110 protein-coding genes, 1 tRNA gene and 6 pseudogenes (2 of these 117 cut by a window edge) are annotated in these 115,343 nt (G+C 48.2%); 60 read left to right on the top strand and 57 right to left on the bottom strand.

Features of this window, described 5'->3' with window-relative positions:
- Together rnm and HGT71_RS01990 are read left to right on the top strand one after the other, a co-directional pair.
- A protein-coding gene (rnm, locus tag HGT71_RS01995; protein WP_214216300.1) for an RNase RNM crosses the window boundary here: on the top strand, positions 1–856 show its 3' portion. Its footprint begins 20 nt before the window's first position; the window shows 856 of its 876 coding nt (coding positions 21–876); the start codon falls outside the window, past its left edge; its stop codon occupies positions 854–856.
- A gap of 9 nt (positions 857–865) precedes the next feature.
- The gene (locus HGT71_RS01990) at positions 866–1,486 is read left to right on the top strand and encodes an L-threonylcarbamoyladenylate synthase (protein WP_214216299.1); all 621 of its coding nucleotides are present in this window, start codon (positions 866–868) and stop codon (positions 1,484–1,486) included.
- 34 nt (positions 1,487–1,520) lie between these two features.
- Here the strand turns inward: HGT71_RS01990 and HGT71_RS01985 are convergent, their stop codons facing one another.
- Positions 1,521–1,988: a hypothetical protein gene (locus HGT71_RS01985; protein WP_214216298.1), complete on the bottom strand. Its 468-nt coding sequence runs from the start codon at positions 1,986–1,988 to the stop codon at positions 1,521–1,523.
- A gap of 279 nt (positions 1,989–2,267) precedes the next feature.
- Between HGT71_RS01985 and rluB the strand changes: the two genes are divergently transcribed.
- Entirely contained in the window at positions 2,268–3,218 is a 951-nt protein-coding gene (gene rluB / locus HGT71_RS01980; protein WP_214216297.1) for a 23S rRNA pseudouridine(2605) synthase RluB, read from the top strand.
- 25 nt (positions 3,219–3,243) lie between these two features.
- Here rluB and HGT71_RS01975 read toward each other — a convergent pair whose 3' ends face one another.
- The 5 genes and pseudogenes from HGT71_RS01975 to HGT71_RS01955 all read right to left on the bottom strand — a co-directional run bounded on the left by HGT71_RS01975 (position 3,244) and on the right by HGT71_RS01955 (position 7,664).
- A complete protein-coding gene (locus HGT71_RS01975) occupies positions 3,244–4,527 on the bottom strand; it encodes a histidine-type phosphatase (protein ID WP_214216296.1) in 1,284 nt (427 codons plus the stop codon).
- Between the two features lie 306 nt (positions 4,528–4,833).
- A pseudogene (locus HGT71_RS01970) lies at positions 4,834–5,844 on the bottom strand (tyrosine-type recombinase/integrase); the annotation flags it as partial.
- Positions 5,845–6,056: 212 nt separating this feature from the next.
- Positions 6,057–6,132 (bottom strand) — tRNA-Asn (locus HGT71_RS01965).
- Positions 6,133–6,246: 114 nt separating this feature from the next.
- The gene (locus HGT71_RS01960) at positions 6,247–6,825 is read right to left on the bottom strand and encodes a DsbA family protein (protein WP_214216295.1); all 579 of its coding nucleotides are present in this window, start codon (positions 6,823–6,825) and stop codon (positions 6,247–6,249) included.
- 77 nt (positions 6,826–6,902) lie between these two features.
- Positions 6,903–7,664 (bottom strand): YciK family oxidoreductase, encoded by a 762-nt coding sequence (locus HGT71_RS01955; protein WP_214216294.1) that lies wholly within the window; start codon positions 7,662–7,664, stop codon positions 6,903–6,905.
- Positions 7,665–7,801: 137 nt separating this feature from the next.
- On the opposite strand from HGT71_RS01955, the gene sohB reads away from it, so the two are divergent.
- The 4 genes from sohB to HGT71_RS01935 all read left to right on the top strand — a co-directional run bounded on the left by sohB (position 7,802) and on the right by HGT71_RS01935 (position 13,210).
- Positions 7,802–8,845 (top strand): protease SohB, encoded by a 1,044-nt coding sequence (sohB, locus tag HGT71_RS01950; protein ID WP_214216293.1) that lies wholly within the window; start codon positions 7,802–7,804, stop codon positions 8,843–8,845.
- Positions 8,846–9,189: 344 nt separating this feature from the next.
- On the top strand, positions 9,190–11,787 hold the full coding sequence (gene topA, locus HGT71_RS01945; protein ID WP_214216292.1) for a type I DNA topoisomerase: 2,598 nt from the start codon (positions 9,190–9,192) through the stop codon (positions 11,785–11,787).
- Positions 11,788–11,968: 181 nt separating this feature from the next.
- On the top strand, positions 11,969–12,943 hold the full coding sequence (gene cysB, locus HGT71_RS01940; RefSeq protein ID WP_214216291.1) for an HTH-type transcriptional regulator CysB: 975 nt from the start codon (positions 11,969–11,971) through the stop codon (positions 12,941–12,943).
- A 126-nt stretch (positions 12,944–13,069) separates the two neighbouring features.
- A complete protein-coding gene (locus tag HGT71_RS01935) occupies positions 13,070–13,210 on the top strand; it encodes a hypothetical protein (RefSeq protein WP_214216290.1) in 141 nt (46 codons plus the stop codon).
- 88 nt (positions 13,211–13,298) lie between these two features.
- On the opposite strand, the gene ribA is transcribed toward HGT71_RS01935, so the two are convergent.
- Complete coding sequence (gene ribA / locus HGT71_RS01930; protein ID WP_048912185.1) at positions 13,299–13,892, bottom strand: GTP cyclohydrolase II; 594 nt, start codon at positions 13,890–13,892, stop codon at positions 13,299–13,301.
- A gap of 127 nt (positions 13,893–14,019) precedes the next feature.
- On the opposite strand from ribA, the gene HGT71_RS01925 reads away from it, so the two are divergent.
- The 5 genes from HGT71_RS01925 to yciH all read left to right on the top strand — a co-directional run bounded on the left by HGT71_RS01925 (position 14,020) and on the right by yciH (position 17,508).
- Positions 14,020–14,739: a phosphatase PAP2 family protein gene (locus HGT71_RS01925; protein ID WP_214216289.1), complete on the top strand. Its 720-nt coding sequence runs from the start codon at positions 14,020–14,022 to the stop codon at positions 14,737–14,739.
- Between the two features lie 131 nt (positions 14,740–14,870).
- Positions 14,871–15,146: a LapA family protein gene (locus HGT71_RS01920; protein WP_214216288.1), complete on the top strand. Its 276-nt coding sequence runs from the start codon at positions 14,871–14,873 to the stop codon at positions 15,144–15,146.
- 38 nt (positions 15,147–15,184) lie between these two features.
- A complete protein-coding gene (gene lapB, locus HGT71_RS01915; RefSeq protein ID WP_214216287.1) occupies positions 15,185–16,351 on the top strand; it encodes a lipopolysaccharide assembly protein LapB in 1,167 nt (388 codons plus the stop codon).
- 129 nt (positions 16,352–16,480) lie between these two features.
- On the top strand, positions 16,481–17,185 hold the full coding sequence (gene pyrF / locus HGT71_RS01910) for an orotidine-5'-phosphate decarboxylase (protein ID WP_214216286.1): 705 nt from the start codon (positions 16,481–16,483) through the stop codon (positions 17,183–17,185).
- Positions 17,185–17,508, top strand: coding sequence for a stress response translation initiation inhibitor YciH (gene yciH / locus HGT71_RS01905; RefSeq protein ID WP_214216285.1), 324 nt, complete (start codon positions 17,185–17,187; stop codon positions 17,506–17,508). The genes pyrF and yciH overlap by 1 nt, the downstream gene beginning before the upstream one ends.
- A 40-nt stretch (positions 17,509–17,548) precedes the next feature.
- Here the strand turns inward: yciH and osmB are convergent, their stop codons facing one another.
- From osmB to pspF, 9 genes are all read right to left on the bottom strand, one after another.
- On the bottom strand, positions 17,549–17,767 hold the full coding sequence (osmB, locus tag HGT71_RS01900) for an osmotically-inducible lipoprotein OsmB (protein WP_048912179.1): 219 nt from the start codon (positions 17,765–17,767) through the stop codon (positions 17,549–17,551).
- A gap of 267 nt (positions 17,768–18,034) precedes the next feature.
- On the bottom strand, positions 18,035–19,969 hold the full coding sequence (locus HGT71_RS01895) for an exoribonuclease II (protein WP_214216284.1): 1,935 nt from the start codon (positions 19,967–19,969) through the stop codon (positions 18,035–18,037).
- Between the two features lie 146 nt (positions 19,970–20,115).
- The gene (gene fabI / locus HGT71_RS01890) at positions 20,116–20,904 is read right to left on the bottom strand and encodes an enoyl-ACP reductase FabI (RefSeq protein ID WP_214216283.1); all 789 of its coding nucleotides are present in this window, start codon (positions 20,902–20,904) and stop codon (positions 20,116–20,118) included.
- Between the two features lie 131 nt (positions 20,905–21,035).
- On the bottom strand, positions 21,036–21,839 hold the full coding sequence (gene sapF / locus HGT71_RS01885; protein WP_048912176.1) for a putrescine export ABC transporter ATP-binding protein SapF: 804 nt from the start codon (positions 21,837–21,839) through the stop codon (positions 21,036–21,038).
- A gap of 2 nt (positions 21,840–21,841) precedes the next feature.
- Positions 21,842–22,834 carry a putrescine export ABC transporter ATP-binding protein SapD gene (gene sapD / locus HGT71_RS01880; protein WP_214216282.1) on the bottom strand — a complete coding sequence of 331 codons (993 nt, stop codon included), beginning with the start codon at positions 22,832–22,834 and terminating at the stop codon, positions 21,842–21,844.
- A complete protein-coding gene (gene sapC / locus HGT71_RS01875; RefSeq protein ID WP_214216281.1) occupies positions 22,835–23,725 on the bottom strand; it encodes a putrescine export ABC transporter permease SapC in 891 nt (296 codons plus the stop codon).
- Positions 23,712–24,677 (bottom strand): putrescine export ABC transporter permease SapB, encoded by a 966-nt coding sequence (sapB, locus tag HGT71_RS01870; RefSeq protein WP_214216280.1) that lies wholly within the window; start codon positions 24,675–24,677, stop codon positions 23,712–23,714. The genes sapC and sapB overlap by 14 nt, the downstream gene beginning before the upstream one ends.
- Positions 24,674–26,302 (bottom strand): ABC transporter substrate-binding protein SapA, encoded by a 1,629-nt coding sequence (gene sapA / locus HGT71_RS01865; protein ID WP_214216279.1) that lies wholly within the window; start codon positions 26,300–26,302, stop codon positions 24,674–24,676. The genes sapB and sapA overlap by 4 nt, the downstream gene beginning before the upstream one ends.
- 250 nt (positions 26,303–26,552) lie before the next feature.
- Positions 26,553–27,515, bottom strand: a complete 963-nt coding sequence (gene pspF / locus HGT71_RS01860; protein ID WP_214216278.1) for a phage shock protein operon transcriptional activator — start codon at positions 27,513–27,515, stop codon at positions 26,553–26,555.
- Between the two features lie 160 nt (positions 27,516–27,675).
- Between pspF and pspA the strand changes: the two genes are divergently transcribed.
- From pspA to tyrR, 7 genes are all read left to right on the top strand, one after another.
- Positions 27,676–28,341, top strand: coding sequence for a phage shock protein PspA (gene pspA / locus HGT71_RS01855; protein ID WP_214216277.1), 666 nt, complete (start codon positions 27,676–27,678; stop codon positions 28,339–28,341).
- A gap of 35 nt (positions 28,342–28,376) precedes the next feature.
- Positions 28,377–28,604 carry an envelope stress response membrane protein PspB gene (gene pspB, locus HGT71_RS01850; protein ID WP_214216276.1) on the top strand — a complete coding sequence of 76 codons (228 nt, stop codon included), beginning with the start codon at positions 28,377–28,379 and terminating at the stop codon, positions 28,602–28,604.
- Entirely contained in the window at positions 28,601–28,963 is a 363-nt protein-coding gene (gene pspC, locus HGT71_RS01845) for an envelope stress response membrane protein PspC (protein ID WP_214216275.1), read from the top strand. The genes pspB and pspC overlap by 4 nt, the downstream gene beginning before the upstream one ends.
- Positions 28,964–29,005: 42 nt before the next feature.
- Positions 29,006–29,254 (top strand): phage shock protein PspD, encoded by a 249-nt coding sequence (gene pspD / locus HGT71_RS01840; RefSeq protein WP_214216274.1) that lies wholly within the window; start codon positions 29,006–29,008, stop codon positions 29,252–29,254.
- Entirely contained in the window at positions 29,235–30,626 is a 1,392-nt protein-coding gene (locus HGT71_RS01835) for a YcjX family GTP-binding protein (protein WP_214216273.1), read from the top strand. The genes pspD and HGT71_RS01835 overlap by 20 nt, the downstream gene beginning before the upstream one ends.
- Positions 30,623–31,690 (top strand): YcjF family protein, encoded by a 1,068-nt coding sequence (locus tag HGT71_RS01830; RefSeq protein ID WP_214216272.1) that lies wholly within the window; start codon positions 30,623–30,625, stop codon positions 31,688–31,690. The genes HGT71_RS01835 and HGT71_RS01830 overlap by 4 nt, the downstream gene beginning before the upstream one ends.
- A 101-nt stretch (positions 31,691–31,791) precedes the next feature.
- Positions 31,792–33,354: a transcriptional regulator TyrR gene (gene tyrR, locus HGT71_RS01825; RefSeq protein ID WP_214216271.1), complete on the top strand. Its 1,563-nt coding sequence runs from the start codon at positions 31,792–31,794 to the stop codon at positions 33,352–33,354.
- Positions 33,355–33,392: 38 nt separating this feature from the next.
- Here tyrR and tpx read toward each other — a convergent pair whose 3' ends face one another.
- Entirely contained in the window at positions 33,393–33,896 is a 504-nt protein-coding gene (tpx, locus tag HGT71_RS01820) for a thiol peroxidase (protein ID WP_214216270.1), read from the bottom strand.
- 161 nt (positions 33,897–34,057) lie between these two features.
- Between tpx and HGT71_RS01815 the strand changes: the two genes are divergently transcribed.
- Together HGT71_RS01815 and zntB are read left to right on the top strand one after the other, a co-directional pair.
- Complete coding sequence (locus HGT71_RS01815) at positions 34,058–35,662, top strand: peptide ABC transporter substrate-binding protein (protein WP_214216269.1); 1,605 nt, start codon at positions 34,058–34,060, stop codon at positions 35,660–35,662.
- Between the two features lie 79 nt (positions 35,663–35,741).
- Positions 35,742–36,725: a zinc transporter ZntB gene (zntB, locus tag HGT71_RS01810; protein WP_214216268.1), complete on the top strand. Its 984-nt coding sequence runs from the start codon at positions 35,742–35,744 to the stop codon at positions 36,723–36,725.
- Between the two features lie 226 nt (positions 36,726–36,951).
- Here the strand turns inward: zntB and ttcA are convergent, their stop codons facing one another.
- Positions 36,952–37,890, bottom strand: a complete 939-nt coding sequence (ttcA, locus tag HGT71_RS01805) for a tRNA 2-thiocytidine(32) synthetase TtcA (protein WP_214216267.1) — start codon at positions 37,888–37,890, stop codon at positions 36,952–36,954.
- A 252-nt stretch (positions 37,891–38,142) separates the two neighbouring features.
- Here ttcA and HGT71_RS01800 point away from each other — a divergent pair, with 252 nt between their 5' ends.
- Positions 38,143–38,412: a putative hemolysin gene (locus HGT71_RS01800; protein ID WP_214216266.1), complete on the top strand. Its 270-nt coding sequence runs from the start codon at positions 38,143–38,145 to the stop codon at positions 38,410–38,412.
- Between the two features lie 25 nt (positions 38,413–38,437).
- On the opposite strand, the gene HGT71_RS01795 is transcribed toward HGT71_RS01800, so the two are convergent.
- Entirely contained in the window at positions 38,438–39,427 is a 990-nt protein-coding gene (locus HGT71_RS01795; protein ID WP_214216265.1) for a 2-hydroxyacid dehydrogenase, read from the bottom strand.
- 147 nt (positions 39,428–39,574) lie between these two features.
- Between HGT71_RS01795 and HGT71_RS01790 the strand changes: the two genes are divergently transcribed.
- On the top strand, positions 39,575–42,196 hold the full coding sequence (locus HGT71_RS01790; RefSeq protein WP_214216264.1) for a YdbH family protein: 2,622 nt from the start codon (positions 39,575–39,577) through the stop codon (positions 42,194–42,196).
- Positions 42,193–42,366 (top strand): annotated as a pseudogene (locus tag HGT71_RS01785) (YnbE family lipoprotein); the annotation flags it as partial. The gene HGT71_RS01790 and the pseudogene HGT71_RS01785, both read left to right, overlap by 4 nt.
- A gap of 93 nt (positions 42,367–42,459) precedes the next feature.
- On the opposite strand, the gene HGT71_RS01780 reads toward HGT71_RS01785, so the two are convergent.
- A complete protein-coding gene (locus HGT71_RS01780) occupies positions 42,460–43,053 on the bottom strand; it encodes an FMN-dependent NADH-azoreductase (RefSeq protein ID WP_214216263.1) in 594 nt (197 codons plus the stop codon).
- Between the two features lie 249 nt (positions 43,054–43,302).
- Between HGT71_RS01780 and hrpA the strand changes: the two genes are divergently transcribed.
- Positions 43,303–47,205, top strand: coding sequence for an ATP-dependent RNA helicase HrpA (gene hrpA / locus HGT71_RS01775; protein WP_214216262.1), 3,903 nt, complete (start codon positions 43,303–43,305; stop codon positions 47,203–47,205).
- Between the two features lie 13 nt (positions 47,206–47,218).
- Here hrpA and HGT71_RS01770 read toward each other — a convergent pair whose 3' ends face one another.
- The 5 genes from HGT71_RS01770 to rstA all read right to left on the bottom strand — a co-directional run bounded on the left by HGT71_RS01770 (position 47,219) and on the right by rstA (position 52,335).
- Complete coding sequence (locus tag HGT71_RS01770; protein ID WP_214216261.1) at positions 47,219–48,031, bottom strand: trypsin-like serine peptidase; 813 nt, start codon at positions 48,029–48,031, stop codon at positions 47,219–47,221.
- 251 nt (positions 48,032–48,282) lie between these two features.
- Positions 48,283–48,675 carry an acid resistance repetitive basic protein Asr gene (asr, locus tag HGT71_RS01765; protein ID WP_214216260.1) on the bottom strand — a complete coding sequence of 131 codons (393 nt, stop codon included), beginning with the start codon at positions 48,673–48,675 and terminating at the stop codon, positions 48,283–48,285.
- Between the two features lie 125 nt (positions 48,676–48,800).
- On the bottom strand, positions 48,801–50,285 hold the full coding sequence (locus tag HGT71_RS01760) for a carboxypeptidase M32 (protein WP_214216259.1): 1,485 nt from the start codon (positions 50,283–50,285) through the stop codon (positions 48,801–48,803).
- Complete coding sequence (gene rstB / locus HGT71_RS01755) at positions 50,282–51,607, bottom strand: two-component system sensor histidine kinase RstB (RefSeq protein ID WP_214216258.1); 1,326 nt, start codon at positions 51,605–51,607, stop codon at positions 50,282–50,284. Before rstB ends, HGT71_RS01760 begins: the two co-directional genes overlap by 4 nt.
- The gene (gene rstA / locus HGT71_RS01750; RefSeq protein ID WP_214216257.1) at positions 51,604–52,335 is read right to left on the bottom strand and encodes a two-component system response regulator RstA; all 732 of its coding nucleotides are present in this window, start codon (positions 52,333–52,335) and stop codon (positions 51,604–51,606) included. Before rstA ends, rstB begins: the two co-directional genes overlap by 4 nt.
- A 168-nt stretch (positions 52,336–52,503) precedes the next feature.
- On the opposite strand from rstA, the gene HGT71_RS01745 reads away from it, so the two are divergent.
- Positions 52,504–52,896, top strand: a complete 393-nt coding sequence (locus tag HGT71_RS01745) for a hypothetical protein (RefSeq protein ID WP_062812219.1) — start codon at positions 52,504–52,506, stop codon at positions 52,894–52,896.
- A gap of 31 nt (positions 52,897–52,927) precedes the next feature.
- Here the strand turns inward: HGT71_RS01745 and HGT71_RS01740 are convergent, their stop codons facing one another.
- The 6 genes from HGT71_RS01740 to HGT71_RS01715 all read right to left on the bottom strand — a co-directional run bounded on the left by HGT71_RS01740 (position 52,928) and on the right by HGT71_RS01715 (position 60,095).
- Positions 52,928–54,319, bottom strand: a complete 1,392-nt coding sequence (locus tag HGT71_RS01740) for a basic amino acid/polyamine antiporter (RefSeq protein WP_214216256.1) — start codon at positions 54,317–54,319, stop codon at positions 52,928–52,930.
- A gap of 209 nt (positions 54,320–54,528) precedes the next feature.
- Positions 54,529–55,482 (bottom strand): DUF1471 family protein YdgH, encoded by a 954-nt coding sequence (ydgH, locus tag HGT71_RS01735; RefSeq protein WP_214216255.1) that lies wholly within the window; start codon positions 55,480–55,482, stop codon positions 54,529–54,531.
- Positions 55,483–55,651: 169 nt separating this feature from the next.
- Positions 55,652–56,572, bottom strand: coding sequence for a universal stress protein UspE (uspE, locus tag HGT71_RS01730; protein WP_214216254.1), 921 nt, complete (start codon positions 56,570–56,572; stop codon positions 55,652–55,654).
- 123 nt (positions 56,573–56,695) lie between these two features.
- A complete protein-coding gene (locus HGT71_RS01725; protein WP_214216253.1) occupies positions 56,696–57,448 on the bottom strand; it encodes a fumarate/nitrate reduction transcriptional regulator Fnr in 753 nt (250 codons plus the stop codon).
- A 395-nt stretch (positions 57,449–57,843) separates the two neighbouring features.
- The gene (locus tag HGT71_RS01720) at positions 57,844–58,785 is read right to left on the bottom strand and encodes a LysR substrate-binding domain-containing protein (RefSeq protein ID WP_422047189.1); all 942 of its coding nucleotides are present in this window, start codon (positions 58,783–58,785) and stop codon (positions 57,844–57,846) included.
- 107 nt (positions 58,786–58,892) lie between these two features.
- Positions 58,893–60,095 carry a sugar transporter gene (locus HGT71_RS01715; RefSeq protein WP_048912144.1) on the bottom strand — a complete coding sequence of 401 codons (1,203 nt, stop codon included), beginning with the start codon at positions 60,093–60,095 and terminating at the stop codon, positions 58,893–58,895.
- A 345-nt stretch (positions 60,096–60,440) separates the two neighbouring features.
- On the opposite strand from HGT71_RS01715, the gene bioD reads away from it, so the two are divergent.
- The gene (gene bioD, locus HGT71_RS01710) at positions 60,441–61,118 is read left to right on the top strand and encodes a dethiobiotin synthase (protein WP_422047252.1); all 678 of its coding nucleotides are present in this window, start codon (positions 60,441–60,443) and stop codon (positions 61,116–61,118) included.
- A gap of 34 nt (positions 61,119–61,152) precedes the next feature.
- Here the strand turns inward: bioD and HGT71_RS01705 are convergent, their stop codons facing one another.
- From HGT71_RS01705 to ydfG, 3 genes are all read right to left on the bottom strand, one after another.
- A complete protein-coding gene (locus HGT71_RS01705; protein WP_214216252.1) occupies positions 61,153–61,428 on the bottom strand; it encodes a DUF1161 domain-containing protein in 276 nt (91 codons plus the stop codon).
- A gap of 15 nt (positions 61,429–61,443) precedes the next feature.
- Complete coding sequence (locus tag HGT71_RS01700) at positions 61,444–61,779, bottom strand: DUF1283 family protein (RefSeq protein ID WP_048912139.1); 336 nt, start codon at positions 61,777–61,779, stop codon at positions 61,444–61,446.
- Positions 61,780–61,859: 80 nt separating this feature from the next.
- The gene (gene ydfG / locus HGT71_RS01695) at positions 61,860–62,606 is read right to left on the bottom strand and encodes a bifunctional NADP-dependent 3-hydroxy acid dehydrogenase/3-hydroxypropionate dehydrogenase YdfG (protein WP_214216251.1); all 747 of its coding nucleotides are present in this window, start codon (positions 62,604–62,606) and stop codon (positions 61,860–61,862) included.
- 171 nt (positions 62,607–62,777) lie between these two features.
- On the opposite strand from ydfG, the gene guaD reads away from it, so the two are divergent.
- A complete protein-coding gene (gene guaD / locus HGT71_RS01690) occupies positions 62,778–64,094 on the top strand; it encodes a guanine deaminase (RefSeq protein ID WP_214216250.1) in 1,317 nt (438 codons plus the stop codon).
- On the opposite strand, the gene hpxO is transcribed toward guaD, so the two are convergent.
- Complete coding sequence (gene hpxO, locus HGT71_RS01685) at positions 64,091–65,248, bottom strand: FAD-dependent urate hydroxylase HpxO (RefSeq protein ID WP_214216249.1); 1,158 nt, start codon at positions 65,246–65,248, stop codon at positions 64,091–64,093. The two genes, guaD and hpxO, sit on opposite strands and share 4 nt — an antisense overlap.
- A 177-nt stretch (positions 65,249–65,425) precedes the next feature.
- On the opposite strand from hpxO, the gene eco reads away from it, so the two are divergent.
- Complete coding sequence (gene eco, locus HGT71_RS01680; RefSeq protein ID WP_214216248.1) at positions 65,426–65,911, top strand: serine protease inhibitor ecotin; 486 nt, start codon at positions 65,426–65,428, stop codon at positions 65,909–65,911.
- Between the two features lie 33 nt (positions 65,912–65,944).
- Here eco and HGT71_RS01675 read toward each other — a convergent pair whose 3' ends face one another.
- Positions 65,945–67,141, bottom strand: coding sequence for a cytochrome c (locus HGT71_RS01675; protein WP_214216247.1), 1,197 nt, complete (start codon positions 67,139–67,141; stop codon positions 65,945–65,947).
- The gene (locus HGT71_RS01670) at positions 67,138–69,033 is read right to left on the bottom strand and encodes an NAD(P)-binding protein (RefSeq protein ID WP_214216246.1); all 1,896 of its coding nucleotides are present in this window, start codon (positions 69,031–69,033) and stop codon (positions 67,138–67,140) included. The genes HGT71_RS01675 and HGT71_RS01670 overlap by 4 nt, the downstream gene beginning before the upstream one ends.
- Positions 69,034–69,310: 277 nt before the next feature.
- Here HGT71_RS01670 and HGT71_RS01665 point away from each other — a divergent pair, with 277 nt between their 5' ends.
- On the top strand, positions 69,311–70,042 hold the full coding sequence (locus HGT71_RS01665; RefSeq protein ID WP_214216245.1) for an SDR family NAD(P)-dependent oxidoreductase: 732 nt from the start codon (positions 69,311–69,313) through the stop codon (positions 70,040–70,042).
- A gap of 34 nt (positions 70,043–70,076) precedes the next feature.
- On the opposite strand, the gene HGT71_RS01660 is transcribed toward HGT71_RS01665, so the two are convergent.
- Positions 70,077–70,775, bottom strand: coding sequence for an acetolactate decarboxylase (locus HGT71_RS01660; protein ID WP_214216244.1), 699 nt, complete (start codon positions 70,773–70,775; stop codon positions 70,077–70,079).
- A gap of 11 nt (positions 70,776–70,786) precedes the next feature.
- The gene (locus tag HGT71_RS01655) at positions 70,787–71,425 is read right to left on the bottom strand and encodes an SDR family NAD(P)-dependent oxidoreductase (RefSeq protein WP_338327754.1); all 639 of its coding nucleotides are present in this window, start codon (positions 71,423–71,425) and stop codon (positions 70,787–70,789) included.
- Positions 71,426–71,728: 303 nt separating this feature from the next.
- Between HGT71_RS01655 and HGT71_RS01650 the strand changes: the two genes are divergently transcribed.
- Both HGT71_RS01650 and HGT71_RS01645 read left to right on the top strand, forming a co-directional pair.
- On the top strand, positions 71,729–71,995 hold the full coding sequence (locus tag HGT71_RS01650; protein ID WP_214216510.1) for a DUF1493 family protein: 267 nt from the start codon (positions 71,729–71,731) through the stop codon (positions 71,993–71,995).
- Positions 71,996–72,307: 312 nt separating this feature from the next.
- Complete coding sequence (locus tag HGT71_RS01645; protein WP_214216243.1) at positions 72,308–73,159, top strand: aldo/keto reductase; 852 nt, start codon at positions 72,308–72,310, stop codon at positions 73,157–73,159.
- Between the two features lie 221 nt (positions 73,160–73,380).
- Here the strand turns inward: HGT71_RS01645 and HGT71_RS01640 are convergent.
- The 4 genes and pseudogenes from HGT71_RS01640 to HGT71_RS01625 all read right to left on the bottom strand — a co-directional run bounded on the left by HGT71_RS01640 (position 73,381) and on the right by HGT71_RS01625 (position 77,282).
- Positions 73,381–74,273: pseudogene (locus HGT71_RS01640) on the bottom strand (LysR family transcriptional regulator).
- Between the two features lie 122 nt (positions 74,274–74,395).
- A complete protein-coding gene (yjjJ, locus tag HGT71_RS01635) occupies positions 74,396–75,700 on the bottom strand; it encodes a type II toxin-antitoxin system HipA family toxin YjjJ (RefSeq protein ID WP_214216242.1) in 1,305 nt (434 codons plus the stop codon).
- A 54-nt stretch (positions 75,701–75,754) separates the two neighbouring features.
- Positions 75,755–76,675: a LysR family transcriptional regulator gene (locus HGT71_RS01630; RefSeq protein WP_214216241.1), complete on the bottom strand. Its 921-nt coding sequence runs from the start codon at positions 76,673–76,675 to the stop codon at positions 75,755–75,757.
- A 79-nt stretch (positions 76,676–76,754) separates the two neighbouring features.
- Entirely contained in the window at positions 76,755–77,282 is a 528-nt protein-coding gene (locus tag HGT71_RS01625; protein ID WP_214216240.1) for an SRPBCC family protein, read from the bottom strand.
- Positions 77,283–77,427: 145 nt separating this feature from the next.
- Here HGT71_RS01625 and HGT71_RS01620 point away from each other — a divergent pair, with 145 nt between their 5' ends.
- Entirely contained in the window at positions 77,428–78,009 is a 582-nt protein-coding gene (locus HGT71_RS01620) for a substrate-binding domain-containing protein (protein ID WP_214216239.1), read from the top strand.
- Here the strand turns inward: HGT71_RS01620 and HGT71_RS01615 are convergent.
- From HGT71_RS01615 to HGT71_RS01605, 3 genes are all read right to left on the bottom strand, one after another.
- A complete protein-coding gene (locus HGT71_RS01615; RefSeq protein WP_214216238.1) occupies positions 77,987–78,508 on the bottom strand; it encodes a tetratricopeptide repeat protein in 522 nt (173 codons plus the stop codon). The genes HGT71_RS01620 and HGT71_RS01615 overlap by 23 nt on opposite strands.
- Before the next feature lie 85 nt (positions 78,509–78,593).
- Positions 78,594–79,643: a glycosyltransferase family 9 protein gene (locus HGT71_RS01610; RefSeq protein ID WP_214216237.1), complete on the bottom strand. Its 1,050-nt coding sequence runs from the start codon at positions 79,641–79,643 to the stop codon at positions 78,594–78,596.
- A gap of 305 nt (positions 79,644–79,948) precedes the next feature.
- On the bottom strand, positions 79,949–80,431 hold the full coding sequence (locus HGT71_RS01605; protein WP_244986352.1) for a LysR substrate-binding domain-containing protein: 483 nt from the start codon (positions 80,429–80,431) through the stop codon (positions 79,949–79,951).
- Between the two features lie 53 nt (positions 80,432–80,484).
- Here HGT71_RS01605 and HGT71_RS01600 point away from each other — a divergent pair, with 53 nt between their 5' ends.
- The 4 genes from HGT71_RS01600 to HGT71_RS01585 all read left to right on the top strand — a co-directional run bounded on the left by HGT71_RS01600 (position 80,485) and on the right by HGT71_RS01585 (position 81,891).
- On the top strand, positions 80,485–80,859 hold the full coding sequence (locus tag HGT71_RS01600; protein ID WP_214216236.1) for a hypothetical protein: 375 nt from the start codon (positions 80,485–80,487) through the stop codon (positions 80,857–80,859).
- A complete protein-coding gene (locus HGT71_RS01595; RefSeq protein ID WP_214216235.1) occupies positions 80,849–81,169 on the top strand; it encodes an AzlD family protein in 321 nt (106 codons plus the stop codon). The genes HGT71_RS01600 and HGT71_RS01595 overlap by 11 nt, the downstream gene beginning before the upstream one ends.
- Positions 81,170–81,182: 13 nt before the next feature.
- Positions 81,183–81,392: an alpha/beta fold hydrolase gene (locus HGT71_RS01590; protein ID WP_214216234.1), complete on the top strand. Its 210-nt coding sequence runs from the start codon at positions 81,183–81,185 to the stop codon at positions 81,390–81,392.
- Between the two features lie 94 nt (positions 81,393–81,486).
- On the top strand, positions 81,487–81,891 hold the full coding sequence (locus HGT71_RS01585) for an alpha/beta fold hydrolase (RefSeq protein WP_214216233.1): 405 nt from the start codon (positions 81,487–81,489) through the stop codon (positions 81,889–81,891).
- A gap of 19 nt (positions 81,892–81,910) precedes the next feature.
- Here the strand turns inward: HGT71_RS01585 and HGT71_RS01580 are convergent, their stop codons facing one another.
- The 3 genes and pseudogenes from HGT71_RS01580 to HGT71_RS01570 form a co-directional block, all read right to left on the bottom strand.
- Positions 81,911–82,942: an NADP-dependent oxidoreductase gene (locus tag HGT71_RS01580; protein ID WP_214216232.1), complete on the bottom strand. Its 1,032-nt coding sequence runs from the start codon at positions 82,940–82,942 to the stop codon at positions 81,911–81,913.
- A 66-nt stretch (positions 82,943–83,008) separates the two neighbouring features.
- On the bottom strand, positions 83,009–83,227 hold the full coding sequence (locus tag HGT71_RS01575) for a helix-turn-helix domain-containing protein (protein ID WP_244986351.1): 219 nt from the start codon (positions 83,225–83,227) through the stop codon (positions 83,009–83,011).
- Between the two features lie 34 nt (positions 83,228–83,261).
- Positions 83,262–83,633 (bottom strand): annotated as a pseudogene (locus HGT71_RS01570) (DUF4158 domain-containing protein); the annotation flags it as partial.
- Between the two features lie 166 nt (positions 83,634–83,799).
- Here HGT71_RS01570 and HGT71_RS01565 point away from each other — a divergent pair.
- The 5 genes and pseudogenes from HGT71_RS01565 to HGT71_RS01545 form a co-directional block, all read left to right on the top strand.
- The gene (locus HGT71_RS01565) at positions 83,800–84,441 is read left to right on the top strand and encodes a recombinase family protein (protein WP_214216230.1); all 642 of its coding nucleotides are present in this window, start codon (positions 83,800–83,802) and stop codon (positions 84,439–84,441) included.
- Positions 84,442–84,731: 290 nt separating this feature from the next.
- Positions 84,732–85,166 (top strand): MarR family winged helix-turn-helix transcriptional regulator, encoded by a 435-nt coding sequence (locus HGT71_RS01560; RefSeq protein WP_181540659.1) that lies wholly within the window; start codon positions 84,732–84,734, stop codon positions 85,164–85,166.
- Positions 85,167–85,196: 30 nt separating this feature from the next.
- Complete coding sequence (locus HGT71_RS01555) at positions 85,197–85,931, top strand: NADPH-dependent F420 reductase (protein WP_214216229.1); 735 nt, start codon at positions 85,197–85,199, stop codon at positions 85,929–85,931.
- A gap of 17 nt (positions 85,932–85,948) precedes the next feature.
- A complete protein-coding gene (locus HGT71_RS01550) occupies positions 85,949–86,713 on the top strand; it encodes an NADPH-dependent F420 reductase (RefSeq protein ID WP_214216228.1) in 765 nt (254 codons plus the stop codon).
- A gap of 158 nt (positions 86,714–86,871) precedes the next feature.
- A pseudogene (locus HGT71_RS01545) lies at positions 86,872–87,084 on the top strand (metal ABC transporter solute-binding protein, Zn/Mn family); the annotation flags it as partial.
- On the opposite strand, the pseudogene budC reads toward HGT71_RS01545, so the two are convergent.
- Positions 87,085–87,847: pseudogene (gene budC / locus HGT71_RS01540) on the bottom strand (meso-2,3-butanediol dehydrogenase).
- A 178-nt stretch (positions 87,848–88,025) separates the two neighbouring features.
- On the opposite strand from budC, the gene gloA reads away from it, so the two are divergent.
- From gloA to HGT71_RS01500, 8 genes are all read left to right on the top strand, one after another.
- Positions 88,026–88,553 carry a lactoylglutathione lyase gene (gene gloA / locus HGT71_RS01535; RefSeq protein WP_214216227.1) on the top strand — a complete coding sequence of 176 codons (528 nt, stop codon included), beginning with the start codon at positions 88,026–88,028 and terminating at the stop codon, positions 88,551–88,553.
- Between the two features lie 26 nt (positions 88,554–88,579).
- The gene (gene aldA / locus HGT71_RS01530; protein ID WP_214216226.1) at positions 88,580–90,046 is read left to right on the top strand and encodes an aldehyde dehydrogenase; all 1,467 of its coding nucleotides are present in this window, start codon (positions 88,580–88,582) and stop codon (positions 90,044–90,046) included.
- Positions 90,047–90,100: 54 nt separating this feature from the next.
- On the top strand, positions 90,101–90,997 hold the full coding sequence (locus HGT71_RS01525) for an AEC family transporter (protein WP_214216225.1): 897 nt from the start codon (positions 90,101–90,103) through the stop codon (positions 90,995–90,997).
- Between the two features lie 16 nt (positions 90,998–91,013).
- The gene (locus tag HGT71_RS01520; RefSeq protein ID WP_214216224.1) at positions 91,014–91,883 is read left to right on the top strand and encodes a LysR family transcriptional regulator; all 870 of its coding nucleotides are present in this window, start codon (positions 91,014–91,016) and stop codon (positions 91,881–91,883) included.
- A 103-nt stretch (positions 91,884–91,986) separates the two neighbouring features.
- On the top strand, positions 91,987–92,430 hold the full coding sequence (locus HGT71_RS01515; RefSeq protein WP_214216223.1) for a DUF2231 domain-containing protein: 444 nt from the start codon (positions 91,987–91,989) through the stop codon (positions 92,428–92,430).
- Positions 92,427–93,731: a PQQ-dependent sugar dehydrogenase gene (locus tag HGT71_RS01510; RefSeq protein ID WP_214216222.1), complete on the top strand. Its 1,305-nt coding sequence runs from the start codon at positions 92,427–92,429 to the stop codon at positions 93,729–93,731. The genes HGT71_RS01515 and HGT71_RS01510 overlap by 4 nt, the downstream gene beginning before the upstream one ends.
- A gap of 69 nt (positions 93,732–93,800) precedes the next feature.
- Positions 93,801–94,724, top strand: coding sequence for a glutaminase B (gene glsB / locus HGT71_RS01505; RefSeq protein ID WP_214216221.1), 924 nt, complete (start codon positions 93,801–93,803; stop codon positions 94,722–94,724).
- Between the two features lie 81 nt (positions 94,725–94,805).
- The gene (locus HGT71_RS01500) at positions 94,806–95,441 is read left to right on the top strand and encodes a carbonic anhydrase (protein ID WP_214216220.1); all 636 of its coding nucleotides are present in this window, start codon (positions 94,806–94,808) and stop codon (positions 95,439–95,441) included.
- A gap of 45 nt (positions 95,442–95,486) precedes the next feature.
- Here the strand turns inward: HGT71_RS01500 and HGT71_RS01495 are convergent, their stop codons facing one another.
- Genes HGT71_RS01495 through HGT71_RS01485 form a run of 3 tightly spaced genes read right to left on the bottom strand, consistent with a single transcriptional unit; the run spans position 95,487 to position 100,029 of the window.
- Positions 95,487–96,116: an alpha/beta hydrolase gene (locus HGT71_RS01495; RefSeq protein WP_214216219.1), complete on the bottom strand. Its 630-nt coding sequence runs from the start codon at positions 96,114–96,116 to the stop codon at positions 95,487–95,489.
- 13 nt (positions 96,117–96,129) lie between these two features.
- Positions 96,130–97,758, bottom strand: a complete 1,629-nt coding sequence (locus tag HGT71_RS01490) for a multidrug ABC transporter permease/ATP-binding protein (protein WP_214216218.1) — start codon at positions 97,756–97,758, stop codon at positions 96,130–96,132.
- A 48-nt stretch (positions 97,759–97,806) separates the two neighbouring features.
- Positions 97,807–100,029: a TonB-dependent receptor gene (locus HGT71_RS01485; RefSeq protein ID WP_214216217.1), complete on the bottom strand. Its 2,223-nt coding sequence runs from the start codon at positions 100,027–100,029 to the stop codon at positions 97,807–97,809.
- Between the two features lie 128 nt (positions 100,030–100,157).
- Between HGT71_RS01485 and fhuF the strand changes: the two genes are divergently transcribed.
- The 4 genes from fhuF to fhuB are packed head-to-tail and all read left to right on the top strand — an operon-like array spanning position 100,158 to position 104,453.
- Positions 100,158–100,832 (top strand): siderophore-iron reductase FhuF, encoded by a 675-nt coding sequence (fhuF, locus tag HGT71_RS01480; protein WP_214216216.1) that lies wholly within the window; start codon positions 100,158–100,160, stop codon positions 100,830–100,832.
- Positions 100,833–100,842: 10 nt separating this feature from the next.
- Complete coding sequence (locus tag HGT71_RS01475; RefSeq protein WP_425328659.1) at positions 100,843–101,643, top strand: ATP-binding cassette domain-containing protein; 801 nt, start codon at positions 100,843–100,845, stop codon at positions 101,641–101,643.
- Positions 101,633–102,535 (top strand): ABC transporter substrate-binding protein, encoded by a 903-nt coding sequence (locus HGT71_RS01470; RefSeq protein WP_214216215.1) that lies wholly within the window; start codon positions 101,633–101,635, stop codon positions 102,533–102,535. The genes HGT71_RS01475 and HGT71_RS01470 overlap by 11 nt, the downstream gene beginning before the upstream one ends.
- Entirely contained in the window at positions 102,528–104,453 is a 1,926-nt protein-coding gene (gene fhuB / locus HGT71_RS01465) for a Fe(3+)-hydroxamate ABC transporter permease FhuB (RefSeq protein ID WP_214216214.1), read from the top strand. Before HGT71_RS01470 ends, fhuB begins: the two co-directional genes overlap by 8 nt.
- Positions 104,454–104,490: 37 nt before the next feature.
- Here fhuB and HGT71_RS01460 read toward each other — a convergent pair whose 3' ends face one another.
- Positions 104,491–105,840, bottom strand: a complete 1,350-nt coding sequence (locus tag HGT71_RS01460) for a carbohydrate porin (RefSeq protein WP_241594953.1) — start codon at positions 105,838–105,840, stop codon at positions 104,491–104,493.
- Between the two features lie 239 nt (positions 105,841–106,079).
- Between HGT71_RS01460 and HGT71_RS01455 the strand changes: the two genes are divergently transcribed.
- Both HGT71_RS01455 and HGT71_RS01450 read left to right on the top strand, forming a co-directional pair.
- Positions 106,080–107,291, top strand: a complete 1,212-nt coding sequence (locus HGT71_RS01455) for an MFS transporter (protein WP_214216213.1) — start codon at positions 106,080–106,082, stop codon at positions 107,289–107,291.
- Positions 107,292–107,688: 397 nt separating this feature from the next.
- Complete coding sequence (locus HGT71_RS01450; RefSeq protein WP_214216212.1) at positions 107,689–107,844, top strand: hypothetical protein; 156 nt, start codon at positions 107,689–107,691, stop codon at positions 107,842–107,844.
- Positions 107,845–107,883: 39 nt separating this feature from the next.
- Here the strand turns inward: HGT71_RS01450 and HGT71_RS01445 are convergent, their stop codons facing one another.
- The gene (locus HGT71_RS01445; protein ID WP_214216211.1) at positions 107,884–109,113 is read right to left on the bottom strand and encodes an MFS transporter; all 1,230 of its coding nucleotides are present in this window, start codon (positions 109,111–109,113) and stop codon (positions 107,884–107,886) included.
- Between the two features lie 172 nt (positions 109,114–109,285).
- Here HGT71_RS01445 and HGT71_RS01440 point away from each other — a divergent pair, with 172 nt between their 5' ends.
- Complete coding sequence (locus tag HGT71_RS01440; protein WP_048913984.1) at positions 109,286–110,743, top strand: catalase; 1,458 nt, start codon at positions 109,286–109,288, stop codon at positions 110,741–110,743.
- 49 nt (positions 110,744–110,792) lie between these two features.
- Here HGT71_RS01440 and HGT71_RS01435 read toward each other — a convergent pair whose 3' ends face one another.
- Positions 110,793–111,623 (bottom strand): sugar phosphate isomerase/epimerase family protein, encoded by an 831-nt coding sequence (locus tag HGT71_RS01435; RefSeq protein ID WP_214216210.1) that lies wholly within the window; start codon positions 111,621–111,623, stop codon positions 110,793–110,795.
- Positions 111,624–111,738: 115 nt separating this feature from the next.
- Between HGT71_RS01435 and eptA the strand changes: the two genes are divergently transcribed.
- Genes eptA through pmrB form a run of 3 tightly spaced genes read left to right on the top strand, consistent with a single transcriptional unit; the run spans position 111,739 to position 115,129 of the window.
- Positions 111,739–113,370 carry a phosphoethanolamine transferase EptA gene (eptA, locus tag HGT71_RS01430; protein ID WP_214216209.1) on the top strand — a complete coding sequence of 544 codons (1,632 nt, stop codon included), beginning with the start codon at positions 111,739–111,741 and terminating at the stop codon, positions 113,368–113,370.
- Positions 113,367–114,035 carry a two-component system response regulator PmrA gene (gene pmrA, locus HGT71_RS01425; protein ID WP_214216208.1) on the top strand — a complete coding sequence of 223 codons (669 nt, stop codon included), beginning with the start codon at positions 113,367–113,369 and terminating at the stop codon, positions 114,033–114,035. The genes eptA and pmrA overlap by 4 nt, the downstream gene beginning before the upstream one ends.
- Positions 114,032–115,129, top strand: coding sequence for a two-component system sensor histidine kinase PmrB (pmrB, locus tag HGT71_RS01420; RefSeq protein WP_214216207.1), 1,098 nt, complete (start codon positions 114,032–114,034; stop codon positions 115,127–115,129). The genes pmrA and pmrB overlap by 4 nt, the downstream gene beginning before the upstream one ends.
- Before the next feature lie 2 nt (positions 115,130–115,131).
- On the opposite strand, the gene ada is transcribed toward pmrB, so the two are convergent.
- Positions 115,132–115,343, bottom strand: the final stretch of a protein-coding gene (ada, locus tag HGT71_RS01415) for a bifunctional DNA-binding transcriptional regulator/O6-methylguanine-DNA methyltransferase Ada (protein ID WP_214216206.1). It continues 856 nt past the right edge of the window; only the last 212 of its 1,068 coding nucleotides appear in the window; its start codon lies off the right edge, out of view; the stop codon is at positions 115,132–115,134.

The raw sequence follows: 115,343 nt of genomic DNA, 5'->3' as shown, positions 1-115,343 counted from the left end.
GATCATCTATGATTTGCATAGCCATACCCAAGCTTCTGATGGCCTACTGAGTGCACGTGAACTCGTTCGCCGTGCTTGCGAGCGTGGGGTTAAGGTGCTGGCAATTACTGACCACGACACCACGGCTGCAATAGAAGATGCCCAAACCGCGATTCGTGAAGAGAATCTGGATCTGACCCTCGTCTCGGGCGTCGAGATCTCGACCTTGTGGGAAAATCACGAAATACATATCGTTGGCTTAGGTTTTGATCCCCATCATCCGTCGATGGTGGCGCTATTACAGCAGCAATACCAGCGAAGAGAGGATCGCGCAGCGATGATTGCTGAACGGTTAGCGAAAGCAGGCATTGCCGGTGCGCTAGAGGGTGCCCGGCAAGAGGCGGGAACCGGGCAGATTACCCGCGCCCACTTTGCCCGCTACCTCATTCAGCAGGGTAAAGCTGAGACGATGGCGCAGGTTTTCAAAAATTATCTGGCCCGCGGGAAGACGGGGTATGTCCCCGCTCAATGGTGTACGCTACCCGCAGCGGTGGAGGCAATCCATCACGCTGGAGGGGTGGCCGTGGTGGCACACCCTGCGCGCTATCAACTCTCTACCAAATGGTTGAAACGGTTATTGGCTTATTTCGCCGACGTCGGCGGAGATGCGATGGAAGTCGCACAGTGTCAGCAGGCACCGAACGAACGGCAACAACTGGCTAAGTATGCTGCGGATTACGGCTTATCTGGCTCACTGGGCTCTGATTTTCATCAGCCCTGTGCATGGATAGAGTTAGGTCGTAAACTGTGGTTACCGAAAGATGTGGTTCCCATATGGGAAAAATTTCCAGCTTTAGCTGCCCCAACTCGGGGGTAGGAGACGACTATGAGTCAATTGTTCTATATTCACCCAGAAAACCCTCAGCCACGTATTGTTAAACAAGCGGTCGAGCAAATTAATCAAGGGTCAGTAATCGTTTATCCGACGGATTCGGGCTATGCGATTGGTTGTAAACTCGAAGATAAAGCCGCCATGGATCGGATTATCCGTCTGAGACAGTTAGATGGACGGCACCATTTTACGTTGATGTGTCGAGACCTGTCGGAACTATCGACCTACGCACAGGTGGATAATATCGCCTTCCGGTTGTTAAAGAATAATACGCCAGGTAGTTACACTTTTTTATTAAAAGCGACGAAAGAAGTCCCTCGCCGCTTGATGAACGAAAAGCGTAAAACTATCGGACTGCGTGTTACGTCACATCCGGTCGCCCAAGCCTTATTAGAGGCATTAGGCGAACCCTTGATGTCGACAACGCTTATTCTGCCAGGTAATGACTTTGCGGAATCCGATCCCGAAGAAATCCAAGATTCTGTTGGGCATCAAGTTGATTTAATACTGAATGGTGGCACGATTGGTCAGCACCCGACCACCGTTGTCGATCTTTCTGACGGGGCGCCTGTCATTGTTCGACAAGGCGCGGGAGACACTCGTCCCTTTGAGTAGCGGTATTGGGCAATCATAGTATTGCCCACGCTTTTTAACGTGAATTACCGTTAATCCTGATGATTTTTATTACAGGGATCGAACACGACGTCTGTTGGCATACGCCGCTGAACCAAATTTCGCCTTGCTCGCCGATCATCACCCCATCGCTATTCGCAAAAAGTTTCTCGTAACGTTGATGTCGTACGACATCCTGCAGGCTGTGGGTGAAAATTTTGTCATAAACCGCAAGGAAGTCTTTCTTGTTGAGCAGTATGCGATCCCGGCCCGCCACTTGAGCAGTAATGGGATAACTTAACATGTTAGCGACTTGTTGCTTATCTTGGTGCGACACTGCGCGCTGGAAGGTTAAGAAAAACTGACGATACTGATTGTGGCTGTTAGCGCCCATGAGTTGGTCAAGTCGTTGATCAATATTGGTGGTTGAGTCTGCATAACCGGCACTGGCGAATAATAGCGCACTGCTTAAGATAAGCGAGAGGGGACGACGTGGTAAACGCATGGGTAACTCCGTTATAAACATAAATCCAGAGGTTGATGTGTTGACCTCAACAATGAATAAGTGACGCTTCTCATTTGCGAGGTTGATGACGACCAAAGGTTAAGTCAGCGAATGAATAGAGTCCAGCGAATTCCCCGTAAAGGAAATCCCGCAATCTTCGCGATAAAAGGCGTTACATCCCATTAGCCATCCTGTATAATGGCAATGGAGAATAACTTAAATTATTGATTTTAAACGAATTTATAAACTGATGCCTGGGAAGGCGACAGCGAGGCAGTTATGAGTGAGAAGCTACAGAAAGTTTTAGCGCGAGCGGGACACGGTTCACGTCGCGAAATCGAAACCATGATCGCGGCAGGTCGCGTGAGTGTTGATGGCAAAATTGCCACGCTCGGGGACAGGGTCGAACCCTCTAATGCAACCAAGATTCGTATTGATGGCCGTCAAGTGGCGGTCATTGCGTCGGAAAGCGAGGTGTGTCGTGTCCTTGCGTACTACAAGCCAGAAGGCGAGCTGTGTACCCGTAACGATCCTGAGGGACGCCCGACCGTTTTCGATCGCCTGCCTAAATTACACGGCGCACGCTGGATAGCCGTTGGCCGTCTTGATGTGAACACCTGTGGTTTACTGCTGTTCACCACCGATGGTGAGTTAGCTAACCGCCTAATGCATCCAAGTCGTGAAGTTGAACGTGAATATGCAGTGCGGGTCTTTGGGCAAGTGGACGACGATAAGATCCGTCAACTAAGCCTTGGTGTGCAACTTGAAGATGGTCCGGCAGCCTTCAAAACGTTGAAATTCGGCGGCGGTGAAGGGATCAACCAGTGGTATAACGTAACCCTAACCGAAGGCCGTAACCGCGAGGTTCGTCGTCTTTGGGAAGCGGTAGGTGTGCAAGTCAGCCGCTTAATGCGTGTACGCTATGGCGATATTCATCTTCCTAAAGGTCTGCCTCGTGGTGGCTATACCGAGATGGATCTTACCGCGGTGAACTACCTTCGTGAGCTGGTGGGGATGAGTGAAGAGACTGTCTCTAAACTGCCGGTTGAGAAAGATCGTCGTCGCACCAAAGCGAATCAAATTCGTCGTGCCGTGAAACGTCACAACCAAGTTTCAGGTAACACGCGTCGGCAAGCGACTCGGGGCGAAACCAGTCAGAAGGCAAAGCCTGCTTTGGCAACGGCTAAACCGAAACCGAGACCGAGCTCTAAGCGTCAACAAACTAAGTAATTGAGGCCCGAAAGGGCCTTTTTTATTACTGAAAAAGAATGAGGCCTTTATCCTGAACCTTAATTTGTTGGCGAGCTTGACGAACAAAAGGTGAAAGTGGGCAGAGGGTTTTGTCGTCACTACGAAAACAGCCTTTATGAAAGTCATCGGCTTCCAGCATTGGAACCTGCAATGATAAGGGCGTTAATGCGCGCCATTGATCTAGACTTCTTGTCATAAAACTTAGCTGAATAAACTGCTTACCCGTTGTCGCGTCATGAAAGCGTAAAAAAACTAAACTACCGCCAGGGGGAATATCGTTACGAGGATATTCTGCTAGCTGCCAATTGAATCCGAGCATGGTTTGTAATTGCGCGATATTAGTATCGTGACCGACGAAGAGAACAATCGGGCTGGCTGAACGCGAAGCGTAGCGGGAAGCAGTATCTGTCAAGGCATCGAGAATTTGTGTCATCAGCAGCGAGCCACCTTGTCTAGCGTATTCAGGGGTATCGCTGACTAGGTCATATTTCGCTGCGTGCAATGCCATTAATGCGCCAACATCTTTAGCCTGGCGTACGTGGCCAAAAGCCACTTCAGAAAGGGGGAGGTTTTCGCTGTAAGCAAGCCTAATAGTCTCTGCCATCGATGCTGCGTGCGCCACCGGGCCCACTAACTTGGGTTGACCGTTATCTGTGAAAGTCACGTCCCATGGGTTATCCAAAAACGCACAGCTTGCCGAGTGTGGGGCGCATATCGCCTGGCGGAACAACGCCACTGCGGCACGATAGTGCTCGGTCAAGGGGGCTTTTGCTGCCATTCTCGCCTGAATTTGATCTAGGATTAAGGCTGTATTAGGGGGCATTAGTGCCATCTTACTCGCATCAAACAGTGGGTCGGCTGTAGCGTGTGTGTGCGCTATGGGTATGCCACATCCGGGGAACAATCCATCAAGTAGGGCGCTGCCTGTGGCCTGGGTGCGCTGAGCGGGAGCCGTCCATACGCTGACACTCTGCCGGGCGGGGCAACCTTGGTGGAGAGGGAGTGTTAATCCCCAATGTTGCCACTGTTCAGCAAAAAATTTACCCTGCTGTACCATTCCTGCATAGCCATGGCCGGTCAGATGACCGGCGGGAACACTCCACTTTGGCCAGTGCTGACCGGTGAGTGCGGTATAGTCGTGATCATCGGTGGGTGAACGAACGCCGTGGCGAGCGACCACAACGACTTTATCGAGTACGAAGTGCGACGCAGCGTCACTTAGTGACGTATAGCCTAACAATCCAATACAGCCGATAATCAACGCATTTTTAATGAGAGAGCAGGGCATACAACCGCGACCTTTTTTCTATTGGCTAAGCGGCAAGGGTAACACCGTGTCGCGGTCTTCGCAGATTTTTAACAAAATCTGTCACATAGACATTAAGAGTGAGCTAGTGCCAGCCTAGAATAGGGAGTCGCCTCTAGCGTCATCCCCATGGCGTGGATTATCTCTCTGCCTGATTAGCACTACCGCGTAATAACAAAATATCTTTCTTGGGCGAGGTTGCTTACAGGCGACTGTACTCTCGACTAAATTGTGACGGGCTCTCGTAATCGACTTTGACGGAGCCGTTTGAGGAACTGAGATGATTATCGCTTTATGCGTGTAGGCGGCACAGACATTATTTTTTCGATATGGCTCATTTGAAGTTTAACCACATCTTCTAACCAGATACCTGATTCAATCAGAGCCCTACAAGCAAGGGTAAGAAAACCATGACCGCACAGGGCGGTTTTGGTGTCATAGCCCATTTTACGTAGCGCCTTGTCGATGGTGTTTTCACTAATTGGCTTCATCGCGTCATAACAACCCGTAAAGATAAAACCGTTATTACCACTCACGTCATAGCTGAGGTTTTTTAGCTCTTCAAAAATTGCCAGTGCCTGATTGCATAAGGGAACATAATGCTTCCTACGCATTTTAGTACCACGGCCTGAACGTTTTATCTCTTCTATTACTTCACGTTGTTCTGGGATAACCCACAAGGCACTTTTGAAATCGATTTCTGACCATCTGGCGAACCGTAGTTCACTGGAACGCACAAACGTCAGGAGATTGAGCTTGATCGCCAGTAACGTCAGTCTGCTACGTCCCTGATATCCTCAATACCTTCCAGAAGTACTGGTATTTCTTCCAGTTCAATTACAGGCCTATGCTCTGTCAGTGGCTTCTGTACAGCACTTTCCAGATCATAGGCAGCATTGAAGCGGATGACCTTTTGCTGGACAGCGTATCGAAGGATAGCAGTAGCGTACTGTTTTACCCGTATAGCGATTTCAAGATAACCGAGTGTTTCAATCTTCTTGATTGGAACCAACAGACCACCTGTATCTAACTCACCGATATCCTTGTTGCCGATATCTGGAAACAGGTAAGTTTCAAGACGAGTCCAGACTGAGCGCTGATAATCTTTGGATTAGGTTATTTTGGTTACAAACCAGCTTTTGACAACGCTTTTAAAAGCGCGGGTATCGTTACGCTTTTCCTGAACATATTTGTTTTCAGCCTGTTTTTTAGCGCTGGGATCCACTGCGACGCTAAAAGTTATTTGGCTTCATCGCGGCGTTGTCTTGCGTCTGCCAAAGAAACGGCAGGGTAGAGGCCGAACCATTTTTTACTTTAGTATCAGTAAGTGGCATGACGGTTTACCTTTCTTGCTGGCAAAAATAATCGAACCAGCTTTACCAGCATTTTTACCAGTACGAGGGTGTAGCTTCGAGTATTTTTTAATAGACGCGAGTAGACAAGCTTGAAGGGTTAACTAATTGATTTAAAGTAAAAAACCAGGCGTCAGTAGACATCTGGTTTCTTTAAATTGGCTCCTCTGACTGGACTCGAACCAGTGACATACGGATTAACAGTCCGCCGTTCTACCGACTGAACTACAGAGGAATTGTGTTAACGCGGCGAATCCTAACGATACAGCGAAGCAATGTCAAAGCCAAAATTGCCAGCTCATCGCTGATCGAGTGATAAAACGGCAATTTGTTTAAAAAGTAGGTTAACTTACTGATTAAATTGACCTAGCCCTAATTTTTCCAACCACTCTTCGACGGAATCTTGACTACTGATCTCCGGGTGTAACAAGCCATTGACCATAAAGCTGGGTGAGACGTGGATACCGTTTTGTCGCGCGTACTTTGCCTGACGTTTTACTAAATCTTGGAGAGAGGTTTGGTCGAAAATTTCTCGAACATCTACACCGCTATATGACACTAAACGCTGAAGCAGCTGTTCGGGCGTGGTATGTAGATTTGGGCCTCGACAATGATCGATAAACTCGAACTCTTCACGGTGATCGGCCACGCTTTGCATAACGTTCTTCACTGCGGACTGACCCTGATTGAGTGTCGAGGCGGCGAGAATGTAGCGAACTATTATTCCTGAAAACATATGCCAAGGCTGCGACTGGAGGCGGATTTTGATTTGAAGCTGTTCCGGCCCAGCCGCGTTAAGCAGCGCAGGCAGTTTATTAAACGTTAGCACAGAAAAGGGGCAGGTCGGTTCGAGAAAGACTTCGAAAACTAACTCGCCCTTACCCCATGTCAGGCTTTGCTCGCTATGGCGAAACAGTGTTGTGGTCATAGACTTACCTTGAAAGAGTGATCGTCAATAGATCAAGCGTGGCAAAGATAAGTCAACTTTTCCAGTCAGCAGAGCAATTACACTGCAGGTCCTGCTTTACGACCAGGTTGCGCATCAAGGCTTTGACCGTGAGTCGTGAGGCTATCATCGCCCATTAACCATAAATACAATGGCATGATGTCACTTGGCGTTTTTAACTTCATACTGTCTTCGCTCGGGTAAGCACTTGCCCGCATCTGGGTGCGGGTCCCCCCCGGATTGATGCAGTTGACCCGCACTTTTGTGTTGGCCAGTTCTTCGGCTAGCACCTGCATCATACCCTCGGTCGCAAATTTCGACATCGCATAAGCTCCCCAGCCTTCACGGCCTTGGCGGCCAACACTTGAGGTGGTGAAGATAAGCGATGCCTGTTCTGCATTATGTAATAGAGGCATAAGGGCTTGGGTAAGATAAAAAACGGCGTCGAGATTGACCATCATGACTTGTTTCCAAAGCGTTGCAGGCGTCTCAATCAAGGGCATGATTTTACCCAGCATACCGGCGTTATGTAGGACACCGTCCAAGGTCGGTGCTACCAGCGCAATGTGCTGTGCTAACTCGTGATAATCTTCGGGTTTAGCGGTAGCAAAATCTATCTTAAACAGCGAGGGAAATTTACCAAACTTATGGTGGATCTCGGCACCGACGTGGTCAAGCTTCTGTTGATTGCGGCCAAGAAGGATAAGTCGAGCGCCATGTCGGGCATAAGTCAGCGCCGCTTCATGTCCAATTCCATCGGTTGCACCGGTCACAACAATTGTTCGATTTTTAAGAAGATCGATGGGTGCTTGATATTGCATAGCGTTTTCCTTAAGCAGTAGAGATGAGCGGTTATGCCGTTTTGACGGCTATGTTACAATTATAGGTGATGATGAACCACGACAGATTATTACAAAAAATTTAATTTTACCGTCACTTACCCCCAGAGGAGATTAATGTGGGTTTTACAGCAGAATATGGCTTATTTTTGGCTAAAAGCGTGACCGTACTGGTGGTTATCGTGGCCCTGGTGCTCTTTATTGTGAATCAGCGCGGAAAAACGAAACAGTCACCAGGTGAATTACTGATTCGAGAACCCGGTAAAGAGTTTGAACAGCTGCAAAAACGCCTCGAACTTGCGCTGGTGGAGCCATCCGCTCAGAAACAATGGCGTAAAACTGAAAAACAGAATGAGAAGGCGCGTATAAAAGAAAGGAAAGCTGAGGCTAAAGCAGGCACTACGCCAACTAAACCCGTTCTCTATTTATTAAATTTTAAAGGCAGTATGGATGCTCACGAAGTGGAAACGCTTCGTAAAGAAGTTTCTGCTGTGCTGTCTGTTGCGAAGCCAGGTGACGAAGTCTTACTTAAACTTGAAAGTCCTGGCGGTGTGGTACATGGTTATGGACTCGCTGCTTCACAACTGCAACGTATCCGCGATCAAGGCATTACGCTCACGGCAGTCGTCGATAAGGTGGCCGCTAGCGGCGGCTATATGATGGCCTGCGTGGCAAACCATATCGTGGCGGCACCTTTTTCTATTATTGGTTCAATCGGTGTTGTGGCGCAAATTCCCAATATCCATCGCTTACTTAAGAAAAATGATATTGATGTAGAACTGCATACTGCAGGTCAGTACAAACGCACATTGACCATGCTCGGCGAGAACAGTGAAGAGGGCCGGGAAAAATTTCGTCAAGATTTGGATGAAACCCATCAACTGTTTAAGTCCTTTGTGGCACAAATGCGCCCAAGCTTAGATATCAACAGTGTCGCGACCGGAGAACATTGGTACGGCAAACAAGCGCTTGAGAAAGGTCTTATTGATGAGATTTCGACGAGTGATGCGCTGATCATCAGTAAGATGCAACAATTCCGGTTATTAAGCATCAGCTATGCGCAGCGTAAAACACTGGTGGAGCGATTTACGCAAAGTGGCGCCTCGGTCGTTGAAAAGGCGATCCTCAAGCTCTGGCAACGGGGTCAAAAACCGCTTCTGTAACATGGATGCTTATCGGTCAAAGCCTCTTTTCAAAGGGGCTTTTTTGTTGCTATTGATATAATTAACCTCTCTATTTTCTTCTAGGCTTACGCCTCAAGCCGCTTGAATTAATGTTGCGAAACTGATTTTATCAGGTAGAGTGTGGCGATTTAGCGCAGCAGACTAGTGGGTCCGGTTTTGCGACAAAGCTGGGAATTAAATTATTTTAATCAGTTGGTTATTTCCCGCGAGAATGCCACAATTGTGCTATACAACATATTCTGTAACAGAATTTAGCGGGTAATAAATGTTATCCATCAAAGTTTTTTCACGTTCATTGAACGTTTCTATTAGGTAGATTATTTATGGGTAAAGCACTTGTCATAGTGGAGTCACCTGCAAAGGCCAAAACGATTAATAAATATCTGGGCAGTGGCTACGTTGTCAAATCAAGTGTGGGCCACGTTCGTGACTTACCAACGAGTGGTTCGGCAACAAAGAAAAGTGGAACTGCCAGTAAAGCGAAAGGCACTAAAGCGGTGAAAAAAGACGCCACAGAGGCTTTGGTCAACCGTATGGGTGTCGATCCCTGGCATGGTTGGAAAGCCAACTACCAGATTCTACCAGGTAAAGAGAAAGTCGTGGCAGAGCTGCAAGCGCTCGCAAAAGACGCTGACCATATCTATCTCGCAACGGACTTGGACCGCGAAGGGGAAGCCATTGCTTGGCACTTAAGAGAGATTATTGGCGGCGATGACAAGCGCTTTAGCCGGGTTGTCTTTAACGAAATCACTAAGAACGCGATTCAACAAGCCTTTGAAAAACCAGGTCAGTTAAATATTGATCGCGTCAACGCCCAGCAGGCGCGTCGTTTTATGGACCGCGTTGTAGGTTATATGGTTTCTCCCTTACTCTGGAAGAAAATTGCACGTGGACTTTCTGCAGGACGCGTTCAGTCCGTAGCAGTGCGTCTTGTGGTCGAACGCGAGCGGGAAATTAAAGCATTCGTTCCGCAAGAGTATTGGGAAGTCGACACTAAGCTCAATACCCCCAAGGGCGATGAGTTGTTAATGCGTGTTACGCACAAGCAGGACAGCGCTTTTCGTCCAACGCACAAAGCCGAAACCGATGCCGCCGTTAAATTACTGCAAAAAGCACGTTTTGAGGTGCTCGATCGCGAAGATAAGCCGACGAGCAGTAAAGCGAGCGCGCCCTTTATTACCTCAACCCTGCAACAGGCGGCCAGCACACGTCTTGGTTACGGCGTGAAGAAAACCATGATGTTGGCGCAACGTTTGTACGAAGGGGGGCATATTACCTATATGCGTACTGACTCAACTAACTTGAGCCAAGACGCTATCAGTATGGCACGTGAGTACATCCAGACTGAATTTGGTGACAAGTATTTGCCTGAGTCTGCGACCCTTTATTCGAACAAAGAAAATTCACAAGAAGCCCACGAAGCCATCCGTCCTTCTGATGTATCCGTTGATGCAGAGCAGCTTAAAGATATGGAAGCTGACGCACGTAAGCTTTATCAACTGATTTGGCGTCAATTCGTTGCGTGTCAGATGACACCTGCGCGTTATGATTCGACAACCTTAACGGTAAAAGCGGATGAATACGTACTCAAGGCGAAAGGTCGTACCTTACGCTTTGATGGCTGGACCAAAGTGATGCCAGCCTTACGTAAAAATGATGAAGATATGACTTTACCTGTAGTCAAGGTCGGCGACGAACTCGATTTACAGGAGATTTTACCTCGTCAATTATTCACCAAGCCGCCAGCACGCTTCAGCGAAGCTTCTTTAGTTCGTGAATTAGAGAAACGGGGTATTGGTCGCCCATCGACCTACGCATCGATTATTTCGACCATCCAAGATCGTGGTTACGTGCAAGTCGAAAACCGCCGTTTCTACGCTGAGAAAATGGGAGAAATCGTTACTGACCGCTTGGAAGAAAACTTCCAAGAGTTGATGAACTATGACTTCACTGCGCGGATGGAAGATAATCTCGACCAAGTCGCAAACGATCAGGCGGAGTGGAAAGGGGTGCTGGATAATTTCTTCGGTGACTTCAGTCAGCAGCTCACGCAAGCCGAGAAAGATCCGGCAGAAGGGGGGATGCAGCCTAATCCTATGGTACTGACCTCTATCGATTGCCCAACCTGTGAACGCGCGATGGGGATTCGTACCGCGACTACCGGTGTCTTTTTAGGGTGTTCGGGCTATGCCTTACCGCCTAAAGAACGTTGTAAGCAAACTATTAACCTTATCCCAGAGAGCGAAGTCTTAAACATTCTCGAAGGGGATGATGCCGAAACCAATGCCTTACGTGCCCGCCGTCGCTGCGTTAAATGTGGCACGGCAATGGACAGTTATCTGATTGATGAAAAACGTAAGTTACATGTCTGCGGTAATAACCCCTCATGTGATGGGTATGAAGTCGAAGAAGGCGAGTTTCGTATTAAAGGTTACGATGGTCCAATCGTCGAGTGTGATAAGTGCGGCAGCGAAATGCACCTGAAGTTAGGACGTTTCGGCAAGTATATGGCCTGTACTAACGAAGAGTGTAAAAACACTCGGAAGATTTTACGTAATGGTGAAGTCGCACCTCCGAAAGAGGATCCTGTTCCGTTACCAGAATTAGAATGCGAAAAATCAGAGGCTTACTTTGTTCTACGCGATGGTGCCTCGGGTATCTTCTTGGCAGCCAATACTTTCCCTAAATCACGGGAAACCCGTGCGCCGTTGATTGAGGAACTCCAACGTTTTAAAGACCGTTTACCAGAAAAGTTTATTTACCTAACGGAAGCTCCTGCAGAGGACCCTCAAGGTAATAAAACATTTGTTAGATACAGTCGTAAAACGAAGCAACAATACATCTCCTCCGAAAAAGAAGGAAAAGCGACAAACTGGACGCTGTTCTATATTGACGGCAAATGGCAAGAAGCTAAAAAGTAATAAAATCCCGCACGCCCGATCAGGGCGTGCACGGCTCTCCGCCTCGCGATACCCCCACAAAACTGTTATAACCAATTATTCTTTCTGAATATAAATAATGTTATCATGGTTATAGAAATGCACTTTCCCCCGCCTCTCTAGGCAGCCTAGCCTCTACGTCGTAGCGTGTTAAGGAAGATGAATGAAATTACAGCAGTTGCGTTATATCGTCGAAGTTGTTAACCATAATTTAAATGTTAGTTCGACGGCTGAGGGGCTTTATACCTCACAACCTGGTATCAGCAAACAAGTCAGAATGCTTGAAGACGAGCTGGGTATTCAAATCTTCTCACGTAGTGGCAAACACCTCACGCAAGTTACACCAGCCGGTCAGGAAATTATTCGGATTGCGCGTGAAGTATTATCGAAAGTCGATGCGATTAAGTCAGTTGCCGGGGAGCACACGTGGCCAGACCAAGGTTCTCTTTACGTTGCGACTACGCATACTCAAGCGCGCTACGCATTACCTGAAACGATTAAGGGTTTTATGCAGAAGTACCCAAGGGTTTCGTTGCATATGCATCAGGGGTCGCCAACGCAGATTGCGGAGTCCGTCTCAAAAGGGAACGCAGATTTTGCGATTGCCACCGAGGCGCTACACCTTTATGACGACTTGATTATGCTGCCTTGTTACCACTGGAACCGTTCGATTGTGGTCCCGCCAACACACCCGCTGGCGCAGAAGAAAGAGATCACTATCCAAGAGCTCGCTGACTATCCGCTGGTAACCTATACCTTTGGTTTCACCGGCCGATCCGAGCTGGATACTGCGTTTAGTCACGCAGGACTTACCCCTAAAATTGTGTTCACTGCGACCGATGCAGACGTTATCAAAACCTACGTACGATTAGGGTTGGGGATTGGTGTTATCGCGAGTATGGCGGTTGATCCGATTTCAGACCCCGATTTAGTTGGCATCGATGCCTCTAATATCTTTACTCATAGCACAACGAAAATTGGTTTTCGCAGTAGCAGCTTTCTTCGCAGCTATATGTACGATTTTATCCAACGCTTTGCATCACACTTAACACGTGATGTTGTTGATACGGCAATTGCCTTAAGGTCCAATGACGATATAGAGGCGATGTTCAAGGATATAAAACTGCCTCTTAAGTAAAGTCGATTGGATTACGTAAAGGTTCGTCGTGTTAGTCAAGATGAACTTGATCATAATCATGGGCAAGTTTCAAAATCTCGCCATACTGCACGCCTTAAACAAAATACGATTTTGGTAGGCAGAATAATGGAACAGCAAATAGAATTCCCCGCAGCACATCACCCGATGCAACGACGCTCGGTTAAGTTTATATGGTTACTGAGTATTGGGTTTTGTGCGGGTTTTTGGGCGTTAGTAAGTTATCTACTTTGGGCGATTTTACGTTAATGGCTTTTTAGAAAGGGAAGGTTGCACGACTAAGACTGAGCCCTATTAAGAACTCAGCCTCATTACGCTTTTCATATCCTATCAAGCGTTAAGAACGGCCCAACAAATGCCCTAGTTTTGCTGCTTTAGTATCAAGATAGTGACTGTTTTTGGGATTGCGGCCGACTTGAAGCGGAACTCTTTCAGTTATTTTTATACCGGCTTCGCTCAGCACACTTACCTTTTTGGGATTATTGGTCAGTAGGCGGATTTTATCGACGCCCAATAGCGTCAGCATGTCGGCACAGAAAGAGAAATTACGTTGGTCCGGAGCAAAACCTAATGCTTCATTGGCTTCGACCGTATCATAGCCTTTATCTTGAAGCGCATAGGCTTTTATCTTATTGATTAATCCTATGCCTCGGCCTTCTTGACGGTGATAAAGCAATATTCCTCGCCCTTCTTTAGCGATAGCATCGAGTGCAGACTCGAGTTGAAATCCACAGTCACAACGCAAACTAAACAGCGCATCGCCCGTTAAACATTCGGAGTGAACACGAGTGAGAACAGGTGTATCACCACTGATGTCACCGAACACTAACGCAACATGATCTTTTTGCGTAGAAATTTCTTCGAAGCCAACCATCAGAAATTCGCCCCATTGGGTGGGGAGCTTGGCTTCGGCTACACGTGTTAACTGCATTACATACCTCAGTATTTAAATTATACTCAATATTTTTGATGCTTGCCCTTATTCTGCCACAGTCTCAGCAGAAGTCTGTAAGATGTTCAAGAAAAAGCACACCAAGATACTAATGCTATGAGGAATTATGGCTAAGCAGCTACAGAACCTAACGATTGGCGCACTATTATTATTGTTACCGGCGCTGTTAACATTACTTTATAGGTGGCATTGGACCGGACAGTTTCGTACCCTAAGCGCTTATCCTTTTTATCTGTTTACCCAAACGGTGACTCGTCCATGGGGAATTATTACCTCGATCATTCTCGCCTATTTGCTGTATCGACACGTACAATCTTCAGTTCGGAAGCTCTGGGTAGTATTGCTGTTAATCGTGGTGGTAGTTTGGGGCGGGCAGGGCATTAAATCGCTGTTAAAACCTTATTTCGCTGAACCTAGACCTTATGTTGTTGCGCTGATGGAACAGATGCATCAATCTCCTGACTTTTTTTATCACCATACCAAATTAGCGCGCCAACAACTGGTCAGCCAGGCCCAAGTTTTTTGGCCAAGTTTACCGGATTGGCAGCAGAGACATTGGCAACATGAAACCGGGTATTCATTTCCTTCTGGGCACAGCTTCTTTGTCGCCAGTTGGCTACTGCTATTCTATGGTTTGTTGAGCTTTCGAAAATCTTGGCCAGTGTTAATTCTGGTTACCTTGTGGGCATGGGCGGTGATGTGGAGTAGAATGTTGCTAGGCATGCATTGGCCGAGAGACCTCGTCGCTTCTGTGGTAATCGCTTGGGGCTTTACGCTAGTTGTATTGGTGGTTTATAACGTCTTATCTCGCCGGCGCTCTGTATAAGGGTTTTTTTACCAATTTCGATTGTAAAAGCGTGAATGATCCCCATACTATAAGCAGTAATTGGTAAATTTTTTTAATTCAATTTGATTAAATAGTTGGTTCGTTGAATCAACGGTTTGAAGGGATGCCAAGTGAAATTCAAATATTTGATACTATTTATCGTCGTTTTATTCATTTTCATTGTCTCTTTCACACTTGGGGCAAAAAATGAACAAGTAGTCACCTTCAACTTTTTAGTGGCGGAAGGGTCATTCAGATTATCGACCTTATTAGCATCTTTGTTCGGTATCGGCTTTCTTTTAGGCTGGGTGATTTGTGGTCTATTCTGGTTACGCGCTCGGGTAGCCTTGGCTCATGCGAAAAATAAAGTCATTAAACTTGAACAACAGCTCAGTAAGCAACCTTAACCTTATGTGTGATGAACCGCTCTCTTTAGGGTCAAACGATGCTTGAATTGCTGTTCCTGCTATTACCCGTTGCCGCTGCCTATGGCTGGTATATGGGAAGAAGGAGTGCCCAGCAGGGTAAGCAACAAGAGGCTAACCGGCTGTCACGTGAATATGTGACAGGGGTCAACTTCCTGCTGTCAAATCAACAAGACAAAGCCGTAGACCTCTTCCTTGACATGCTTAAAGAAGATGCCACAGACGTTGAAGCCCACCTTACCTTAGGGAATCTTTTCCGCTCCCGCGGAGAAGTTGACCGTGCGATAAGAATCCACCAATCTCTTATGGAAAGTACCTCGTTGGACTATGACCAGCGCTTGCTAGCTATCCAGCAGTTGGGCAGGGACTATATGGCAGCGGGGCTGTACGATCGCGCAGAGTCTATGTTTAAGCAATTGATTAATGAAAATGACTTCAAAGTCAGTTCATTAAAACAGTTGCTTTCACTCTATCAATTGACCAGCGATTGGCAGCAGGCCATCGACATTGCAGAGAAACTGGCACGCGCTGATAAATCTCAGCAGGGTACCCATATTGCTCATTTCTACTGCGAATTAGCCCTTCAAGCTATGGCAGGGGATGATCTGGAGCGTGCATTAACGCTGCTGCGTAAAGCTGAATCAGCGGATAAGAATTGCGCCCGTGTTTCGATTATGTTCGGTAGAGTCTGGACCGCGAAAGGGGAACCGGATAAGGCTATTCAGGTATTACAAAAAGTGCCTGAACAAGATGCTGAAATGATCAGCGAAGTGCTACCACTCATTAAAGAATCTTGTCAGCGTTTAGGGGATATGAGCCAATGGCGAGTGTTCCTTGAACAATGTGTCGAAAAGCATCAGGGAAGTATGGCCGAACTTTATTTGGCAGAAGAGATTGAGTCACAACAAGGGCTCGACTCTGCTCAGCACTTCCTTGAAGCACAACTTCACTCTGCTCCCACGCTTAATGGTTTCCACCGACTGGTGAACTATTATTTGGAAGGCACTGAAGATGGTCGTGCGAAAGAGAGCTTAGCGGTGCTTCGAGATATGGTGGCAGAGCAACTGCGGTTAAAACCTCGCTACCGTTGCCAAAAATGTGGGTTTACAGCCCATGCCATTTATTGGCATTGCCCATCCTGTAAAAGTTGGTCAACCATTAAACCCATGAGGGGATTAGGCTCATAAAAAAAACACCCACTTTAGTTACAACATACTTATAGTGTGATAAGCCCGTGTCACATTGGCATTGTCACTGCTGGAGTTAAGCAGGTAAACTAACGCCGAAATGGTTACCTATCTATTGTAAGGAATAATATGTCTGTAACGTCACCCGTAATCGTGGCCCTCGACTTCGATAATTTGGATTCAGCTTTGGCCTTGGCTGATCAAATTGACCCAAAAAGTTGTCGTTTGAAAATCGGGAAAGAGATGTTCACACGTTTCGGACCAGAAGTTATTCACGCCTTACACCGTCGTAATTTCGAGCTGTTCCTTGATTTGAAGTTTCACGATATTCCCAACACAGTGGCGAAAGCGGTCACTGCGGCGGCCGACCTTGGCGTGTGGATGGTTAATGTCCACGCAGGCGGGGGAGCTCGGATGATGGAAGCAGCGAAGCATGCATTGGAACGTTTTGGTAATGCCGCGCCCCATCTTATCGCGGTGACAGTGTTAACCAGTATGGATCAATCAGACTTAAACGGCTTGGGGATCCAATATACGCCCTCACAGCATGCGGCGAAATTAGCGCAGCTAGCAAAGTCGTCAGGGCTAGGGGGCGTCGTCTGTTCAGCACAAGAAGCCGTAGAGTTTAAGCAGGCGTTTGGTGAAGAATTCTTACTGGTTACACCTGGGATTCGTCCAGTAGGTAGTGAACAAGGCGATCAGCGACGGATTATGACGCCGATTGATGCGATTAACGCTGGGGTAGATTATCTGGTCATTGGTCGACCGATCACCCAGTCAGCGGCGCCAGAGCAGACGTTACAACAGATTTTACGTTCTTTGGAGTCCGCATAATGAAAGATGATGCACCATTAGTCTATTCAACCGATGGGGGGCGCATTACCCCCGCGAAAGAAGCTGTCTCGCGCCCAAAAGGCGACGGGATTGTTCGATTAAGCCGCCAAACCAGTGGACGAAAAGGTAAGGGTGTTTGTATCATCACAGGCCTCGATATAGACGATGCGGCACTTAGCCAACTTGCAGCCGAACTAAAGAAAAAATGCGGTTGTGGTGGGACAGTGGTCGATGGCAATATTGAAATACAAGGCGATAAGCGCGATTTTCTGAAAGGGTACTTGGAAGCAAAAGGGTATCGCGTAAAACTGGCTGGCGGCTAGACACTGCTTAATAAGGCCGGTATCTACACCGGCCTAACAATTAATGACCTGACTGATGTCCGATTACCCCACCTAATGCAGCACCTCCTAGTGTGCCCAATCCATCACCGTGAGTTAAGACTGACCCACCGATGGCGCCAATACCGGCTCCGATAGCCGTATTACGGTCTCGTTTTGACCAGTTTGAACAGCCACTTAAAACGGTTACGAGTGTTAAAGCAATCACAGCTTTAGCCATGGTTTTATTAGTTAATGTCATAATTTCTCCTTGTTGAATGGGGGACACCCCAGAGGCAACCATTCAACTAAATTGGCTATTGGTAATGAGAGTTAATAGCAAGTATTAAGGATTTTAATTTGCGTTCAATCTCTAATATAGGTGAATTCTCTTAAATGGCGGCGAGTTGACTGTATTTTACAATTATCCACTAATAAAACAGTAATTTTAGGACGACTGTATCTCTATCCCTGCTATTTTAGCAAAAAAAAACCACCCGTAAGGGTGGTTCGAAAGTAGGGTGGACCGTTAAGCGACTGGGCGTGCCACGACAGAACGGGTTTCCATTCGCACTTCGGCAATGGTCACCTCAATGATATCCGTGACACGATAACGCTCTTCACCTTTTACCATCGCCGTACCCAATTCTTGGCTACAGACGAGTTCATCACGCACCGAGTGAATAAAAGGTGCAGGGATAAAGGCGACAGCACCGTTATCAACTAAACGGATACGCATTCCGCCACGGCTGATATCGATAATTTCTGCCGTAAACTTCTGGTCTGTGCCTGCGAAAGGCTGTAAGTAGCGGGAATAGAGCCAATCCCCCACATCGCGTTCAGCCATACGGTGTTGACGACGTCGCTCAGACATACGCAGGGTTAAGGCTTCTTCCGGTTGAGTCTCTTGTTGTTTCAAGATGATAGACTTCAGAAGACGGTGGTTAACCATATCGCCATACTTACGAATCGGTGAGGTCCAGGTTGCGTAGGCATCTAATCCTAACCCAAAGTGTGGACCTGCCGCGGTACCAATCTCGGCAAAGGATTGGAAGCGACGAATGCGGCTATCTAAGTATTGTGTCGGTTCTTCATCTAAACGACGGCGTAACACCTTGAATCCATCAAGCGTCGCGATCGATGATGCCTCAACCGTAATCCCATGATTAGCCAGAATCGCACTTGCTTGCTCTGCGTTCTGTTCATCAAAGCCGCTATGCAAGTTGTAGATACCAAAACCAAGCTGATCGCGTAGAACTTCTCCTGCAACGATATTGGCGGTGATCATTGCCTCTTCGACCATCTTATTGGCGACGCGGCGTTGCTCGGTGATAATTTCCAGCACTTCGCCTTTTTCACCTAATACAAAGCGATAATCTGGGCGGTCGCGGAATACCAGGGCATGAGTCTTACGCCATTGATGGCGAGTGCTGCAGAAGCGTTGTAATAGGGTAATTTGCTGTGCAATGGCATCACTTTCTGGCTGCCACTCGCCCGTGCTCTCTAGCCAATTTGAGACATTATCGTAGACCAGTTTTGCTTTCGACTCGATCCACGCAGCATAGAATTCTGGTGTACCGATGATGGCACCTTCGCTATCGATGATGATATCACAGGCTAAAACAGGACGTTTTACGTTCGGGCGTAACGAGCATAAATCATCAGAAAGCTCACGCGGTAACATGGGGATATTGAAGCCAGGCAGGTAGTTGGTGAAAGCCCTTTCTGCTGCAATATTATCGAGAGGCGTGTTAGGGGCAACCCAAGCGGTCGGGTCGGCAATTGCCACGGTCAGGCAGAGATTGCCATCGTCAAGTTGTTGAGTGAATAACGCGTCATCCATATCTTCTGTTGAGGCGCTATCAATGGTAACGAAATCCAGTGCGGTGAGGTCACGACGCTCAAGCGTTTCGGGCTGGAACTCTGGCAGATCTGCCTCGGGCGCACTGCGACCTAAATTGTGACGTGACAGTGTCACCCACCAAGGCGCGAGGTGATCGTCTCCGAAGGTAATGAACTCCGTCAATTCTGCATAGAATCCACGATCGCCTTTAAGCGGATGGCGCTTCATCTCTGCCACAGCCCAGTCGCCCGCGACGAATTCGTGCTTTACATCACGTGCAGGGCGGCATTGGATAGCCTCTTTTAAAAGAGGATGATCAGGGATAATCGATAACCGATCATCTTTTTTCTGTACTCTTCCCACGAAACGACTGAGGAAAGGTTCAATCAGTTTCTCTGGCTCGGCGCTTTCTTTATCTTTATTCGTATGGATCACCGCGCTAATTTTATCGCCGTGCATCACTTTCTTCATTTGCGGCGGGGGAATAAAGTAGCTTTTTTGGCCTTCAACTTCTAAAAAACCAAACCCTTTATCGGTTCCTTTGACTACACCTTCTACGCGTGGAGTCTGATCATGCAGTGTTTGTTTTAGCTGCGCCAGCAGCGGATTATCTTGAAGCATAATTTTCAGTCATCTGTGGCTAATTGGCGGCAACCAGTTTTACGCGAATCGATACGTTGCGGCAAGACATTAATCGCGCAATTAGCGAGTGGGAGTGGAATGACGGGAGGAATTAAGCAGGCACTGAGTGTACCTGCTTAAAGATATTATTTAAGTTCTAATTCGTTCATTGCCGCGATGCTGAAACCACCGTCGACATGAACCACTTCGCCGGTGATGCCACCCGCTAAGTCAGAACATAGGAATGCAGCAGAGTTACCCACATCTTCGATAGTCACGGTACGACGAATTGGGGTCACCGCTTCGCAATGAGATAACATCTTACGGAAATCCTTGATGCCTGATGCTGCCAGCGTACGGATTGGACCCGCAGAGACGGCATTAACACGCACGCTATCAGGACCCATCGCGTTAGCCATATAACGAACGTTAGCTTCTAAAGAGGCTTTTGCTAAGCCCATAACGTTGTAGTTAGGGATTGCACGCTCAGCACCTAAGTAGGAGAGGGTCAGTAACGCAGCGTTAGGGTTCAGCATTGCACGGCACTCTTTGGCCATTGCAACGAAGCTGTAGGCGCTGATGTCGTGTGCAATTTTGAATCCTTCACGGGTCACAGCGTTAACATAGTCACCGTCTAATTGATCCGCCGGGGCGAAACCGATTGAGTGGACAAAACCGTCGAACTTAGGCCAGGTTTTTGCTAATTCCGCGAACAGTGTCTTGATGCTTTCATCTTCAGCAACATCGCAAGGCAGCACGATATCAGAACCGAGTTCTTTAGCGAAGTCTTCAACACGGCCTTTAAGCTTGTCATTTTGGTAGGTGAAAGCCAGCTCTGCGCCTTGTTTATGCATCGCTTGTGCAATACCCCAAGCGATAGATAACTTACTTGCTACACCGGTGATAAGAATGCGTTTACCTGAAAGAAAACCCATAATATTTGTCCCTTAACTATCAGTATTGTTAGCAGAATCGGTCTCTGCAAAAAAGTTGGCGCGATTCTAACACGACTTTTCTTCGATAGGCTAATTTGACGAGGTCAGTGGCGAAATTATCGCCAGAAAACCTAGTCGTTACGCCATGCATCGGATGTCAGTTCGCTACCAAAATGGCTATTAATTAATTTTCGCGTCAAATCATGAAGCGGACAGGCTAAGACATCGGCAGTGCCCCCGCGTTCAACCACTTCTCCCTCACGCATCACGATAAGTGAATCACTGACATGTTTCATCATGCCGATTTGTTGCGTGACATAGATATAAGAAAGCCCATCACGCTCTTGCAGCTCTAACATCAAATTGACCAACTGCGATCGCATCGTCATATCTAAAGAGGTCATGGCTTCATCGGCAATCAAGATCTTAGGCTGTAAGATCAGTGCCCGCGCGAGCGCAAGACGCTGACGTTGTCCTGGCGCTAACATATGCGGATATAACCCCGCATGCTCTTTCAGTAATCCCACTTTCTTCAGCGTAGCGATGATATGTTGATAACGCAGCTCATCGGTCAATTCGCTATTGAGCCTTAAGGGCAGGTCAAGAATCTGACTGATCCGTTGGCGGGGATTTAACGATGCGGTAGGGTCTTGTAAGATCATTCGGATTAGCGGACTGCGAAAACGATAATCGCCATACACCAAGGGCTGATTATTAATCAGCATCTCTCCCGACGTGGGGGCAACCATTCCCGCGAGCATCTTCGCTAACGTTGATTTTCCTGAGCCATTTTCACCAATAATGGCGAGGGTTTGTCGCTCCTTTAACGTGAAACTCACATTTTTCACGGCATCGATTTGTTGGGAGCGAAACAGCCCGGTCTTATATCGAAAAGTTTTGCTCAGATTCCTAACTTCTAACAGGGTTTCTAACATGGCTAACTCTCAATATTCAGCGGAAAATGGCAAGCATATTGATGGTGCTTAGTGCCGGTTAGAGGGGGACGAACGATGCATTCCCGCTGGCCATAGGGGCAACGAGGACCCAATCGACAGCCCAAAGGTAAATGTTCCAACGAGGGGATCGAGCCATTTAGCGTGTTCAAGCGGCTTTTATGTGGAAGCGGCTGACCAAAATCTGGCATGGCACGCATCAACGCTTGGGTATAGGGATGATGAGGCGTCGAAATCAACTCTTTACTCGTCGCGGTTTCGACTGTTTGTCCACAATACAGCACTTGGATACGATTAGACCACTGGCTTACTGTGCGTAAATCATGGCTGATCAATAGCACAGTGGTATTATTGTTTTGATTCAATCGTCTCAACAGCCGGAAGATTTGGTCTTGGGTGGTCGACTCCATCGCATTTGTGGGCTCATCGGCAATCAACAGTTTGGGTTGGCTGGCCAAGGCGATAGCTATCATTACCTTCTGACATTCACCTTCGGTTAAGGCATAAGGGTAACTGCGCATGATATCGCGGTGGTCACGAATTCCCACGCGGTGCAGGATGTCGATCACGCGCTCTTTACGCCAAGGTAACAGGCGTTTATACCAAGGGCCTTTAAAGGTTTCACTGGGTATGGCTTGTTTTAACTGACGACCAATCGAAGCAGAGGGATCAAGACAGGCCTGCGGTTCTTGGAAAATCATTGAGATATGACGGCCAATGATCTTACGGCGCTCCCGCGGGGATAGGCGAAGCAAATCGATATCACCAAAACGCATACGATCGGCCGTGATTCGCCAATTATCGGAGGTTACACCGCAGATCGCTTTTGCGACCAAGCTTTTCCCCGACCCCGATTCCCCGACCAATCCGAGAATCTCGCCTTCGTTCAGCAAGAGATTAACGCGGTCTACCGCTTTAATCGGCTTATTATCGTTGACAAATTCAATGGTTAAATTACGAATATCGAGCAGCGGCATCTACTTCACTCCTGCATCAACAGCGCGGCGTACGCCTTCACCGAACAGATTAATCAGTAGAATTGCACCCATAATCGCCGCACCGGGTAACATGACCGTCCAAGGGGCAACATAGATTAACTCTAGCGAATCCCCTAGGATAGTGCCCCATTCGGGCGAAGGTAGTCTGGCCCCTAGTCCTAAAAAGCCCAATGCAGAAATATCAAACAGAGCGATCGAAAGGCACCGTGTAAAGTCACTGACTAATACCGGCAAAATATTGGGCAAAATGGTCCCTTTCAAGAGTAAAAAGGGACTCGCACCGTCCATTTTTGCCGCCACGACATAGGCTTCGTTCATCTCTTCACGAATGGCTAAGTAGAGGGTGCGGATCATTCTAGGGGTTAGGGCAATCCATACGGCCAGCATCGCGTGGCCAAGGCTCGGGCCGAGGAACGCTACCACGATGATCGCGATTAATAGCGAGGGAAGCGATAATGCGATATCTAAGAAATGGTTAATGGTGGCTGAGCGTAATCCCCGGGTCATTCCCGCCAGAATACCGAGTAAAAAAGCACAGGCCGCAGCAAAAACGGTCGCCACTAGCGCACCGCCAACGGTAGGTAACGCCCCAGCTAATAAACGACTGAGTAAATCACGGCCAAGATCATCGGTGCCTAAAAAGAACGAAACATCGCCATACCGGGACCATGAGGGTGGTAATAATTGGTAGCTAATAAACTGTTGATCGAGCCCATAGGGAGCCAGCAATTGACCAAAAATACAGAGCAAAAGCAGGGCGCAGGTCCCATAGAAACCGATCATCGCTGAAGTATCGCGATAGAAAAAACGCCATGCTCGTCGAAATGCGCCAGGAAGCTTCTCTTCCTGATAAATCTTATCGATTGGCATACCATTCCTTATGCTTAAGTGGGTCGATAATGGCCCCGAAGATATCGGCCAACATATTGATGAAAATTACTAAGGTCCCTAAGGTCATTACCCCAGCCGAGATAGCATTATAGTCAGCTTGTCGCACGGCTGTGATCAACCAACGTCCAATTCCTGGCCAGTTAAACACCGCTTCGGTAATCATTGCCAAGGTCAGTAAGGTTGAAAACTGTAATCCTAAATGCGGGACGACAGGAGGCAGTGCGTTATGGATTACATGGCGACGTACTACTGTGAAGCGGGATAAGCCACGAATAATGGCCGCTTTAATATAGCCCTGATTAATAATATCTAACGTACTGTCTCGCATTAATCGTATGAGTTCTGTCATCGGTACAATCGATAGCGTAACCACCGGTAAGACGAGATGGCGTAAGACGCTTAATAACATCTCATGGCGTAAAGGCGAATGGGAAAGCCAAGCATCGACTAAGGCTGAGCCGGTAATCGCCGGAGCGGGATAGAGCAGATTGATGCGACCTGACACAGGAAACCAGCCGAGAGAGAGCGAGAAGAGCATGGTTAACAGCAGGGCTAGCCAGAAGACCGGCAGGGAAAATCCGACTAAGGCGAAACCACTGATCAGTTTATCTTGCCATTTATAGCGGTGGATCGCTGCAATAATTCCTAAAGGTAATCCGACTAATGTGGCCAGTATCGCAGCCAATAAACAGAGTTCGAGTGTTGCGGGAAAAACTTCCACTAGCTGCTCGCTAACCGGCTGGCCATTAATGCAGGAGACCCCAAAGTCGAAGTGCAGCATCCCCTGTAGCCAGAAAAAATACGCGTCACTCACGTTCGCCCCCTGTAAAGGGGCATGCGGGGTATAGTAGCAAAGACTGAAGCTCACCCACGACAGCAGTACCAAGGTGACAAGCAATAAAAAGAGGCGTCGCGCAATATAGAGGCTCATGGTGTCACCCCTTGTGTCGTATCGCGGTAGACGCCCGCAAAGGAACTATTTCCAAATGGACTGAGCACCAGGCCTTTAATGTCGTAACGATAAGCTTGTAATCGTAAAGACGAGGCTAAGGGCAGAATCGGAAGCTGCTGCGCTAAAATTTTCTGCGCTTGGCGATAATAATCGATACGGCCAGATAACTGCTGTGATAGCAGGGCGAGGTGTAAGGTGTCGTCGAACTGTTCATTACACCAGTGAGCATAATTAGTGCCGGAGTTAATCGCAGCACAACTTAGCATAGGGCGGAAGAAGCTATCCGGATCGTTGCTGTCAGTGCTCCAGCCGCCGAGCGTTAAATCATGGTTCATTGCCATTAGCTGGTTCTCTTGAAAGCGTCCTTCAACAGGTTGAATTTCTACATGTACACCAATTCGCGCCAAATCAGCCTGAATCAGTTCTGCCGTTTTCAATTGGCTAGGATTCCATGGCTCTGACGCAACGGGCACCAACATCTTTAAGTGTAGGTCGCTGATATGCATCTGCTTGAGCAGTTGCTTGGCTTTATCAGGGGCATATTCGGTCACGGTCGACTCGTTATCGTAAGCCCAAGACGCTCTCGGAAGCACTGATGCCGCTGTTTCCGCGGTCCCGTAATAGATCGACGCCATTAACCGCTCGTTGTTAATGGCGAGAGATAGCGCGCGACGAACGTTCACGTTATCGAGAGGCGGACGCCGAGTGTTAAAGGCTAAAAAAGCCATATTCATTCCAGGGCGTAGGGTCATCCGTAAACGGGGATCGTCGCGTAATATGGTCAGTTGGCTAGCGGCCGGATAAGCCAGAACGTCACATTCGCCGGTCAACAGTTTCGAGAGACGACCGGTGCCTCCTGCGCCTAAGTCAACCACGACCTGACGTAAGCGGGGTACGCCTTTCCAATAAAACGGGTTACGTTGTAAACGGATAAATTGACCGCTGCGATATTCGCTTAATTGGTAAGGGCCGGTACCGACAGGTTGGCGATCGAGGGTTTCTTGCTGATGGGCTTGGCTTAGCTGATGAGCATATTCTGCAGAAAGAATGGGCGCATAATGGGTCGCCATATGCCATAAGAAGCTAGCATCTGGGTGGACGAGTTTAATCTCCACGGTATGGCTATCTAATTTTTTAACCGACTGAACACTGTCAGCAAATTGCAGGCTATCGAAGTAAGGATAATGACCGCCATTGACCTGGTGCCAAGGATGATGTTTATCAAACATCCGCGCAAAGCTGAACACCACATCCTCTGCATTCATTTTTCGGCTTGGTGTAAACCAGGGCGTATGCTGGAACGAGACATCGGATCGGAGATGAAAGATAAAGGTGGCACCATCATCTTTGACTTCCCAGCGTTCCGCAAGGGCTGGAATAAGGCGGAAGGTATAAGGATCCACATCCAATAGTCGGTCGTAGAGCTGAGCGGAGAGCGTATCGATCACCACACCACCACTCGCAAGTTGAGGATTAAACGTATTCACCTCGCCATTCACACAATACACGATACCCGTATTGTGCGTTGGGGAGGCGGTGCATAGGGCAGGGGTTGCGCATAGCACACCAAAACTGGCGAGCAAAGCTCGTAACATTTTCGTCATAGGGGACTAAATTAATGAACCATTAGGTAATTTTACCCTAAGCCACCACTAAAACCAATCGCAGGGCAATAATGAGACGAGGGAAGTTTTTTTAAAAAGAATGAGAAACATTTGCAAATGCTAATGATAATGATTACTATCGAAACATCTGGTGATGACAGGTTATCAGATACGACATTGCTCACATTGCTTCTAGTATTTGTTGCCCGCTGACCGCGGGCTTTTTTTTATCCAGCGTACGGCGCTCAACCTATATTCCGTGTTTCTTTAACAACGCTCTAAATTGATGATAGGTCAGCCCTAAAGCCTTAGCGGCCAGAGTGTGTTGCGAAAACTGTTGCAAACTCGCTTTCACGAAGTCGGCTTCTTGCTGATGTTGCCACTCGCGTAAATTGATTGGTAGAGCAGGGCATGCCGGGTGAGAATCTTCAAGCACCGGTTGGCTAGACGTCTGGAATGGGCTCAGGATCACTTCATTAAGGGGAGTGTCCACTTGTGTTGAACGATAGATCGACCGTTCAATTACATTCTTAAGCTCCCGCACATTCCCTGGCCAGGGGGCGGTCAGCAGTTGTTGTTCTGCAAAATGAGTGAACCCCGCAAAATAGGGTCTATTGAGCTCGCGACACATCTGCATGGCAAAATGGTTAGCTAAAGGCAGGATATCTGCTTGGCGTTCCCGTAACGGCGGTACGTAAATCACGTCAAAGGCAAGACGATCGAGGAGGTCTGCCCTAAATTTTCCCGCTGCCACGCGGGCGGGGAGATCTTCGTGTGAAGCGCAAATTACGCGCACATCTACCGTCAAGGTGGTCGTGCCCCCAATCCGTTCAATCTCTCCATATTCGATCGCGCGTAATAATTTTTCCTGAACGACCAAGGGTGCATTGCCGATTTCATCTAAGAAGAGTGTGCCTTGGTGCGCGCGTTCAAAGCGGCCTTGGTGACGTTTTTGTGCCCCTGTAAAAGCCCCTGTTTCGTGGCCGAATAGCTCGGAGTCTAAGAGATTTTCATTTAACGCCGCACAGTTCAGCGTAATAAAATTTTCCTGCCAGCGAGTAGAGAGGAAATGGAGTCGTTGCGCTACCAGCTCTTTACCACTTCCGCGCTCACCTTGGATAATAACGGGTTTGTTCAGTGGCGCCAGTGTCGAAACGTGATCGAGCATATTAAGGAAATTCTCGGACTCACCGAGCACGCTATCACTGTTCATAGTTGGTCTTTTTCGCTATATATTGGTTAATTTAACCATTTTAGCTGAATTTACTCAAATGTATAATCGATAAAATCAATACAACTCAAATAGTTAAAATTTGGCATGGGATTTGCTATGTAAGAGGTGATTATCCCAATTATCTCCAGAGGACTACGTTATGGGCATTTTTTCACGGTTTACTGACATCATTAATTCAAACATCAACACCTTACTCGAAAAGGCTGAAGATCCTCAAAAAATGGTTCGTTTGATGATCCAAGAGATGGAAGATACGCTGGTTGAGGTTCGAACGCATTCCGCCAAGGCGTTAGCAGAAAAGAAAATGTTACAACGTCGCATTGATTCAGCCGCTGTCCAATCTGAAGAGTGGCAGCAAAAAGCTGAATTAGCGGTGCGCAAAGATAAAGAAGAACTCGCTCGTGCAGCGCTGATTGAAAAACAAAAATTGACGCAGCTGGCCGAAAAATTACAAGCAGATGCGGTCATTCTCGATGAAAATATTAGTAAGATGAAGAATGAAACTGCCGAGCTCGAAACCAAGTTGACCGAAACGCGTGCGCGTCAGAAGGCGCTATCGCTACGTTATCAAACGGCCTCGACCAGTCGCCAAATTCGTCAACATATTGATAGCGGTAAAATCGAGAAAAATCTGGCGCGTTTCGAATCGTTTGAACGTCGCATTGATCACATGGAAGCTGAAGCTGAAGTCTTAAAGTCGGCCAATACTGCTAGCCTAGATCAGCAATTTTCTGAACTCAGTGCCGATGACGAGATCAGTCAGCAGCTCGCTAAAATTCGCCAACAAGTTGCTAAGCCTGAATAATACAGCCTACTGTAATCGACTAATAAGGAGTGTTGATGAGCGGATTTTTACTTAGTGTACCCTTAACGCTGTTTCTCGTGTTTATCGCGCCCCTATGGCTGTGGCTACACTATAACAATAAGGGCAAACTCTCTAATAAGCTCTCTGTTAAAGAAATCGCGCAGATCGAACAGCTCAAGAGAGACGCCGACCGTATGCAGGATCGTATTCACGCTTTAGAAGCTATACTGGATGCCGAAAACCCAGAGTGGAGACAACCATGATCAAACTTCCCTTTATCAGTGATAAGCCCCTTTATCGTAATAGTGAAGACGGTAAGATTTTAGGGGTCTGTGCAGGAATAGCCGATTACAGTGGACTACCTATTAATCTCGTACGGATTATCGCTGTGCTCTCAACCTTCGGTTTATTCTTTGTCACACTATTGCTCTATGTTGCGTTGGGCTTCATTTTAGACAAAAAACCGCGTGGTTCATCGGCAGAACCCGCTACACTTTCTATAGATGAGGTATTGAGTCAAGCCGATCAAACCTTGAAAGAGAGTGAACAACGGTTACGCAAGATGGAAGGCTATGTGACGTCTGAAACTTTCTCGGTGCGCAGCCGGTTTCGTAAGCTTTAAGTCATCTGTTTCAAGACAAACGGATTATAAAGTGAGGGTATGATGAATAAGCAATGGAAAGACTCAGCAAAACGGCAGGTTAAGCCTGCCTTAAAATCAGTGGGTAAATTTGTACTCATCAATGCTGTAACTTTTGGTCCGGCGGGTGTCGCGGGCTGGGCGGTCAAATCAGTCAGTAAGAAACCCGTAAGACTGTTTCTTGGTATGGTGCTTGAGCCTGTTTTAAGTAAAGTGATGAAAAAAATTTCCGCTAAACTACTGAAAGAGCAGCATGAAAAAACTTCAAAATGAGGTGATGTCTTGGGTACAACGCAGCGTAGACCAGCATCTCTGTCTCGCTGTGACAGGGCTAAGCCGCAGTGGTAAAACGGCCTTTATTACATCGCTGGTTAATCAGTTACTTTCTACTCATCATGGCGCGCGCTTACCGCTCTTCACCCCACTGCGTGAAGGTCGGATTATCGGGGTTAAACGGGTTCCCCAACGCGACCTTGCTACGCCGAGTTTTAGCTACGATCGTGGGATTACGCAGCTTTATGGACATCCTGCCAGTTGGCCCACGCCGACGCAGGGGGTGAGTAAAATCGAGTTGGTCATTCGTTACCGAACTCAGCATGCGCTAAAGCGTTATCTTAAAGAGACCTCCTCACTGCGCCTTGTAATTATCGATTATCCTGGTGAATGGCTGCTCGACCTACCGATGCTGGGGCAAAGCTATTCAGAGTGGTCTGCGCAAATGCGCGAATTGCTCACGGGGCAGCGTGCAGAGTGGGCATCGACTTGGCAGGCAGCTTGTGCTGATTTAGATCCTAATGCGCCCGTCGATGAATTATTGTTGGCAGAAATTTCTCAGTGTTGGACAGATTATCTTCACCGTTGCAAAGCCGAAGGTTACCACTTTATTCAGCCAGGTCGTTTCATCTTACCCGGTGAGATGGCGGGCGCGCCTGCACTACAATTTTTCCCTTGGCCATTCGACGAACTTCCGACTAAACATACCGAAAGCCGTACTGCTTCGACCTTTTCGACGCTAAAACAGCGCTATGATTTTTACTGCCAACATGTAGTGAAAAAATTTTACAAAGAGTACTTCGTCAAATTTGATCGCCAAATTGTGTTAGTGGACTGTTTACAACCGTTAAATCGGGGGGCCAACGCCTTTAACGATATGCGCTTAGCGCTGACACAACTGATGCAGAGCTTCCACTATGGTCAACGCTCCTTAATCCGCCGACTGTTTTCTCCGGTGATCGACAAACTGTTGTTTGCGGCGACTAAAGCGGATCATGTCACCAGCGACCAACATGCCAATATGGTCTCTCTGCTGCGTCAGGTGACCCAAGCCGCTTGGCAGAATGCCGCATTCGAAGGGGTAAAAATTGAATGCTTAGCCTTGAGTTCCATTCAAGCCACCATCCCTGGTGTTATTGAACACCAGCATCAACAGGTGCCTGCATTACGAGGACGTCGCTTACCTGACTATCAACCGGTCTCGCTCTACCCAGGTGAGGTGCCCACTCAGCTGCCTACCGCATCATTTTGGCAACAGCAGGGCTTTAGATTTGAAAACTTCACCCCCTTAGAGATGGAGGCAGACAAGCCATTACCCCATTTGCGGATGGATAATGCGTTAGATTTTTTATTGGGAGATAAACTGACATGACGGGCAAGGAGGTTAGGCCTCGTATCGATTTTGCTGACACACCAGTGGAACCGAACGCAGAGAAGATTAAAACCTCTCATCACTTCGATGAAGCGCATGCAGAGCAGCATTTCATTGCGCAAGAATTTGACACTGCAGAGGATGTAAACGAAGTTGACGAGATTAGCTTAGAACAAAGCTTACGTCCGAAATTTCCTGTCTGGGCGCGTCTGTTGCTATTGGGGATGATTATTCTATTGGTCAGCGGTATGGCGCAGTTGGTCCAATCGATCATCACCGCGTGGCATGACAGTCAGTGGTTTACCCTTGGCATGGCAACCGCGGGGGTGATGATCGTCTGCGCGGGATTGAGTGCGCTGCTAGCTGAAGTGGCACGACTGCGGCGTTTAAAAAAGCAGATGCATATCCATCAGCAAGCACAGACACTGTTATCGAGCCATAGTCATCAACATGCTGTCGCCTTCTGCGAGTCCTTAATTAAGGATGCCGGCTTACCGGCTGAGCACCCAGCGGTGGTACAGTGGCGGACGGCGTTAGATCCCTCATTGAACGATAAAGAGGTCATCACCCTCTATTCGACGCTTGTCCAACCAACTTTCGATAACCAGGCACGCCGTTTAATTCGGCAAACGGCTACGCAGTCAGCCATCATGATTGCCGCAAGCCCTTATGCGTTAGTGGATATGGGCTTGGTGGCTTGGCGCAGCCTACGAATGATTAATCAAATCGCTAAACTCTATCAGGTTGAACCTGGTTATTTTGGAAGGATAAAGTTACTGCGAGCGTTGTTAGTCAATATGGCTGTCGCGGGCGCCACTGAATGGGTGCAAGAGAGCAGTCTCGATTGGCTTTCACAAGATCTGGCTGCACGTCTTTCGGGACGCGTCGCGCAGGGTGTCGGTATTGGATTACTGACCGCCCGCTTAGGGATAAAAACCATGTCTCTCTGTCGCCCAATTCCGTGGCCAGAGGGCGAGGCGCCAAAAGTGAGCGAGTTCCGCCGTGGATTAATCGCCGATCTCGGTGAAAAATTTCGTCAACGTAAACCGACACAACCGTCTTAATGCCATTAGGCACAAAAGTGTCAACTTTTCCTGACAGAAATATTCTGCTTTAATGAGTCCTAGCGTATACTTAGGGGATTACGCTGTTGGGGAGAGTTATCATGCGCTTAGAAGTACAATGCCAAGATCGTCAAGGATTGGTGTACGAACTTTTAAATTTACTGGTTAAACGCAATATTGATCTTTATGGTATTGAGATTGGTGAACACTATACGGTCTATTTGCGCTTTAGTTCGGTGGATTTTGATGACTTCAGCGGCCTTATGGCTGAAATTCGGAGAACACCGGGCGTGAGCGATGTTCGCCGCGTGACCTATATGCCTTCTGAACAGGCAAAGCGTACGTTACATGCATTAGTCAACAGCTTGCCAGATCCTATACTGTGTACAGACAGTAAAGGGCGAGTTGATCTCACTAATCATGCTGCTCAACAGCTATTTTCACTCAATCCTCACGCTACCGTACACTCGCTGACGAGCTTGATCCCGGGGCTTGAATTGCCACCTACTCAGAGCCAAAAATCTGTCCCGCTCACGCTGCAGGGACGTGATTTTCTAGCCGAAGTTTGTCCACTTTTCTTGCCAGATGATGATAGCGCTCAGGTTCAGCAAACCGGCACCTTAGTCATACTCAACGCTGCCACAAAATTAGGCAGAGCCATCACCCTCAATGATCTTGATAGCGAAGGGGCGTTTAATCATATCATTGCAGACAGTCCAAAGATGCGCCAAGTGGTGCAGCGAGCGAAGAAACTTGCGCTGCATGATGCGCCTTTATTGATTATTGGCGAAACCGGTACCGGTAAAGATATTATTGCGCGTGCCTGTCACCAGCTGAGTCCACGCCACAGCCAGCCGTTCTTAGCCTTAAACTGTGGCTCGATACCAGATGACGTTGCAGAAAGTGAGCTATTTGGTCATGCTGCTGGAGCCTATCCCAATGCGCTTGAAAGCCAAAAAGGCTTTTTTGAACAAGCGGCAGGGGGAACGGTATTTCTTGATGAAATCGGTGAGATGTCACCGAGCCTGCAAACCAAATTATTGCGTTTTTTAAATGATGGGACCTTTCGACGCGTTGGGGATGAGCATGAGGTACACGTGGATGTTCGTGTGATTTGTGCAACCCAAAAAAATCTGCAAGAACTGGTCGACCTCGGCAGCTTCCGTGAAGATCTCTTCTATCGCTTAAACGTTTTATCGTTACAACTCCCTGCGCTGCGCGAGCATCCACAAGACCTGATGGCCCTCGCTAGTTTCTTTGTGGCACGTTTTGCCCATGAGCAGGGGATTGCCGTACCGAGACTGGCTCCGTCGCTGGCAACGCATCTTTCTCGCTACCACTGGCCGGGAAATATCCGCCAGCTTAAAAACTGCCTGTTTGCCGCGATGACGCAATTTGAAGGCGACGAGTTACGTCCTCAAGATGTGAATCTTCCTAGCTATACGACGGATGAAGACGTCGATGTGTTACAGCTAGAAGGAACCCTTGATGAAATCAATGGCCGATTCGAGCGATCAGTGTTGACTACGCTCTATGCCAGCTATCCGAGTACGCGAAAGTTAGCGAAGCGCTTAGGTGTGTCGCACACGGCCATTGCAAATAAGTTGCGAGAATATGGTATCGGGCAGAAGAGTAGCGAAGCTAAAGAGTTGAACGAGCGGTAGGCTAAGCAGGCCAAGCTTAGGTTGCTTGGCCTGAACGATTATTTCAAGCTGCTTAACGCGGCCTCATAATCGGGTTCTTGAGCAATTTCAGCAACCAATTCGCTATAAATCACTTCATCCTTTTCGTTTACTACCACCACTGCACGTGCGGTTAGACCAGCAAGAGGACCTTCTTGAATATCCACACCCCACGCTGCTTTGAATTCCGGATGACGGAAAGAAGATAACGATGCAACGTTATCCAGTCCGTCTGCGGCGCAGAAGCGAGATTGTGCGAAAGGTAAATCTGCCGAAATGCAAAGTACCACGGTGTTCGATAATTCCGATGCTAATTGGTTAAATTTACGGACCGAAGCGGCACACACGCCAGTATCCACACTTGGAAAAATATTCAGCACTTTGCGTTGACCTTCGTAGGCAGTTAAGCCGACATCCGCGAGATCTTTATTGGTCAGCGTCAGTGCGGGGGCTTTGCTACCGGCATTTGGGAATTGGCCTGCGACAGCAATCGGTGAACCTTTAAGCGTAACAGTTTGCGACATTATAGCGTCCTTAAATCAGTGGGTTTGTCCCTATTTAGTAGGAACTTTAATGAGTTAACCCTACTTTTATGACATACTTTTGCGGTTTAATCGAGAGCTGAAATACGAATCCCTGTATTGGACCCTGACTGTGAGTTCACCGAGGTAAAGGAACATTGCCTATGCGCCATCAATCGAGTATTACCATCGCCTGTGTAGTCCCGCTCTGCCTACTGTTGAGTGGGGCAGTCAACGCTGACTTAGCCCCCCACCAAGAGATCGTACGCCAGATTAAAGATGAGCCAGCCTCTCTTGATCCGGCACAAGCGGTGGGACTGCCTGAGATACCGATCCTCCGTGACTTATTCGAAGGTTTAACCAATCAAGACTCGCAAGGACGTGCGGGACCTGGTGTCGCACAGAGCTGGCAAAGCAGCGACCAAAAGGTCTGGCTCTTTACGCTGCGTAAAGATGCTAAGTGGTCTAATGGCGATGCTGTGACGGCAAAGGATTTTGTCTACAGCTGGCAGCGGATGGTCGATCCGCGCACCAGCTCTCCTTATGCTTGGTTTCCTGCGCTAGCGGCTATTCAGAATGCTGCCGCAATCACGGCGGGGAAGATGCCGATAACACGTTTAGGGATAGTGGCGACCGATGATTACCACCTCAAGGTCACGCTGGAGCATCCTGTGGCGTGGTTTCCAGTATTAACCAGTAGTTTCGCGCTCTATCCGGTGCCGCATAAAATTATCGCGCAATATGGTAATCAGTGGACTTTACCGGGCAATCTTGTCGGAAATGGGGCGTATAAACTGGACAAGCATATCGTGAATGAACGTGTGGTGCTGACACGAAATCCTCACTATTGGGATAATGTTCACTCGACACTGGATAAGGTAACCTTTGTCCCGCTCAGCGATTCCGTCACGGCGACCCATTGGTATCAAGCGAACAATATTGATGTGACGGAGTCCTTCCCAAAAAATCGCTATCAGAGCCTGAAGCGCGCGATCCCGGGGGAAGTTTATACTCCAGCACAACTGGGCACTTACTATTATGCGTTCAATACGCAACAGGGGCCCACGGCCAATGTTAATGTCAGAAAAGCACTGTCATGGAGTATCGATCGGCAAATCATTGCAGAGAAAATCTTAGGCACCGGCGAGAAGGCGGCATGGCATTTTACCCCAGATATTACACAGGGCTTCACCCCGCCAACCTTAGCGTATCAACAACTCAGCCAGGACGAACGCAATCGACAAGCTAAGTTACTCTTAAACGCCGCAGGTTATGGGCCGACTCACCCGCTAAAACTCAGTATTCTGTACAACACTTCCGACAGCAATAAACAGATTGCCATCGCCGTGGCATCGATGTGGAAGAAAAATCTGGGTGCGCAGGTTAGCTTAGTTAATCAAGAGTGGAAAACCTATATCGATAGCCGTAAACAGGGGAAATTTGATGTGATCCGCGCCTCATGGGTGGGGGATTATAATGAACCCTCTACCTTCCTTTCATTATTGACCTCACACCATACCGGTAATATCTCACGCTACACCAATAGCCGTTACGATACGTTACTGGACAAGGCTAGCATGGCAACCATGTCGGCGGCCCGAGAAAAAATTTACGCAACGGCAGAACAGATGATCGCTGACGACGCGCCTATTGCCCCGATTTATCAATATACCAATGGGCGATTAATTAAACCGTGGGTGAAAGGTTATCCGATCACCAATCCCGAAGACGTTGTCTACAGTCGTCAGCTGAGTATCGAAAAGCATTAATGAAATTTTACGTATTAAGTCACAGACAAGGCGCTAGTTCACCTACACTCGAAAGAAATATGAGAAAAAGGGATCTGTTTTGAGCTCAATCGATATTACGCAATTACACGTGCCTGACGCCATCATTGCTTGTCAACTTGATGGCGAAGGGGGGATGTTGCCTATCACCTCGGCGGGGGAAATTGGGCCAACCAAACCTTGCTGGGTTCACTTAGATTACTCCTCAACAGTGAGCCGAGAATGGTTACAGTCCACACCATTGATTCCAGACGCTGTGCGTGATGCCTTAGCCGGTGACAGCCTACGTCCGCGTATTAGTCGGCTTGCCGATGGTTTTATGTTGGTATTACGCAGCATAAACCACAATGATAATGCGCGGCCCGACCAATTGGTGGCTGTGCGGGTGTTTATCAATGGTGACTTAATTATCACCACGCGTAAGCGTAAGGCACGCGCCGTCGATACGGTTTGGGAGGATTTACAAAAAGGTCATGGTGCAGAAAATGCCGGAAACTGGATTGTCGAATTTTGCGATGCCCTGACCGAACAAAGTGGTGAATTTATCGAGCAATTATACGACCGTATTATTGCATTAGAGGATGCATTGCTCGATGGTAAAGTGCCGGCGCGAGGTGAAATGGCGTTGTTACGTAAACAATTAATCGTGATGAGGCGCTATATGGCCCCTCAGCGTGATGTGTTTGCGCGTATCGCTAATGAGAAATTTACTTGGATGGCGGATGAAGATCGACGCTTGATGCAGGATATTGCCGAGAGGTTAGGCCGAGGGTTGGAAGATCTCGATGCTGGTATCGCACGTACTGCGGTCATCAGTGACGAGATCGATGCGCTGATAGCCGAGTCGATGAACCGTCGTACCTACATCATGTCGCTAATGGCGATGGTGTTTTTACCGGCAACGTTCCTGACAGGGCTTTTCGGCGTGAATCTCGGGGGGATTCCTGGGGGAAGCTGGCATTACGGCTTTGCCGTATTCTGTATTATTCTGGTGGCGATTGCGATTGCGGTCACACTCTGGTTGAAAAGCCGTAAATGGCTCTAGCGAATGTGATACTAAAAGCTGATCTGAATCAAAACGCTAAGGTGACCGCTGGGGCATACTTCTTCTCGCAGGTGAATGCAACGTCAAGCGATGGACGTTGTGCTCCACATTGTCTTACATTTTGAATTAAAGCATAGCGTAATTGATTCTCATGACCCCGGCACCTAGGCAACTAGGGCCGGTTTTTTTTTGTATGAAAAAGGGAGGCAACGGCCTCGCTTAATAGTTAGTTCAGTTCGACAATATCGAGTCGGTCTACAGCACGCGGCTCATCATCGTTGTCTTCTGGCTGCCAGCCCATCGGGGTGGTCGGTAGCGTTTCGCGATCGAAGGCTAAATCGCCACCTTCTACAACAGGGCTCCCGTGCGTGACGGCGTGAAAATCAAACAATGTGGTATCGGCCATATGTGAAGGGACAATGTTCTGCATAGCGCTGAACATGGTTTCGATACGGCCAGGGTAGCGCTTATCCCAGTCACGTAACATATCGCCAATCACTTGGCGTTGCAGGTTTGGCTGAGAGCCACACAGGTTACAAGGAATAATCGGGAATTGTTTGGCCTCAGAGAAGCGAATGATATCTTTCTCGCGGCAGTAGGCGAGAGGACGAATGACGATATGTTTGCCATCGTCGCTCATTAGCTTTGGCGGCATCCCTTTCATTTTTCCGCCATAGAACATATTCAAGAATAACGTCTGAATAATGTCATCGCGGTGATGGCCTAAGGCAATTTTCGTGCAACCGAGTTCGGTAGCGGTACGGTATAAAATACCTCGACGCAGGCGAGAACATAATGAGCAGGTCGTTTTGCCTTCAGGGACCTTTTCTTTAACGATCGAGTAGGTATCTTCTTCGACGATCTTATACTCTACGCCCAGCGACTCCAGGTACTCCGGCAGAATATGGCCAGGGAAGCCGGGTTGTTTCTGATCAAGGTTGACGGCGATCAGAGAGAAATTGATGGGTGCGCTCTTTTGTAAGCTACGTAGAATTTCCAGCATGGTATAGCTATCTTTGCCGCCAGAAAGACAAACCATGATGCGGTCGCCTTCCTCAATCATTGAAAAATCAGCAATCGCCTCACCGACGTTGCGACGCAAGCGTTTTTGTAATTTATTGAGGTTATATTGCTGTTTATGGGTAATTTCGGGATTGAATGACATTAAGCGAGTACCTGAATCAAAAATTCTACGAGAAAGTCGTTGGGCAGCGGTTAAACGGGTGACGGTTTAACGCGCGGCGAAGTCTAGCATATTTCTTGGCTTAATCAGAAGCGTTGCTGCAAAAGTCTTTAAAATTCCCGTTTAACCGCTAAATGTTAAATTAAATCGTAAAAAGTTATGTATTAACTCGATTATTCGCGGCAACTCTGACATATTTTCAAGCTCTTGCTTATCGTCCTTGGAGCTTACCGAATGAAAGTCGTTTCCTCACTGATTGCGGGTACCGTAATGTTACTGGCGGGTTGCAGCAGCCACCCACCAGCAGAACCTGAGCAGCAAGCTACCGCTGCGCACATCCAGCCAGTACATATGTCAGTTATCGCTTCCGATAACTGTGCGATGGCAGGGGGATCGTTAGCCTATACTCGTCAACTTGACGGGAGTCGCGTGGGGATGTGTCAATTAGTCAACGGTAAGCGTTGTAGTGAGACGGCACTAATGAGCGGTAACTGCGCACGCTAAGATTTTTGCCTTCGCGTGCACGTTGTTAAGTTACGGCGTTATCGCAAGGTTGCCCAGAGAAGATCTGCGATAGATTGGTTAAGGTCGTCAGGGCAATACTGGAAAGCGCTTCTTGGGTTAAGAATGCTTGGTGTCCGGTAAACAGGACATTATGGCAAGCTGAGAGGCGTCCAAAAATATCGTCTTGGATAATTTCATTCGATTTGTCTTCAAAAAACAGATCTCGCTCGTTTTCATAGACATCCATCCCTAAAGCACCGACTTTTCCTTCTTTTAACGCTTCGATTGCGGCAGAAGAATCGATCAAACTGCCGCGGCTAGTATTGATGATCATCACCCCTTTTTTCATTTTATCGAAGGCGCGAGCATTCAGCAGATGGTGATTATCGGAGGTCATCGGACAGTGTAACGAAATAATGTCTGATCGCTGAAGTAGGTCGTCTAAGGTCGTGTAGGTTGCACCACATGCTTCTGCTTCGGCACTCGGATAAGGGTCGGTGGCCAGAAGTTCCATCCCAAAACCGCGTAAAATACGTAACGTGGCCAGGCCTATCTTACCCGTCCCGATAATACCGACCGTCTTGCCGAACATATTGAAACCGGTCAAACCTTCCAGTGAAAAATTACCTTCTCGCGTGCGTTGATAAGCGCGATGGATGCGACGGTTCAGGCACATCATCATACCGATGGTATGCTCGGCGACCGCTTCGGGGGAGTAAGCCGGTACACGTACCACCTCAATGCCGAGCCGATGGGCGCTAGTAAGATCGACATTATCAAACCCCGCGCAGCGCAGCGCTACGACACGCACACCTAGACGATGTAATTCGGTTAAAATCTCTTCATTACACTCGTCATTGACAAAGAGGCAGACTGCCTGATGGCCGACAGCGTTTTTGGCTGTTTCCGCTGTAAGTCGAAAGTCAAAAAAACTAAAAGTATAAGTAAACTGTTCATTCACTTCAGTCAGCACTGCTTGGTCATAACTCTTCGTACTATAAACCGCAATTTTCATAGTTTTTTCTCCATTAGAGACCGGTGATGTTATACTTCGAGCAGGATGGGTATATTTTGCGCTATGTCATGATTTTGAGAGTAAATTAGTAAATTTAATTAATGAGTTATCGGGATTTGTTAAAAGCGTTATAAGGGATAAGGAAATATGTCGTTAGCGTTACGCTATATCTTATTTGCTGTAGCAATTGTGATTATTAGCCTAGTTGGACTGGGGCTATCCATCAATCAATGGTCGATGCTCGTCGTACAACACTTTTTACCCAGCGGGGTAACGGTTGAACGACAAAGTCGGTTTTCACTGACGCTTTCTCACATCACCTTACCTTCATTTACTCTAAACGCACAGGGATGCCAACTCGCCGAAGCTTCCACACCGCGTGTCGCACTAAGCCGTTATCCGTTAAAAGTGACAATAGATAAACTGACGCTTAAAAGCGACTGTTTTAAGCAGTGGCCTTCTGACGCAAGCAGCGATAGCAAACCTTTGAGTCTCAGTCAGCTTCAGCAGCAGATTCCCGGGATAAATCTTGATATCGCCTCACTGTCGATAGTCCCTTGGCAAACCTATCAAGGGGCGCTCCATTTTTCTTCATCCGGTGCTCATCAACAACTGACTTATCATGGGCAGGCACTTAATGTAAACGCTGAGCTGACTGGGCAAACACTTAATCTTAAAAACCTTAGCTTTACGCATCCTTTATTGGCACAACCCTTAAATTTATCAGGCAAAATTCAGCTCGCTGACACGGTCACCGCCGTGCCTGAACAGGCAAATTTACAGGGTAAGGTCGCATTAGCATCTTATCCTCATCCTGTTGATGTGACACTGTCACGTAATCAACAGCACGGAGCGTTGATTGTTAAGGATCCTGCGGATGAGCAACCCCTCTTAAGCGCGCCCTTTACACTGACCGCTGACCAATTTCAAATTGAAAAAGGGGCGTGGTCATGGCCGACACCTGAACAACCTCTCAGCGGCTTCTTCTCGCTTTCCGCTGAACATTGGCAGCAGGGCTTTGAACAGACGGTCATTACAGGCCGTGTCAACGCGCTCACTCAAGGACGCGGGGGCAAAGGGAATGTCGTACTGAGTCTAGGTCCAGGGAAGTTATCATTTTCGGATAATCAATATCCCTTACGCTTAACCGGTACAGCAAAACTGAAAGCGCTACAGTTTTACGCAGGGCTCCCGGCAGCACTGACGGGGACATTGATTGATCCGGCCATTCATTTCCAGCCGAAAGCGTTATTATTGATGCGCGGCGAACTCTTACCCGGTTGGGAAGTCGATGAGGCCAGATGGCCAATAGCCGGTGTGCGCTTGACTCAGCAAGGTCTCAGTGGCCTATTACAAGCCAACTTTATGGTCAGAAATGAGCGCAGCAGTTTTTATCTGCTGCATTTAGCGGGGATGGCTGACAACTTCTTACCGGATAAAGGACGTTGGGATTGGCGTTATTGGGGGAAAGGGATGATCTTGCCACTCACCGCGAATTGGGATGTGCAAGGCCGTGGCTTCTGGCATAACGAAGAGATTACGCTAACCTCATTGTCGACAGGTTTCGATCAGATCCGTTATGGCAGCATGTTGATGCAAAAGCCCCGTATGACGCTGACTGAACCTGCACACTGGGTAACTCAACAAGATAAGCCTCAATTTAGCGGCCAATTCAAAATTACCGCTGATCACACCTTCTTCGGGGAAACCAGCCAGTTACCTGCCGCGCAACTTGATTTGAACGTTAACGGTACCACGCCCGATCAATTTGGCTTTAAGGGACAATTAGTCGCAAACCGTATCGGGCCAGTACGCGTTATCGGCCGCCGAGATAATAGCCGTTGGTTGGGACGAGCCTGGTGGCCCGAACAGCCCTTATCGGTATTTCAGCCTTTAGCTGGACCGACAAAGAGTGTCGCGTTGCGGTCAGGTAATTTGCGCGCTCAGGCTGCGTTTTCTCTTACTGAGGAAGATGGTTTCCAAGCCGGTGGGCACTGGGTGGTAAAAGATGGCAACATCTGGCTACCGGATTATCAATTTCAGGGCGTCAACTTCTCATTGCCGTTTCGTTTCAGTGATCATCGTTGGCATTTTGGCTTACGCGAGCCGGTATCGTTATCGGTAGAGACCATCGAGAATAAATTCCCGATGAGTCATCTTAGCGTAAAACTGAAAGGGAGCTGGCCGTGGGACGAGCAGAATCCCTTAACGCTTAATGACGCCTCATTGGATATTTTTGGCGGAACCCTGTCCATGAACCATCTACGCTTGCCTCAGCATAAGAGTGCATTGCTGGAGATTAAACATCTGGGCATGAGTCAGTTAATTACGGCTATTCATCCTAAACAAATTGCCATGTCAGGTAAAATCAGTGGGCAATTACCTTTCTGGGTTGAAAATTCGCCATGGCTGATCGAAAAAGGGTGGATTAAGGATGATAAAGGCTTAACGCTGCGCGTGGATAAAGATTTACTCGACCAAATATTGAAAAATAACCTGGCAGCAGGCGCGGCCATTGATTGGTTACGTTATATGGAAATTTCTAAATCTTATGCCACCGTTAACGTCAGTGCTAAAGGGGATATGGTGATGAAATCACAGATTCATGGCACAAGCCGCTTCGACGATAAAAGGCAGCGCGTTAACCTCAATTATCAACATACCGAAAATATCTTTATGCTATGGCGTAGTCTGAGTTATGGCGATAACTTACAGTCGTGGTTAGAGGAGCAAACCCGTCTGCCCGCTAATAAGGAAAATGCACAATGAAACTAGGATTTCTCGCACTGCTGAGCGTCTCGACCACTTTGGTCGGTTGTATTCCAAAAATCGAAGTTGCGGCACCGAAAGAGCCCATTACGATAAATATGAATGTGAAGGTCGACCACGATATTACTATTAAAGCGGACCCAGAGGTTGAGCGTCTTCTCAAGCAACGACAAGCAGAGAAGACTCCGGAGAAAATGCAAGCACCGGGTCAGACTACGACAAAAAGCGCCAATTAAGGCGCTTTAAGTCATGAGGTAACCGAATTAGACGATCTGGCTAATTTCGGCTTTAGCCTGCTCGATGGCTTTCGTCGCCACATCCGGCCCGTAGGCAATCCCTTCTGCTAAGATAGTCTGCACATCAGTAATTCCAATGAAGCCTAAGAATAAGGCGAGGTATGGGGTAACCAAATCAGTTGGGGTATCTTTGTGAATTCCCCCGCGCGTAGAAAGCACAATGGCTTTCTTACCGGTAACCAATCCTTCAGGCCCGGTTTCAGTGTAACGGAAGGTCACGCCAGCCCGAGCAATTAAATCAAAGTAAGTCTTTAATTGCGTCGAAATATTAAAGTTATACATCGGCGCTGCAAGCACGATGACGTCATGAGCTTGTAATTCGGCAATCAACTCATCAGAGAGGGCGAGCGCCTGTTGTTGGCGTTCAGTCAGTGCCGCATCGCTCGGACGTAAGGCACCCACTAATTCACCGTCGAGAACGGGAATCGGGTTCGCTGCGAGGTCACGAACTGTGACAGTGTCACCTTTAGTGACCGCGTTTTCCGCATAATAGTCGGCTAACAGGGAGGATTGCGAATAATCGGCGAGGATGCTGGACTTGAGTACTAAGACTTTGCTCATGATAATTCCTTATGAAACGGTTAGTTTTCGTTACTATAGGGGGAAAGGTCGAGAGAAAAAAGCTAATCTTTTCGATGTCTATTTTCAAAATTTCTGAATGAGACTTTTCGTGGTGATCGACCTTTCAACAACGGTCGCCGCCTGCCGTTTACCTCTGAGTTATGCTATAATCCGCCCATAGCAGGCGACTCCTTCGCCTTACACCTATTGCTACGCTTCGTTGCTTACTTTTCAAGGTAATACCGTTCTATGTCTAAAACTGAATCGACGACTCTTTCCTCTCTCTGGACACGCAGCGAACAGGTTTCATTTCGTGACCGCCAGCAACTGCGTCGGCGATTGCGGGGGGTCGATAAGATCACTGGGTCTGACGCACAGCAAGCGGTACTCACTAAAATTGAACAAGAGCTGATAACGGCTGAGCAGCGGCTGGTAACTCATGATGCCAGCCGTCCAGCGACTATCCATTTTCCTGAGAATCTTCCGGTCAGCCAAAAACAGCAGGCGATTGCCGATGCAATTGCCAGCCATCAAGTGGTCATTATCGCAGGGGAAACCGGGTCAGGAAAGACGACTCAGATCCCGAAAATCTGTCTGGCACTCGGTCGCGGACGTCAAGGACTTATCGGCCACACCCAACCACGACGTTTAGCGGCACGTACCGTTGCGACCCGTATCGCGGAGGAGCTTGGGACCACGCTGGGTGGTGTTGTCGGCTATCGAGTCCGTTTTACCGATCAAATTTCTGATCAGACACATATTAAATTGATGACAGACGGTATTTTACTGGCTGAGATCCAACAAGATAAACGTCTGCTACAGTACGACACGATTATTATCGATGAGGCGCATGAACGCAGTCTTAATATCGATTTCCTATTAGGGTATCTGCGCGAGTTATTGCCCAAACGCCCTGATTTGAAAGTTATTATTACCTCAGCGACGATTGATCCAGAGCGCTTCTCCAAACATTTTAATGATGCGCCCATAATTGAAGTCTCGGGGCGTACCTATCCAGTGGAAGTCCGCTACCGGCCCGTGAGTGCCGACAGTAGCGAAGGTGATCGCGACCAACTGCAAGCTATTTTCGACGCCGTGGACGAACTCTATCGTGAGCCACCTGGCGATATTCTTATTTTTATGAGCGGAGAGCGAGAAATCCGCGATACCGCTGACGCACTTTCCCGTCAAGGACTCGCCCACACAGAGGTTTTACCGCTCTATGCGCGGTTATCGAATAGCGAACAGAACCGAGTGTTTCAGTCCCACACGGGACGCCGCATTGTCTTGGCAACGAATGTCGCTGAAACCTCACTCACCGTACCAGGCATTAAATACGTTATCGACCCGGGTACAGCGAGGATTAGCCGTTACAGTTACCGAACTAAAGTGCAGCGGCTACCAATTGAGCCAATCTCACAAGCCTCTGCGAATCAACGAGCAGGCCGCTGTGGTCGGGTCTCTGAAGGGATTTGTATCCGTTTATATGCCGAGGACGATTATCTCTCTCGTCCCGAATTTACTGACCCAGAAATTTTGCGGACCAACTTAGCCTCGGTCATTTTGCAAATGACGGCGCTAGGGTTAGGCAATATTCAGCATTTTCCCTTTGTTGAAAAGCCGGATAATCGTAATATTCAAGATGGCGTACGGTTGTTAGAAGAGTTGGGGGCAGTCGAAAATGCCGCTCACGATGTCCAGAAATTAACCCCCTCGGGTCGACAATTAGCGCAATTACCGATCGATCCGCGGTTAGCTAAGATGGTGCTTTCGGCACAACAATTTGGCTGTGTTCGCGAAGCGATGATTATCACTGCTGCGCTATCCATTCAAGATCCTAGGGAGCGTCCCGCCGACCGACAGCAGGCCTCTGATGAGAAGCATCGCCGATTTGCGGATAAAGAGTCGGATTTTCTGGCCTGGGTCAATTTATGGGATTACGTGCAAGCCCAGCAGAAGGCATTAACCGGCAACCAATTCCGCCGCCAATGCAAAAGCGACTATCTCAACTATCTGCGTATTCGTGAATGGCAAGATATCTACACGCAGTTACGGCAAGTGGTGCGCGAACTCGGCTTTTCGCTTAATAGCGAACCGGCTCCTTACCGCGAGCTACACAGTGCCTTGTTAAGTGGACTGTTGTCCCGAGTGGGCCAAAAGGAAGTCGAAAAGGGCGAGTTTATGGGCTCGCGACAAACACGTTTTCATCTTTTCCCTGCATCAAATTTATTTAAAAAACCGCCTAAGTGGGTGATGGTGGCTGAACTGGTGGAAACCAGTAAATTATGGGGTAGGATCGCCGCCAAGATCGAACCTGAGTGGATTGAGCCGCTGGCGGGTCACTTAGTCAAGCATAGCTACAGCGAACCCCATTGGGAGAAGAAACAGGGCGCCGTCTCTGCCTTCGAAAAGGTCACGCTATATGGCTTACCGATAGTTTCGCAGCGTAAAGTCAATTACAGCAAAATCGACCCGGCGATCTGTCGCGAACTCTTTATTCGTCACGCTCTTGTCGAGGGGGAATGGCAAACCCAACATCGATTCTTCAGTCATAATCAACAGTTACGTTTAGAAGTCGAGGACCTTGAGCATAAATCACGACGCCGCGATATCTTGGTCGATGATGAAACGTTATTCGCTTTTTACGATCAACGTATCCCAGATACCATCGTTTCGGTGCGCCATTTCGATAAGTGGTGGAAGACGGCTTTTCAACAGGATCCGCATCAACTCGATTTTGATAAAAACATGCTGGTCCGTGAGGGCGCAGGGACCATTGATGCCAATGATTACCCTAATAGTTGGCGGCAAGGCAACGTGCAATTACCACTCACTTATCAATTTGAACCTGGTAAGGATGCTGATGGGGTTACCGTCCATATTCCATTGCCGTTACTTAATCAGATCACCGAACAAGGTTTTGATTGGCAGATCCCTGGACTGCGTAAAACCTTGATCGTGGCATTGATTAAGTCGTTACCGAAGCCGCTCCGTCGTAATTTCGTGCCCGCACCAGACTATGCTGACGCCTTTTTAGGCCGCGTAACGGATGTAAACTTACCGCTACTCGAATGCTTAGAGCGTGAATTTCGGCGGATGAGCGGCGTCACAATAGAGCGCGATGCGTGGCAGTTGGCGCAGGTTCCAGACCATCTTAAAATGACGTTCCGGGTGGTCGATGGGAATAAGAAAACCCTGCAAGAGAGTAAATCCCTAACCGAACTTCAGCTGCAGTTGAAGGGTAAGGTACGGGAGACACTCTCCAAGGTCGCCGATGTTGGCTTAGAAAAGCAGGGCGTAACCGAATGGGACTTTGGCGAACTGCCCCAAACCTTTAGCCGTAAGCAAGCGGGTTTTACCTTGAAGGCGTGGCCAGCTTTAGTGGATGAGAAGCAGAGTGTCGCAATCAAGTTATTCGATACCGAAGCGGAACAACAACAGGCGATGTGGCAGGGGCAACGGCGGTTACTGCTGCTCAATATTCCTTCACCGATTAAATATCTTCACGAGAAGCTGCCTAATAAAGCGAAGCTCGGACTGTATTTTAATCCTTATGGTCAAGTCCTACAGTTAATTGATGATTGTATCCACTGTGGCATCGATAAAATTATGGCGGAGCAAGGCGGGCTGGTTTGGGACGCGCAGCACTTCATGGTGTTACGTGAGAAAGTCAAAGCGGAGTTAAACCAGACCGTTGTAGAGATTGCCCAGCAAGTCGAGCAGATCCTCTCCACCGTTTTTGCGATTAATAAACGACTAAAAGGGCGGGTCGATATGGCCTTAGCACTGGCGCTCAGTGACATCAAAGCACAGCTATCTCACTTAGTCTATCCGGGGTTTGTGACGCAGAATGGCTGGCAGAAGCTTGCCGACACCTTAAGGTATTTACAGGCTATTGAGCGGCGATTAGATAAGTTACCCGTCGATCCACACAGTGATCGTGCAAGAATGTTGCGCGTTCAACAGGTTGAACAGGCGATACAGCGTTATCGTAATAAATTACCCAAGGCTGAACAGCACAACGATAAGGTGATGGCAGCGCGCTGGATGGTCGAAGAGTTAAGGGTAAGCCTTTTTGCCCAGCAACTAGGAACCCCTTATCCGGTGTCAGAGAAGCGGATCACGCAATTACTGGAAGAGTCACCGAGCTGATGCTCGGTGCACCTTATTGAATATTATTGGTCAGCGCCGATATTTTGCTGTTGAAGGAGCTAACCGCGATAGCACGGTTATCGGCGCGGTAACGATCTTGTGCAGAAGGCGCGGAGCTTTGCACGCCAATAATCTGCCATTGATTGTTAGTATTAATCATCAAGGGTGAACCGCTATCGCCCGGTAGCGTATCGCATTGGTGTGATAACACCGCCGTTTGTGACCAGCCAGTGATTTTACAGCCGATATGGGCAAAGAGATTATCAAGGTTATCGGCAGGGTAGCCGGCTTGCGTTACGCTATTATCCACCGTGCTTAATGCTGCAATCAACTGTTCTCTATTACCGCTAAACAGTGGGATTGGAGTAATCGCTGAAGGGGGATTGTGCAGAATCACGACAGCATAATCTGAAGGGGCTGCTTTCGCTGGAACAATCCATCCTTCACCTGCCGCTTTAAGTTTTCCTGCCAAGCCAGGTGCGACTTTCGCATCAATATCGTGGATCTCGTAAACCCAGCCTTTTTTGGTGGTAACAAAGCGTAATGCCACAGGCGGATCGAATTTACCGGGAGGCGCGAGTAAGCAGTGTCCAGCCGTTAAGGCGACATGCGGGGAAATCAGGGTGGCAGTACAGAGATTACCACTTTCCGTCTCAAGTTGACCGATAGCATCCCAAGGATGAAGTTGCGGCTTATCAATTTCTACGCGGTGATCTTTGCCGAAAAAGAGTGTTTTTATCTCTGCTGCACTGGGGGTATCGTCATCTGCGTAGGCAGTAAAGTGACAGCAGAACAGGGCAAAAAAACACAATCTTTTGAAGCGCATAATGTTCTCAACAGCAGCATAGAAAATTTATAGCGACACTATAGACGTATCAACTAAGAAAAGGGAAGGTAATTGTCACTCAGTGGATGAGGTTAGATAAAACAACACGCAGCCATAATGCCACAAACAATGACGGTCAGAAGAATAATTTCGTAACGGTAGCGGCGCATCATCGACAGACCCCCGTAAAGAAACACCCGGCATAACCGGGTGTTTATATCACTTTGACGCTAGTAACGCTTAAGGCTCACTTATTTTTTAGTGACTTTCTTAGCGTGGTGTTTTTTTGCAGCTTGCGCTTTTTGTGCAGCAGGGTTGACTTTTTTAGCGTGGTGCTTTTTCGCTGCTTGAGCTTTTTGCGCTGCAGCAGGTTTTGCTTTCTTAGCGTGGTGCTTTTTAGCTGCCTGCGCTTTTTGCTCTGCAGCAGGTTTTGCTTTCTTAGCGTGATGCTTTTTAGCTGCCTGCGCTTTTTGCTCTGCAGCAGGTTTTGCTTTCTTAGCATGATGCTTTTTAGCATGGTGCTTAGCAGGTGCTGCAGTGGTTGTAGTAGCAGAAGCTGCTGGGGTAGCTGTAGTGTCTGCAGCGAAAGCTGCTGAAGAGATACCCATAGCCGCGGCAACTACCAGTGCGAAAAGCTTTTTCATTTGAATTTCCTCAATATCACATTATCGGATAGCTCACTGCGGAGCCGGTAGAGTCACTATATGAGGATTCCTGAAAACTGTCCGTTGGTGATTGGTATCGGTATGTAACGGTATGTACATCTCGACTAGTTTCCCAAGTAACGGCGCGTTAAATGCTGTTTAAACCATTTAGGATTCAGCGTTTCCCCTGTAGCCTGTTGCACTAATGTGTCGACGGAGAATCGGCTACCCTGGCGCCAGATCGCATTATTCAGCCAACTGAAAATAGGGTCAAGATCCCCGAGAGTGATGGCTTCATCCACGCTCGGTAGTTGTTGCGCTAGGCTATTAAATAGTTGTGCAGCGTACATGGCACCTAGAGTGTAGGTTGGGAAATAGCCAAAGGAGCCATCCGTCCAGTGAATATCTTGCATACAACCATTGCGATAGTCTCCCGCCGTACTCAAGCCAAGGTAGCGTTGCATTTTCTCATCCCATAGTGCTGGAATATCTGCGACCTCAACCTCGCCATTAATCAGGGACCGTTCAATTTCGTAGCGCAGCACGACATGGGCAGGGTAACTTACCTCGTCGGCGTCGACACGGATCAATCCAGGGCTGACGTGCTGGACTTGCTGCACTAAGTCGTCAAGGGTGAGATCCGCTGCGGCAGTGAGATGTTGGCAGATAAGAGGATGCAGGCGTTGTAAGAATGCCCTACTGCGGCCGAGCTGCATCTCGAGAAATAGGCTCTGTGATTCATGTATCGCGGTCGAACGCGCCAAGGCAATAGGCTGACCTGGCCACTGTTTAGGCAAGTTTTGTTCATAGCGTGCATGGCCGGTTTCGTGGATGACGCCCATTAAGGCACTGAGGAATTCACTGCTATCATAGCGCGTGGTGATCCGCACATCCGTCGACACACCGCCACAGAAAGGGTGGGCGCTAACGTCAAGTCGACCATGATTAAAGTCAAAGTCTAGCAGTTGCATAACAGACTCTGCTAAGGCTTTTTGTTGTGAGATAGGGTAAACACGAGCAGTCTGTAGGGCAGTGGCAGCCGGTTGTTTCGCGATAACCTGTTGCAGAAGATCCGGTAACCAGCCAATTAATTCACCGAAAAGAGTATCGAGTCGTTGGCTTGTCATGCCAGGTTCATAAAGATTAAGCAACGCGTCATAGGGTGTACTGCCGAGTGCTTGTGCCCGAAGTTGCGCCTCTTGCCGTGAGAGGTCGACCACCGGCACAAGGTTACGCTGGAATCCTTGCCAATCATTATCAATACGCTGCTGACGCCATGCTTGTTCGCAACGACTGCCAGCGAGGGCTTTGGCTTCGACCAATTCAGTAGGCAAGATCGCTGCATCGGCATAATGACGCGATATTTCACGAAGATTAGCTTGTTGGTCGCTGTCTAATGGCTCTTGTTGCGCCTGTGCGATCAGCTCCGCTGTGCTAGCTTGTACGAGGATTTCATGATGCATCACACTGAGTTCAGCTAAAGCCTCGCCGCGTGCATCGCTGCCGCCGCTAGGCATCATGGTCTGCATATCCCACCCAGCAATAGCAGAGAGGTGATCGAGGCGGGCCAAGCGTTGAAAACGTTCAGTGAGGGCTTGGTAAGCTTTCATTTATTATCCTTGTGCGTAGCAGTAAGCAGTGAAGTATCCGGTGTAAAAGAATTAAGAGGCCAACTAAAACGTAAACAGGCTCCCCCTAAGGGGCTACTTTCCGCCCGAATAGAGCCTTGAAAGGCATGAGCAATGGAGTGGACGATCGCTAGGCCCAAGCCGCAGCCACCCGTTGCACGGTCACGACTCGGATCCAGACGTACGAAAGGCTCAAAGATTTTCGCCCGTTGCTCGGCGGGAATCCCCGGCCCATCATCTTCGACTTGTAAATAGCCACATTGCGAGTCAAACCACAAACTAATGCGCAATCGTTGCTCGGCATACCGTAAGGCATTATTGACCAGATTATCGAGCACACGCTCCATCAAACGATTATCGGTGATATAACAGGCTGCCTGAGGGGGAACATCCAATTGAATCATCTTATCCGCGCGGATAACGCGCAGATCATCCACCCACTCGACCAGCCATTCGCGCAGATCGATCTGCTGTAGAGAGAGGGCTACTTGAGGGCGGTCGAGGCGAGCGAACGTCAATAACTCTTGGATCAGTGCCTCAAGTTGCCCGATATCGCGGTTTAACGCCGTTGACTCAGCCGCTGACAAGTTATCGCTTATCGCTAAGCGATAGCGTAAACGTACTAATGGCGTTCGTAATTCATGGGCAATCCCATCGATAAGTAATTTTTTACTGGCAACAAGGTCTTTAATATTATCGGCCATTTGGTTAAAGGCGATCCCCAATCGATACAAACTGGAGGTATTCTCGAATTGTGTCCGAGCATCTAAATCACCCTCACCAAATCGCTGTGCCATCTTCTCTAATTTCAGCATTTCTTGCCAGTGTGGACGCATCCAGATAAATACCGGAAGCGCCAGGGACATGGCAATAAAGGTTAAGAGCAACACATCGAGCATGCGCATCTGATGAAGAAAGAACAGATAGGGAATCGGTCCAACCGACAACACATAGTGACTACGAGGGATATGCTGGATAAAGGTGTATTGATCGTCTAAAGCAACGATTTCGCCAGCGTGCAATCGGCGCATATCGGCAGCCGGTAATTGATAGTTTGTCAGCGGCTCAATATGCAGCTTAAACGAGAGATTAAGATCGAGATTATCAACGGTACTGTTCCAATCTTTAGGCGGGATTTCGCGCAGTTCGCTGCGCATCAGTGATAGCGAACTGGCCATCAGGTCATTCATTGACTGTCTGCCCGCACGCTCTGCCGTCATTTTATAGACTAGGCCGACCAATAGGGTCATGACAATGAAGCAAACAAATAAGAGAAGGTAGAACTGAATAAACAGTTTTTTCATTCTGAGTCGGTTTCCCACGCTTGTGGGGCAAAGAGATACCCTTTATTACGAATCGTTTTAATACGAAAAGGCTCTGTGGCGCTGTCGTAGAGTTTTTTTCGCAGGCGTGAAATGGCAACATCAATACTCCGGTCCATACCATCGTAACTCACTCCCCGTAATGTCTGCAGCAACACATCGCGGTTCAAAATTTGTCCTGCATGGCTTGCCAGCTCCCATAACAAGTCAAAATCGGCAGTGGAGAGGGCGATAATCTCACCCGCTAGGGTGACCTGCCGGTTCACCATATCGATGGTGAGTTTACCAAAGCTCATCACACGACTTTGACGCACCGCACTCGGTCGTTCGTCTGTAGAGGCGGCGGAGGGTTGATTTTGACGTAGATGTAAACGCAACCTTGCCAGTAATACCGCTGGCGGTGTCGTTTTTAGAATATAGTCATTGGCGCCGATCTCTAGCGCTAAAATATGGTTCATATCGCTATCCAACGAGGTTAACAATACGATGGGTCCTTGCCACTGAGGGCGCAGATCGCGGCATAAAGACATCCCATCTTTTCCTGGTAACATGATATCAAGTAATACAAGATCGGGTTTCTCGGCTAAAATCGTCGCTTCCGCACGATCGCCACGCGTTTCGATAATCACTTCAATATCATGTTTTTTCAAATAGGCCGAAATTAATTCGCCGACCTCAATTTCATCTTCAACGTAAACTATTTTATTCATTTTTAACAAATTCTTTTTTTATTTAACAATAAAACAACGTTACTGGAAATTATAGCTACGTTATCACGAAAAAGGCATCTCTTGCTGGTATAATAACGTAATTATATGCGACTATAAGCGCCGCAGATATGGGGTAGAAAATGACGAACACTGGGGGATGATGTGCCGATGCCATCGACATCAACAATTGAAAATAATGACTCTATTTCATTTAATTACAGTAGCTTACTTTTAGCTTCCTGTAAGAAGAAATGGCGTTTCGTTGATGCGATTTACGGAGTCCTCCCCATCTTTGGCGTAGTCACTCGCAAATCGGCACATAATAAGCTGGAAACTGTGGATTATTTCAAAGAACTGGCACTGCAAATTATTTCGACACAAGTCAGCGACGAAATGAATATTGCTCGATTATTGGTGCTAGCTGAACAACAAAATATTAAACACTTTACTATTCAATTACCTTATTCACTTTCTGAGCATCAAATCGCGCTTATCTACACGGAATACCGAAAGCCAGTTTCTTTACATCAAGAAAATGACTTTCTGCAAGTCCGCTTCTAAAAGTTAAGGGGTAAGCCCCCCTCACTCATCTTTATATCTTACTCAACGTGATGGCTATACCACTAACGAGTATCGCGATAATCATCACCTTATCGATCGTCCGCAGTCTATAATGCTGGCGATGCTGCCATCCGGCATAAAGAAATATTAATAGACCAGGTGCGTAAAGCGTCAACGACATCATCAGATGGTCGAGACCCGATGCATAGAGTAACCAAATACCGTATAACGTCGCCCCAACACCGATAAGAAGGGGTCGATAGTGACGTGTTTGATAACTGATTTTCGCTAAGAATAAACCCACCAGCAGATAAGGCACTAATACCATCTCTGAGGCGATAATCAATAACGTGCTGTAATCAAGATGAAAGAACGCTATCGCGACAAGGCAGAGCTGAACGCTAATATTCGTCATCCACAGACTGCCGATTGGAGCGTCTGCCGCATTCTGTCTCGCGATCACCTTAGGAAATGCACCGCGTTTGGCCGCGATAAAAGGAATTTCTGCCGCCATGATAGTCCAGCTTAGGTAAGCCCCAGAGACCGAAAGAATAATGCCCCCCACGATAATCCAATAGCCGTAAGGGCCAATCATTTCGACCAGTAGTCCACCCATTGATGGATTTTTCATTGTGGCAAGGGTTTCCCTAGGGACGATTCCGAGCGACAGTATCGTTACCAGTAGATAGACAATTAGCGCTGAGATGACGGCAAAAAGGGTAGCCTTACCGATGTCATTCTTATTTTTCGCGCGGCCAGATACCACTACGGCACCTTCAACACCTATAAAGACCCACAGAGTGATCAGCATTGTCTGCTTAACCTGCGACCATACTGGAAGATGTAATTGCGCCCCGGAAAAATCGAATGAAAATTGACGATAGTCGAAATGCATGATTCCAACCACGATAAAGAGGACTAAGGGCACCAGTTTACCGAGAGTGGCCAGTAGATTGATGCTTGCTGCGGTTTGGACGCCGCGAGTAATTAACGCATGGATAATCCATAGCAATATGGATGCACCTAACATGGATTGCCAAGTATTACCGTCGCCAAACACTAGGTGTCCAGGAGAATCCGTGAAAAAACTGAGCGCAGAGAAGACCACAACAAGATATGAAACGTTAGCAATCACTGCACAGAGCCAATATCCCCAAGCTGAGAGAAAACCAATGGTTTTACCGAAGCCATCCTCGGCATAGGTGAAGATCCCGCCATCAAGATCAGGGCGTAAGCGCGAGAGATAAAGCATGGCGGTAGCCAAAAAGAGGATACCGATACCGGTGATTGACCAGCCGATCACTAAGGCCTCGGAACCCGAAACGGCGGCCATATTTTGCGGGAGACTGAATACACCCGCGCCAAGCATGGAGCTAAGGACTAATGCGGTGAGCGCACCCACGCCTATTTTCTTACCGGTCATAAACACCTACTAACTTGCTAAAAAGTCTCGATAAGCTTACTAAAACAGCAGGTGATGCTAAGAAACGAAAACAACACAGCATATTTCATGGATCGAGTTAGGGCGCTGATTCTACGAAGTGAAGGGTAATATTGCAATGAGTATAAATGCGAAAAAATGATTATTTATGCAGTAGGAGGGTAAAAAAGCACCCGAAGGTGCTTTAGCCGTTATTTGAACAGTTCTGCGGTGACAGTAAGATTACCGCCACTTTGGTTCTGCCATTGGCGAGTAATGTGGTAATACTTCGCGCCTTTATCTGCCGCTCTGCGGGCGATAGCGGTCGACATCTCCGTTGGGTTACCGAAATGCGCCGTGATTGTTACCGTATCGAAAGGCGTCATCTGGGCTGCAGTGATATCATTCACTTCTTGGATCTTACCGCCTTGTGGAAGTGAGACGGTATAGCGCTTATTGGTAGACGTCTGAGTTTCATAAAAACGACCAACACTCTCACTGGTCGAATCTGAAGAGGCTACGCCTGGAATTTCCACTTTCTTGGCGGCTGCGCCCCCCGCTGCGAGAGCTGCTTTACCGGCTTGTGAGTCGGCTGGAATGGCATCCGGACTCTGTACAACGCGTTTCGGTGCATCGGCTTTATAGACATAAGCCGTCACATACTGGTTACCGCCGTTATTCGCCGCAATTTGGCGAATAATAAAGAATGCATCGGCATCCTTCGCTTTGGCCGCACGGGAAATGGCGTATTCAACCTGAGGCTGGCTAGGATAAAAGCCACGAATACTGACGGTATCGTAAGGCTCTAAGCGATAGGCCTCGGCTTTAGGTAACGCTTTAATCCCATTGATATAGCGATATTGTGGCTCTTTCGGGGCAGGGGCTGCATCAGGTAGGTAGAGGTCAGCAGTAACCCGCCAGTTTCCGCCATTACTGTTACTATCGTTTACGGATACGACATAAAATCCGGCTGCGCCCGCATCGTCAGCCCGTTTAGAGACGGCATTACTCACATCAATCAACGAGTTGAAGCGGCCTGGAAAATTAATTCTTTTATAGGGTGCCAGAGATGCGGCTTTTTGAGGGCTGAGTTCTTGAGCGGCAAAGGCAGTAGACAGCCCTAGCGAAATAAGCGCTGTTGCTAAAACTGTAGCAGTAAATTTCATAAAACGTCCTTCAGCTTGCACAGAAAAGAAAATTTATTGTTAATTGTTGAAGGCTGATTATTACATGGAAAAGATAAGCTGTCTTAGTCAATTGTTTGACAAATGTCTATAAACAAGAGCGCGAAGGGTAGAGTCGTCAAATTCTTGACGACTCTTGATAAAGAATGGGTTATTCAGGTAATGCGTCAGGCCGTATCACTAACAGATCACAGCGTAAATGATCGATGACCTGCTCAGCCGTGTTACCTAAGAAAGCTGCTGACAATCCGGTACGGCCAAAATTCCCTAGTACGACAACCCCGGCATTTAATTGTGCGGCGATTTCAGGAATGACCTCTTCAGGTTCGCCTTGCTCTACATAAGTATTAGCGCTGTCGATTGAGAAGGGCTGACGTAGCGCTTTCATTGCTAGCAGATGTTGGCCCCTAACCGCATCACTGTAACTTTGTGCATCAAAGTCAGGCAGTTCAATCGCGAGGTTAACTGGCGTGATGGGATAAGCCCCTACGAGCCGCACCGCTGTCTGGTTCACCTGCGACGCTAATGCTTGTGTTTCACGGACTAATTTTCGATTAAGGTCATCGTGTTGTTGATCGTCGCTGACTAAGTTAACGGCGACCACCGCAGTCGCGTCTTCTGGCCAAGGTTGATCTTTAACCATCCACACCGGACAAGGGCTTTTACGTAAGATTTGCCAATCTGTAGGCGTGAAGATGACCGATTCCAAGCGATCATACTGGTGCGCCATTTTCAGTACCAGATCATAACCCCCCGTTTCGATCTCTTGTAAGATGGCTTCTTGTTGACGATTATGCCAAATCACCTTCAGTACAATATCGACCCCAGACTCAAGATAGACGCGCGCTTGATAGCGCAGCCACTCAGTACGTTGTTGGATCATCTCTTGGCGCATACTCTCTCTTTCTTCCGTAGCAAGCGCTGTGGTCAACTCGTAAGAGAGGTCATAAATAGCAAGAAATGCAGTGATTTTGCCGCCCAGCCGATGATTAAGATATACCGCGCGACGAAGAGCGGGTTGGTCATCCTGATCTGGGTCAATGGCCACGAGAATATTTTTATACTGCGTCATATGACAATCCCTCAGTGTATGGAGTTAACTAAGGATAGTCCGGAATTAATGAAACAGAGGTAAAAACCGGAACATCATTGTTCAGTAACATAGCGTATCCGGTTTGGCTTATCTAGAGGAGATTTACGCGCATTTTTGTGCATGGCCTGCCAGTGCGTTCAACATATCGTGGTTTTCAATCGTAATATATTTACCTTTCACTGATAGCATGCCGCTTTTTTGGAAACGACCTAGCAACCGACTAATTGTTTCAACGGTAAGTCCCAAATAGTTTCCAATATCGCCACGCGTCATTGTTAATCGGAATTCACGTTGAGAAAAGCCGCGTTGGCCAAAACGTTGCGAGAGATTCCAAATGAAAGCCGCTAAACGTTCTTCTGCATTCTTCTTAGAAAGCAATAAGATCATTTCTTGGTCAGCTTTAATTTCGCCACTCATAAGTCGCATGATTTGATGACGTAGGGCTGGCATCTTACCGGCCAGATCATCCAGCGTATCGAAAGGGATCTCACACACCATTGAGGTTTCAAGCGATTGAGCAAAAGAAGGGTGGTGGCCCGAGGTAATGGCATCAAAGCCAATCACATCACCCGCTAGATGGAAGCCGGTAATCTGCTCGTCGCCTTGCTCGGTAATCGTATAGCTTTTCAATGTGCCAGAACGCAGCGCATAGAGAGATTTTAATTCATCTCCAGCTTTGAATAAGGATTGAGATTTTTGAATAGGTTTCTTACGCTCAATAATATTATCGAGCTGATTAAGCTCATGATTATTTAAGGTAAAGGGGATACATAATTGGTTGATACTGCAATCTTGGCAGTGAATAGAACTGCCATTCACTGGCGCGCGTTTGATTAATCTTTTTTCACTTAGCATGATGAACACTCCCGAATATTGTCTGGAGATACTTTAACATTTTTCGCGAAGAAAAAAAGGTCTTATCCACGATCAATTTATCGTGGTTTTTTTAATAAAAAAAACTGACTTTTGTTTTGTTTAAAATCAATAACATAAGTTAATAATAAAAATCATTTCGCTTTGTAATTTACAAAAAAAATACATTAGTTACAGTGAACTTGTAAATATAATTAATATTAGCTGCCTAACAATATGTTAACAAAATAATGGCTAAAAAGTGGGCTATTAGCGTGTTTAATAGCCACTTTAATTATATTTAGTTATATCTTATTCCTTTCGATTATACAATATATTTCAATAATCAATGGTTTTCTGTAAGTATATAATTTTAATAGATAAAAGATATTTTTCATTTATAAAAAAGTGTTTTCGTTTAAGGATTGAGATTGCTCTCTAATGGTAGCCCGTAACCGTTCAATAGTGGTATTGAACAGGGCATCAGTAGGGGTAATGATACCAACCGTCTCACCTGGATCGGTGAACACTAACGGTAGTGGGGAGAGAGCTTGATGAACCAAGTCTTCACGTACTGCGCCGGAGGGAACAAACCAGACATAATTGTAGTGAAGGGCTAATTGCCGGGCGAGAGAGGTGGACGAAGTTTCAATGCGCGTTTCGGGTAACCGACAGTCCTGACTTTCTAAGATACGTTGGGCGATTCGCCAAGGAGCTGTTCCTTCGGGTGAAATAACCACTGGCCAGTTCATCGCTGCAGCGAGACTGACATTCCCTTTTAACAAAGGGTGAGCAGGATTAACCACGAGTTTAATTTTCTCTGTGAACAGGAGTTCATACTCAAGTCCATCCATAAACGTTTTTTCAGCGAGTCGGCCGATACCAAGATCATATTCCCTTGCACGGAGTGAAGCCAGTAGAACGTTATTATGCAGTGTCGACACTTGAAGCTGAACGTTGGGGTTACGATGATGAAAGGCATCGATAATCCGAGGTAATATCCCCATAGCCACCGTGGTTAATGCAGCTAAGCGAATGACTTGAACCGGGGAGGTTTCAAGGGCGAACAAACTGTCTGTGGCATGCTGCAACGTATTGAGGATTTGTAATGCATGGGGCAGTAGTTGCTGTGCCTCGTGGGTCAATATGACGCCTTGCCCCTGACGAATAATAATGTCGTAGCCACAGAGTTGCTTCAATTCTGTGAGGGTTTTCGATAAGGCAGGCTGACTAATGGATAATGTTTTCGCGGCAGCGCTGATCGATTTTTGTTGTGCGACCGCCGCGATAGCGTGGAAATGTCTGAGACGTATCTTTTGATTAAAACGTTGAATATCCACCAGCCCATCCTATGTTACATAATTGTACTTTATCGGTAGGCATAATGTTATGACAGAAAAAAACCCGCCTGTAAACGCGGGTTTGATATCAAGTGCATAGCGCTAAATTATTGATTTGAACGTAAGATTGGGTAGCGTTTTAGGCTCCAAGCACACCAGAGAAGGCTCACTAAGCCAAAGGCTGCGCCGGCATAACCAATCACTGATAGCCCCAACACATTACTAATTTGCCCGCCAAGCAGTGCCCCCGCACCAATACCGATATTATAAATACCGGACATCAGCGACATGGCAACATCGGTCGCGTCGGGCGCGAGAGATAGCACTCTGATTTGCAATGCTAGGTTAATCATCATCATCGCGATACCCCAGACCACACAAAGCGCGATAGTCTCGATATTGTGGCCTGCGGCGATGTACAGCAGTGCCATGCATAGGGTGATAAGGAAAATCGCACCAAGTAGTAGCCCCGACGGGAATTTCTTACCTAATGCGCTAAACAGCGTACTACCAAAGATCCCCGCACCTCCGAACAATAACAGTAATAGTGTTGTAAAGTTGGCACTCTGCAAGGCCACCGCTTGAATAAACGGCTCAATGTAACTGTAGGCGGTATAGTGCGCCGTCACCACGATAGTTACCAGTAGGTAAAGGCAGACCAGCGGTGGCCGACGAAAGAGCTCTGGTACGCTTTTCAATGACCCAGTGTGCTCGCTTGGCAGTTTAGGTAATAAACGCGCCAGCATGATCATTAGTACAAATGAGGAAACACCGATTAACCCGAAAGTCGCACGCCAACCGAGATATTGACCGATGATTCTTCCAATCGGCACGCCCAAGACCATGGCTAACGCGGTACCGGTCGCTAACATACTCAGTGCCTGCGTACGCTTACCCATTGGGGCAATACGAATGACTAATGAGGCGTTAATCGACCAGAAAATTGCATGAGTAATGGCAATGCCGACGCGAGAAGCAATTAAGGCATTAAAATCCCATGCGAACGCCGACAGAACATGACTGATGGTAAATAAAATAAGCAGTACCACCAATAGAAAGCGTCGTTCAATATTACGTGTGACTAACATCAGCGGCAACGAGAGTAAAGCTACACACCATGCGTAGATAGTTAGCATAATCCCGACATCTGCCGTCTTCATCTGATAAGAAGTGGCGATATCCGAGAGTAAGCCAACCGGCACGAACTCCGTTGTATTGAAGATAAAAGCCGAGATCGCCAGCAAAAGCACTCGCAGCCAGGCCACTTTACGTGGAACTGGCGGGATATCCTCTTGATGGGATGAAGTCATTGAAGGTTCTACTATCATAGAAATCTTATTTGCCCAAAATTAACGTGATATAGATCACAGTATAGTGTGAAGGATGCAGATTCAACATCTACTGCAATCAGTATAATCAATATGACAGCAGGCGCCATCTTTGTCCCGCTGCCCGCAATAGTGACTTGGGGTAATAAGCAAAGGATCTTAATAATTTTAAGACGGTAATTTCCCCGAAAAAGCGGAAGATACCTCACTACACTGACTACTCGCTATCTGCTAATCAACGCAAACTTTGCGTTAACGCAATTCCCGCTTAAGAAGAACTAATTAGACTAACACTCTCTCGATTGGCATTTAGGGAAAAACATCATAGTGAATAAAGTGTTTATCACAGGGACCGATACTGCCGTAGGAAAGACCGTCGTCTCGCTCGCATTACTCCGCATGCTCCGTCAACAGGGGATAGTTTGTGCTGGTTATAAACCGTTATCGCAAAATGCTCAGCTGACTGAACAGGGTTTGCAGTGTGTGGATGCTCAATTGCTTCAACAGGCATCAACCATTGCGTTGCATTATGACCATGTTAACCCTTATCCGTTTACCGGAAATGAGGTCAGTACTGGAGCCATTACAACGGTTAACGAGCAACAACTTACCGAAGGGATGTCGTTTATTGAACAGCAGGTAGAGCGTTTAGTTGTAGAGGGAACGGGGGGATGGCATAGCCGCATCAATACTCAGAATCCTTTATCTGACTGGGTAATCAAACAGAAAATTCCAGTTATTTTAGTCGTAGGAATTAAGTTGGGCTGTATTAACCATGCCATTTTGACGGCGGAATCCATTTTACAGCAAGGTGGGGAGCTTGTGGGGTGGGTAGCGAATCGTATTAATCCTGGCTTGGAAGAGTATCAACAACTTATCGCCTTATTGTCACAACATATCGCTGCGCCTAAAATTGGTGAGATCCCCTATGTCCCGCACGCTCATCAGAAAGATCTCGGCACTTATTTTACCTCGCAACCCCTGATTGACTTCTTTACTCGCTAAAAAAAACAGGGCATTACGCCCTGTTTTCGTCAGACTAAGGTGAAACTGATTGGCTGGACGAGCCGGTGTTATCATCGCCAGTACGCTTATAAACAATCTTCTGCTGATCGTTTTCACAATGTCCGACAACGAGACCACCTTGCTGTTCAGCTTGGTCATTAGGCACAACGTCTAATGAGAAAGCTGACTCTGCGACACCGTTTTGGATAATTTTCTGCTGAATGTCCGCTTTTACTGACTCGCATGACGCATAAGAGAGCGTTGGAGCCAGCACCATCACCGTCAATAATGTTAAGCCTAATTTTTTCATGACCTTTTCCTCAGATTAAGGTTGAACAGGGCGTCCAGTTTGGCGATCCAAACAACGTAGTGTTGTCGGTTCCCAATAAGCATTGAGATTAAGACTTTGCTGACAGGCTTCTTTCGAGTCAACGGCACGATCTAAACGGTTAAAATCTTTTTCGTTGCGAGTATTAATTTTCTTACGCAGAGAGCGAGTGTCATCCCACTGTTCTTTATGTTCGCGGGAAAGCTCGCTACTGTAGTTTGTGTGGCCATTATCAATGATAAGGTGCTCGGTCTGAGCCAGTGCTGACGGAGCCACTGAGCCTAAGCAGCTTAGTAATAACGCTGCGGGTAACATCCTGGTTGCAATCTTCATTGTTTTTACCTTTCAGTTAATACGTTCAAGCTTAGTCAATAAGTTTAGCATAATCAGTCCCGATTAAAGATGGGGCTAACTCAAGATTTGTCGACGCGTAGTCCTGCGTACGATTGGCTCACTGGCATCATTTCAAGGGTATTAATATTGACATGCGCAGGCAGGGTAGCGACCCAATACACGGCTTCTGTCACATCTTCAGGGGTCAGTGTCTGAGTGCCTTGATATACGTTAGCTGCTTTATCATCGTCACCCTTAAATCGAATATTCGAAAATTCGGTGCCGCCGACAAGTCCTGGCTCAATATTGGTGACACGTACGGCTGTGCCATGTAGGTCGGTGCGTAAGTTTAAGCTAAATTGGCGGACGAAAGCCTTCGTCGCCCCATAGACATTACCGCCTTCATAAGGCCAGTTACCCGCAGTGGAACCAATATTGATAATATGACCTTTATTACGTTTCACCATGGCAGGCAACACGGCACGAGCAACATACATCACACCTTTGGTATTGGTATCTACCATTGTTTCCCAATCTTTAGGGTCTGCCTCTTGTGCGTGACCTAGACCAAGCGCTAGCCCGGCATTATTTACCACAACATCGATTTCTTGCCACGCACTAGGCAGAGACGAAAGCTGTTCTTCGATGGCGTTATAATCTCTGACATCCAATACGATAGGGTAAAAGTCGTCACCCAACTGTTTCTTTAAGGCTTGCAAACGCTCTTCACGACGGCCAGTACCAATCACCTTGTGGCCCTGTTTAATGAAATGTTTAGTAATCGCTTCACCAAAACCGGATGTGACACCTGTAACCAAAATAATCATGCGTGCTTCCTTAATAAATGAGTGATGAACTTAACATAGCATTCCTTTTGTGACGCCGCTCTATTTTTGCTTTACAAAATATGGCGATAACGCCATGGTGAAAGCATGGCCTTAGGCAGCGCAAGTGGCATAGAGCTTGCAAGACAACGTTTTATTTAATAAGGAATTTTCATGCGTTATGCAATCAGAGCCTCTTTTTTTGATTTTGCGTCCCAACCAGAGCAGGCCAGCCAGGCCAGTCAGCATGCCCGCTATCTTGAAGAAGGGCTGTTACTGATCAATCAAGGGAAAATTGATGCGCTGATTGAATGGAAAAACCGTGATCAGTTTCCTGAATGGCAGGATTACACCTTCTATGACCTGCGCGATAAGCTGATTATGCCGGGGTTTGTCGATACACATATCCATTTTCCACAGATTGGTATGGTGGGTTCATGGGGCGAGCAACTCTTGGAGTGGCTTGAAGAGTATACCTTTCCTGCTGAGAGTGAATACCACGATACCGCCTTTGCCGAACAGATGGCGTCGACCTTTCTTGATCAGTGTTTAGAGAACGGGACGACCTCGGCGCTGATCTTTGGTTCGGTGCATCAAGGGTCAACAGATGCCTTATTTGCTGCGGCGGAACAACGAGAAATGCGTATTATCGCGGGTAAAGTGATGATGGATCGTTTCGTTCCGCAGGCATTATGCGAAGAGGTGTCAGAAAGTTATCAACAGACTAAACAGCTGATTGAGCGCTGGCACAATAAAGGCCGCCTTCATTATGCCTTAACGCCTAGGTTTGCACCGACCTCCACACCGGCATTACTGAGTGTGGTCAGCCAACTGAAACGTGAATATCCCGATGTATGGATACAGACGCATTTAAGTGAGAATCCTCAAGAGATTGCATGGGTCAAAGAGTTGTTTCCCGAGCACCCCCATTATCTCGGGGTCTATCACCATTATGGGTTAACCGGTCCGAAGAGTGTGTTTGCTCACTGCTTACATTTGGAGGAGTCTGAATGGCAATGTCTGGCTCAAACGCACTCGTCTATCAGCTTTTGTCCCACCTCCAATCTGTTCCTAGGTAGCGGCCTGTTTAATTTACGCAAAGCGCATCAGCACAAGGTAAAAATAGGGATGGGGACTGATATCGGTGCAGGGACCAGTTTCTCACTGCTACGCACCCTGTCGGAAGCCTATAAAGTTCAACAATTGCAGCAATATTCCTTAACCGTGGCGGAAGCTTATTATCATGCCACCTTAGGGGGGGCAGCCTCGCTATCCTTGGATGATAAAATTGGCAGTTTTATGCCTGGCAAAGAAGCCGATTTTATCGTTATCGATTTAGCCGTAACGCCTCTACAGACGTTACGGCAATCACGGTGTCGCGATATTTGGGAAAAGCTCTTTGTATTGATGACGCTGGGGGATGAGCGAAATATCCGCCAAACTTGGGTGAATGGGCACTGTGCTTTCCAGCGCCATGAGAGTCTAGCTTAGCCTAAGGGCCCACCTTCAATGGTTTCACACAGACCGGCGAGAATACGTTCGCCGGTTTCCGAGCGAAGTTCCTGATACCAAGCCTCCGTCTGTTGGGGATTGATGGCGTGGGTCACTTCACAACGTTTTCGGGCTTTGAGGACGAGATCCCGTGTCCGTACCGTACGGCGTTGCTGATAACGCTGTAAGCTATCTTCAATACCCAGCGAGTGACTGGCTAAGATATCGGCCAGCACCACGGCATCTTCAATCGCCGCGCAGCCTCCTTGGCCGATATCTGGCGTGGTACTGTGGGCGGCATCGCCGAGTAGGGCTACGCGTCCTTTTACAAACTGATCAAAGGGATCGATATCATGGATTTCGACGCGATTAGTCGTTGATGCATCGAGGGTATCGATCAATGTCTGCACCGACGCACACCAGCCCGCGAAATACTGTTTTAAATCGGTTTTTAATGTCTCTCTATTTTCGGCTAACCCTAGGGGTAACGGGACATCAAAAAAGAAGTAAAAACGTTGACCACTGACCGGCATGAGTGACACCCGTTTTCCCTCACCAACATAGGTTGTCCATTGTGATGCGGGGGCAATCGCTTCATCGACTGCCACTAGCCCATTCCAGTTCACATACCCCGCATAGCGGCGTGGGGCTGCTTTTTCTAACACATATGGACGGGCAACAGAGTGGGTACCATCAGCGGCGATCAGAAAATCTCCATGGGCTTGCGTACCGTCTTCAAAGGTCACCGTCACACCTTCACTATCTTGATCGATAGCCACGAGCCGCATACCAAACTGGATACGGCTTTTACCGTAGTGGTCAATGAGCATATTTTGTAATTCAGCGCGTACCACGGGGTAAGGTTTTTCCCCTACACGCTGGACTAAAGGCGCCATACTAAACTGGGTGAGCGGGGCAGCATTACGATAATCAAAGTATGCCATGGTGCGCATATCGCCTCCAATTGCTTTGATTTTTTCTCCCATGCCGAGTGCATTAAGACACTTTACGCCATTTGGCCAGATAGAGATCGCCGCGCCGACCGGCTTCATCTCTTTCACCGCTTCGAACACCTGGGTTGTAAATCCTTTTTTCTCGAGGGCTATCGCACTCGACATCCCACCAATACCTGCACCAATGATAATTGCTTTCATAGTAAACCCCTTACAAACAGATACTGGGTCTTTGCAACTTTTGTACCAAGACTGATATTGACGTTTCATTGGTTTCAGCGGTAAATGAACGGCTAACCTTATAGTGAATGGACGCCGCACTTGCACCATAAAAGGACATTGCACTATTGTAGGGATATTAATTGAGGAGACCGAATAATGAATCGAGCAACGATAGCAGGATGGGTTTTAACCGGGCTAAGTGGACTTTTTGCGCTATCCGCTAGCGCGAATGACCCACTAAAGGCTTATCCGACCACATTGCCGGGGTTACACCGTCACGTCATTCAGCTTCCTGCCTTAGCGAATGAAGCGGATCAACAAGTCGAATTGATCATCGGAAAAGAAGAGCAGGTAGATTGTAATGCGACATCACTGTTAGGCACCCTGACCACCGAAACGGTTAAGGGATGGGGCTATGACTATTATCAGGTGGCGATAAAGCCGGGTAGGTTGTCGACTAAGATGGCCTGTGTACCGAATACCAAGGAGAAACGATTTATCACTTTACCGTTGGACACGGCACAACGCTTTATTCGTTACAACAGTAAGCTGCCGATTGTGGTTTACGCTCCGCAGGAGATAGCGATCAACTATCGGATTTGGCAGGCCAAGTCAGCCGTGATGACTGCAGAACAGAAGTAATTAAGCGCCCTAAAGTCGGGCGCTACACTGGAATTACTGCTTAGATGAAATGGACTTAACTTGTGACGCTGTCACTTTTTCTTGTTTGCCCGCGAAACGTCCGCGAACATAATTAGTTAAGTCAGCAAGTTGTTGCTCATCAAGCGCATGGCGATAACCCGGCATTGACCACGAGAGCTGGCCCAAGGTTTGAGGGGTGTTGGCACCATAAGCCATCACTCGGATCAGGCTTGCTGGATTATCGGCGGCCACGATCAGATTATTTTGCAGCGAAGGAATAACATTCGGCGTACCGCGTCCCTCCTTACCATGACAGGTAGAGCAATAGCGCAGATAATTTTTATCTGGATCGGTCATGATAAGCTGTGGTGCGGCAGTTTGTTGATTTTTCTCAATCCGTATCGATTGGAGATAGAGACCAATTGCCTTAGCGTCACTGTCGGTTAAATACTGACTACTGTGTGTGATCACAGCAGACATCGGTCCAGTCACTGCGCTGGTGGCATTATGGCCCGTTTTCAGTATTTGAGCGGTTTGTGCAGCATCGTAGGGGAGTTGACGCAGTGACGGCGCATACCAACCTTCAACTTCAGCGCCAGACAGGTAACGTTCACTCGCGGCCGTTAGGGCCTTCTCTTGCATCATCCAGCCGCGAGGCGTGTGACAGGCACCGCAGTGTCCAGGACCTTCTACTAACCAAGCACCACGTTTAATCGGATCGCTATCATCCGGTGACGAGGGGGTACTGACGGGCTCAGGGGCATTGATTGCGTTCCACAGACGCAGTGGCCAGCGAGCGGCAAGATACCAAGGGATATCATTGTCGCGGTTAGGTTGGTCGATAGGCTTCACACCCTGCATAAAATAGGTATACAGGGCGTGTATATCCTGATCGCTGAGCTTGGCATAAGCATTGTAAGGCATGGCGGGATAGAGACGTTTACCCTCTCTAGCAACCCCTTCACGCACGGCACGAGAAAATTCTGCTTCGCTGTAATTGCCAATACCTTGTTGTTTATCTGGGCTGATATTGGTCGAGTAGAGCGTGCCTACGGGCAATTCAAATTTTACACCGCCCGCAAAAGGTTTCGCACTGTCTTGGGTATGACAAGCCATGCAATCAGCCGCTCGAGCTAAGTATTCTCCTTGGGCAATTACGTCACTGTTCGATGATGCATAACTTTGTAGGGAAAACAGAAATAAGCCCGCTAAGCCTAATCGACGATTCATGATGTCGCTCCTTGAGGTGCGGTTAATTCATTAACGGCTCTCCAAGCCTGATCGATGGCGGCATGGGCGTAAGGACTCCAATCAGAATCTGAATTGGCAATGACCACATGACCAAAGGGCTGACGTGCTGTCTTGATCGTTTTCTCTGCTTCTTCTTCATCATCGTATAAGGTGTTAACGATGTAAGAATAGCCATGAGCCCAACGATTGACGGTAATCCCTAGAATATCTTGTTGGTGATCAAATCCTGCCTGACCCAGCATGCCTTGAAGCTGTTCACGGATCATCGTCTCAAACGTACTGAAAGGCGTACCTAATAACCAGGCACGGCCTTTACGTGACTGTTCACGATTCGATAAGCCACTTCCGGCAAGCGTCGGCACGTGCACCATATGCAGGCAGATGGGTTTGTTAGGATCTCGAGGATGACGGTATTCGCCCATATCTACCGGGAAGTCGAGTTTCACCATACTAAAGGGTGCCGCTGGGGAGTAGACATCGTGGACGCCCAGTTTCTGAAACGCACGCCACTGGCGGATAACCACATTACAATAGACTAGTGGTGCTTTAACATTTTGATGCAGGGCTGCTTTTTGCGCTTCAGGTAATTCGGGTATCAACCAAGGAATAATCATGTTGTAGCACGCCATGACCACCTTATTGGCAGAGACTTTGTGTAACTCGCCTTGCTCGAAATAGCTAACTTCTGCCACGTTATCCTGATTTGTTACGTTCACGACGGTACTGTTCAGGCGTAGTCGTACCGAATGGTCTTCACGATCTAATTGCGAGTAATCGAATGTCGCTGTCACGCAATCGTGCATGGTATCACCGGGGGCGACAGCAGGAATTAATCGACGTACCATAATCCGTGCCAAGCCAGCGTTGCCATCAGGGAAGTGATAAATATAGGGGTCGGTTAATTCAGCTTGATCTTCAGGGTCGAGTGGCGGTAATCCCATCGCGTCAAAACCGGGAAGACCACAGAGTTGAGCATCATTACAGGCTGTCGCATCGATTCCCACCGCTTGGAAGTCATTGGTCATCTGCTGGAAATAGGCAATCGCAGTCTGGGACAAGCCAACCTTATCTTTCAGAAAGGTTAAATAACTATTTTTAGCAAGCCAATCGACTTTTTGTTGAATTTCCATTCCGGCTAAATAATCTTTAGGCAGGGTATGCAATAAAATTAAGGCCTGACGATCATCTGAGGACAGAGGGAAATCATTGATATAGTCGGTAATAGGGCGACCATTACGACGATTCGGAGGGATGTCGTCGGCGACCACACCATCTGGATCACCGCTGACTAGCTTATCTTCCCCAAAGTGCGCTTTGTCGAAATAGACGCCGCGGCTGAGGTTAAGGTCGGGGTAGAAATTGACATCGAAATCTTTCGCCATCTGCTGAATATCAACGTTGAGCGATTTTAATAGCGCTAAGACCACAGGGCTGTAAATATGCGTAGGTGATTGGAAGGATTCACTGCCGCCATAGCCAATAATGGTCCCTTCAGGGGTGGAGAACTCGTTGCGCTTCGCGTGGCCGCCAAAGTCATCGTGGTTATCCAGTAGCAAGATACGTTGGTCTTTACCCATTTTTTGCTGCCAGAATAGCGCGCTCGCGAGGCCACTTAATCCTGCGCCGACGATGACCAGATCGTAGTGTTCTTTCGCGGACAGTTGTTTCACCGCCGGAATGAGTCCTTCACGGCCAATTTTATGAGCCATCTCGAAAGAACCCGGGTGGTTCCCCCGCATCCCCATCAATGCTGGTGGATAATAGCGAGCGTTTTCAGCGGTCATTGCCGCATAACTCAATTTAAAGGGTGTTAGGCCGGCGGCTAAGGTAATCGCCGAGCCATTTAAAAAATCACGCCGAGTAATGGGCATGTCATTCTCCATTGCTTCTTATTGTAATCGATATTTTATGCTGCCTAGGGTACCGATTTTCCCTCACATCTTCCATGCCTGTCGACGATAAACGTGATGGTTAAGGCAAATATCCAGTATAAAAGCAGGGGGTAGAGGTTAATTAGGCTTTCAGAGCATTTGATGGCACGAATTATCACTTTCTTGCCGCAAAATCCTGCCAAAAAATGTTACCCTTCAAGGACTTGATGAGTCACTGTGAGTGACGTATCCCAATCCCCTGAATAAGGAGTAAATCATGACACGTAAAGTTGCACTGATTACTGGCGGAAGCCGTGGCATTGGCGCAGCCATCGCTCGCCAATTAGCCGAGCAAGGCTTCGATATTGCCATTTCCTTCGCACGTAATAAGGCCAAAGCTGATGAAGTTGCTGCACAGATCACTGCGCTGGGTCGTAAGGTTGCGCTAATTCAAGCAGACGGTTCAACGGTTGAGGGTAACCAATTAGTGATCAAGGAGACTGTGAAACAATTGGGTCGCCTCGATGCTTTGGTGTGTAATGCAGGGATCGGCAATCATAAACCTATTACAGAAGTGACCAGTGATGATATTGATGCGGTGCTGAACCTCAATTTGCGCGGAATGATGATTGAAACCAGCGAAGCGGCAAAAGTGATGGGTGAGGGTGGCCGGATTGTATTAATGGGATCAGCGTTCGCAGGACGTGTCCCTTTTGGCGGTCTATCCGTTTATGCTGCGACCAAGGCAGGATTACGTGGGTTCGCACAAGGGGTTGCACGGGATCTTGGGCAAAAAGGGATTACGATCAATGTATTGGAACCCGGCCCAATTGATACGGATTTAAATCCGGCTGATACTGAGGAAGCGAAGTACCTCAGTAGCTTTGTCGCGACGGGTGCTTACGGCCAAGTCAATGATATTGCTAATGCGGTAGGATTCTTGGTCAGTGAGAAAGCTGGCTACATTACCGGCATTGCAATGCCGGTCGATGGCGGGTTACTCGCGTAATCTTGAGGCTAGGCATCCGAAGATGCCTAGTCGACTATTTCTCGACGTGACTGATTAGCTCGTCCAATTCCTCGACATCGATGTCAAGTTTAGTGAAAGCTTCACTCGCCGGGTTACTGATTTCGATAGTCTGTTTAACTTGGTAATCTACCACCGCATCCGTTGCCTTATAGGAGAGTACGTGTCCGCTAATTTTACGGTCGTCACTGAGAAAGTGGAAGTGAAAACCGGTCACGGAGATTCGACCAAATAATTCCGGTGTCCAAAAACCGATTAACTGGCCAGCGATACCGTTGTGCGTGTCCACTTGCTGTGCATCGGACATCTCTTTAACTGTTCGCGTTTGCGACTCATCACGTTGCGGACGGCGAATGACCATTTCATCGAAGCAGCTTTTCACATTTACCGCCAAGAAGATATTATTGATCGCCAGCTGGTCTGCGAGATGTTGCTCAACGTTTTCGTTACTGATATCTGTCGCCTTAAAAGAATGTTCCGCAACAAATTCGGTGACTTGTAAAAAGGGAAGAGTGCTGTCACTGAGCTGATGCAGCGATTCACCCGCCGTCGCCTCCCAAAATTCGCCATTGCATACCGTGAGCTCGCCGCTAATCCCACAAGAACACCCTAATCCAAACAGCGTCGGGCTATGGCTGTCTTGGAGTGTAAAATCGCCTGCGAAATGCCCCGACATTAGGGCCCCAATAGTTGAATATTGTGTAATCTTGCTCATGAGATCTCCGATTAATAACGAATTAAACCGCCATCGACGTTTAGGGTTACGCCATTGATATAGCTGTTTTTTTCACTGACTAAGAGTAGTATTGCTTGCGCAATATCGCTAGGCGTCCCAGGGCGTTTAGCCGGGATAGCTTGTACCGCATGCGTCACTTGCTCGTGACTCATGGCTGCGGTAAGGGGCGTTTCGACATATCCTGGGCAGAGCGTATTACAGCTGATCCCCTGTTCGCCGTACTCACGAGCAATCCCCTTGGAAAGGGAAATTACCGCGCCCTTACTGGCGGCGTAACAGGTGTTACCTAGAAAGCCGCCCCCGGTTTGTGCCGCTACCGAAGCGATATTAACAATGCGTCCAAATTTCTGCTGCTGCATGATGGGGATCACGTCGCGACAGAGTAAAAAGGGACCTTCAACATTTATCTTAAATACTCGCTGCCAAGTCTCTTGTCTCAGTGAGGTCAATTCACCTTGGCAGACCACGCCAGCGTTATTAATCAGTACCTCTATATGGCCATATTGCGCCATGACGTATTCAACGAGATTTTTTACCGACTGTGCGTCGGCAACATCACAGGGCTGATAATGAATATTAGCCTGTTGAGTCGCGTCAATATTGACGGCTGGTGCATGTAAGTCGGCAATAACGACGAAATATAGGCGTGAACCGACATGTGATGTACAAGCAGACTGTTGGCGTTCGCAGAAGACTAGCGATATTGTTACGGTGATTAGATATCACGATCCAGACAGTGTTGTCTTACAAATCTATCGGAGTCCTTATAATTGATAATGAATAGGGAATTTCATAGTGTAACTTCTCCTAAAAATGAAATTGCTGTCGATGTCTATCAAAGTGATTACACATTACCAATTTAATAAAGAACAACTGGCACCAGTAATCAATCTGGATTCGGCTCTAAGGCTGGACGATGATCAAGGTTACGGATTTATGAGATTGTTAAACCTTGGAATGGCCGTTTATGGCTGACGTTTAAAATACCCCCTTTGACTGGTGATACATCGTTAAACCAGACAATGAACATGGACGAGGAAGAGGCCCAGGATTTGCTCGATGAGATTTTTACTGAGTTTACTCTCAGGCATGCAGATCTTGATTTCAGTATATATTTTCCTGTGAAAGATCGTAACGATGCAAAGTTACCGACCATCAATATGTTAATCGAAACTGCGAAGGCTGGCCGCTGGCTGTAAGACTGATACATATCGGAGTGCTATTTTTCTCTCTATGTTATCTTGGTGCGCATAATGTATATTATGTTAAATTGTATTTTAGGTGTCGTTTCAGCTTCCTACTAGTTACTTCCTCTATGAAGTTTCTCGCTACTCCATCCCCTTTCATCTCATCAATAAAATGTCACTTCGTCGTTTTTCTGTATATCACCTAGAGTGTCAGACATTTTCAATTTATTAGCCAATTTAATAAACCCTAATAACCTCTGCCCTCTAATCATCTCAGTGACTTTGCCTTAAGCTTCTCTTACTCAACAGCTTAAGGATAACGTTATGAAAACTGTAAAATTAAACAATGGTGTCGAGATGCCCTTAGTTGGCTTTGGCGTATTCCAGATATCTGATGCCGCTGAATGCGAAAGAGCCGTCATCGACGCCATCGATACCGGATATCGACTTATCGATACTGCTGCATCTTATCAGAACGAATCGCATGTTGGGATGGCATTAAAACAGACAGGTATTGCGCGCGAAGAACTTTTTGTTACGACGAAACTTTGGCTCCAGGATACACACTATCAAGGTGCCAAAGCACAATTCGAGCGTTCACTTAACCGACTTCAGCTGGATTATGTTGACCTTTATCTCATTCATCAGCCTTATGGTGATGTCCATGGTGCTTGGCGTGCGATGGAAGAACTGCAACAAGCGGGTAAAATTCGCGCCATTGGCGTCAGTAACTTCCACCCTGATCGACTTGCGGATCTTATTGCGTTCAACAACATTACGCCTGCCGTAAACCAGATTGAAGTTAACCCTTTTAATCAACAGTTACAGGCCGTGCTATGGAATAAGAGCCGTGACATTCAACCTGAAGCTTGGGCACCCTTTGCTGAAGGTAAAAATGGACTCTTCGACCATCCAGTATTGACAGCGCTGGCTCATGAATATGGCAAGAGCGTGGGCCAGGTTGTGTTACGCTGGATTTTTCAGCGCGGTATCGTATCGCTGGCAAAATCGGTACGCAAAGAGCGTATGGTGGAAAATATCGATATTTTCGATTTTGAACTCAGTACGCAAGATGTACTACGTATTACGGCGCTTGATACAGCAACCAGCGCTTTTTTCTCTCATCGTGATCCCGCAATGGTCGAGTGGTTAACTGACCGTAAGCTTGATGTCTAACGATTGGTCGAAGCTCCGAAGCATCAAGGGTTAAGCGTCAGGCATTGAATGGACCTCGCTGTCGCCCTCCTCCATTATCGCTAATTCATGGTTCCTCTCGAGTAATGGTGGATTGGCGAGTATTTTTATCATTGTTAGATATCAGACAACTACCTCAACCGAATTTATTACTTACGACTAAAAATATATCTCTAAGATTACAGATCTTCTTGGATAAACCTTTATTCTGTGTGTCGTAGTGCATCAATTATCAGTGAAAAAGCAGGTGGATGCAGCTTACGGCTGGGATAATAAAGATAGTAACCTGGAAAAGTATGACACCAATCTGGTAAGACTTGAACAAGTTGATGAGACGTAATGTAAGGCTGAGCAATATCTTCAGGTAGGTAGGCGATACCGAAACCCGACAGTGCCGCATCGACTCTTTCTGCCAGTAAATTAAAGGTTAGCTGCCCTTCCACTTTGACTCGTAAAGTGTGTCCATCTTTCTCGAATTCCCAATGGAAAATACCGCCAGCCGTTGGCATACGCACATTAATACATCGGTGTTTTCGAAGATCGTGCGGTGTTTCAGGCGGAGAATTGGCAGTAAAATAGGCTGGTGAGCCGACTAAGACCATTCTCATTTCTGGTCCAATCTTGACTGCAATCATATCCTTATCCACACTTTCACCCAAGCGGACACCGGCATCAAAACGGTCTGCTACAATATCGACAAAACCATTATCCACGATCAGTTCTAGATTAATATCAGGATAGTTTTGGAGTAATGACTTTAGCTTCGGCCATATCAAACTGCGAACGGCATGCTCTCCAGCAGATAATCGAACGGTACCAGAAACTCTGCCATTAAGGTGAATAAGTGATTCCAGTTCTTGTTCCAGATCGGCGATACGCGGTTCGAGGCAAGCAATGATCTTTTCTCCCGCCAGTGTTGGTGCAACACTTCGCGTCGTGCGCGTGAGAAGACGAATAGTAAGTCTCTCTTCTAGGCTTTTATTGCATGGCTGAGTGCAGATTGTGTGACGCCCAACTTACTCGCGGCTTTTGTAAAACTACGCTCTCGTGCGACCACAAAGAAAATTTGCAGTTCGTAGAAGTTCTCTTTAAGCATCAGCGCTTCCTTCTGAAAGTTTTCCTTAATGGTTAACTCATTACTCTTTCGTTGAGCGATGAGCCAGAAAATATCATCGCAGAATGAGCACTATTTTTAGCACAATAGATCATCGCTTCCCCCTACCCTAAACGTTCGATACGCTGTCGAGCATCCGCCAGATGTTTGCCTAATGCCTCGAGGCAAGGCACAAAACTTGCTGAAAACTGAGTAGAAGCCTGCGCGAGACGATAAAATTCTTCAGCCATCTCTAATGCTTGATGCCAACATTGTTCATCAATCACATCGGTTATCGTTGCCGGCCGCAACGTATTGACTCTTTCGCCACCCGATTTTGGCGCAAAGCCCATCGGTAGCATATCGTAGGCGGGTGCTAACTGGTAAGGCCGTCCTTTTTCACTGATAAAGGATAAGTTACCGTGGTGCATATCAGTATTACCGATTAACACACCAAATCCCCATAGAGTTGCTGCCTGTTGCACTGCTTCGGGAACGACATGCTGCTGATCAGCGAGCAATTTCACTAAGCTTGGCCAAGGTTCGCGGGCTTTGCCGATAAACTCCGCTTCTAAAGCGCGCAATGAAAAAGTTCCAATCCGACCCAAGGCATGTTGTCGGTCAAAACGGGGGATTTCTAGAAAACGTTGGCGGCCTAAATCAATTATCGTTGTGTCAACGCCGAGTACTTGTAACGCTAAATGCTCTGCTAACAGCAAATCACGCCAACGTTCACTAACCGGATTATCTTCGTGTGCGGTGAATTTGACCAGTACATGGCCGCGAGCACTGAAGGTACAAAATTTAGGTTGTTCTCCCCCTGCGGAGGAACCGGGTACTTCACCCAAACTGGAAGATAACGCGAGCTGCGGATAATGCTGATCGCGGTCTATGGGTGTTGGGGTTGGCATCGCTAAAAAGTGTTCTTTCGCTTTTTCACCAATAAGTAAGTTACCAACGCTATCATGCCCGTGGCTCAACAACGCTCTGATGACATCGTCGTCCTGCCAACTTTCCGGATTCGATGATATGCCTAATTCTGAAGAAAAGGCACTTGCAAACGCGCGGCCAAGATAGCCCTGCGGGCGCATATCAAAAAGCCACCAAGGTAATCCATCGCTATGGTGGATGACGCCATCGGTCTGGCACATCACAAAGCCTTGAGGATAGACCGGGGTCAGGACGCCCAATAATTTAATTTTTCCTGTCTCCGATATCCGATAGATTGGTGCGTCACGAAAGCCACGATGAGTGTGTTTCAGTGCATAATGAATAGAAGGCCCCGCACCTACTTTAACAATATCACTTTCCATGATTTTAAGCGCACGCGAAAGTGTCGGCTGACTAACTTCAAGTTTTTCAGTCAGTTGCTTTGCCGTCATCGGTGATTGTTGAAGTTGTAGGCGTATGGCTTCGGTACGATTTGCCATCGACAGGTCCTCGTTTGAATAGATTTATGAATAGCTTTTTGAATAAATAATGTATCACGTCGCGAGGGTTATGTCATCCTGCTGGCTAACTTCCACGCATAAGGCGCGTAACCAACGATAAGCAGGATCCTGATGGCGACGGGCATGCCAGGCCATACTTTTGGTAAAACCGGGTACCGTCAGCGGCATCGGGATAATGACCAGATCGTGGGTAGTCATGGCTAAACGTCTTGGAAGCACTGCAATCATAGTGGTGAGACGCAATATCTCCGGTACGGCATGAAAACTATTTACTGAGACGCCTACACGGCGCTCAAGATGCAATTCAGCCAGTTTTTCATCGGTGGGACCGCTAAATTTTCCTTCGGTAGAAACTAAGACATGTTCATAGTGACAAAATTGCTCGAGTGTCATCGATAATCGCTGCGCAGCAGGATGCGAGCGATGCGCGACACAGACATACTCTTCTTGATAAAGGCTCCGACTATGCAGCTCTTCTGCGGTAGTTTCCGGCGTCAGAAAGGCAAGGTCAACGTCTCCTCGCGCCAGCTGTTGGGTCACCTGACCGTCAATAATTGGTCGTACAGCAAGATTGATACCGGGCGCGCGTGATTTCAATACTGCAATCAACGGGATAAGCACAGCGCTGAGGGCATAATCCGTGGCGGCAAGAGTAAAGGTCAGGGTTGCACTGAGGGGATCGAAGTGCGGCGGATTTAATAACTGAGTAATATCCCGCAGAATCTGAGTGACTGGACCGGCCAACTCTTCGGCTCGTGCAGTCGGCATCATACCGTCAGGCGTTCGTACAAATAATGGATCACCAAAATGCTCGCGCAGTTTGACCAACATACCACTGACCGCTGGTTGGCTGATGGCAAGTCGATGCGCTGCACGAGTCACACTACGCTCTTCGAGCAACGCACCGAGCGCTTTTAGCAGATTTAGATCTAAACTGCGGAGTTCATTTTTCATCTCTGACACTGATCCTTTAACACCCTTATTGGCTAAGGCTAAAGGCAGTGAAGGTATTTGTCGAGTTGCGACGCTTATCTTAGATTGCGGATAAGGTATTATTTTTTGCCGTATTCACTAATCCCACCAGCCAATCTTGATGGCCGTTGATCATCGGATTGGGTGTGGCGATCGCCAAGGCTTTGGCTGGCTCGCCATTTTGCGTTTCTTGAGTAAGGATCCGCACACGTCCTTGGCTTAAATCTTCCACTAGCCAGGCATGTAACACCTCTAAACGATCGGCACTCCCTTCTTCTCCTACCCAACCATGCCACGAAATACGGCCAGGAACGCCGGCATTTGGTGCAACATATTCGGTAACCTGTGATTCAACATAAAAGCCGAAGGTATCGAAATAAAAACGACAGTCTGCAAATAATGTGTCGCTATCCGTATCATGTAAACCTGGATTCGCGGCGTTAGTGTAGTAACTTGGCCACAATGAAGGGGTGATCAATAGCGGCCAAATATCCGCAGCGCTGAGTCCCGCAACAATAACCTCGTTGGAACAAAAATTATCGCTAAAACCTGGTAAGAATTTTTCAGGCCAGTGAATAGAATTTTGCATCGTAGTTGTCTCTTTAAACGTAATATCAGATAACAAAAGGATGTCAAAAACTAAGAAAAAAGAACAATCAGCATTGCTGATAACGACTATTAGCGCTGCTGATTGTGGTGAGAGAAATTACTGTTAAGGCCTTTGCGAAGGGAGCTTGAGTGCTTCTCTTCTGGCATTAACCTCTTTTACCGTAACCGGTGCAGCAGCATTTCCCCAACTATTACGGATAGCCGGACTACTAATGTCTAAAATTGTTCCAGCACAAGGCGATGTCTTACTGGTGGCTGGCCGGCATGAATATACTGCCCATCAACAACGTATTGCCGGGTTTAAATCTGCGTTATTGCAACGAGGTCCGCATATCACGATACGAGCGATTTTAGCGGGTGAAGATCAACGCGAACGATTGAGCCGACTTCTCGATAACGCCCTCTCAAGCCTACCACGGCTGGCGGGTCTTTATAATACCGGGCACGTGAATGCTGAGGTAAGTCGATTACTGTCTCGTTATCAATTATTAGGCAAATGCGCCTACCTCACCCATGAATTGTATCCTATCACTTCGCAACTGTTGAAAGCGGACCAGTTGTCTTTTGTGATTGATCAGAACGCATACCGCCATGCGGATATCGCTTTAAAACTTATGGTCGATTATCTCGAAGACCATAAGGTACCGGATACTTATCAGGAAGGTGAAGTCCCCTTCACGATTTTCACTGCTGAGAACTGTTATTGACCTCCGTCCTCTCTGCGACATAAAGCGGGTCATGCCAATACCCTGCTAGGGTCGATTGGTAAGCGGCTATGGCGTCGGTGGGAGGATGCGCAATCACTAATCCCATTAATAAGCGACTTGCCAGTGCCGTATCCTGTAAGGCTAGGGCACATAATGCATAAAAAGGAATAATTTCAGTGCGTGCCGGGTAACGGATCGATAACCGCTCGAAGTGTCCTGCCGCCTCAGCGTATCGCCCTAAACAGCGAGCTGTACAGGCCAAGCCAAATGCGGCCTCGAATTCGTCATCGGCACAAAGGGGGTACCCTAGCGCCTGCTGATAAAAATCGAGCGCCTGTGTTTCTCTACCTTGATTATCATACGACCAAGCAATATGGAGATAGATCGGTCCCTTATCCGCGGCAGTGGTTAATAGGGAAAACAGCCTTTTTCGGCTTTGGGAGTAATGTTTATTTTTTCGTAACGCTATCGCATAGGGAAACAAGTGGGTGTCAGTCATGCTATCGGCGACTCACTTCAATGAGAGTGACCGATAGCTTAGCGCTTTTATTTCTTCTTTGTCCAACAGAGTAGAACAGTAGAAATCATGGAGCGATTCGCGTGATGAGTCGTTGCAGTTTTTCGCTAAACTCCCCCGCATGAAACGCACTAATTTCTCTCCCCACCACCACCGTTTCGGCTAGGGTCTGCATCGGCGGCCAGCGTGTTTTGAAATTAGAGTAAACGGCAAGAACGGGAACTTGGTAAGCACTGGCCATATGGACAATGGACGTGTCGGGAGAAATCGTCAGAACCGCATTCCGTACTACCGCGGCGGTGCGAAGAATGGAAGGTTCAAGCGATAAGCGGTGGACATTATGCCATTCGGCTACGCGTTTTTTTGCTTGCTCACTCATTTTCGGACTATGCACAATCACGATGGGCAATGGGCTGACCTGTTGAATAAGCGTAAGCAACTGGTCGGCTGCCTCGGGTGAAAAGGTGCGTTCGGCCACACTGCCTTCAAGGTTTAGCGCGATATAAGGCCCGAGTGAACGGAGCTCTGACGCGACCTCTTGCAACGTCGCTTCGGGGAGCGGCAGTTCGAATCCGGCATTTACAACAGGAAACCCTGCTTCGCGCATGAGGATAGACCATGTCATTGGCACGGGTGCGCGAAATTTTTGATCCATGCGCGATGCCACACGACAAGAAGGAGAGAAACAACGCATCTTAAGGCCTACCGCTTGTAAATTCGCCCTTGCCCGCAGGGTTTTCACAAACAATAGGGTCTTGAGATTCTTTTTACGCATTGCTTCAATACAGAGATCGGGAACCCCATGTTCAGCGCGAATCTGTTTGGCTAACGCCTTAATCTCTTGATAGCGAGCGACATCTTGAAATGAGGTTGTCATCACTGTTAAGCGAGTATTTGTAAGAGTGAGTGCCTCAAATACATGATGATTAAGGGTCGAGGCGATAATAATAAGATGCGCAACCTGCTGCTTTTCCAATGACCTGATTAGGGGATAAGTCGCCATGGCATCTCCGATTTGATCCGGGATGTGTAACACTACGGTTTGAATGTTATCGGCAATCAATGGCTGCGTGCTGTAGTCGAAAACACTACAGGCTAACTTTCGTAAAATGGACATTTTTTATGCTACCAAGCTATATCATTTATATTTTTAGTATCGGAATTATATAATTGACCTTATAAAGCATAAAATGTTCCTGATCGTGAAAAGTATAATTTTTCAGTCTATTGGCACTATTCTTTGTTAAATCCTAAAGATACGCATAATAGGTTTAGGAGCGCAGTGTTTTTAGTAATAACCGATATAAATTATCCACGGCGATATTATCCAGTGAGCACGGACTAGGATATAGCGCCACTTCCATCGGTTCGAGTGGCCCGAGTTGCTGGGGATTCCCTAATATTTGTAAATGCGGCGGGACGCTACAGTGCGTGAAGACGGCCACAGCCAGCCCGCTCTCTACTGCCGCGATCTGTCCCGCCAAACTTTAAACTAAGGTAGACCACTTTATATCGTCGTCCTTGCAGGCCAAGTGTGTTGATCGCACTGCGTCTTGCTAAGCTCGTTGGCTCATAAATGGCATGCGGCATTGGGTCACGCCGCCAGAGCTCAAACTGTGAGGAACCTACCCATACCATAGGCTCGTAGAATAAAAACGTACCTTGATTGGGCCTTTCACGAGAAACCAGGGCTAAGTCGAGTTCTCCCTGTTCAACGCGCGGCAGTAACGAGGTCGATTGCTCACAAACTAACTCAATCTCCACAGCGGTAAAGTGTGAGGCAAACCGTTTAAGCGCGGGCGTCAGGTACTTCGCCGCATAATCGTCAGGCACCCCTAACCGAATACGACCTGTAAGGCCTTCCCCTTGAAAGGATGTCTTAATTTCTGCATGCAAGTCGAGCATTCTCCTGGCATACCCCAACAGTTTCTGTCCTTCTACCGTCAGTTGAAGCTGTCGTGGGCCTCGCACAACGAGCTGACTGGGCAGTAGCAGTTAAAGAATTTTCTTTAAGCCGCTCAGGACTCGGCGCGCTGTTCGGTGGTGGTCTCGCATTATGGCTGGCATGGAATCTAGGTACCTTGGTCGGCGTGTATGTCGGGCAAGATTTACAGGACCTGCATCGTTTCGGACTCGATATGGTGATGGGCTGTTTTCTACTATCGATGGTGTTTGAAGAGAAGCAAAATAGTAATACCTTGCTGATAGGTCTTAGCGCTGCGGGCGCCTCTCTGCTGGCGTATCATTTTGATCCGCAAAATAGCCATATTATCGTGGGTGCTATTGCTGGCGGAATCATGGGCATGCTGGTGAGAGGTCGCGATGTTAATTAATACACAAGGTGTTGGAACGCTGATTATTATTGCCGTGATGACGATTGTCACGTTACTGACGCGTTGGGGCGGTGTGTATATCATGTCGTACTTCAGCTTTACCCCCAGAGTGCACGCCTTTATAAAAGCGATGTCTGGCTCAGTGCTAGTGGCCATCATTGCGCACGACCTTCTGACCGGAGGGAAAGACACTCAACTGGCATTACTGACAACAGCGTTAATCATGATGATCAGTAAACGCCCGATGATTGCCATAACGGCGGGCGTCATGGTGGCTGCGTTGTTAAGGTTTTTTTACCCTAATGCCTGACAGGAGGAAGACTATGCCTATGCCGCAAGCACTGGTACTGTTACCCGGTTTTATGTTAGATGAAACCTTATGGGATCAGGTCATTCAGGCCTTACCCTCGCATTATACGCTTCACCCTTTCCCACTATGTGGCGGCGATGATATCCCTGCGATCGTTCAACGGATAAGGCCCCAACTCCCAAAGCGATGCGTCGTGGTCGGATTCTCCTTAGGGGGTATGTAGCGAGACAGTTAGCCGCTGATTGTCCCGAAAGCGTCGCCGGCTTAGTGCTTATCGCTACGTCTTTACGCGAACAACGGCACGGAACTGAACATCAATGGTCGACGCAGCAAAAATTGACCAAGCTAAGTCCTCGATCGATCCGCGCTGCGCTGCGCTGCATCCGCAACAGGGTGACTGTGAAGCTTTAATCTCAGCCGTTCACGCCATGGGGGAACGATTGGGGCCTACGGCATGGCGATGCCAATCATCCTTATCAAGAACGGGTATAGCCTCGGCGACATTACACTGCCCTACGTTAGTCATCGGAAGTCGCCACGATCGAATTCGAAGCCTAGCCGAGTCGGAAGAATTAGCGCAACAGATCCCGCAGAGTACCTTAAAGGTCTTCGAGGCATCAGGCCATTTAATCCCCCTCGAACAACCGCAATTACTTGCGAAAACGATCGTGGAATGGCTAGACGCCACCGCCGTCACCCATGACGACGGTGGTAATACGTGATGAAGTGGTAGAGGGTTTGCTAGGACTGGACCTTGATCACAACCTTACCGAAGTTTTCACCACGCAACACTTTGTTCAAGGCCGCTGGTGCCTGATCAAGTCCCTCTATCACTTGTTCACGATAATGGATCTCGCCGTTTTCCACCCAAGGGGCCATGGTGGTTAGGAAGTCTGAATAGTGATCCGCGTAATCGGCAAAAATAATAAAGCCTTGTAACAGAATACGCTTCTTAATCAACTGCGTAAGAATATAAGGTGTTTTATCCGGCCCATCAGGCAGATCGGCATGGTTGTAATAGGAAACTGCCCCGCAAACGGGTACGCGAGCACGGGGATTTAAGCGAGGAAATACCGCCTCAAAAACTTTTCCACCGACATTTTCGAAATAGATATCGATTCCTTTAGGGCAGGCCGAGGCTAATTGTTGCTCGAAATCTTGCGCATGGTGATCAATACAGTGGTCAAAGCCTAACACCTCCACTGCATGGCGGCACTTCTCCGCCCCCCCTGCGACACCCACCACATGGCAACCAAAACGTTTTGCGAGTTGGCCAACTGTCGCCCCTACAGGACCGGTAGCCGCCGCCACCACTAAGGTTTCACCAGGCTGGGGTTTACCAATATCCGTAAGGCCCATGTAAGCTGTAAAGCCGGGCATGCCCAGTATCCCTAGCGCATAAGAGGGATGTGCCATTGCCTGATCGAGCTTGACGACCTCTTGCGGTTTCGCCAGAGAATAGTTTTGCCAGCCGCCTTGGGATAATACCCAATCGCCCTCTGCAAAGCCTTCCACTGTGGAGTGCACAACGCGAGACACCGTCCCGCCTACCATCACATCGCCAAGCTGTACGGGCGGTGCATAGGACTCACTGTCATCCATTCTGCCGCGCATATAGGGATCGAGTGAAAGATATTCCGTGCGCAACAGCAATTCCCCCGGCTGAGGCGTAGGCCGTTCACCGGTGACCCAAGCAAAACTTTGCTCAGTCGGCTCTCCGTTTGGGCGTTGACTAAGCTGCCACCCCTGATAAGTCTGTGCTGCAGTGGACATAGCGACTCCTTAAAAGATAAATACTGTTCAGTAGAGCCTAGCTAACTTTCTGCCCACTCGCTAGGGTTACAACTTATCCTTTGATGCGCCAGAGAGCGTAACGCCCGGCCCTAAACGCCTATGCTGACTGGGCGAGTGACCATAATAGCGTTTAAATACCACACTGAAGGTACTCTCATTTTTATAGCCAAGCTCGAAGGCTAGAGTCTTAATCGCTTCACCGCTAAATCCGAGTGCTTTACTGGCCAACCGCATACGCCAAGCGGTGAGATAGCGTATCGGCATGGTGCCCATCAACTCATGAAAATGTTTGGCGAATGCTGCCCGGGAGTTTGCCGGTGAACGCCTTTACGCCAAGATAGCGGTACAGTTCGGTTAAATGCTCACGCCGGGTCGTATCCCTGCCGGAAAGGTAAGCAGGCCAGAGATCCCCGGTAAGCTTTAGCCTGCTGGCGATATGCTTCAGCAGCGCATCAGAGGGTGGGATTTTTTTATCCGGGGCAAAGCCGACATTTTTCAGGTAGCAAAGAAGGACGGCAAAACCAGAACGGTTGGCGGGTTTACGGTGAGCACTGATAAGCGCCAGATCATGCTCACTGAAATACGCCATTCGGGTCAGCGTTAACTCATCTTCTGGCAATGCCAGTAATGATTCTCTTTCCGACAGAGAAAGAATCTGCCTCCTTGCCATATAGTTTCCCTCATGAATTATTCGGTTCGGTATTTTTAACAAAAATGCTTATCGCATAAGGGTACACCCTGACGCCATACTCAAACGTGACGACAGACGATGAATGACATAACCTATATGCGATAGATTAAATGCAATAACCTAAATGCGATAACGTGGTGGAAAAGTGTTCATCAGAGCTTATTTAAGGGCATCGACGGAAGATCAGTTCGCCGATCGGGCAAAAGAGATGCTGGAGCAGTTTGTTCAGGAGCGGGGACATAAAATAGCCAGTTACTACCGGGAGAACATAAGCGGTACAAAACTCGACCGCCCGGAGCTGGGACGCTTACTGATGGACAGTCACCGCAATGATATTTTACTGGTCGAGCAAATTGACTGCCTGACCCGTCTGAGTAACAGTGACTGGATGACGCTGAAAAAGCAGATAGAACAACACGAACTGCGGATTGTCAGCCTGGATGTACCCACCTCATGGCAGGCGCTGTCAGATAAAGACCCTTCGCAGGCTGATCCAATCACCCGTGCCGTGATAACCGCCATCAATAATATGCTTATCGACCTGATGGCCGAGATGTCGCATAAGGACTGGCTGAGCCGCCGCCAGCGCCAGAAGCAGGGAATTGAACGGGCACATACACTGGGGAAATACCGGGGTAAACAAGCCGATCAGGAGCGGCATCAGAAAGTCCTGTACTACCGACAGGTAAAGAAACTGAGTATCCAGGAAACGGCTGATGCTACGGGCTACAGTGCATCACAGGTTTGCCGGATACAAGCGCTTCATAAAAATAATGAATCAACCTGAAAAGCTGAAATAACAGTGTTTATTTGCAGCCATGGCGTAATAGTTAGCGCCCTGTGACTAGCAGCGTGACGCATCATCTATGTAAGTAAAGTCCGCTGCGTGCCAACAGCAGACCTTTTTGAATAGCCCAGAACGATAGTACCCGTCGGTCTGGAGACTTCTCAGCCTGATTTGTTGTCATTGTCATACCGCACGAATTACTTATTCATCACTCTATAACTGACGAAAAGTTTGCTATATGCTTTTATATAGCACACTATATAATCATCAACAAGATAATGGATTGGCATATGAACATGCAGTCACGACAGGAAATAGGGACACAACTTTCTTTTGCGCTCTATGGTGCGGCGAGCCGCATGAACCGGTTACATAAGCCGTTCCTGGATCCGCTGGGCCTTACCTTTCCCCAGTATCTGGTCATGCTGGAGTTGTTTAACGGAACCCCACGCACCGTGGGTGATATTGGGAATAAGCTTGGCATGGACACCGGCACCATTACTCCCATTCTCAAAAGACTTGAGGCTGCCGGACGCATAACCCGCACGCGGGATCGCGCAGATGAAAGGCGGGTTCTCATTACCCTCACCGATGACGGGCTCGCGTTGCAAAGCGAGCTGTGGCGCGTAACCGAAAGAATCAAATCAGCCTGTCAGTTATCGGATACAAAGCTTGAGGAGTTACGAGATACCCTGAATAGCTTTGCCCATCCCGCTGATAACTGATCATCCTCCACTCAGATAAAAGGTACTTGTATGAAAATAGGCATTATTGGCGCCGGAAACATTGGTGCGACGCTGGCAAATAAGCTCTCTGTGCAGGGCCATGAGGTCAAACTGGCGAACTCAAGAGGACCGGAAACCATTGTAGAGTTGGCGCGAAGAGTGGGTGCGCTGGCGGTTGAGCGCCAGGAGGCCGTACGAGATGTGGACGTCATCATCTTCTCTATACCCTTTGATAAGCATGGTGAATTGGCTGAACTCTTGCGTGATGTTCCGGAAAGCGTCGTCGTCATTGATACCTCTAATTACTACCCCTTCCGCGACGGGGACATTGAAGAGATCCGTGAAGGCAAACCTGAAAGCGTGTACGCCAGTGAAATAGTCAAACGCCCTCTTGTCAAAGCCTGGAACGCTGTTCTGGCCCAGACGCTTCAAGAGAAAGGGCTGGCTGCCGGTTCACCGTCGCGTATCGCTATCCCGGTTGCCGGCGACAGTCCGGTAGCAAAATCTGTTGCGCTTGAATTGGTCAGTCAGACCGGTTTCGATGCAGTAGATGCCGGTACGCTTAGCGAATCATGGCGGCAACAGCCCGGCACGCCAGCCTACTGTACTGAGCTAAAAACCGGAGAGCTTGAAGCAGCCCTTAAGGCAGCGGATAAAACTCGCGCTCCACTGAACAGAGATGCGTTGATCAGGGAGTTTATGTCTGCAGGCGAACAACTCACTCATGATGCTATCGTCAAACGTAACCGTGCAGTAACGGCCTGAGCCAAAAAGGGAAAATTATGATTAATAATGAAAAGTACCGGATTACTGTTCTTGGAACCGGCCACATCGGTAAAACGCTTGCTCGCAGTCTCGCATCTGCCGGTTACTCCGTTAAGGTTGCTAATTCACGCGGACCTGAAACGATAGCCCCCGACGTGCTTGAAACGGGCGCTGCAGCAGCTGATGCAGTCAGTGCCATGAAGGATGCGCAGGTTGTCATCCTTTCCATACCTATGGCAAAGCTTGCGGATATCGCTCCTCTGATCCGGAAATTACCCCAGCATGTTATCGTTGCTGATACCTCTAACTATTATCCACATCGCGACGGCAACATTGATGCGTTCTCAGATGGTCAGGTCGAAAGCGCGTGGGTGGCGCATCTCCTGAACCGTCCGCTGGTGAAGGCGTGGAATGCAATAGGTTCAGATTCCCTTGCGACAAAAGGTACAGCAGAGGGCACGGTGGGACGTATTTCAATTCCGGTGGCAGGGAATATCGAAGAGCACAAGAAAATGGTTATGCGTCTTGTCAGTGATACGGGGTTCGACGCTTTCGATGCAGGTACAATTGAGGAGTCATGGCGTCAACAACCGGGTGCACCTTGCTACTGCACTGACCTCACATATGATGAAATGAAGTCAGCGATCGCCGCAACGGAAAAAACGCGGCTGCCTGCGCGTCGGGATATTGCTGTTCAGGCAATTCAGGAGCGAATGGGGGATAAGCGATCCAATCCGACTGCAGATTATATTGTCCGATTACACCGGACTCTTTTTATGTAATCCGTAAGCCATATTTCATTTATCGATGCATGAGCGATAATGCAAACGTCTGCTGATCGCTCAAAGCTGCCTGTCAACATGGTCAAGCTCTACCACAGCTCAGAGGTACAAAAAATCACCTTAACGTACAATAATTTTCGATATCCAAACTGACCCCAATTAAGGAACTGAAACAGCGGCATATTAAGCATTATTTTACCGAGAATCAGACCGATCCTCGGTTAGTCACTCAAATTGCTCAGGCCAGCGGGGCAACGCCTGGCGGTGAGCTGTATCCGGAAGCCCTGTCTACACAACAGGGCCCAGCGGCCAGCTATTTAGCGGCGGTTCGTTATAACACCCAGCAACTGTTAGCCAGTATGCGAGAATAGTTAGGCTTGGCGAGGTTGGCCGTTCGATGCGTGAATGCCGCCGTCAACCGGTAAGTTAACCCCTGTGATATAGCTGGCCTGATCACTGGCTAAGAACAGCACCGCATGCGCAATATCTTCAGACTGTCCGGGGCGTTGCAGCGGCGTGCGGTCCTTAAACTTATCGAGGGCTTGAGTATCTGAGGTGATCCCAGCGGTCATCTCGGTTTCTGTCATGCCGGGGCATACTGCGTTAACTCTGACGCCATGCTGGCCATAGTCCATAGCCAGTGAGCGCGTAAAGTTGCTGATCGCCCCTTTCGAAGCATTATAGAAACTCATTCCCCAATCGCCCCCGAGTCCGGAGACCGATGAGATGTTAACGATATTTCCTTTCTGCTTTAAGATGCCGGGGACGAAGGCGCGTACCATATAGAATACACCATTTAAATTCGTGCCCATCTGCTTATCCCAATCGTCCACCGACAGTTCATGGGCTAAACCTTGCACCACTACGCCAGCGTTATTGACCAGGATATCGACATGTCCCCACTTCTGCTCGACGTGGGCGGCTAGCGGTGACCGCATGCGGATCGGCGACATCTGTAGGGGCTAAAAGTACCTGCGCGGCGGGCAATTCTGCCGCAACTTTTTTTAATTTCTCTTCTGTTCGGCCGACTAGCACGACTTTCGCACCCTCGTTTACAAAGGCCTTCGCTGTTGCGGCACCCATACCAGATCCTGCGCCAGTAACTACCACCACTTTATCTGTAAAACGAGACATTATGTGATCCTTATCGACGTAATTACCCAAAAGTGTGGCACAGAATCCTCGAAACGCAATATTTGTCATTTCACAAATAGTGAATATCTTTTCTCAAAAACTGTCACTTTCGTAAAACGAAATCCTGTCCTAAACTTTGAGTCAGTAGATTTTCACAGCCTTACTTAAGGAGTCATTTATGGCGTTAGCGACACTATTTGAAAAATTTTCTTTTGACCGTACGCGAAGTGCAGAGTCGGCTGGTTATCACTTTAACCATACGATGATCAGGGTTAAAAATCTTCAGGACTCAGTCGATTTTTACTGCAATGTTTTAGGTTTCGTTCCGGTTTACGAGCAGGTTAATAATGACGCAGCCTTTACCATCGTCTATTTGATACGTGCGCCACTTTCCGTCATCCCCGATGACGAAGAAGCGCGTAAAGAGTGGGTACTTAGCCAGACAGGCGTATTGGAACTGACCTACAACCACGGCACTGAAACTCAGCCAGACTTCCATTACCACAACGGTAATGATGAGCCGCAAGGATTCGGTCATATTTGCATTTCTGTACCAGATGTCCGCGAAGCCTGCGAACGCTTTGAAGCCCTGAATGTATCGTTTCAAAAGCGTCTTAGCGATGGCCGTATGAAACACATCGCTTTTATTAAAGACCCCGATGGTTATTGGATCGAGATTCTACAACCGACTCCCCTTGACGTGTAATGTTGACGGACCCTATAGGAGAAATTATGTCTACCGATTTTAAAAAATTACTGCCTGAAAATGCCGCTCACTTTATCAATAACCAATGGGTGGAGTGTAAGACTGCCGATGATGTGCTGAACCCTGCTACCGGTGAAACCATCGCCAAGGTGGCTATGGGAAGTAAAACAGAGGCGAATCAGGCGGTTACTGCAGCTAAAAACGCGCAAAAACAGTGGGCCGCCCTGCCACAACCACAACGTGCAGAGTATCTGCAAGCTTTCGCACAGCAAATTGAAAAGCATAAAAAAGCCCTTGCTACACTGCTGACGACTGAGCAAGGTAAACCGCTTAGTGAGTCGATTGGCGAAGTGGAAATGGCGATGACAATGCTGCGTTACTACGCTGGCTTTGGGTGGAAACGTACCGGACATGTCTTGGCGTCAAACCATCCGCAACAGCAGGCCATCACCAAAGAAGCGCCTCTAGGCGTGGTCGCTGCCATTATTCCCTGGAACTTTCCACTGGCAATTTTCGCGCGTAAAACGGCTCCAGCGTTAGTCGCGGGTAATACTATTGTCGTCAAACCGAGTGAAAATACCCCACTTTGTTCATTAGCTCTCGCGACACTGAGTAAAGCCGCTGGCATTCCAGATGGCGTGATTAACGTTCTCTGCGGCGAAGGCAGCAAGGTCGGTGACGCATTAGTTAAACATCCTGATGTCCAACTGGTGACTATGACTGGATCGACTCGCGCCGGTAAAATTATTGCTAAGAACGCTGCGGAAAAAGTGATTCCTGTCTCCCTTGAACTGGGGGGTAAAGCACCCTTTATCGTACTGGCCGATGCCGATATTGAAAAAGCCGCTCAGGATGCTATCGATGCACGTATGGCTAACTGTGGGCAAGTGTGTATCTGTAATGAACGCACTTACGTTCAACGCGATGTTTATGACACCTTTATGAAAGCCTTGAAAAAAGCGGCAGATAAAGTTGTTGTAGGCGATCCGATGGCGTCTAAAACCACTATGGGTCCTAAGGTCTCTGCAGCAGAGAAATCCCACGTGGATGAGCTGTTAGCGAAAAGCCAAAAAGAAGGTGGCAAGATTTTCTGGCAAGGCAAGGTGCCTACCGACGCTAAGTTTAAAGAGGGTAACTGGGTTGCACCGACGATCGTGACCGATCTCCCGGCGGATGCGACCATCTTGAAAGAAGAGGCCTTTGGTCCGATTCTCCCTGTCGTGGTCTTCGATACCTTGGATGAAGTGATTGCCCTGGCGAACGATTGTGAATACGGATTAAGCTCTTACCTGTATACCCGCGATCTGCACGCGGCAATGCAAATTAGCGACGCGCTTGAATATGGTGAAGTCTATATTAACCGTTACGGCCCTGAAGAGATCAACGGCTTCCACGCCGGTTGGAAATTATCAGGCATCGGCGGTGATGATGGCGAACACGGTTATCAACTCTACGTGAAGCAAAAAACAGTGTACCTCAACTATAAGTCATAAGCCTTTTACCGGTGCTGCGGCACCGGTTATCTCTCATCCCGTTCGGTCCTTACCATGAATCCTTTACTCATTATCTGCCTAATAATGGGCATCGCAGCACGCCGCTTCTTGTCCTATCCAGAACAGTTAGTTCCCTCAATCAACTGGTGGCTGATCACCGTCGCACTTCCCTGCCTGATCTTAACGCTTATCCCGCATACTACGATTAATCGCGAATCCCTAGTGCCTGTAGCAGGCATGTGGTGTATTTTTCTCGGGGCGTTAGCGGTAGCTGTCATAATAGGCAAAGTATTGTCTTGGCCACGTGCGGTGACAGGTGTTGTAGCGTTAGTCGCAGGGATAGGTAATACCTCTTTTATGGGCTATCCCATCGTGCAGAGTTACTATGGTGCCGCCGGGCTACAAGTTGCGGTTATCGCCGACCAAGTAGGCAGTTTTATCATTCTCTCCACCTTGGGCGTGATGGTGATGGCGCTGTGTTCCGGTCAAACACCCACCGTTAAAATGATTGCGCAGAAAGTGGTTACCTTTCCCCCTTTTATTGCGCTCTGTGTCAGTCTGGCGAGTAAACCCCTCGGTGGCTTACCTGAATTTCTCCAGACCCCATTCAGTCAGATAGGCGCAACCTTAACGCCTTTAGCCCTGTTCTGCGTTGGGTTACAAATTGCCCTACGACCACCACGTGGTGGGATTTCACCGCTGATTACGGGAGTGGTCTGGAAATTAGTCGCCGCACCGTTAGTCGTTTGGGGGGTTGTCGTCGTCAGCGGTGCCTCGTCTCTCACGCAACAGGTCACAGTGATTGAAGGTGCTATGGCACCGATGATCGCGGCGGCGATCATGGCACAACGTGCGGGTTTACAACCTGTTTTGGCCAATGCTATTCAAGGATATGCTATTTTACTCTCTTTCATTACGATACCGATTTGGCACACACTGTTGTCAATGTAGAAGTAGGAGAGTCGATATGTTGTTGAAACTGCCCCAATTACGCATTTTCTGCGCACTGGTCGAAACAGGGAGTGTGGTACAAGCTGCGAAAAAAATGCACTGTGTCCCGTCTAATATCTCAACGCGTATCCGTGAATTAGAAGAAAGTCTGGGCGTTGCGTTAGTCAATCGGGATAAACAGCGGTTAACGCTCACCCCGGAAGGTCGTGCATTTTACCCTCAAGCGCAGCAGTTACTGAAGCAGAGCGAGGAGTGCCTTCACTTTTTTAAACCCGAATCTCTAAAGGGTCATTTACGCCTCGGTGCGTTAGATGTTGCCCTGAACAGCCGTTTACAGCAGATAATGATAGGCTTTATGCAGCAATATCCAGATGTGACAGTGTCACTTTCAAGTCACTCTTCCCTGCCCTTAATGGACCGTTTATTGGCAGGTGAAGTGGATATGGTGGTTGTCGATGGTCCGGTTGAACACCCGGTACTTGAAAGCCGACTGTTCGGCCCTGAAAGCTTATGTTTAGTCACCCATTGTGCAAGCTTAGAGACTTTTATCGAGCAGGTTTCGCAATTGACGCTCTATACCTTCGGTGAGCACTGCTTTTATCATGTTCTTATCGAGGATTGGCTGGCTGCACAACAACTGGAAGCGCGCCAACAATGTGATATAGAGTCTTACCCACTGATTTTAGGGGCTATTCGCCAAAAACTTGGCTTTACCGTGATGCCACGCAGTTTTATCGAAAATAATGATGAAGTGAAAGGCCTTTATTGCTATCCACTGGATACGCTCTCCTCTTGCGATATCTATTTAGTCTGGCACCGTTATTCCGCCTCTCCGGTTGAGAAAGCCTTTTTGTCAATGGTGGATGAGGTGATACCGGCGAAGTAGGCCTGAACAAAAGCGCTAAAATTATAACTTTGTTAAAAAGGTTGTTAATTTGTAAAATGTTAGCCATGCTCAATAGACTGTCTATGACGTTTAGGAGCCTGCTATGCCTTCTGTGACACATTTTCGCTCACCCTCGCGGTTAGCGATTTTTCTGGTTAATCTTCTCAATCCCGCGGCGTATGGTGCCTTTGTCGCGGGGTTTTGCTTTGATATTATTTATTTTATGACGCAAGAGATCTTCTGGGTCAAAGGAGCCAGTTGGCTTAATTTCTTCGGCCTACTTTTTGCCATCCTTCCACGTTTGATTAATCTCTACCAAGTCTGGGTATCGCATTCCGTCTCGCCACTGTTAGCAGCCCGTCGTAGTTTTTGGCTAAATGCCTTAGCCATCATCGTGGCGATATTTAATGCGTTCGTGCACAGCCGTGATGCGTGGGGTGTGATGCCCGCTGGGCTTGTACTGTCAGGAGTGACCGTCGCATTGTTAGTCCTGGCGGTACTGAATGATGCGCTGAGCAGGCCTCGTCAACAGCAGGAGGCACTATGATAAATCGTCAATGCAGTATGCTTATTCTCTGTGCTCTGTTAGCAGGATGCGATAATAGCGAATCGACCACTATCGCTGAACAGATTGGCCCCCATCCGAAGCTCGATAAACCGAGCGCGTTCTTACTGCCGCCGATTAGCGTGCCGTCAAAAGTTGACTGGGCGCAGGGGCAAACCCCTCACCCTGCGGCAGGGTTAAAAATAGAGAGTATTGCCCAAGGTTTAGCCCACCCAAGGATGGTCTATCGACTGCCGAATAATGATATTTTAGTGGCAGAGTCCAATGCGCCAGGGAGCGAGGCGGTTACTACGCCTAAACAGCTTATTTCGGGACGGGTGAAAAAGGATTCGGGCAAAGGGGGTAGAGGAGGAAACCGTATCACATTACTGCGTAAAGATGCAGCAGGCCACTGGCAAAAATATCCCTTTATCCAGAATCTGAACTCACCTTTTGGTATGGTGCTGATTGGTCAATCACTCTACGTTGCCGATGCAGATGCCCTCCTCGTCTTCCCTTATCAGACGGGTGATACCACTATAGATGCCACTCAAGGTAAGCGTCTTGCAGACTTACCTTCGACGATAAATCATCATTGGACCAAATCGTTAACCGCTTCACCGGACGGTAGACACCTTTATGTTGGGGTCGGGTCGAACAGTAATATCACTGAAAATGGGTTAGAAGCCGAATACCGACGCGCCGCGATCCTTGAGATTGATCGCCAAAGCGGGGCAAGTCGTATTTATGCCAGTGGCTTACGTAACCCGACTGGCGTTGCCTTTGACCCGGCGACTCAGCAATTGTGGACTATCGTCAATGAGCGTGACGAGATTGGCGCAAACTTAGTCCCCGATTATCTCACCCAGGTGAAGGAAGGGGCTTTCTATGGCTGGCCTTACAGCTACTATGGCCAACATGTTGATCGCAGAGTCCAGCCCCCTGCTCCCGATAAGGTCGCCAGCGCGGTGGCTCCAGATTATGCCCTAAGCTCTCATGTTGCGCCGCTTGGTTTACAGTTTGCACAAGGCAGTCACTTGCCTGGGTTTGGCCAAGATGGCCTGTTTATTAGCGAACATGGTAGTTGGAACCGTAAGCCACTTAATGGTTACCGAGTGAGTTATGTGCAATTCTCCCAAGGTAAACCGGTGGGCCAACCTAAGACAGTGGTGGACGGTTTTGTCTCTGATGATCAGAAAACGATCTTTGGGGCGCCTGTGGGGTTAACCCTTGATAATCAAGGTGCTTTGATCATCGCCGACGATGTTGGTAATCAAGTTTGGCGAGTCAGCGCTGCACCATGATTTAAGCTTGCAATTACTAGGTGAGCATCGCATCATGCTCACCTTTTTTATTTGTGTTGGGAGCGAGTCGTGCCGCGTTTAGATAATGCTTTTCTTGAATCCATCCTTGACGAGGTGCGTCCACTATTGGGGCAAGGTCAGGTTGCCTCTTATATCCCTGCGCTGGCCAAAGTCCCGGCAAACCAATTAGGGGTCGCTGTCTGCACCCATGATGGTCAGTTATTAACGGCGGGTGATGCCTCACAGCGTTTTTCTATCCAATCGATCTCCAAAGTGCTTTCACTCACCGTGGCGATGACCCGTTATTCAGAACATGATCTTTGGCAGCGAGTGGGGAAAGATCCTTCGGGTCAACCTTTTAACTCGTTAGTCCAGTTGGAAATGGAACAGGGTATTCCTCGAAATCCCTTTATCAATGCCGGGGCATTGGTCGTCTGCGATATGCTACAAAGCCGTTTATCGGCACCACGCCAGCAGATGTTAACCTTGGTGCGGCGGTTAAGTGGCGTCGAAGATATTCATTACGATCGTCAGGTCGCCAGTTCAGAGCTTGCTCATTCCGCCCGCAACGCCGCTATTGCATGGTTAATGAAGTCTTTCGATAACTTCCATAATGATGTGAATACGGTCTTGGAAAATTATTTTCACTACTGTGCGCTCTCAATGAATTGTGAAGAGTTGGCCCGCTGCTTCCGCTATTTGATCTCACCTGAGTTATGTAAGGTTTTGTTTAGACAGGAACTTAACCATAGACAAGTGAGTCATATCAATGCCCTAATGATGACAAGCGGGATGTATAATGCCGCGGGGGAATTTGCCTGGCGAGTAGGGTTACCTGCAAAATCAGGCGTCGGTGGTGGGATTGTTGCCATCGTGCCAGGAAAAATGAGTATTGCTGTATGGTCACCTGCCCTTGACCAGTTTGGTAATTCATTAGCCGGTACGGCGGTGTTAGAGCATATTTCGGACCGATTGGCTTTTTCTGTTTTTTAACACAGACTTTTGTGGTTAAGCACGCGGACCCTGATAATGGGTTTCGTTTTTCCTTAATACCTGCACCTATGTGGAATAAGTATGAAAACAATTATTGATGGCTTCTTGAATTTCCAGAAAGACATTTATCCTGAAAGAGAAGAACTTTTTCGTAGTCTTGCTTCAAGTCAGAAACCGAAAGCGCTTTTCATCTCCTGTTCTGATAGCCGCTTAGTCCCTGAGTTGGTCACCCAACAGGAACCTGGGCAGTTATTCGTTATTCGTAACGCTGGTAATATTGTTCCCTCTTTCGGTCCTGAACCGGGTGGTGTTTCAGCCACTATCGAATATGCAGTGATGGCACTTGGCGTCACGGATATCATCATTTGTGGTCACTCAAACTGCGGTGCCATGTCGGCGATTGCCAGCTGTGCTTGCTTAGATACCATGCCAGCAGTTGAGCACTGGCTACGGTATGCTGATGCCGCAAAAGCGGTCGTGGAGAAGCATGAGTATTCATCGCCTGAAGATAAACTGAACGTGATGGTCCGTGAAAACGTGATTGCTCAGCTAAACAATATCAAAACGCACCCCTCTGTTGCCGTTGCACTGCGTAACAAAAAGATCAATCTTCATGGCTGGGTGTATGATATTGAAACCGGGCAGATTCATGCGTTGGACAAACATGGTGAGCATTTTGTGAGCCTCGCGGACAACCCTGAGACCTGCTTCGAATAATCCTACGCCCCAAGTCGTTTCTTTCACGACTTGGGGCGACTCTCATTACATATCTTCTTCTTCGTCCTCATCTTCCCAACCGAAACGCTCGATTAAGAATTGTGTGGCGGCCTCTACCCCCGCAGCAGAAATAGTATGCACCAGCTCGGGTTCAATCATCACTTGGCAGGAAATACCGAGTTGATTGAGTGTGGCTTGCGCATTAAGTGTCTCTTGGGCCGGCACGACCTCATCCGCTTCACCATGTACTAATAAGACCTCAGCCGTGGTGGTGGGCGCTTGAGTGGGCGCTTCAATTAACCGCCCAGAAAACCCAACTAGGCCGATAACGTTATACTGGCTGCGTAATAAGATATCGAGCGCAATCATCGTCCCTTGTGAAAAGCCCACCAATACAATCTGATCCTGAGCGGCATCAATATCATGCTGTTGCATGATGGTAGTGAGGATCTGATCAACGGCGCGACGCGCATCGCTCAAGCGTTGTTGACGATTTTGTGGAGTGATATCCGCCAGGCTAAACCACTGATAGCCCATGCCCGCTTCGCAAAGTTGTGGCGCATTGGGTGAGGCATAGCGTAGTCCGGGTAAGGAGCCAGCCCAGAATTCGCCCAGCCCTTTTAAATCGTTGCCGTCACTACCATAACCGTGTAACAGAATGACTAATTTTTTCATTAAAAATCCTTTATTAAGACTGCGAGACCACTGCACGAGCAGCCTGGCGACTCTCTTCTGCGCTTAATAAACGCAGGTGACCTTGTTGCATAGCATAGACACGATCGGCGACATCGAAATAGTCATCGTCATGGCTAATAATCAGTAATGTTTTCCCAAGTTGCTTCAACCAAGGGAGTAATTCGCGATAGAAATAGCGCCTGAACTGCGGATCTTGTTCTGCGGCCCATTCGTCAAGAAATAGGATATCGCGTTTCTCAGCCATGGCAAGCAGCAGCGCGACGCGTTTGCTTTGCCCCGCCGACAATGACAAGGTGCTGAGCTGATGATTATTGAACGTGATTTTATTGGTAAGCTGCAGGCGTGCCAACCATTCTGCGGCTAAGGCATGGTCGCTTTCACTCGGCTCAAGAAAGACAGTGTCGAATAGATAGGGTTTGGTAAACACCACTGAAAACAATGACTGTAAACTTTTGCTGTCAATTGACTGACCGTCACAATAGGCATGCCCCTGTGCCATGGGATAAAGCCCAGTCAGTAATAAACTTAATGTCGATTTTCCCGAACCGTTGGCACCAATAATAAACAGAGTCTCGCCGCGGTTGACGGTCATCGACAGCGGCCCCACTTGAAATCCATTATCTGGGTATTGCCACGTCATACTGTCCCAGTGCAATTGTTGCCAGTTCTCTTTTACTTTATGGGTTTCATCCGGTTGCGTTGGAGGCTTCTCTGGCAGCAGTTCATTGATTTTCTTAAAGGCTAATTCACCGGACAATAAGGTCGGGTAGGCGCCAATAGCCTGTAATAGCGGGGTGCGCATAAAGAGAATCGTTAAGGAGAATGAGGTGGCCACCGCCATGGAGACCCATCCTTGTGTCTCGGCAAGTAAAAATATCACGCCAATTAACCCAAGCATCATAATATTTGACCAGTTAATCGCGGAAAGATGGTAACTGTCGGCCTGAATGATATTTTGCTTATACCCCAACGCCGCGGTCTGATAGTGGCCTTCATAGAAGTGTTTAGCCCGTGCCGGATTTAATGCCAGCTCTTTTCTGCCTTGGATCACGACCTGAAATGAGGATTGTAAGTCGCTTTCATGATTCCTGACTTTCGCAATGTGCTGGTATACCTTACTGACCATCTTATAACCCAGCGTAAAGGTGACAACTAACCAGCCTATCGTAATCAGTAACACCGGAATCGACAGATAGCCCAGATAGCCGATCGCGACGAGGGCCAGAACGATACCCTGGATCAATTCAGGTAGCCTGACAAACGCTAAGGTAATATTACGAATATCAGGCCCCAGTAGCGCAAGTAATTCCCCCTCGCCCTTCGCTTCAAGCGTGGCAATTGGAGTGTTCATCATCTGCCAGACCATCGCTGAACGTTTACGCCAGATAAATTGGTGACCCAGGGTGGTGAGGCACCACTGCGCGCCAAGGGTCGTCACCAGTAATAAGATGAGCAGGCCCAGCATTTTGCTGATCCCTAAGGCCAAAGAGTGTTCGGCCAATAGCCCATGATTAATCCATGAGATAATCGCGATGCCTAATCCGGCACTCAATAAGTTCAGTAAGATGATGGCGCTGAAAGCCAGCGTGTGCTGGCGGAGAATGGTTTTCAGTAGTTGCATAATTAGCTTGTGTTAGCACTCGGGAGTCGCCTCCCGAGTGGCGATACCTTAAAAATCAAGGCTCATAGAGAGTTTGTAAGTACGGGGATCACCCTGTGTCAGATAACCATTGTTAGTCCCGACGGTATCCCAATATTTTTCGTTAGTAACGTTTTCCACTCCAGCCCGCCAAGTGATCGCGCTGACCGTAGACGATTGAATTGGCATTTGATATTGCACGCCCATATCAAGGCGCGTCCAACTTGGGATTCGCAAGGTGTTGGCGCTGTTAACATATTGGCGACTGGTATGGAGTAAATTTGCCTGCACCATCAACCCCTCGACCCGAGGAATATCCCACTCGGTACCCAAGGTCCATTGGTTGCGCGGGACGCCCACCGCATCCTTACCATCATAACTTACCCAGCGCTTATTTTCATAGCCATTGGCGTTGGACATCTTAGGACGTAGCCAAGTGGAACCTGCATTGACACGCCAACCTAACACCGGCTCACCAAAGACATTCACCTCTACACCTTGGTTGCGCTGTTCACCTGCGAGGCGATAAACGTTATCACTGCCGGTTAAGCCGACCTGACGACGCATATCAAATAACGCAATATTTCCGCCATAACGGCCCTTTTCAACCTTAACACCGACCTCGTTTTGGCGGGTACGTCCGAGTCCGACAATGTAACCCGAGTTAGCGGTTGATGAAGGGGCTGTACCTGATGCCTGCAGCCCCTCAATATGGTTAGCATACAGTGATAACCAGTCAGTGGCTTTAAACACCACGCCATAGACCGGCGACCAGCGGTGTGCTTTCAATGCGGCACTCTTATCTTGGACGCCTTGATAGCTATAATTTTTTACATCGATATGTTGGTAACGCGCGCCAGCGGTAACCAGTACGCGATCCTGCCAAAACCCTAAGGTATCGGATAATGCGACGCCATTATTGATATTTTTGCTGCGGATATGGGGGTTAGCCATATTACCATCAGAAAAGGCCGTAGCCGGGGAGGACTGTGGACGCGGGTCATAAATCGTGCCGAAATCCTGCGCGCTCGACATCGTATAGGCGCTGGCGCTGCGATTATAAATCCCAGAATAATTCATATTCAGTTGATGGCTAACCGGACCGGTATCGACTTTGCCACGTAGGCCGATCATTCCACTGGTGGTATCTGACTTATAGTGTGTGGTTAAACGGGTTACCGTTGAACGTCCTGCCATATCGCTTACCAATGGCGCACCGCTTGCCGACCATTCATTATTATGACTGCTGCCAATGGCGCTATACACGACCCACTTATCGTTAAGATGATAATCGTTTTTCATCATCACATAACGGCTTTCTAAATCAGCATAGTTCCACGCTGAGCTGTAATGGGTTCGGTTACCGGGTACGCTTGGCACGCTGGGTAGCGTGATAACGTTATTCAAGGCGTTAAGACGAATACCCACTCGGCCATGGTGGATGGTAGATTTGACATAGCCCATGTCTAATGAGCTTTCTAGCTTGTCGCCATGATAGTCCAATCCTAAGAAAGCACCCGTGGTACGGTCACGTTCTTTGTGAATCTCGGTTTCGCCTTCACGATGGACAACGTTAGCCCTTACCCCAAATTGATCGTTATCACCGAAACGGCGTCCGACATCGGCACTGACCCCGGCTTGGCCTCGGCCAGTGTAATCGACGCTGACACGCTGAGTCGGTTCTGAATCCGCCCGTTTTGGCTCAATATTAATGTTTCCACCTACACCACTTCCTGCGGCAGGCACGCCATTGAGGAAGGCGCTGGAGCCTTTAATCACCTCTACGCGCTCGACGGCTTCGAGAGGCAAAATCTGTCGCGGTAAAATTCCATAGAGGCCCCCTAGTGCAATATCGTCCGCTGACAGATCAAAGCCACGGATACGAAAGCCTTGAGAAAAGTTACCGTAGCCTCTGACGTTCTGCACCGAGGCATCGTTTTTCATCACATCCGCAAGATTTCTCGCTTGCTGATGCTCAATAAGTTTAGCGGTATACCCGACTACGTTAAACGGTACATCTAGCGCCTTCTGCTCCCCCAACGCGCCCAAGCGTCCACCGTTGGCAATGTTGCCATCGAGAAAAGCTGGAATAAGGTGTTGGCCATTAGCATTATCGCTGGCTGCTGGCGTAGCCGTTACCACCAGGGTGTTGAGTGAAGTGGCCGCGAAAACACTATAGGTTAAGGGCCACAGGCTTAACGAAATAGCCTGCGCAAGGCGTTTCTGTCGACCTGTAGGGGAGGTAAGAGGCATATAGTATCCGTTTTTCATTAGGTTATAATTTATTGTTGTCGTTAATCTTACAAAATGCCGACAATAGTAATGCAAATATCTCTCATTTGCATTACTATTGAACAATTTCCCGTAGTGCGAGCGACAACATGCCTAGAACAGCCCCTATCGCCCAGTCACTTCCTAATACGTATCCCCTAGCGACCTTACGCGCTTGCGAGAGTTTTCGAGCCTTACTCCCACAAGACTGGAATACCTATCGGTCGCCTGAGCAATTGGCCTGGTTATCTAAGTGGTCACAGTGGTTCTTCGCCGGTACGTTATTAACCTGGGGCGAGCAGTTATTGGTTGACCAGCGCGCTTATCCACTCTGGCAATGGGTTGGCAGTTTTTCGCTTAATCACCAAGGATTTCCTGATCCCATATCCGTCAGTCATCTCTCGCTTGCGGCACAAAGCGAGACCGAACAATACCAAGCTATTCAGCAATTGGTTTCTGGATTTATCGCGCCGGTCTGCTCAACTCTGTCGGGGATTGCGGGACATCCCCTCGCCCTTTTTTGGAGTAACGCGGCAGTGCGCTTACATCAAAGTATGCGTCGAGTGGAACAAAAACAGGTTCCCACGCACCTGTTACATCATCTTTTTGCTACCACACACTTGATTAATGGCGAGCGAAACCGTCTATATCAACCCTTCATCACACTTGACCAAGCTGATAAGCCCGCGATAATACAACGACGTCATTGTTGTATGCGCTTTCACTTGGATAAAGAGTTGTGTGCCTCTTGCCCACTTGATCGTTGCCCAACGTCAAAACGCTAATGGAAAGATTGTGAACAATGTAAGACAAAGCGCGTCGGTGCCGCTGTTTGAACTGCGCGATGCTGGGGTACAGATCGCCGGGCGTCAAATATTGCAGCCAGTGACCCATACCTTTTCCCCTGGCCGCGTGACCGGGCTAATCGGCCACAATGGTTCGGGTAAGTCGACCCTACTGAATTTACTTAGCCGTCAAAATACGCAGCATAGCGGTGATATTCTCTGGCAGAATCGGCCTATTGCGAAGTGGCCCGCACGCGAATTTGCTCGCCATATCGCCTATTTACCGCAGCAATTACCGCCTGCTGAAGGCATGACAGTAAAAGAATTAGTGACTTTAGGCCGCTATGCTTGGCACGGTGCCTTAAAACGGGTCAGTAGCGAAGATATGTCCTTGGTTGAGGACGCAATCCGAAGTGTCGATTTGCATTGGGCGAGCGACCACCTCGTCGAGCAACTCTCTGGTGGTGAGCGGCAACGAGCATGGCTTGCGATGTGCGTGGTGCAAGCAAGTCACTGTTTGTTATTAGATGAACCCACCTCAGCGCTGGATATCGCCCACCAAAAAGAGGTACTTCAGGTCATTCACGATCTGTCTCGCACTCGTCAGCTTACGGTTGTCATGGTGTTGCATGATATCAATATGGCGGCACGATTTTGCGACGAGTTTGTGGCGTTACGGCAAGGTGAAACCGTGTTTAAAGGTGATGCACAAGCCTTGATGACAGCCGAACAACTCTCCGCGATTTACCATGTTCCAATGGGCGTGACCCATCCCGATCCCCTATTACCGCCTATTAGCTATGTCAAATAAGCCTATTCACTTTACCCGTCGGCGTTTACTGCAATATGGCCTCGGGATTGGCGTTGCATCGAGTCTTTCTCCCTCATTGCGCGCGGCGACCCTACCGCAACCTCGCATAGCCGCACTCGATTGGACGGCTGTTGAGCTTATCGACGGCGTCGGATTAACACCTTATGCGGTCAGTGATATCCCGAGCTATCGCCAATGGGTTGTGACACCGTCACTTCCTGCTACTACCCTAGAATTAGGACTGCGTAATGAGCCAAATCTGGAGCTTCTTGCGCAGTTACGCCCCGATATCATGATTTTGCCCTTCTATTCCCCCTTACCGGAAAGCAGGCTACAACAATTTGGTGAAGTCATCCGTTATCCTTTTACTCTGCCAGGTAAAAAAATTCTCAGCGTTGCCCGCGACAATCTACAACAACTTGGCCGCCACCTTGGCCGTGAAGCCTACGCGCAGCGCAGCATAACGGTATGGCAGGCAAGCATGACGGCTGCTCGCCAACAGCTGGCACCTTGGCAGGGTAAACGGCTATTGCTGTATAGTTTTTTGAGTCCGCGCCAAGTCTTAGTCATGTCACCGAGTAGCCTCTTTGGGGAGGTATTAGCGTATTTAGGGCTAGAGTGTGCATGGCAAGGGAGTGCCAATATGTGGGGTAGCGCGGTTATCGGGGTCGAACAACTTTACCCTGTCGAAACGGATATCGCGATTGAGTTTATGCATGGCGAACGCGGAGCAACGCGCACCGTGCCGCAATCTGGCCTCTGGCAGAAAATGCCCTTTATGCAGCAGCATAACCACTATCAAGTAGAAGGCGCATGGATGTACGGCGGACTTCACGCGGCATTGCGTTTTACTGAGCAACTTCTTCATTTGTCAGGACAATGGCATGACTAAACTTCGGACGGGATTTGCTTTTACCCTGCTAGCATTACTGACCGCTCTGCTCATTGGCTGGAATCTGCAGCATTTAGTCACCAGTACTGCGACACAACCCGGTATGGCAGCACTGTTGTGGTCACAAAGCTATTTACCGCGGATAATGGTTGCCCTATTGGCGGGGGCAGCATTAGGCCTTTGTGGGCTGTTAGCACAACTGGTGTTGAAAAATCCCCTCGCTGAGCCTGCGACGCTGGGTATTGCTTCCGGTGCTCAGTTGGGCACAACCCTTGCCTTATTCGCGAGTGTCACGCCTTGGGTCACGCAGAGTTTTGCACTGGCGGGAGGCTTTATCACTACCGCTATGATCTATGCATTGAGCCGCCACCGAGGGATGTCGCCCTTAACCTTGTTGCTAACGGGAATGGTGATGGGGCTTTTTTGTTCCGCATTACAAAATGGCCTGGTGCTATTCCATCATGAACAGATGCAATCCCTCTTTATCTGGAATAGCGGTAATTTAGCGCAGAACGATTGGTCGGTCGTCACGCAACTCTTGCCTATGTTAGTGGTCGTCACGGTGCTGATCTTGTTCAGCGCGCGCGCCCTCGCCTTACTCAAACTGTCTGATGAGGTTGTCGATAGTTTAGGCGGCAATAGCCGACTCTATCGTTTATTGGCCTTGGGACTGATGGCATTACTTGCCGCTTGGACCGTCAGCCAAGTTGGCTTAATCAGTTTTATCGGGTTATTTGCGCCGCAAATTACTCGGCTATTTCCGCGATTATCTTTTAAAAGAGGCCTGCTATTAGGGATGGCGTTTGGCGCGGGCTTATTACTCTTTTGTGACCAATTGGCGCTGTTCGCCGAGGCCTTCAATTGGCAGATCAGTGCTGGGAACATCACGGCGATTATTGGTATTCCATTGATGTTACTGATCATCGTTAAGGCGCGTTTCCCGCACCCGCCTGCTTTAGGCAGTACTGCCGTCAAAGTCCTTATCCTGCCCAAAGTCGCTAAGGTGTTTCTATTGCTCACCCTACTTGGCGTAGCAATCTTAGCATTTACCTTGACACACGCCTCCCACGGCTGGCTAATCAGTTTGGGCGATCCCTATGATTTACGCTGGCCAAGATCGTTGATGGCAGTCGGCTGTGGAGGGTTGCTCGCGAGCGCTGGGGTCATTTTACAGCGGTTAACCAGTAATCCTCTCGCTAGCCCAGAAGTGTTGGGAATTAATAGCGGTGCTGCCTGTGCCGTCGTGCTGTTACTGGTATTGATGCCGAGTGCAAGCGCCCTACTGCTGTTTCCTGTGGCAGCATTGGGCGCGATGATAAGCCTAGGTATCATTATCCTCTTTGCGATCAATGCCAGTGATCAAACGCCAAAAATTCTCCTTGTCGGGACAGCGTTGGGGTCATTTTCATTAGCCTTGATTACGCTGTTTTTAGCCTCAGGCGCTCCGAATAGTAGCGTTATTATTAGTTGGTTATCAGGATCGACTTGGGGAGCGACACCGCAAAAGGCCCTTGCGGCGATAGTCGGCTTGGGAGTCAGCCTGCCAATCAGCTTGCTCTTCACACGCTGGTTAACCCTGCTACCGCTAGGAAGAACAGTGGCATCGTCACGCGGTTTATCCCTGCGCGGCAGCACCACTCTATTAATTATTTGGTGTGCCACCTTAAGTGCTGGCGCAACACTTCTGCTGGGACCGATGAGTTTTGTCGGGCTGTTAGCGCCGCAAGCTGCGCGTTATTTGGGGATTTACCGTTTTGGACACGCGTTATGGGTCAGCGTGATTTGCGGGGCACTATTGATGTTAGCCGCCGATTTTATCGGTAGACTGGTCATGTGGCCATTCCAGGTACCTGCAGGGATAGTGGCAGTTATTCTCGGTGCGCCAGCGTTGTTATGGTTGCTGTATCGGCGACCTTGAGTTAAAAGCTAGCCCTGTTTAAGGGCTAGCGGTAAGGTTAGAAAGTGACGGTGGTTTTCACTCCCATTACCCATGCATCCGGCGTATCACTGACTGCGCCGGGATTATGCCAATATTGCAGACTGGGCTGCAGTTGGAACCAAGGTGTTAGCTGGAAACGGTAAAATAATTCCGTATTGATTGCTGAACTGCCAGTCGGCCAATAGCCCGCGATATTTTGCTGTGCTGCTACCGCCTGTTGCTGCTGTTGGTCTCTATTCGCCCAGCTACCCACCTTGACATAGCTTACGCCTAAGCCTAGCCAATCGTTGGGGCGCGCATCGAACATCCCCCGATAACGTGCGGAGACTGACCCGACTGCCGGTAAGCGTATCGTGCGCTTATCACCTAATCCTAAACTCGCCGATAGGCTCATCCCCCGGAGCGGATCATTACTATGGCGGGTAACTTGTTGATTTGCCGCGGCCCAGAGATAATAAGAATTATGGGTTTTGGCATAACCATTCGGATCACTGGCTCCCCAGTATTGACTGACTCCCCGGGCTAAATGCGTTTGCTCAGCGTTTGTCCAACTCACCCCCAGTGTATAGATACCGGGAAGCTGATTGACCTGTGTTTTCCACTCTGCCTCGACCGGTACAATCACGCCTTTACTGTGTTGGGTGGAAACACTCCACGCATGGGCACGACTCGCCGCTTGGGAGTTCTGCTCCATTAAGGCGACTTTTATCGCCAGCTCCGGTGTGGCTTTCCATTCTACGCTAGTCCCCCATGTGTGAACGTTCCAGTTATTCCACGTCATGGAATACGCAGACTTTCCGCCACATAAAGAGAGGATTTGGAAATCACAAGGGATCGCCTGATCAAAGACTTGGACTTTATTCATTAGCCCAACGCGCCAGAACAGGTCACCCCCTAAAAAGCTTCTTCCCGCGGTGAGCCAGCCCAAGCGAGTAATCGATTGACCGCCCCAGCTCTCCTGCGCTAAATCGGTCATCGGTACAGACTTATCTTGCAAACGCTGCGTCGCTAAGTTCTGGTTATGGTTACGATTGACGATATTTCCCTCAATAACGGCACCGGGGATCCCCGTTAAGGCTTCGAGATTCTGTGTGAAGGTCAATGCAAACTGATCGATATAAGCAGTTTTGTGCCGCGTATCGGCACCGCCATGTAAATTACTCGCCGTTTGCGATAAGTAGCCGAAATTGAAGTTGAACCCTTCCTGCGTTAATCGAGGTCTCAACCCTAGCATATCCCCCAATAAACCTTGTTCAGGGGGCGGTTCGAAACCTAATACAGTGGGGGTGAACGGTGCAGCGGTGAGTGAGGTTGAGATAGACATACCGGCGATAAGCAACCAACCGTAAAGCGGTTTCGCATCCATGCAATTTCTCCAAGTCCATCATGGACTTTATGTTATGAAATTCGGGTTATTTCAACCCAGTGAAAGAAAAGAAGACAGCTTTCTTTTATCGAAATGCCACGATCATGGCAATAGGTAATCGCAGCTCGCGTGCTGACTTTTGATAAAGATCACCTTTGGTTAATGAAAAGTTCTTCCCGCTGCTATACCCTAGCCAGTAACTCAGAAAATTACTGATTGACTCAGACAATGGCAGCTTCATGAACGCTTGGCAGAAAAATTTAGTCTCCCTGTGGCTGGGATGTTTTATTACTGGACTCGGTACCAGTCAATTACTCCCTTTTCTTCCCCTCTATATTTCGCAATTGGGACACTATACCACCGAGCAGCTTACCCTCTGGTCGGGCGTTGCCTTCAGTATGACATTTCTCGTTTCGGCGGTCGTTTCGCCCCTATGGGGAAAAATTGCCGATAAACGCGGCCGTAAGCTGATGCTGATTCGTGCCACGGTAGGGATGGCCATTGCCATTGTCTGTCAAGGCTTGGCGCAATCGGTATGGCAACTCTGTCTGTTCCGCGGCATCATGGGGTTGGCCTCAGGATACATTCCAAATGCCATGGCACTAATTGCCAGTCAAGCGCCTAAAGGCCGCAGTGGATTCGCACTCAGTATGTTATCGACTGCGCAGATCAGTGGCTTTCTTTGTGGCCCACTACTAGGTGGCTACTTAGCGGATCATATTGGCTTACGTCCGGTCTTTTTTGTGACAACAGGCCTATTAGTAATCAGTACCTTTGTGACGCTGTTTTTGGTTAAAGAGTCGCCGAAAGATACGCTGCCGAAACGAATCATGACGGACCCTCAGGGTTTTTGGGCGAAATTGCCTGCCAAACCCTTAATACTCTGTTTACTCTGCTCAACGCTGGTCGTGCAACTTTGCAACGGCTCGGTTAACCCTATTCTCTATCTCTATGTCGAACATCTCGCCCCGACGCGCGATAATCTCGCTTTTATGAGTGGATTTATCGCAGCGTTACCCGGCCTTTCGGCGTTAATAACCGCCCCGCTTTGGGGGAGGATCAGTGATAAGTATGGTGCGCAGTGGGTCATTATTATTGCCTCACTACTGTTTACGCTTATCTTACTGGCGACGACTTGGGTAGCGACTGTCTGGCAGTTTTCTCTTACTCGGTTACTGATTGGGTTTGCCGATGGGGCAATGTTTCCCGCTATCCAATCGCTGATTATCGCTTGCTCTTCCACCGCCGTATCGGGAAGATTGTTCGGTTATAACCAATCCTTTATGAATTTGGGCAATGTGCTCGGTCCACTACTTGGCGCGGTAACCTCATCGTTGTTTGGCATGGAATGGGTCTTCACGTTTTCTGCACTGATCATGCTGGTTAATGTATTGGTGTTTTATCGGCTGTTAAAACAGACACCGATTCAGACTGCGAACGAGTCATCTTAGTAAAATGCAAAGTATGTCGGTGAAAATGCATACAGGTACCGATTTCATTAGTGAAAGTTTATTCATAATGTTCGCGTTTTTATTAATTGATAATGGATCGATTTTTACGGAAAACAGCGTAATAACACTACGATAAGTAATGATATATTTCTAATATGAGCAATATTGTTTGGGAAATATTGATTAATTGTTATTAACAATTATGAATAAATTGTTTAAAATCGGTCACACTATTGGTTAGTTCCTTATCAGGGTTTGTTATACAACATATTAAAAAGACGGTATTCAGTTTATCGCTGATCGCCGCGTCGCTATTTACTCACACCGCACAAGCACGCACCGAAAATACTGATGTATTACTGATCGGTGGCGCTATCATGAGCGCATCGTTAAGAAGTTGAATAACGATCCGGGTTTAGCGCAACAGGTCTGGGACCATACGGCTGAAGTGTTAATGTTAACGCCTCCTCCACGTATTCAGATGGCTGCACCAGCGAATACGCAAGCACCTGCCTCGACGACTTCTACCCCGAATCGCGATATGGCGCTGTAAACCTCAACCCCTTCAGTCTATTGACTGAAGGGGTTCTCGCTATTCCACAGACTGTGTCAATTGTTGACGTTGACGTAAACTTGGAAACAGCTTCATCCAGATCACAACAACCACCAAGGTTCCCACTCCCCCCACGACTGCTGCTGGAACCGTCCCTAACATGCTAGCCAGAACACCGGTCTCAAATTCGCCGAATTGATTGGACGTATTAATAAAGATGGAGTTGACGGCATTGACTCTGCCACGCATGGCATCGGGTGTATCCAGTTGAACCATCGCCCCTCTAATGACCATGCTCACCATATCGAAACCGCCGAGTGCCACCAGTGCCAGTAATGATAATATAATAGTGTGAGACAGCGCGAAGACGAGAGTTGCGACCCCGAAGCCGGCAACACATCCAAACATAATCAACCCTGTGTGACGGGTGAATACCCGACGGCTGATCCAGATCCCGGTTAACAAAGCCCCCACCGAAGGTGCTGCGCGCAGTGCCCCAAGCCCCCAAGGTCCGGTATGCAAAATATCTTGCGCAAAAATCGGTAATAACGCTGTGACGCCGCCGAGTAACACCGCAAAAAGATCTAATGAAATAACGCCTAACACATCCTTCCGCTCAAAGATGAAATGGAGTCCCGCAAACAGATTCTTCATCGTCATCGGTAGCCGTGTCAGTGCGACAGGCACATAGCGAACGGTCGCAATCATCACCAAGGCGAGTAAATAAGCTAATGCAGCGACCCCATAAGCGGCTTGCGGTGAATAGACATACAGTAGCCCGCCAATCATCGGTCCAGCAATGACCATCGCCTCGCGGAAAACTTGGTTAGTTGCCATGGCCTTGGAGAGCAGTTCGGGCGGTAATAGCGCAGGCAATAATGAGGTATTGGCCGGACCTTCCACCGCTTTGGCAATGGAGAACAGTGCCACCAAGCCTAATAATGCCGAGGTAGAAAGCCAAGACATCAGCGGTAATGCAATAAGCCCGAGGACCGCAACACATTCGACCACTTGTCCGGTAATAATCAATGTTTTGCGATTATATTGGTCCGCAAGGTGCCCTGCCGGCAGTGCCAGTAACACTGAGGGTAAAAATTGCATCAGACCAATCATCCCCAACATAAAGGCGCTGTGGGTGATGGCATAGATCTGCCAACTGACAGCCAAGGAAACGATTTGAAAACTGAGCGATGAACAGGTTTGCGCAATCAGGTAGTGACGAAAGCCGCGGTGACTAAATGGGGAGGGTTGGGAGGCTGCGGGATTCAAGAATTGGCTCCAAGCTAAGCATACTGATAATAAGGACGCTTAGCATATCACGAACTTTGCCTAACCATTGATAACACTTATCGCAGCAAAAGGTGAAATAATATGTCCAGCCGGTGAATTTTTGTCTACGCTTAAACTGAGCAATGTAAAAATAAAAATCATGAGGGCAGTGATGAGCGATCAAAAAAGAAACATAACAACCACCGATGCTGGCATTCCCGTTGCAAGCGACGAACACTCCTTAACAGTCGGCCCTGATGGCCCGATTGTCCTGCACGACCATTATCTTATTGAGCAAATGGCGAATTTTAACCGCGAGCGGATCCCTGAGCGTCAACCTCACGCCAAAGGTAGCGGTGCATTCGGCCATTTCGAAGTCACGGAAGACGTGAGTCAATACACTAAAGCTGCCCTCTTCCAACCCGGGGTTAAAACTGACGTACTGATGCGTTTTTCAACCGTAGCAGGTGAACGCGGTAGCCCAGATACTTGGCGTGATCCACGCGGTTTTTCGATCAAGTTTTATACCACCGAAGGAAACTACGATATGGTCGGCAACAATACGCCGGTCTTCTTCGTACGTGACCCGATGAAATTCCAGCATTTTATCCGCTCGCAAAAGCGTCGTGCCGATAACAATCTGCGTGATAATGATATGCAGTGGGACTTCTGGACCTTATCCCCTGAATCGGCTCACCAAGTCACTTGGCTGATGAGCGATCGCGGTATTCCTAAAAGCTGGCGCCATATGAATGGTTACTCCAGCCACACTTATATGTGGGTGAACGCCGAAGGCGAGAAATTCTGGGTGAAGTACCACTTCAAAACTGATCAAGGCGTCGAATGCTTGACTCAAGATGAAGCCGATAAATTAGCCGGCGCAGATGGCGACTTCCACGTCCGTGATCTGTATAACGCGATTTCCGAGGGTAATAACCCTAGCTGGACGCTGTATATGCAAATTATGCCGTTCGCCGAAGCGGATGATTACCGCTTTAACCCCTTCGACTTAACCAAAGTATGGCCGCATAAAGATTATCCGCTTATTAAGGTGGGTAAACTTACCCTTGATCAGAACCCTACTGATAACCATGCACAAATCGAACAGGCCGCTTTCGAGCCGAATAACTTAGTGCCCGGCATCGGCCTTAGCCCAGACAAAATGCTGATGGGTCGTATCTTCGCCTATGCCGATGCTCACCGTGCGCGTTTAGGCGTAAACTACAAGCAAATTCCGGTTAACAGCCCGCGTTGTCCGGTCAATAGCTACAGCAAAGATGGTGCGATGCGCATGCAACCGGTCAGTGATCCGGTCTATGCGCCAAACAGTAAAGGGGGCCCGGCAGCGGATGGGGAGCGTTACCCTACCGACTCAACGTGGTCTGCACAGGGCGAACAACTGCGTGCGCCGTACTCTTTACATGCTGAAGATGACGATTACGGTCAAGCAAACGCCCTGGTCAATCAGGTACTGGATGATGCCGGTCGCGATCGGTTAGTCAACAACGTTGCAGGTCACCTGCTCAATGGCGTGAAAGAGCCGGTGCTCTCCCGTGCCTTCGACTACTGGCGCGCAATTGACCAAACCCTAGGCGACCGTATCGCCGAGAAAGTGAAGTCTTCGCAATAGTTACGATAACGCCCCGCACTGCGGGGCTTTTTTCTGCATAATCCCTTTTCTAATCTTCAGCGTCTGTACTGCCTTTCATTAAAATGTTCTCTAACGCCTCTTTGGCTCGTTGTGCGAACCCTGCGCAACCTTGTTCAGCCGCATGATCATTAAACACCTCTAACCCGACCGGACCGGTATAGCCGAGTTTGCCTAAGTAGGCGACCAAGCCTGTTAGCGGAAAATTACCTTCGCCGGGCAACAGACGGTGATGCCGAGCGATCTGTTTAAGCGCGTCATCCCCTAGCGGCATCTCAATATCTGATAACTGTACTAAGAAGATTTTCTCCCTAGGAATGTCTATTAGGTCTTGTAATGTTCGACGTAGGGCAAAAATGTGGAAGGCATCAACCACTAAGCCAAGGTTATCTGCATCGACCTGCTGAATAATCTGCCAAGCTTTATCGCACTGGTCGATCTCAGTGCTCCACGACATCGCTTCATACGCCACTCGTAAGTCTAACGCTTTGGCGTGATGACAGAGCCACTTCATATCCGTGACAATCTTCTGCGGATCGCAGGCTGCCGTGTTCGCCGCCACCAATATCATCGGGCTGCCTAATGCGCTAGCCGTTGTCATCATTGTCAGCGCTTCTTGTCGTTTCTCCTGGTGCTTCTCACCCACTGCGCCGTCGAAGTCTAGTAATACCTGGTAATCAGTGCGCGCGAGGGATAAGGCGTCTAGCTGTTGTCGCGTTTCCGCTACCGCCTTTTTAACGTCTTGTTGCCAGACTTCCACTCCGTCAAATCCGGCTTTCGCGATTGCCTCGAGTTTCTCTGTGAAAGTGCCGCCAAGTAGCACGGTATTTAGGAAACGCGGATTGGATTCTAACAATGACATGTCTCTCTCCTATCAATGACTTACTCATAAGTATAGACCTTAGCAGCAGGCTTAAGATTATCTTAAGGTCTGTCAGCGATAATCCAGCATTCGATGATAAGTCCGGATTGATGTTATGAAAAATTGGTTTACGACGCGCTTAACGCACCCCGTAGTCAATGCGTTGACGGCAGCTGCCATCACGTTATGTTTAAATATTCCTTTTTTTGAAAAGGCTTATCGGCTTGTTGACCCCAGCACTGGTCATACATGGCTATTCTTACTTAGCATGCCTTGGGTCTCCTTTTTTGGCCTGTTTAGTATTTTAATGTTGGCCGAAGTGGTGTGGCTGGCTTTTCCGGTCGCGATACTGTTTATCCTGCTCGCCAGTAGCGCCCAATATTTTATTAGTAGTTACAGTATTATCGTCGATAGATCGATGGTCGCAAATATGGCGAATACCACTGCGGCGGAGAGTTTCGCGCTGGTGACACCGCAGATGGTCGGCTATTTTATTCTGACCGCCATTATCCCAATTATTGTGCTATTTATTGTCCGACGTTTAACACGCCAACCCTTTCTGCGGCGCATCAGCTGGGCATTGATCGCACTGTTGGTCTCCGGATCCGGTACCTATTTAATTTCGAACAGTTTCTATAAAGATTATGCTTCGCTATTTCGTAATAACCGCGAACTGATCACCTACCTAAGCCCCTCAAACGGTATCGCGGCCGCATTGTCTTGGTACAAACACGAACGTACGGCGAATCTCCCCTTGATTCGTTTCGGTGAAGACGCCCACCAAACTGCGGCACACCTTAGCGGAAAACCCTCCCTGACTATCTTAGTGGTGGGTGAGACGACTCGTGCGCAGGATGTCGGGCTAGGGGGTTACGCACGTCAAACGACCCCCCTGTTAGCCAAAGATAATGTGATCTACTACCCGAATACACTGTCCTGTGGTACCTCGACTGCCGTGTCTGTGCCCTGTATGTTCTCGGGAATGGGCCACGATCACTATAACGATGAACTCGCAAATCATCGTGAGGGACTATTGGATATTGTGCAGCAAGTTGGCGTCAATGTGCTGTGGCGTGAAAACGATGGCGGCTGTAAAGGGGCTTGCGCAAGGGTGCCAACTGAAGAGATGACCGCGCAGAATCTGCCTGGCATGTGTATCGATGGTGAATGTTATGACCAAGTGCTGTTCCACAACTTACAGCGCTATATTGATAAACAAACCGGTAATACGTTGATCGTCTTGCATACTATTGGTAGCCACGGCCCAACCTATAATCATCGTTACCCGGATTCTTTTAAATATTACACTCCGACCTGCGATACCAATGAGGTTCAACACTGTTCTAACCAACAGCTGGTGAATACCTACGACAATACTATTCGCTATATGGATGCGATGGTGGATCAAGGTATCCAGTTACTCCAAGCTAATTCACAACGCTTTACCACAAGTTTAGTCTACCTCTCCGACCACGGGGAGTCGCTTGGCGAAGATGGCGTTTATTTGCATGGCTTGCCTTATAGCGTGGCGCCCATTCAGCAGAAGCACGTGCCGTTGTTAATTTGGCTTTCCCAAGACTATCAGCAACGCTATGCTGTCGATAAGAAATGTAGGGTTGATCAGGCTAAGCTTATGCAAACGTCACAAGATAATTTTTTCCCCACCCTATTAGGATTATTCGGTGTCCAAACCCGGGAATACCAACCGCAACTTGATTTACTGACCCATTGTCGAGGCAAGGCGTGAGGGTCTTAATCATCGAAGACGATCCCCTGTTACAGCAGGGGATCTTGCTCGCGATGCAGAGCGAGAACTATCTATGTGATGCGGTGAATGGCATTAAGCCAGCCGAACAGTTTCTTCACTCCTCATCGTACAGCCTTATCCTGCTCGACCTCGGATTGCCCGATGGTGACGGCTTAACCTTATTGAAGCATTTACGCCGGCAAAGAAATGCTATACCGATTATCGTGTTGACCGCTCGCGATACCCTCGAGGATCGCGTGATAGGACTTGATAGCGGTGCCGACGACTACTTAGTTAAGCCCTTTGCGCTTGAAGAGTTGCTCGCACGAAGTCGGGCGCTGATCCGTCGCTTCCACCAACAATCGGATAATCTGCTGCAAATTGACGATCTCACTGTCGATATTGGTCGGCGCCAAGTCTTTTTACGTGAACTATTGCTCGAATTAACCCCTAAGGAATACGCGATTTTATTACGATTGATGTTAAAGGCGAACCAACCTGTGCATCGTGATGTACTCTATAGCGATATCTATAGTTGGGATAACGAACCCTCGACCAATTCGCTGGAAGTGCATATCCACAATCTACGGGATAAAGTCGGTAAACAGCGTATTCAGACTTTGCGGGGTTTTGGTTATTCCATTCGGACACAGAACACACCATGAAAAATCGTCTTCGCGCTTTAGCGCCGACTACGCTTCGCTGGAAGTTGATGCTGACGGTGGGCGCCATTATCGTTATTTGCCAAGCAATCAGTATCCTCTGGCTATGGCATGAGAGCCGAGAGCAGGTCACTATTTTGGTACAAAGTGCCATCAATCACCACGATCGCCATCGTCATTATGAAAAAGAAGTGCATGAAGCGGTGGCGAGTTTAGCCGTTCCTTCGTTACTGATTATCATCGCCTGCTTAGTGCTCTGTTTTAATGCCATCAGGCGAGTCACTAAGCCATTGGCTGACCTAAGTAATGCACTGACACAGCGTTCCGAAGACAATCTCGACCCCCTCTCTTCAACCAGTGAGTACACTGAAATCAGCGCAGTTGTCGAAGCAATCAATACTATGATGGCGAGATTGACCGTAACCTTAGAGCGAGAACGGCTGTTTACCGCTGACGTGGCCCATGAGTTGCGAACCCCATTGGCTGGGTTGCGGCTGCATCTTCAATTGATTGAGAAAAAACATCAGCTTAACTTGGGGGATCTGCTTTCACGTTTGGATCAAATGACCGACAGTATCGCTCAGCTACTCAAACTTGCTCGCGTGGGTCAATCTTTTGCCGCCGGAAGTTATCAGTATTTCGATGTTATGGCGGCGGTTATCACCCCCATGCTACCGGAGTGTGAACGGCAGTTAGCCCAGCGTCAGCAATCGTTGGTGGTAGAGGCTCCTGCTACAGCTTTACATTTACGAGGGGATATTACGTTATTACAGATGGTGATACAGAACCTTGTTCAGAATGCGCACCGTTACAGCCCGCCAAGCTCAGTCATCACTTTACGAGTGTTTGCGCAGAACCTGAGTATTTGTATTGAGATCGATGACCAAGGCCCTGGTATTGATCTGAATAAGGCGACGGAATTAAGTAAAGCTTTTGTGCGAATGGACCGCCGATATGATGGGATTGGCCTTGGGCTAAATATGGTGCAACGTATTTGTCAATTACACCGCAGTCAGTTTACCTTAACTAATTTACAGCCTAGCGGTTGCCGCGCAACCGTAACACTTCCCCAGCAGGTGCCTCATATCGAGGCGTAACGCTATGCCTTATTAAGTTTTTTTTCGCGCAGTAAGAGGGCTTCTTTACGAGCTACGCCCCAGCGATAACCCGAGAGTTGACCATCGCGTTTCACCACGCGGTGACAGGGGATCACAATAGCGAGTCGGTTGGCTGCACAGGCTTGGGCGACGGCGCGAACGGCTTTAGGCGAACCGAGCTGCTCGGCAATATCGGTATAACTGACGGTTGAAC

Source organism: Rosenbergiella epipactidis (genome assembly GCF_018494055.1).
GTDB lineage: Bacteria > Pseudomonadota > Gammaproteobacteria > Enterobacterales > Enterobacteriaceae > Rosenbergiella > Rosenbergiella epipactidis.
This window is presented reverse-complemented; position numbering and strand designations above follow the sequence as displayed.

What these genes read in the sequence shown, in the direction of transcription:
- HGT71_RS01795 (WP_214216265.1), bottom strand. Translation starts at nt 39,427, where the DNA reads ATGAAAATTGCGGTTTATAGTACGAAGAGTTATGACCAAGCAGTGCTG.
- HGT71_RS01625 (WP_214216240.1), bottom strand. Translation starts at nt 77,282, where the DNA reads ATGCAAAATTCTATTCACTGGCCTGAAAAATTCTTACCAGGTTTTAGC.
- HGT71_RS01485 (WP_214216217.1), bottom strand. Translation starts at nt 100,029, where the DNA reads ATGCCTCTTACCTCCCCTACAGGTCGACAGAAACGCCTTGCGCAGGCT.
- HGT71_RS01700 (WP_048912139.1), bottom strand. Translation starts at nt 61,779, where the DNA reads ATGAAGATTGCAACCAGGATGTTACCCGCAGCGTTATTACTAAGCTGC.
- fhuB (WP_214216214.1), top strand. Translation starts at nt 102,528, where the DNA reads ATGACTAAACTTCGGACGGGATTTGCTTTTACCCTGCTAGCATTACTG.
- HGT71_RS01585 (WP_214216233.1), top strand. Translation starts at nt 81,487, where the DNA reads ATGGTCGACGCAGCAAAAATTGACCAAGCTAAGTCCTCGATCGATCCG.
- HGT71_RS01630 (WP_214216241.1), bottom strand. Translation starts at nt 76,675, where the DNA reads ATGAAAAATGAACTCCGCAGTTTAGATCTAAATCTGCTAAAAGCGCTC.
- HGT71_RS01675 (WP_214216247.1), bottom strand. Translation starts at nt 67,141, where the DNA reads ATGAATCGTCGATTAGGCTTAGCGGGCTTATTTCTGTTTTCCCTACAA.
- gloA (WP_214216227.1), top strand. Translation starts at nt 88,026, where the DNA reads ATGGCGTTAGCGACACTATTTGAAAAATTTTCTTTTGACCGTACGCGA.
- rstA (WP_214216257.1), bottom strand. Translation starts at nt 52,335, where the DNA reads ATGAATAAAATAGTTTACGTTGAAGATGAAATTGAGGTCGGCGAATTA.
- HGT71_RS01670 (WP_214216246.1), bottom strand. Translation starts at nt 69,033, where the DNA reads ATGCCCATTACTCGGCGTGATTTTTTAAATGGCTCGGCGATTACCTTA.
- HGT71_RS01780 (WP_214216263.1), bottom strand. Translation starts at nt 43,053, where the DNA reads ATGAGCAAAGTCTTAGTACTCAAGTCCAGCATCCTCGCCGATTATTCG.
- HGT71_RS01575 (WP_244986351.1), bottom strand. Translation starts at nt 83,227, where the DNA reads ATGCCGATACGCTATCTCACCGCTTGGCGTATGCGGTTGGCCAGTAAA.
- HGT71_RS01435 (WP_214216210.1), bottom strand. Translation starts at nt 111,623, where the DNA reads ATGTCATTGTTAGAATCCAATCCGCGTTTCCTAAATACCGTGCTACTT.
- pmrB (WP_214216207.1), top strand. Translation starts at nt 114,032, where the DNA reads ATGAAAAATCGTCTTCGCGCTTTAGCGCCGACTACGCTTCGCTGGAAG.
- HGT71_RS01835 (WP_214216273.1), top strand. Translation starts at nt 29,235, where the DNA reads ATGAAAAAACTTCAAAATGAGGTGATGTCTTGGGTACAACGCAGCGTA.
- ribA (WP_048912185.1), bottom strand. Translation starts at nt 13,892, where the DNA reads ATGCAGTTAACACGTGTAGCCGAAGCCAAGCTCCCCACCCAATGGGGC.
- HGT71_RS01645 (WP_214216243.1), top strand. Translation starts at nt 72,308, where the DNA reads ATGAAAACTGTAAAATTAAACAATGGTGTCGAGATGCCCTTAGTTGGC.
- pspF (WP_214216278.1), bottom strand. Translation starts at nt 27,515, where the DNA reads ATGAACAGTGATAGCGTGCTCGGTGAGTCCGAGAATTTCCTTAATATG.
- HGT71_RS01560 (WP_181540659.1), top strand. Translation starts at nt 84,732, where the DNA reads ATGAACATGCAGTCACGACAGGAAATAGGGACACAACTTTCTTTTGCG.
- yjjJ (WP_214216242.1), bottom strand. Translation starts at nt 75,700, where the DNA reads ATGGCAAATCGTACCGAAGCCATACGCCTACAACTTCAACAATCACCG.
- asr (WP_214216260.1), bottom strand. Translation starts at nt 48,675, where the DNA reads ATGAAAAAGCTTTTCGCACTGGTAGTTGCCGCGGCTATGGGTATCTCT.
- HGT71_RS01955 (WP_214216294.1), bottom strand. Translation starts at nt 7,664, where the DNA reads ATGCAATATCAAGCACCCATCGATCTTCTTAAAAATCGAACAATTGTT.
- guaD (WP_214216250.1), top strand. Translation starts at nt 62,778, where the DNA reads ATGCGTTATGCAATCAGAGCCTCTTTTTTTGATTTTGCGTCCCAACCA.
- HGT71_RS01495 (WP_214216219.1), bottom strand. Translation starts at nt 96,116, where the DNA reads ATGAAAAAATTAGTCATTCTGTTACACGGTTATGGTAGTGACGGCAAC.
- HGT71_RS01520 (WP_214216224.1), top strand. Translation starts at nt 91,014, where the DNA reads ATGTTGTTGAAACTGCCCCAATTACGCATTTTCTGCGCACTGGTCGAA.
- tpx (WP_214216270.1), bottom strand. Translation starts at nt 33,896, where the DNA reads ATGTCGCAAACTGTTACGCTTAAAGGTTCACCGATTGCTGTCGCAGGC.
- HGT71_RS01960 (WP_214216295.1), bottom strand. Translation starts at nt 6,825, where the DNA reads ATGACCACAACACTGTTTCGCCATAGCGAGCAAAGCCTGACATGGGGT.
- lapB (WP_214216287.1), top strand. Translation starts at nt 15,185, where the DNA reads ATGCTTGAATTGCTGTTCCTGCTATTACCCGTTGCCGCTGCCTATGGC.
- HGT71_RS01895 (WP_214216284.1), bottom strand. Translation starts at nt 19,969, where the DNA reads ATGCTTCAAGATAATCCGCTGCTGGCGCAGCTAAAACAAACACTGCAT.
- osmB (WP_048912179.1), bottom strand. Translation starts at nt 17,767, where the DNA reads ATGACATTAACTAATAAAACCATGGCTAAAGCTGTGATTGCTTTAACA.
- HGT71_RS01935 (WP_214216290.1), top strand. Translation starts at nt 13,070, where the DNA reads ATGGAACAGCAAATAGAATTCCCCGCAGCACATCACCCGATGCAACGA.
- HGT71_RS01985 (WP_214216298.1), bottom strand. Translation starts at nt 1,988, where the DNA reads ATGCGTTTACCACGTCGTCCCCTCTCGCTTATCTTAAGCAGTGCGCTA.
- HGT71_RS01745 (WP_062812219.1), top strand. Translation starts at nt 52,504, where the DNA reads ATGCCATCGACATCAACAATTGAAAATAATGACTCTATTTCATTTAAT.
- HGT71_RS01525 (WP_214216225.1), top strand. Translation starts at nt 90,101, where the DNA reads ATGAATCCTTTACTCATTATCTGCCTAATAATGGGCATCGCAGCACGC.
- tyrR (WP_214216271.1), top strand. Translation starts at nt 31,792, where the DNA reads ATGCGCTTAGAAGTACAATGCCAAGATCGTCAAGGATTGGTGTACGAA.
- HGT71_RS01740 (WP_214216256.1), bottom strand. Translation starts at nt 54,319, where the DNA reads ATGACCGGTAAGAAAATAGGCGTGGGTGCGCTCACCGCATTAGTCCTT.
- rstB (WP_214216258.1), bottom strand. Translation starts at nt 51,607, where the DNA reads ATGAAAAAACTGTTTATTCAGTTCTACCTTCTCTTATTTGTTTGCTTC.
- pspB (WP_214216276.1), top strand. Translation starts at nt 28,377, where the DNA reads ATGAGCGGATTTTTACTTAGTGTACCCTTAACGCTGTTTCTCGTGTTT.
- HGT71_RS01715 (WP_048912144.1), bottom strand. Translation starts at nt 60,095, where the DNA reads ATGACTTCATCCCATCAAGAGGATATCCCGCCAGTTCCACGTAAAGTG.
- HGT71_RS01660 (WP_214216244.1), bottom strand. Translation starts at nt 70,775, where the DNA reads ATGAGCAAGATTACACAATATTCAACTATTGGGGCCCTAATGTCGGGG.
- fhuF (WP_214216216.1), top strand. Translation starts at nt 100,158, where the DNA reads ATGCCTAGAACAGCCCCTATCGCCCAGTCACTTCCTAATACGTATCCC.
- sapB (WP_214216280.1), bottom strand. Translation starts at nt 24,677, where the DNA reads ATGAGCCTCTATATTGCGCGACGCCTCTTTTTATTGCTTGTCACCTTG.
- eptA (WP_214216209.1), top strand. Translation starts at nt 111,739, where the DNA reads ATGAAAAATTGGTTTACGACGCGCTTAACGCACCCCGTAGTCAATGCG.
- yciH (WP_214216285.1), top strand. Translation starts at nt 17,185, where the DNA reads ATGAAAGATGATGCACCATTAGTCTATTCAACCGATGGGGGGCGCATT.
- HGT71_RS01815 (WP_214216269.1), top strand. Translation starts at nt 34,058, where the DNA reads ATGCGCCATCAATCGAGTATTACCATCGCCTGTGTAGTCCCGCTCTGC.
- HGT71_RS01605 (WP_244986352.1), bottom strand. Translation starts at nt 80,431, where the DNA reads ATGCTCGACTTGCATGCAGAAATTAAGACATCCTTTCAAGGGGAAGGC.
- HGT71_RS01550 (WP_214216228.1), top strand. Translation starts at nt 85,949, where the DNA reads ATGATTAATAATGAAAAGTACCGGATTACTGTTCTTGGAACCGGCCAC.
- aldA (WP_214216226.1), top strand. Translation starts at nt 88,580, where the DNA reads ATGTCTACCGATTTTAAAAAATTACTGCCTGAAAATGCCGCTCACTTT.
- HGT71_RS01760 (WP_214216259.1), bottom strand. Translation starts at nt 50,285, where the DNA reads ATGAAAGCTTACCAAGCCCTCACTGAACGTTTTCAACGCTTGGCCCGC.
- HGT71_RS01500 (WP_214216220.1), top strand. Translation starts at nt 94,806, where the DNA reads ATGAAAACAATTATTGATGGCTTCTTGAATTTCCAGAAAGACATTTAT.
- cysB (WP_214216291.1), top strand. Translation starts at nt 11,969, where the DNA reads ATGAAATTACAGCAGTTGCGTTATATCGTCGAAGTTGTTAACCATAAT.
- uspE (WP_214216254.1), bottom strand. Translation starts at nt 56,572, where the DNA reads ATGACGCAGTATAAAAATATTCTCGTGGCCATTGACCCAGATCAGGAT.
- HGT71_RS01470 (WP_214216215.1), top strand. Translation starts at nt 101,633, where the DNA reads ATGTCAAATAAGCCTATTCACTTTACCCGTCGGCGTTTACTGCAATAT.
- HGT71_RS01925 (WP_214216289.1), top strand. Translation starts at nt 14,020, where the DNA reads ATGGCTAAGCAGCTACAGAACCTAACGATTGGCGCACTATTATTATTG.
- HGT71_RS01615 (WP_214216238.1), bottom strand. Translation starts at nt 78,508, where the DNA reads ATGACTGACACCCACTTGTTTCCCTATGCGATAGCGTTACGAAAAAAT.
- HGT71_RS01440 (WP_048913984.1), top strand. Translation starts at nt 109,286, where the DNA reads ATGAGCGATCAAAAAAGAAACATAACAACCACCGATGCTGGCATTCCC.
- pspA (WP_214216277.1), top strand. Translation starts at nt 27,676, where the DNA reads ATGGGCATTTTTTCACGGTTTACTGACATCATTAATTCAAACATCAAC.
- sapC (WP_214216281.1), bottom strand. Translation starts at nt 23,725, where the DNA reads ATGCCAATCGATAAGATTTATCAGGAAGAGAAGCTTCCTGGCGCATTT.
- HGT71_RS01790 (WP_214216264.1), top strand. Translation starts at nt 39,575, where the DNA reads ATGTCGTTAGCGTTACGCTATATCTTATTTGCTGTAGCAATTGTGATT.
- topA (WP_214216292.1), top strand. Translation starts at nt 9,190, where the DNA reads ATGGGTAAAGCACTTGTCATAGTGGAGTCACCTGCAAAGGCCAAAACG.
- rluB (WP_214216297.1), top strand. Translation starts at nt 2,268, where the DNA reads ATGAGTGAGAAGCTACAGAAAGTTTTAGCGCGAGCGGGACACGGTTCA.
- eco (WP_214216248.1), top strand. Translation starts at nt 65,426, where the DNA reads ATGAATCGAGCAACGATAGCAGGATGGGTTTTAACCGGGCTAAGTGGA.
- pspC (WP_214216275.1), top strand. Translation starts at nt 28,601, where the DNA reads ATGATCAAACTTCCCTTTATCAGTGATAAGCCCCTTTATCGTAATAGT.
- HGT71_RS01610 (WP_214216237.1), bottom strand. Translation starts at nt 79,643, where the DNA reads ATGTCCATTTTACGAAAGTTAGCCTGTAGTGTTTTCGACTACAGCACG.
- HGT71_RS01515 (WP_214216223.1), top strand. Translation starts at nt 91,987, where the DNA reads ATGCCTTCTGTGACACATTTTCGCTCACCCTCGCGGTTAGCGATTTTT.
- HGT71_RS01990 (WP_214216299.1), top strand. Translation starts at nt 866, where the DNA reads ATGAGTCAATTGTTCTATATTCACCCAGAAAACCCTCAGCCACGTATT.
- ydfG (WP_214216251.1), bottom strand. Translation starts at nt 62,606, where the DNA reads ATGATTATTTTGGTTACAGGTGTCACATCCGGTTTTGGTGAAGCGATT.
- HGT71_RS01725 (WP_214216253.1), bottom strand. Translation starts at nt 57,448, where the DNA reads ATGCTAAGTGAAAAAAGATTAATCAAACGCGCGCCAGTGAATGGCAGT.
- HGT71_RS01975 (WP_214216296.1), bottom strand. Translation starts at nt 4,527, where the DNA reads ATGCCCTGCTCTCTCATTAAAAATGCGTTGATTATCGGCTGTATTGGA.
- HGT71_RS01590 (WP_214216234.1), top strand. Translation starts at nt 81,183, where the DNA reads ATGCCTATGCCGCAAGCACTGGTACTGTTACCCGGTTTTATGTTAGAT.
- HGT71_RS01555 (WP_214216229.1), top strand. Translation starts at nt 85,197, where the DNA reads ATGAAAATAGGCATTATTGGCGCCGGAAACATTGGTGCGACGCTGGCA.
- hpxO (WP_214216249.1), bottom strand. Translation starts at nt 65,248, where the DNA reads ATGAAAGCAATTATCATTGGTGCAGGTATTGGTGGGATGTCGAGTGCG.
- HGT71_RS01665 (WP_214216245.1), top strand. Translation starts at nt 69,311, where the DNA reads ATGACACGTAAAGTTGCACTGATTACTGGCGGAAGCCGTGGCATTGGC.
- sapA (WP_214216279.1), bottom strand. Translation starts at nt 26,302, where the DNA reads ATGACGAAAATGTTACGAGCTTTGCTCGCCAGTTTTGGTGTGCTATGC.
- HGT71_RS01580 (WP_214216232.1), bottom strand. Translation starts at nt 82,942, where the DNA reads ATGTCCACTGCAGCACAGACTTATCAGGGGTGGCAGCTTAGTCAACGC.
- sapD (WP_214216282.1), bottom strand. Translation starts at nt 22,834, where the DNA reads ATGCCGCTGCTCGATATTCGTAATTTAACCATTGAATTTGTCAACGAT.
- fabI (WP_214216283.1), bottom strand. Translation starts at nt 20,904, where the DNA reads ATGGGTTTTCTTTCAGGTAAACGCATTCTTATCACCGGTGTAGCAAGT.
- sapF (WP_048912176.1), bottom strand. Translation starts at nt 21,839, where the DNA reads ATGTTAGAAACCCTGTTAGAAGTTAGGAATCTGAGCAAAACTTTTCGA.
- pspD (WP_214216274.1), top strand. Translation starts at nt 29,006, where the DNA reads ATGAATAAGCAATGGAAAGACTCAGCAAAACGGCAGGTTAAGCCTGCC.
- HGT71_RS01490 (WP_214216218.1), bottom strand. Translation starts at nt 97,758, where the DNA reads ATGCAACTACTGAAAACCATTCTCCGCCAGCACACGCTGGCTTTCAGC.
- HGT71_RS01510 (WP_214216222.1), top strand. Translation starts at nt 92,427, where the DNA reads ATGATAAATCGTCAATGCAGTATGCTTATTCTCTGTGCTCTGTTAGCA.
- HGT71_RS01455 (WP_214216213.1), top strand. Translation starts at nt 106,080, where the DNA reads ATGAACGCTTGGCAGAAAAATTTAGTCTCCCTGTGGCTGGGATGTTTT.
- HGT71_RS01770 (WP_214216261.1), bottom strand. Translation starts at nt 48,031, where the DNA reads ATGCGCTTCAAAAGATTGTGTTTTTTTGCCCTGTTCTGCTGTCACTTT.
- HGT71_RS01460 (WP_241594953.1), bottom strand. Translation starts at nt 105,840, where the DNA reads ATGGATGCGAAACCGCTTTACGGTTGGTTGCTTATCGCCGGTATGTCT.
- ttcA (WP_214216267.1), bottom strand. Translation starts at nt 37,890, where the DNA reads ATGTCATTCAATCCCGAAATTACCCATAAACAGCAATATAACCTCAAT.
- HGT71_RS01705 (WP_214216252.1), bottom strand. Translation starts at nt 61,428, where the DNA reads ATGAAAAAATTAGGCTTAACATTATTGACGGTGATGGTGCTGGCTCCA.
- hrpA (WP_214216262.1), top strand. Translation starts at nt 43,303, where the DNA reads ATGTCTAAAACTGAATCGACGACTCTTTCCTCTCTCTGGACACGCAGC.
- pyrF (WP_214216286.1), top strand. Translation starts at nt 16,481, where the DNA reads ATGTCTGTAACGTCACCCGTAATCGTGGCCCTCGACTTCGATAATTTG.
- HGT71_RS01800 (WP_214216266.1), top strand. Translation starts at nt 38,143, where the DNA reads ATGAAAGTCGTTTCCTCACTGATTGCGGGTACCGTAATGTTACTGGCG.
- HGT71_RS01595 (WP_214216235.1), top strand. Translation starts at nt 80,849, where the DNA reads ATGTTAATTAATACACAAGGTGTTGGAACGCTGATTATTATTGCCGTG.
- ydgH (WP_214216255.1), bottom strand. Translation starts at nt 55,482, where the DNA reads ATGAAATTTACTGCTACAGTTTTAGCAACAGCGCTTATTTCGCTAGGG.
- HGT71_RS01830 (WP_214216272.1), top strand. Translation starts at nt 30,623, where the DNA reads ATGACGGGCAAGGAGGTTAGGCCTCGTATCGATTTTGCTGACACACCA.